The organism is Pseudomonas sihuiensis (assembly GCF_900106015.1).
Classification (GTDB): Bacteria; Pseudomonadota; Gammaproteobacteria; order Pseudomonadales; family Pseudomonadaceae; genus Aquipseudomonas; species Aquipseudomonas sihuiensis.
This window is the reverse complement of sequence record NZ_LT629797.1, coordinates 1-111,909: the sequence shown is the minus strand read 5'-3', so window position 1 is coordinate 111,909 and position 111,909 is coordinate 1. Positions and strand designations below refer to the sequence as shown.

Sequence of the window (111,909 nt, the reverse complement as noted above, 5' to 3'; positions counted from 1 at the left end):
TTGTCCGAGAGCAACTCGGCCAGCGCCGCTGCCTTCTGATCCTCGGCTGCCTTGCGTCGGGCCTCTTCAGCCTTGCGCTTGGCATCCTCGGCGGCCTTCTTCTTCGCTGCCTCGGCAGCTGCCGCCTTCTTCTTCGCCTCTTCTGCAGCGGCCTTTTTCTTCGCCTCTTCAGCGGCTTTCTTCTTCGCCTCTTCCTCGGCGCGCTTCTTGGCGATATCGGCCTGGCGCTTCTGCTCGGCAGCCTTTTCGGCTTCGGCCTTCTTCGCAGCTTCGGCTTTGGCCTGCTCGGCCTTTCGAGCCTCTTCAGCCTTCTTTTGTTCCTCGGCTTTCTTGGCCGCGGCTACCTTCTGCGCTTCAGCCTGGGCCTGCTTCTGCTCCTCGGCCTTCTTCTGCTCGAGCCTTTCGGTCTCGAACTGCGGCGCCGAGGTCTTCTGCGCCTCACCTGCCACCTTCTGCGTGGTCTGGGTGGTGGCCTGGCTCTGCGACTGCAACTGGTACAGCGTAGCCTGAACCACCGGACGCGCCGGTGGCAGCTCCGGCGTGAAGGCGAAGCTGACGAACAACATGGCGAACATCAGGACATGCAGACCCACGGCCCAGACCACGGGCCAGAAGTAGCTTTCCGACTGCGAACGCTCGGTCTGCTGCATCAGGGCGCCTCGGTAATCAATCCGACGTTGCCCACGTCGGCCTGCTGCAAGCCGCCCATGGCCGCCATCACGGTGCCGTAGTCGACTGTGCGATCACCGCGCACGAACACCTGCACCTGCTTACCCTGGCGGCGGTTCTCGGCAATGATCGCCGAAACGGCCTGAGTCATCTGCTCGAGGGTGGAGGCTCGCTCCTGCTCGGTGTCGACGTCGACCTCGCTGCCCATGTTCCAGTAGTAGGTCTTGTCGGCCTTGATGGAAATGGTCAGCACCTGGGCGTCGTTGTCCTGCGGCAGCGCTTCGCTGCTGACCTTGGGCAGATCGACCTTGACGCCCTGGTTGAGCATGGGCGCGGTGACCATGAAGATGACCAGCAGCACCAGCATCACGTCGATGTAGGGCACCACGTTCATCTCGGCGACCGGTTTGCGTCTGTTGCGAATTCTCGCCATGGCTAGAACCTATCCTGTGCGCGCGTCTTAGTCTTCCGAGGTATGCACCTTGCGGTGCAGGATGGCCTGGAACTCGTCGGCGAAGGTGTAGTAGCGGCCGATCAGCATTTCGCCGCGGGCAGAGAAGCGGTTGTAGGCGATGACCGCCGGAATCGCCGCGAACAGACCGATGGCGGTAGCGATCAGCGCTTCGGCGATACCCGGGGCGACGGTGGCCAGGGTGGCCTGCTGCACCTGAGCCAGACCGCGGAAGGAGTTCATGATGCCCCATACGGTACCGAACAGGCCGATGTACGGGCTGGTGGAACCTACAGTAGCGAGGAACGGCAGCGCGGTTTCCAGCTTCTCTTCCTCGCGGGAGATGGCCACACGCATGGCGCGCGCCACACCGTCCATCACCGCGTCAGGGTCGACGCCCTGCTGCTGACGCAGGCGGGAAAATTCCTTGAAGCCGGCGCGGAAGATCTGCTCCAGACCGGAATCCGGATCGGGGTTGCTGCCGGCCTGGCGATACAGCTTGGACAGATCGATCCCGGACCAGAAACGATCCTCGAAGTTGTCCAGAGCACGCTTGGCGGCGCGGATGGCATTACTACGCTGGAAGATCATCACCCAGGAAATGACCGAGGCGGCCACCAGGGTCAGCATCACCAGCTGAACCAACAGACTGGCGTTACTGATCAGACTCCACATCGACATATGGTCAACGGCGTTAGCTTCCACGCTTACTCTCCTGCTGCAATTGGACCCGGCGCCTGCGTCCCGGCGAACGCGTGTCGCAGGGATTCGGGGATAGCCCGGGGTTTCAAGTTGTCGGCGCGCACACAGGCCACCAGAAACTGCCCTTCGCAGAGCAGCGCATCATCCGCAGCCCGCCTGACCTGTTGACGAAAGCGCAGGCTGGCACGGTTCAATTCGATCACATCGGCGCTGATCACCAGCTCGTCATCCAGGCGTGCCGGCGCGTGATAACGCGCTTCGGCCGAATGCACAACGAACAACAGGCCCTCACCGGCAAGCGTCGACTGGGCATAACCCAGCTCACGCAGGCGCTCGGTACGAGCCCGCTCCATGAATTTGAGGTAGTTGACGTAGTAGACGATGCCGCCCGCGTCGGTGTCTTCGTAATAGACCCGGCAATGGTGGCTGAACGGCTGGACTCCGTTTTGCGCGCGCATACTCTAGTCCCCGGCCTGCTGCTTGCCAATCCGGCCTGGTAACAATTTTTTCGTCATTCGTCACCCGCACTGAAAAGATCGCCACTGGGCGCATCGCCCGAGCGCTTGGGGATGTTCAGGCCGAAATGCAAATAGGCATGCCGGGTGACCACACGCCCACGTGGAGTGCGCATCATGTAGCCTTGCTGAATCAGGTAAGGCTCGAGCACGTCCTCGATGGTATGGCGCTCCTCGCCGATGGCTGCAGCCAGGCTGTCCAGCCCTACCGGGCCGCCGTCGAACTTCTCGATCATGGCCAGCAGTAGACGTCGGTCGGAATGATCGAAGCCACGCTCGTCGACATCCAGCAGGTTCAACGCCTGATCGGCGATGGACTGGGAGATATGGCCCGTGCCGCGCACCTCGGCGAAATCACGCACGCGGCGCAGCAGGCGGTTGGCGATACGCGGCGTACCGCGCGCGCGACGAGCGATTTCATAAGCACCCTTGGCCTCGATGGGCAAACCGAGAATCCCGGCCGAACGCGAGACGATGGTGGCGAGATCCTCGATACCGTAGAACTCGAGGCGCTGGACGATACCGAAACGGTCACGCAGCGGGTTGGTCAGCATGCCGGCACGGGTAGTGGCGCCGACCAGAGTGAAGGGCGGCAGATCCAGCTTGATCGAGCGCGCTGCTGGCCCCTCGCCGATCATGATGTCGAGCTGAAAATCCTCCATGGCCGGGTACAGCACTTCCTCGACCACCGGAGAAAGACGATGAATTTCGTCGATGAACAGCAAATCGCCACTTTCCAGGTTGGTCAGCAGCGCCGCCAGATCCCCCGGACGCTCGAGGACCGGGCCGGACGTGCTCTTGATCGAGCTGCCCATTTCCTCGGCGATGATATTGGCCAGGGTGGTCTTGCCCAGACCCGGTGGGCCGAAGATCAGCGTGTGGTCGAGCGCTTCGGCCCTGCCCCGCGCAGCCTGGATGAACAGCGCCATCTGCTCACGCACCACGGGCTGACCGATATAGTCGGCCAGGCGCAACGGGCGAATGGCACGATCCTGCTGCTCTTCGCGCTCACGTGGGCTGGCGGTAATCAGGCGATCGGCTTCGATCATCAATAAGGTTCCACTAAACCATGCCGCGCAGTGCGCGTCGGATCAAATCTTCACTGCTCATACCGTCCTCCTTGACGGCAGCAACGGCTCGGCTGGCCTCCTGCGGCTTGTACCCGAGGGATATCAGCGCACTGACGGCGTCGTTCTCCGCGCTTGAGACTGCCTGCGCCAGTTGAGGTTCAACCACCAGGGGCGCGATGGACGGTATCGACTCCCAGGCCTTGAAGCGGTCCTTGAGTTCGACCAGCAGACGCTCGGCGGTTTTCTTGCCGACACCCGGCACCTTGACCAGGGCGGCCGTGTCCTGCGCCTGCACGCAACGCACCAGTTCGTCGACTTCGAGCCCGGACATCAGGGCCAGCGCCAGCTTGGGGCCGACGCCATTGAGGCGAATCAGCTCGCGAAACAGCTCACGCTCGCGCTTCTCGAAAAAGCCGTAGAGCAGATGCGCATCCTCACGCACCACCAGATGAGTGTGCAGGGTTACCGGCTCACCCACCGCAGGCAGACGATATAGGGTCGTCATCGGCACTTCCAGCTCATAACCAACGCCATTCACATCCAGAAGCAAATGCGGCGGCTGCTTCTCCGCCAGGGTGCCGCGCAAACGTCCGATCACCGCTGTTTTCCTTTGATCCGATTACAAACGAAGACGGCCGCCGCGGCGCTTGGCGCCGGCCAGCCCATGGGGAATGAGACTCTGCCGATGATGGGCATGACACAGGGCGATGCCCAGAGCATCGGAGGCGTCGATCTGCGGCTTCTGCACCAGCTTGAGCAGGTGCATGACCATCATCTGCACCTGCTGCTTGTCCGCCGCACCGGTGCCGACCACGGCCTGCTTGACCTGGGTCGCGGTGTATTCGCTCACCTCCAGCCCCGCCTCCACCGCGGCGACGATGGCTGCGCCACGCGCCTGCCCCAGCTTGAGCGCCGAATCGGCATTGCGCGCCATGAACACCTGCTCGATGCCCATGGTCACCGGGCCATGGGTACGAATCACCTCGCTGACGCCGCGAAAGACGATCTGTAGACGCTCGGCCAAGGGACCGTTGCCGGTACGAATGCAGCCCGAGGCGACGTACTCGCAGCCACGCCCGGTATCGCGTACCACGCCATAGCCGGTAATGCGCGAACCGGGATCGATTCCTAGGATGAGGGTCATGTCGGCAACTGTCTATTTATCCAGTTGGCGAGTATACGGTGGTCCTCATGCGCCGTCACTCGTGACGCGCCTGAGGAACCAGAGAAAACCGTAGAAGGGGCGCCGGGTGAGCGTAGGGTGGGCTTCAGCCCACCAGGGTTGTTGCCCATGGCGGGCTAAGGCGGATCGCCGCCCGGCCCACCCTACACATCCAGGCTACAACCTCAGCCGAGCTGTTCCATGATCTCGTCGGCGACTTCGGCGTTGTGATAGACGTTCTGCACGTCATCCAGATCTTCGAGCATGTCGATCAGCTTGAAGACCTTCTGCGCGGTTTCCAGATCAGCAATCGGCGCGCTGATCGAGGGGATCATGGCGATTTCCGCCTCCTCGGCCTTGAACCCGGCAGCGCCCAGCGCCTCGTTGACGGCGTGGAACTCGGTGAAGCTGGTCGATACCAGGGCCGAGCCGTCCTCGCCCATCTCCACGTCATCGGCGCCAGCCTCCAGCGCGGCTTCCATGAGGGAATCCTCATCGACACCCGGCGCGAAGCTGATCTGCCCCTTGCGGTCGAACATGTAGGCAACCGAACCATCGGTGCCGAGATTGCCGCCGCACTTGGTAAAGGCATGACGCACTTCTGCGGCGGTGCGGTTGCGGTTGTCGGTCATCACCTCGACGATGATGGCCACACCGCTCGGTGCATAGCCTTCGTAGCTGAACTCGACGACGTTGTCGGCTTCGTTATTGCCGGCGCCGCGGGCGATGGCGCGATCGATGACTTCACGCGACATGTTGTTGGTCAGCGCCTTGTCCACGGCCAGACGCAGACGCGGGTTGTCCGCCGGAACCGGGCCGCCGTGCTTGGCCGCGACCGTCAGTTCACGAATCAGCTTGGTGAAGATCTTGCCCCGCTTGGCGTCCTGACGCCCCTTGCGGTGCTTGATATTGGCCCATTTGGAATGACCAGCCATAACTCACTCCATCTATAAGGTTTCACAATTGCCGGGGCGTGAGAGTTCGAGTCTCTCCACCCATAACGAAGAAGCCTGGAAATCCAGGCTTCTTGTGCAGGCTTACTCGGCCTTGGCTTGCTCGCGCAGGCGGATGTGTAGCTCGCGCAGCGACTTGTTGTCGACGATGCCCGGCGCCTGAGTCATGACGCAGGCCGCGCTCTGGGTTTTCGGGAAGGCGATCACTTCGCGGATCGACTGCGCGCCAGTCATCAGCATCACCAGGCGATCCAGGCCGAAGGCCAGGCCGCCATGGGGTGGCGCACCATACTTGAGCGCATCCAGCAGGAAGCCGAACTTCTCCTGCTGCTCCTCTTCACTGATGCCAAGCACTCGGAACACGGTCTGCTGCATGGCCTTGTCGTGGATACGGATCGAACCGCCACCCAGCTCGGTGCCGTTGAGTACCATGTCGTAGGCACGCGACAGTGCAGCCGCCGGGTTGGCCTCCAGCTCCTCGGGGGTGCACTTGGGCGAGGTGAAGGGGTGGTGCATGGCGGTCAGGCTGCCGTCGTCGTTCTCTTCGAACATCGGGAAGTCGACGACCCACAGCGGCGCCCACTCGCAGGTGAACAGGTTCAGGTCATGACCCAGCTTGATACGCAGCGCGCCCAGGGCTTCGCTGACGATCTTGGCCTTGTCGGCACCAAAGAACACGATATCGCCATCGACCGCACCAACGCGGTCGAGGATGACGTTGATGTTGTCCAGCGGGATGTTCTTGACGATCGGCGACTGCAGACCTTCGACACCAGCCGCACGTTCGTTGACCTTGATATAGGCCAGGCCCTTGGCGCCGTAGATGCCGACGAACTTGGTGTAATCGTCGATCTGCTTGCGCGGCATGCTCGCCCCGCCCGGGACACGCAGCGCAGTGACGCGGCATTTCGGGTCGTTGGCCGGGCCGGCGAAGACCTTGAATTCAACGTCCTTGAGCTGATCCTCGACGTCCACCAGCTCCAGCGGAATGCGCAGATCCGGCTTGTCCGAACCAAAGCGGCGCATGGCTTCGGCCAGGGTCATGTGCGGCAATTCGCCGAACTCGACGCCCAGCACTTCCTTGAACAGGTTGCGCACCATGGTCTCGGTGATGTCCATGATGTCCTTTTCATCGAGGAAGCTGGTCTCGATGTCGATCTGGGTGAACTCCGGCTGACGGTCGGCACGCAGGTCCTCGTCGCGGAAACACTTGGCGATCTGGTAGTAGCGGTCGAAGCCGGCGACCATCAGCAGTTGCTTGAACAGCTGCGGCGACTGCGGCAGGGCGAAGAAGCTGCCGGCGTGGGTGCGGCTCGGCACCAGGTAATCGCGCGCGCCTTCCGGGGTGGCGCGGGTCAGGATCGGCGTCTCGACGTCGAGGAAGCCATTGTCGTCCAGGTAGCGACGGATGCTCGAAGTGATGCGCGAGCGCAGCTTGAGCTTCTCGGCCATTTCCGGGCGACGCAGGTCGATGAAGCGATAACGCAGGCGGGTTTCCTCGCCGACGTCGGTGTATTCGTTGAGCGGGAACGGCGGGGTCTCGGCCTCGTTGAGCACGTCCAGCTCGTAGCCCAGCACTTCGATGGCGCCGGAAGCCATGTTCGGGTTGACCGCACCGGCAGGGCGCAGGCGCACCTTGCCGGTGATCTTCACCACATACTCGCTGCGCACGCGGTCAGCCTTGGCGAAGGTTTCGGCGCGATCCGGGTCGAACACCACCTGAGCCAGACCTTCACGATCACGAATATCGAGGAAGATCACCCCGCCATGGTCACGGCGACGGTGTACCCAGCCGCAAAGGGTGATTTCCTGGCCATCCAGGCTCTCGTTCAACTGGCCGCAATAGTGGCTGCGCATCATGATCGTGTTTCGCTTCTCTAAGGTCTTGGATAGGTCAGGCAGCCCCCAACGCCCTGGGCAGGAGCCACACCACAGCGAACGTCCAACCGTACGCCGCGCTTCGATAAAGAGCGGGATTATATAGCGTAAATCGTCATGACGCAGCCGCTCGGCAGATGCCTTCTATAATGAGGAGCGCCTCCTGCCTGGAGAACGACCATGGACCAAGCCCATCGCAGCGACCTGTCCAGCGATCTGCTGGAAGACTTCCGCCTCGACGCCGCCGAGCAGTTTCCCCGCTGCGAGCAACTGCTGATCGAACTGGAACAAGCGCCAAAGAGCTCGGAACGGCTGCGCGAGCTGTTTCGCCTGATCCATACGCTCAAGGGCAATCTGGGTTACGTCGAGCTCAACGAGCTGATGCCGCTGCCACAAGCCATGGAGGACGTACTCGATGCCCTACGCTCGGGGCACCTGACCTTCGACAGCCTGCTCGGAGACATACTACTGCTCAGCCTCGACCATCTGCGCGCCCAGGTCGCCCAGGCGCTGGACGGCGCCGAACCAGCCCCCGACAGCACACAGGTCAGCCAGCTGTGCAGCGCGCTGCAGGCGCTGGCCATGACGCCGAAAGAGCAACAGACCAAGGTACGACTCGAGCTGCTGCAGCAGATGGACCCCAGCACTCGCCTGCCACTCAACGAAGAAGCGCAACCAAGCCGCACCGAAGCGCTGCTGACACGCCACGCGATCATGGTCCAACCCGACCTGCAGTTCTTCTGCGCGCTGACCGAGGCCGCCGAACAGCGCTCCCCCTACTGGCGAGGCCGCAACCTGCGCCTGCTGGAACTGGCACTGAGCATCAATGCAGCGGGCGGCTACGCGGAACAGCCAGAGCAACTGGCGGCCGCAGTCTGCCTGCATGACCTCGGCATGGCCTTCCTGCCGCTGGAGCTTCTGCACAAGCAAAGCCATTTCAGCCGCGAAGAACGCCGCATGATGCAAGGCCACCCGCGCCTGGCCAGCGATCTGCTCAAACGCATGCCTGACTGGTCGGCGGCGATGGAGATCATCATGCAGCACCAGGAACATGCCGATGGTTCTGGCTACCCCAAAGGCCTGCGAGAAAGGGAGATAGCCCCTGGCGCACTGATCCTGCATATCGTCGACACCTTTGACGCAAGAACCCATGAACGCGCGTACCAGACATTGAGCAAACGCCCATTGCTACGCGCCATCCTTGAAATCAACAACCTTGCCGGGCAGCAATTCAGCGCCCATTGGGTGGAGGTATTCAATCGCACCCTGCAGCAGAAGCCGGGACTGGCGCACGGCTGAGCGGGCATCGCACCACGCATAGGACTGACGTCGCGCCAGGGCCGGGATTTATTGGCCGCAAATGAACCGTCCGCTATCAATAGCCTCTAAACATCGCTTTCATTGATATAAGCCAAGATCATCCCGACGCCCTGCGTGTTAGGCTCTCACCAACACTGCGGGATAGACACCCTGGGCTCACCTGAAAGGAGAAAAACCATGGAAATCAATATCGGAATCGCCGAACAGGATCGCGCCGCCATCGCCGAAGGCCTCTCGCGCCTTCTGGCCGACACCTACACCCTGTACCTGAAGACCCATAACTTCCACTGGAATGTCACCGGTCCGATGTTCAACACCCTGCACCTGATGTTCGAAGGCCAGTACACCGAGCTGGCGCTGGCGGTTGATGCAATCGCCGAACGAATCCGTGCACTGGGCTTCCCGGCGCCAGGCACCTACGCCGCCTACGCCCGCCTGTCCTCGATCAAGGAAGAGGAAGGCGTACCCAGCGCCGACGAAATGATCAAGCTACTGGTGCAAGGCCAAGAGGCCGTCGTACGCACTGCGCGCGGCATTTTCCCACTGCTGGACAAGGTCAGCGACGAGCCGACTGCCGATCTGCTGACCCAACGCATGCAGGTGCACGAGAAAACCGCCTGGATGCTGCGTAGCCTGCTCGCTGTTTGAGATGCTCAGAGGCCCGGTGATCCGGGCCTTTTCATTAGGCATGCAGCCTTGCCCTGATCTATGCTCTGGCCATTCGCCATTGAGTTTCCGACACCCATGAGTCAGCCAGCCAAACCGCCCAGCATCATCGACCTATATCCGGAAGAAACCCGCGAGGCGGCCGAGCTCCTGAAGCAAGCCGTGCCACTGATGATGCGTCACGATATCCCGCCAAACCCGGTGCACTATGCACTGTGGTACACCTACAGCAGAGGCAGCGAACCAGAGCTCAACCGCCGCCTGGACAAGGTGGTCGAGGACTTCGACGCGTTCCCGCTGGAAACCGCCAGCCGGCTGTTTCGCGATTACATCATCCGCGGCGAGCTGGAAGAAGCTCGCGCCGGCCAGCAGCAGGTAATCGAGCTGGTCGATGATATCGAAGGCGACGTCTCACGCAGCGTGATTGGCGGCCAGTACTACCAGCAGAGCCTGAGCCAGGGTCTCAGCGCACTGCAGGAACCCATCGTCGACGATCTACCCAGCGTGCTCAGCGATCTGCAGGAAAGCACCCAGCTGATGCAGGATCAGCAGGAAAAATTCCTTTACCGCCTACGCGCCGCGCAGCAAGAGATCACGCACCTGCGCAGCCAGCTGGAGCGCGCACATCTGGCAGCAACGCTCGACAGCCTGACCCGCGTATTCAACCGCCATGCCTTTACCCGTTTGCTGGAGCGCGCCCTGAACGAGTCACAACAGGGCCTGGCGCTGGTGATTCTGGATATCGACTACTTCAAGCAGTTCAACGACCAATACGGCCATCCACTGGGTGACCGCGTACTGCAACACGTCGGGCAACTATTGCGTGACCTGCTGCCACCGGAGGCCTTTGCTGCGCGCTACGGCGGCGAAGAGTTCTGTGTGGTACTGCGTAACTGCGCCAACCTCAACGGAGTCCTCGATTTCGCCGAACAACTGCGCCACAAGATCCAGTCACTGAGGGTCAAGGTAAGGCGCACGGACCAGATTCTGGACAGCATTACCGCGTCCTTCGGCTGCGCCATGGCCGAAGAAGGCGACACATTCGAATCGCTGCTCACGCGGGCCGATGACGCGCTTTATCAAGCCAAACGCGCCGGACGCAATCAGGTCCATCCGATTACCAGCGAAACGATGCTAAGCGCTTGATTTGAGAAGCCCCCGCCTTTGCTGTTAAATAGTCTCGCACGCCGCATTACCATTCTGCGGTGTCGCCAACCTTGTATACCGGCGCGCGTCGTTGCCGTTCGACTGGCAACCCTTGAAGCGCGCTCTCTCCGCAACACCTTGAGTCATCATTCAATCAGTGAGTTCATCGAAGATGTTGAAGATTGCCCATCTCGTGACAGGGTTTGCCGCCCTGCTGCTGTCTGCCGTACCCGGTTTTTCCACTTCGTTCCTGACCACCCCGGATGCCATTTATCTGGCCCTGATCGGCCTGTTCAACCTGCTTGCCGCAGCGCAACAACAGAACGTTCACGCCGCGCGCCAACAACTGCAGGGGCTGTCATCGGCTCTATTGATACTGGCTGCCGTGGTACAGAGCTTGATCCTGCTTGCCCCGCTGCCCAGCATCGGTAGCCAACCCGCCATCTGGTTACCACTTCTGGCCTTGGTCGTTGCCGTGGCGCTGAGCCTTGCAGCACAGCTGGGCACGCAGCCGCGCAGCGCAGACCGACGCCCACCCGTGCAACAAGCCAGTGCCAGCACCAGCGTGGCTCCAGATGATCGCGAGACTGGTACGGTCAAGTGGTTCAATACGTCCAAGGGGTTCGGCTTCATTTCCCGCGACTCGGGTGACGATATCTTCGTGCACTTTCGCGCCATTCGCGGCGAAGGCCACCGCGTACTGATCGAAGGCCAACGCGTGGAGTTCTCGGTCATGCAGCGTGACAAAGGCCTGCAGGCGGAAGACGTGATCGCAGCAGCCCCTTCACGTCGCTGAGCAGCACGTAAAGAAAAGCCCGGGAAACCGGGCTTTTTCATATCAGTAATGAGGTGGCGGCGCTTCGTCTTCGGCAATACCCGCCTGACCGCTCAACTCCTCCTGGCGCCGCGCCAGAACCGTCAATTGCAACTGCATCCGCTCGATGCGCCTGTTCTGCTCGACCAGCTCATCGCTGAGCGCCTGAATGGTGTCATCCTGAAAAGCCAGGCGGCTTTCCAGCTCCATGATCCGCGACTCGAGGCTCATGCTGGCTCTCCGGCAAACTGAAAATTCTCGGTCAGCACCAGGCGCAGCTTGTCGATGACCTGTCCCACCTGCTGCCGTGCGTAAGGCTGCGCCGGATGCCGCCCCCAGACCGGTGCGGGCCAGGCGACATCGTCACGTCGGCGCACGATCACATGCATATGCAGCTGACTGACGACATTGCCGAGCGTGGCCACGTTCATCTTGTCGGCGGCAAAAGTGTCCTTGAGGATCTCGGCCAGCAGCGTGGTCTCCTGCCACAGTTGACGCTGATCGTCAGCGTCGAGCTGGAACAACTCGCTGACCTCCTCACGCCGAGGCACGAGGATGAACCAGGGGTAATTGGAGTCATTCATCAGCAGCAAACGACACAGGGGAAAATCCCCGACCAGCAGGCAGTCCTGCTGCAGACGCGAATCCAGAGCGAACATGACGGCTCTCCTCCTTATAAAGGGATCAATCAAGCGTAGCCCCCAGCAAGGGCCAAACGATGGCGCGCAGCATACGCTGGCTCAGTCGAGACTTCATCCGGCGGCTACGCACCAACGCAAGGCAGCCAGGACGCACACGCACCGCAGACGTGCACCATTTTGTTTCTTCCCGTAATAGACAGTGCCAAGCGTTACCGGAGCAGCGATATGAACGCAGGCGATATCGCCTGCCGCTGGCCAGACACGAAGAACTTACCTCGCTCAGGCAAACCCGCGCCGCACGCGGCATCAGCGTCGCTACTCGACGCACCGCATGCCAGAAAATCAAGGTTTTAGCGGTGCATCCAGGTTTTGAGCACGACTTTTGCTATCTGTGAAAGCAATGCTCGGCGAGCCGTGCAGTCGATCAATAACAGTGGCCCCAGGCACCTCAGAGCCGCGAAAGCGTTGGCATAACGAAACGCAAGGACAGAGCTACAGATTTGCGACATTCCTCCTAATGCGATGCGACACCAGCATGAACGAGGTCGTAATGAATAGACTGCAACTATCGCCAATATTGGCTGCGTGCTATAAGTTACCGCCGACACAAAAAGAAAGAGCCGCCCATATAACAAAACAGTGGGCAGCGCAACTCTTCTAAACCAAAGGAGCAATCACGATGCAAGTGATGAAGTGGAGCGTAATCGCCCTGGCAGTAGCCGCGGGCACCAGCCAAATGGCAGTGGCTTCCAGCCAGTCCGAGTCCAACGGCTTTATCGAAGACAGCAGTTTCAATATCTTCAATCGCGTTCTGTACATGAACCGCGATTTCAAGAATGGTGCCTCGAACGGCGCAAGCACCTCCGCCAACCCGGCTGGCTACCGTGAAGAAACTGGCCTGGGTATCCGCCTGCTGTACGAATCCGGCTTCACCCAAGGTACCGTTGGTGTCGGCTTTGACGCGCACTCCCTGAGCAGCATCAAGCTCGACAGCGGTCGTGGCCGCTACGGCACAGGTCAGTTCGCACAGACCGATGACGGTCGTGGCGACGACACTCAGACCGAAGTTGGTGGCGCTGTCAAGCTCCGTATTTCCGACACTGTTCTGAAGTATGGCAGTCAGTTCACCGCCAGCCCGGTGTTCTCCACCGACGATAGCCGCATCCTGCCAGAGGTCACCACCGGTACTTACTTGGTAAGTAACGAAATCGAAGGTCTGGAACTGAGCGCCGGTCGCTTCACCGCCATGAGCAGCCAAACTGGCACCAGCCGTGATGACATCAACGGCAAAGGTGAAGCTGGCCTGAAGTACGCCAATATCGTGGGTGCTTCCTACTCGTTCACCGATGACCTGAGTGCAGCATTCCACGCCTCCGATGTAGAAGACTACTGGAAGAAGTACTACGGCAACGTCAACTACAACCTGTCGCTGGCCGAAGAGCAGGCTCTGAACTTCGATTTCAACGTCTACAAGACCGACTACGACAAGACCTACACCAATACTGTTAGTGACGAAGACAACACCATCTGGAGTCTTGCAGTTGCCTACTCGCTGGGCGCTCACACTTTCACCCTGGCCCACCAACGCTCGAGCGGTGATCGTGGCTATGAATACGGTGTAGACGGCGGCGGTACCGTCTGGCTGGCCAACTCCGTGCAATACTCCGACTTCAATGGCAAGGACGAACGCTCCTGGCAGGCTCGCTACGACCTGAACATGGCCGAGTATGGCGTACCGGGTCTGAGCTTCATGACTCGCTACATCTATGGCGACAATATCGACGTTGCAGGTTTCGCTGAGGAAGGTAAAGAACACGAGTTCAACTTCGAAACCAAATACGTCGTTCAGGATGGTGCCGCCAAAGACCTGTCGTTCCGCCTTCGTAGCGCCATCTGGCGTGCCAACAGTGCGTACAACTCGGTAAACGGTTCAGACAACAACGACCTGCGCCTGATCGTCGAATACCCGCTGAGCGTTCTGTAACTTCAGCGCTACTCGATAGCGGTATAAAAGAAACCCGGCCTTGGCCGGGTTTCTCTATTTCTGGCTCAGTGCTCTAAAGGGGCAAAGCATAAGTCCCCGTCACATGCGCCACCAATTCATTCTCATTCCCAGCCGAATATAACGAAACCTCACAAACTGCCTGACGCCGACTCAAGCGTAATATGTGCGCCTCGGCCAACAAGTCCACCGGCTTGGGTTTGACCAGAAAGTTGATATTGAGATTGGACGTCACTGCCATTTCCACCCGGCCGAGACGCCCCAACACCACGGCATACATCGCCGCATCCCCCAGCGCCATGATGGTCGGGCCAGAGAGGGTGCCGCCCGGACGCACCAATTTGGCGTGAAAAGGCACACGCGCCAACACACCTTCTTCATCGAGGCGGTCGATCCGCAGATCGATATCCTCGGCCATCGGTAGCCCAGCTCGAATCAGGCTCTGAACCTCAAGCGCAGTCAATCCCACTCTTTAATCCTCCCGGCACGTGCAGTAGCACTTTTGCGCCTGCACCCGTCCTGTACGCCACTGTATAGGCACCGTACAATGCCGGCCTATTCCAAGCCCTAGCAACCGACAGAACGGCCAAACATGCGTACCAGTCAGTTCCTGCTCTCGACCCTGAAAGAAACCCCTTCCGATGCCGTGGTGATCAGCCACCAGCTGATGCTGCGTGCCGGCATGATCCGCAAGCTGGCCTCCGGCCTGTACACCTGGCTGCCGATGGGCCTGCGCGTGCTGCGCAAGGTCGAGACCGTGGTGCGCGAAGAAATGAATGCCGCAGGAGCACTGGAAGTGCTGATGCCAGCCATTCAGCCGGCCGAGCTGTGGCAGGAGTCCGGTCGCTGGGTGCAATACGGCCCCGAGCTGCTGCGGGTCAAGGACCGTCATGATCGCGAATTCTGCGTCGGCCCGACTCATGAAGAAGTGATCACCGATCTGGCCCGCAACGAGCTGAACAGCTACAAGCAGCTACCGATCAACATGTATCAGATCCAGACCAAGTTCCGTGACGAGATCCGTCCGCGCTTCGGTTTGATGCGTGGCCGCGAGTTCATCATGAAGGACGCCTATTCCTTCCATGCCGACCAGGCGTCCCTGCAGGAAACCTATGACCGCATGCACCAGGCCTACTGCAACGTGTTCAGTCGCCTGGGCCTGAACTTCCGCCCGGTGCAGGCCGATACCGGCTCCATCGGCGGCACCGGCTCGCACGAATTCCACGTGCTGGCCGATTCCGGTGAAGACGATATCGCCTTCAGCAATGTCTCCGACTACGCCGCCAATATCGAGAAGGCCGAAGCCATTCCTCGCGAGAAAGAGCGCCTTGCAGCGACCGAAGCGATGCGCCTGGTCGATACGCCCGACACCAAGACCATCGACGCACTGGTGCAGGGTTTCGGCCTGGCCATCGAGAAGACCATCAAGACCCTGGTGGTGCACGCTGCCGAGGAAGGCAAGCTGATCGCCCTGATCGTCCGTGGCGACCACGAGCTGAACGAGATCAAGGCTGCTAACCTGGAGCTGGTTGCCAGCCCGCTGCAGATGGCCAATGAAGCCGAGATTCGCGCTGCCATCGGCGCAGGCCCCGGCTCACTGGGCCCGGTCAACCTGCCGATCCCCTGCATCATCGACCGCAGCGTGGCGCTGATGAGCGATTTCGCTGCCGGTGCCAACATCGAGGACAAACACTATTTCGGCGTCAACTGGGAGCGCGACCTGCCGCTGCCAGAGGTTGCCGACCTGCGCAATGTCGTCGCCGGCGACCCCAGTCCGGATGGCCAGGGCACCCTGGAAATCAAACGCGGCATCGAAGTCGGCCACATCTTCCAGCTCGGCACCAAGTACAGCGAGGCGATGAACTGCCAGGTGCTCGGTGAGAACGGCAAGCCGGTCACCCTGACCATGGGCTGCTACGGCATCGGCGTATCGCGCGTGGTGGCTGCGGCCATCGAGCAGAACTTCGACGAGCGCGGCATCCGCTGGAACGACGCCCTGGCACCGTTCCAGATCGCCCTGGTACCGCTACGCTACGAAACCGAGCAGGTGCGCGAGGCCACCGACAAGCTGTATGCCGAGCTGACCGCCGCTGGTTACGAAGTACTGCTGGATGACCGTGACAAGAAAACCAGTCCCGGCATCAAGTTCGCCGACATGGAGCTGATAGGCATTCCGCATCGCGTGGTCGTCAGCGACCGTGGCCTGGCCGAGGGTAACCTCGAGTACAAGAGCCGTGCCGAAACCGATGCGCAAGCCGTGCCGCTGGCCGATATCCTGTCCTTCCTGCAAGCCCGTATCAGCCGCTGATCGCGCCCTACCGAGACATCATGCACACGAGCAACAACCTTCGCCTGACCGGCGCCGCCTTGTGCGGCGCCCTCTTGATCAGCGGCTGCGCCAATCAGCTGCCGCAACGCAGCGAGCATGAGGAGCGCATCGAACGCAAACTGCTGGATCACCAGCTGCAGATCGATGCTGGCGAACCCAAGGTGCTGGAGCTACCGCAACGCCGCGTGCGCGTGCATGACCAGAAAAGCTACGAGGTCACCGCTTTCGAGGTGACTCGTCGCTACGACCGCTACACCCCCTACCAGCCCTGGCGCGAGATCTATGAAGTACCGATGGGCGCGGTCGCGGTGGTAGCCGGCGTGGGCGCCAACGTACTCAACGTCGTACTGCTCGGCAGCCTGCCGGAAACCGCTACCCGTGGCTGGATCAGTTACGGCATGGCCGGCCTGAACCCCTTCATGAACGTCGAGTCGAACGGCCGCGCCGAGCAGAACCTGGCCAGTATCGAGGAACTGCAGCGCGACCGTCGCATGGAGTACACCAATCTGCCCTGGTCCGAGCGCCCGGTACAGGTCAAGGCTGGCGACCAGCAATTCGAACTGCTCACCGACAGCAGCGGTGTGCTGCGCCTCAACCTGCTCGACAGCCCGTTCAGCGAACAGGACATCGCGCGCCTGAACATGCTGCAACTGAGCGTCGAAGATCGCCTGGGCGACGATGTCGCGCGTGCGGAAACGACCCTCATGGTCAGCCATACCCTACGCGGCAAGCTGCGTGAAGCGCATGACCTGATCTTCGACGACCTCGAAGGTGGCGATGTTGACCAGTGGGTACACCGGGTCAAACGCCTTTCCGATCTAGGTCTGGAAGAAGAGGCAAGCGAGCTGGAGCAGAGCCTGATCGAGCTGACCCGCAACGATCCCGAACTGCAGGATGCCTTCCTCAAGGCACTGCTCAAGGATGCCGGACGCCTGGCTGCCGATCCGGCCAACTGACCTTATTTGCCGTTTTCTCGCGGTACCGATATGGCGCGGTATCGGAGGTCCGGCGCAGCCGGTTGCACGTGTCGCACCCACCCTAAGCCGGGCAATGCAGGCTAAACCATCTCCAGCGGCCGCTTGTTCTGCGGCGGAGCAAAGGCCGTGTCCAGCAAAGCCAGATCATCCGCACTCAAGGCAATGGAAGTTGCCGCAGCGTTATCGCGCAGATGCGCGCTGCTCACGGCCTTGGGGATGGCAATCACACCCTCCTGCCTGAGCACCCAAGCAAGTGCGACCTGAGCCGGCTTGACCCCATGACGTTGGGCCACCTCGAGCAATGCCGGCTCGTGCAGCAGCGCACCAGCCTGGCTAAGTGGACAGTAGGCCATCAGCGGCATACCGGCGCGCTGATGCCAGGGCAGCAGGTCATACTCGATGCCTCGTGCCTGCAGGTTGTACAACACCTGATTGGTCCGGCAAGCCGGCTGATCCAGTTCGAGTAGATCGCCCAGATCGAAGTTGGAGACGCCCCAGGCGCCAATCTTGCCCTGCTCGCGCAGCCGCTCGAAGCCTTCGACGGTCTCCTCCAGCGGATAGCGCCCGCGCCAATGCAGCAAGTAGAGATCGATACGCTCGCAACCCAGTCTCTTCAGACTGCGCTCACAGGCCGCCTGAACGCCATCCCGACTGGCGTTGTGCGGATACACCTTGCTGACCAGAAACACCTCGTCGCGGCGCCCGGCGATGGCCTCGCCCACCACCAGTTCTGCACCACCCTCGCCGTACATCTCGGCGGTATCGATCAGACTCAGGCCCAGATCCAGCCCCTCACGCAGCGCCGCAACCTCACGCGAGCGTTGGCGATCATCTTCCCCCATGCGCCAGGTTCCCTGGCCTATCACCGGTACCTGCACGCCGGCCAATTCAATTCTGCGCATCGATTTCTCCCGTGTGGGTGGTGACCAGGTCGTACCCCTCTCCGAGCCACTGCACGAAGCACAGCCCGTGGCCAAAGGGATCGCTCAGCGTTACCAGGCGTCCCCAGTCATATTCGTGGATGTCACCTTCCTGCCGAGCGCCGGCAGCGACTGCCCGCTCCAATGCAGCATCCAAATCATCGACGACCATATCCAGATGCAGCGGCATCCAGTGGCGGCGGTAATCACGTTGCACGCCCGCCTCGGGGCAGGGTCGAGTGGCCGCAGCCTTGTGCAGCAGATAGAGCGGTATAGCCGCGCCGAGCATCTCGACAACCGTACCGTCGAACAGCACACGCCCGACACTGAACCCGAGCGCTTGCTGGTAGAACTCAACCGCCGCCGCCAGATCGGGAACGTCGAGATTGAGCAGCAGTTGCATGATCAGAGCGGCTTGAGCAACAGCAGCAGGGACACCGGCTGAACACTCTCGGGATGCAGCGGCTCCTGCAGCCACTCCAGGCGCCAGCCGGTTTCACCGATGAGCGTCAGCCAGGATTGCAGGGTGCGGAAGAACCAGGGCATCGGTGCCTGGAAACCCTCGCCGAAACCGACGAAATCCTCGACCCGCCAACCGTCCTGATAAGGCTCGCCATGACTGGCCCGCCAGGGATGCAGGGTCTGGATCAGCAGACTGCCCCCAGGTGCCAGCAAGCCGTGTAGGCTGCGCAGAATCGGCTGCAAAGGTTCTTCAAGCAGGGCGAAGTTGCAGACCAGCACCTCGAAACGCCCGAGTTGCTCGGCATGCTCCTCTAGCTCGGCATAGCCACAGACCCGATACTGACTGCGCCCGTCGCACGCGGCGCGAGCCGCCTCGATCAGCGGCGCGGAGGCATCCACCCCGACCGGTTCGATACCGTGCTCGGCCAGGCCCCGACACAGCCAGCCCTCGCCGCAGCCGATGTCCAGGACCCGCTTGGGTTGCAGCGCCAAGACGGCCTGGATGATCGCGGCATCGGTGACCAGGCGCCGACTTTCGATGCGCTGCTCACGCACCGCAGCAGCCCAGGCGTCGGCATTGGCCTGCCAGCTTTGCTGAAGCTGTTCTCGGTGGTCGCGCTGCATGCTGATTCCCTGCATTTGTGCGTTGCAGCGAGTCTAGCGCCAATGAGCCAGCCCGACACGCTTTGCGTCAAAAGCGCCAGCCAGCCCCGTTCACAGCAGCTAAGCTGATAATAAGCAGACGAGGCGCCAGCGGCCGTCTCGTGTTTTCCGTGGAGCAGATAGGCCAAGCCGGTGGACTATGGGCGCGTTATGGCAATCGGATCCTCAGCACCGCGAACTTGCGTCGAACGTCTTGCCGGCGGTCGACGACAAGCCAGCCCCGCGGCCACGCCGCTGGCGCCTGGTGCTTTACCTGCTACTGGCATCAGCGGTGGCAACTGCAACCGCGCTGCTGTTTTTCGAACTGCGCAGCGCGCACTTCCAGGCCCGCGAATTGAGCCGCTATGCCGCTACCCTCACTTACCGCGTCGAGCCTGGGCCCAGCCCGGATATTCTCTACCCGGCTGACGGCCCCTTCGACAAACGTCAGGGTTACGCCTACCTGCCACTGATGCTGGAGCGCCTGCAGCAACGCGACTTCCTGATCAGCGAGCAGGCCCGCTTCTCTCCGGCACTGATGGCCTACAGCCGTCGCGGCCTGTTCCCGCCCTTCATCGAGAAAAGCCAAACCGGCCTCAGCATCAGCGATTGCCGTGGCACGCCCTTCTATGAGTTCCGCTATCCACAACAGGGTTATGCCGATTTCGCCAGCATTCCGCCGCTGGTAGTCAGCAGCCTGCTGTTCATCGAGAACCGTCACCTGCTGGATAGCGATCAGCCACTGGCCAACCCCGCGGTAGACTGGCCACGATTCACCATGGCCGCGCTGTCGCAGATCGGCAAGCTGCTCGATGTGCAAGATCAGTCCGCCGGTGGCAGCACCCTGGCGACCCAGCTGGAGAAATACCGGCACTCTCCCGATGGCCTGACGCTGTCGGCGAAAGAAAAGCTGCGGCAGATGATCTCCGCCAGCGTGCGTGCCTACCAGCAGGGACCGCAGACCCTGGAAGCACGCCAGACCATCGTGCGCGACTACCTCAACAGCGTACCGCTGTCAGCCGCCCCGGGACATGGCGAGGTCCATGGCCTGGCTGACGGCCTGCGCATCTGGTACGGCGCGGATTTCGAGCGCAGCAATGCGCTGCTCGACCCAACCCGCACGCCCGACGCCAGCATGGCTGAGCGTGGCCTGGCTCTGCGCCAGATGCTGTCACTGATGATCGCCCAACGCCGTCCCTCCTACTATCTGGCACAAGGGCGCAAGGAGATGGAAGCACTGACGGAGAGTCATATCCGCCTGCTGGCGGCAGGAGGGTTGATCGACGCAGAGCTGCGTGACGCGGCGCTGACGCAGAAGCTGCAATACCGCGACTGGCAACAGGAGCCCAATCTACGGCCGGTGGAAAACGACAAGGGCATCAGCGTCGCCCGTTCACGCCTGTCCAACCTGCTGGGCATGCCCCTGTATGATCTGGACCGCCTCGATCTGGCCGCACGCAGCACCCTGCAACGCGATCTGCAGCAGGAGACCAGCCTCTACCTGCAACGCCTGGCCGACCCGGAATTCGCCGGCAAGATCGGCCTGTTCGGCGAGCGCCTGCTGTCCCCGGAAAAGACCGCCGAGGTGCGCTACAGCTTCACCCTGTTCGAGCGCACGGCCACCGGTAGTCGGGTACGCGTGCAGACCGACAGCACCGACCAGCCTTTCGACATCAACGAAGGCAGCAAGCTGGAACTGGGCTCCACCGCCAAGCTACGGGTGCTGGCGACTTATCTGGAGATCATCGCCGAGCTGCATCAGCGCCACGCCAACAAGAACGCGGCCGAGCTGCGTAACGTCGATATCGCCGAGCAGGACTACCTCAGCCGCTGGGCAGTCGCCTATCTGCTGGCCAACCCCGGCGCCGATCTGGCCAGCATGCTGGAAGCTGCGCTGGAACGACGCTATTCGGCCAGCCCGCACGAACGCTTCTTTACCGGCGGCGGCCTGCATACCTTCGGTAACTTCCGCCGCGAGGACAACGGCCGCAACCCGACCCTGCGTGAATCCCTGCGCGAGTCGATCAACCTGCCCTTCGTCCGCCTGATGCGCGACTTGGTGCGCTACAGCACCTATCAGAACAGCGCCGAACTGCTCAAGGACGACAAGGACCCACGCCGCCAGGAATATCTGCAACGCTTCGCTGACCAGGAGGGGCGCACCTTCCTGCTGCGCTTCTGGCGCAAGTACCAGGGCCAGCCGCAGCAGCAGCGCCTGGAGACCTTCATCAGCGGCTTGCGCCAGACCTCTGTGCGCCTGGGCGCCGTGCACCGCTACCTGCTGCCGCAGGCCGATGAAGAAACCTTCGCCGCTTTTCTGCGGACGCAACTGCCACAGGAAAAACTCACCGATCAACGCATCGCGCGTCTGTACAAGGACTACGGCCCTGGCGCCTACAGCCTGCCGGATCAGGGCTATATCGCTCGCGTGCATCCGCTGGAACTGTGGTTGCTGGGCTATCTGATCGACAACCCGCAGGCCACCTTCAGCGACGCCGTGGCAGCCAGCGTCGACGAGCGCCAGGAAGTCTATGGCTGGCTGCTGCGCACCCGGCACAAGAGTGCCCGCGACAGCCGCATCCGCATCATGCTGGAGGTGGAGGCCTTCTCCGACATTCACCGACGCTGGAAGAACCTCGGCTATCCCTTCCAGCACCTGGTGCCCTCCCTGGCCACTGCCCTGGGCAGTTCCGGTGACCGGCCGGCAGCGCTGGCCGAGCTGATGGGCATCATCCAGAACGACGGCATTCGCCAGCCGGTACTGCGCATCGACGAACTGCACTTCGCCGCCGATACGCCCTACGAGACACGGGTCGAGCGCAATACCCGCGGCGCCAAGCGGGTAATGCCCTCGGAAGTTGCGGCCGCACTGCGCAATGCACTTTCCCAAGTGGTCGAAGGCGGTACCGCAAGGCGCTTGCAGGGCACCTTCCAGCTGCAGGACGGGCGTGATCTGACCCTGGGCGGCAAGACCGGTACCGGCGACAACCGCATGGAAAGCGTCGGTGCAGGCGGACGGGTGATCAGTTCACGGGCGATGAACCGCACGGCCACCTTCGTGTTCTTCCTCGGCCCGCGTCACTACGGCACACTGACCGCATTCGTACCAGGACGCGAGGCAGAACGCTTCACCTTCACCTCGGCCCTGCCGGTACAGGTGCTCAAGGGCATGGCGCCGATACTTACGCCCTACCTGGAACCCGGTAGCGTCACCCTTTGCCAAGCGCCTCAGAGCGCGCCGCAGATCAGTTGGCGGTAACACGCGGTAACCACGGCGACCAGTGACTGGCGAAACCCGGCACCGGATATGCAGTCCATGGCAGCATCATCCGTTGCCGTTCATGAGTATCGCCAATGCCCTCATCCTGGTTTGCCCTGCTCCGCCGCCGTCGCCTGAGCCTGATTGTGATGGCCTGCCTGCTGGTGCTGCTACCGATTGGCTGCGCCAAACTGGAGCAGACCGAGCGCGAGCTGGTGTTTCGCATCGAACCCGGCACTGCCCGCTGGTTCAGCGGCCTGCCCGCAGGCATCGAGGACGTGCAACTGCAGTCACCGGACCTGACGGCCGATGAAAGCCTGCATGCCTGGTGGTGGCCAGCCGCGCGCAAGGATGCCCCGGCACTGCTCTACCTGCACGGCTCACGCTGGAACCTGACAGGCCAGCTGTTTCGCATCGAACAACTGCATGCCATGGGCTTCTCGGTACTGGCGGTGGACTACCGCGGCTTTGGCGAAAGCCGTGGCGCTCTGCCCTCCGAGCGCAGCGTCTATCAGGACGCCCTGATCGCCTGGCAGCATCTGGTGCGCCTGCAGCCAGAGGCGGACAAGCGCTTCATCTACGGTCATTCCCTGGGCGGCGCCGTGGCGGTCAACCTGGCGCACGAGCTGGCGGGCGAAGATGAAGCAGCGCAGGCCGCCGGTCTGATCGTCGAGTCCAGCTTCACCAACCTGGGTGATGTGGCGGCCGCGGTGACCAATACCTCGTTACCGGTGCGCTGGCTGCTGTCGCAGGAGTTCGATTCGCTGGGCAAGATCGGTGAGGTGGGTATCCCTGTATTGATCGCCCACGGGCGCGACGACCGCTACGTGCCGTCACGCTTCAGCGAGGCGCTGTTCGCCGCCGCCAACGAACCCAAGCAATTGCTGCTGATCGACGGAGCTAACCACAACAACGGCCTGCGCATGGCGGGCAACAGCTATCGGCAGGCGTTGCAGGCGCTGGGGCTCGAACTCAACTGATGGGGGTGAACGACCTCAGGACTTGAACTGCTGCAGATAGAGTTCCTCGACCTTGGCCCGCGCCCAGGGCGTCTTGCGCAGAAAGGTCAGGCTCGATTTGATGCTCGGCTCGTGCTTGAAACAGCGAACATCGACCTGACGGGCCAACCCCTCCCAGCCGATGCGCTCCACCAGAGCGGTGAGAATCGCCTGCAGGGTCAGGCCGTGGAGCGGGTCGTTGCTGGTCATGGAAGCATCCGTCGAAAAAGGGTGGGCATATCTTAGGGCTCCAACAACGAAAAAGGCGATGACTGCCAAGCAGTCATCGCCTTTGGGTCAGGCAGGCACGGTTATGCCGACTTGTATTCGCTCTCGGCCTTGTCGAAGCGGCTCAGCATCGACTGGCTCGGAGCCTGACCGATACGGCTGAAGATGACGATGGCCAGGGTAGCGAGGATGAAGCCCGGAATGATCTCGTACAGACCCAGACCAATCCAGTTTTTCCACACGATCACGGTGGCGGCACCAACCAGCATGCCAGCCAGGGCGCCATTGCGGGTCATGCCCTTCCACAGCAGAGACAGAATGACCACCGGACCGAACGCAGCGCCGAAGCCGGCCCAGGCATAGGACACCAGACCCAGTACGCGGTTTTCCGGGTTGGCCGCCAGGGCGATGGCGATGAACGCGACCAGCAGCACCATGGCGCGACCGACCCAGACCAGCTCGGTCTGCGAGGCGTCCTTACGCAGGAAAGCCTTGTAGAAGTCTTCGGTCAGCGCACTAGAGCACACCAGCAGCTGGCAGCTCAGGGTGCTCATCACCGCAGCCAGGATGGCGGACAGCAGGATACCGGCGATCCAGGGGTTGAACAGCAGCTTGGCCAGCTCGATGAACACGCGCTCCGGGTTCTCGGCGACCGGGCCCGCCACTTCTGGGTGTGCCGCGAAGTAGGCGATACCGAAGAAACCTACGGCAACGGCACCCGCCAGGGTCAGGATCATCCAGGTCATGGAGATACGGCGGGCAGCCGGGATCGACTTGACCGAATCGGCGGCCATGAAGCGCGCCAGAATGTGCGGCTGGCCGAAGTAGCCCAGCCCCCAGGCCATCAGCGAGATCACACCAACGAAGGTAACGCCCTTGAGCATATCGAAGTTGGTGGCGTCGACCGCCTCGATGGCGACCATGGCCGGGTCGAAGCCACCGGTGGCGATCATCACCACGATCGGGGTCAGGATCAGCGCGAAGATCATCAGCGTGGCCTGCACGGTGTCGGTCCAGCTCACTGCCAGGAAGCCACCGATGAAGGTGTAGGCGATGGTCGCCGCGGCGCCGGCCCACAGCGCGGTCTCGTAGGACATGCCGAAGGTGCTTTCGAACAGGCGAGCACCGGCCACCACGCCAGAAGCGCAGTAGATGGTGAAGAACACCAGGATCACCAGTGCCGAGAAGATGCGCAGGATGCGGCTGTTGTCTTCGAAGCGATTGGTGAAGTAGTCAGGCAGGGTCAGGGCGTTGCCGTTGTGCTCGGTCTGCACGCGCAGACGGCCGGCGACGAACAACCAGTTGAGGTAGGCGCCGATCACCAGACCGATGGCGATCCAGCTTTCCGAGATGCCGGCGACGAAGATCGCGCCCGGCAAGCCCATGAGCAGCCAGCCACTCATGTCGGAGGCGCCGGCGGACAATGCGGTAACGAAGCTACCGAGGCTACGGCCACCGAGGATGTAGTCGGAAAGGTTCTTGGTACGAAGATAGGCGATCAGGCCGATCAGCACCATGGCTGCGATGTACACCACGAAGGTGACGAGCATTGGAGTATTAGCTGTCATTTTGGGGGGCTCCCCTCTCGTTTGTTGTTCTCGGGCACCGTGCCCTGATTGGCAAAGTGCACCCGCTTTTGCGGATGCGGGGCTCCGGTCTCTTCCTCGTCACACCGATATCGAGTGGGCACGATCAAGGCAGATACCGGTGCAGTGAAACCTCCACCACCTCGTCACTGCATCGGCAAGTGCCTGGGCACTTTCCCTGACCTCCCTGGCTTGCGCCTGCGGCCACCGAATCGCGTTACCATCACAGTTCGACTGCATGAACCTCTCTTATCGGTCTAGCCCAGCAATGCTGGTCTGACCAATAGACGCAGACAAAAACGGTCGTAACGAAAGTGAAGGGCGGAATTTAGTGGCAGAAGCGAGCGGGCTTCTTGCTGAAAGCTCTGGAGTTTTTACAGAAATCTCCGACTTGGGGAACTTCCGGCAAACAGCTGTTTCGGCCCTTCGCCGATAACCTGATCGCTCGATCAGCCGTTGTCAGGCTGGCGAAAAGGCAGATAGCTCCGCGCCTCTTGCGCGTAAACCCGCACGCCAGAGCGCTCCTGCTCGAGAAAGTCGGCAACGGCAGCATGCAGTCCCGGGTGACGGAGATAGTGCCAAGAGCGGGTGAGAACCGGCTCGAAGCCTCGGATCAGTTTGTGCTCGCCCTGCGCCCCGGCATCGAAGCGCTGCAGACCTTCGGAGATGGCCAGCTCCATGCCCTGATAGAAGCAGGTTTCGAAATGCAGCCGATCGAATTCGGCCAGACAACCCCAGTAGCGGCCATAGAAGGTATCGCCATCGACCAGGCTGAAGGCCATGGCCAGCGCGCGGCCATGCTGCGTCGCGAACACCACCCGAATCATCTCGGGCATACGCTCAGCCAGCAGGCTGAAAAAGTCCCGCGTCAGATAGGGCGCCTGGCCACGCACGTGGTAGGTGTTGGCGTAGCAGTGATAGACGAAATCCCAGTCCGCCTCGCTCAATTCGCGGCCCAGACGCCTGTCGAACTCGATGCCCTGCCCCGCCACCTGTTCACGTTCCTTGCGCATCTGCTTACGTTTGCGCGAGCTGAGCGCATCGAGAAAGTCCTGGAAATCCCGGTAACCCCGATTGTGCCAATGGAACTGGCAACCCAAGCGCTCCAGCCACCCCGGTCGTCGCATCATGACGGCATCACAGGCCGGACTGGTGAAGTTGATATGCAGGCTCGACAACTCTTCCTCGCTCAAACCGGCCGTCAGCGCGTCGAGCAACTGCCCGGCCGCATGGGCATCCCCCAGCAAGCGCGCCCCGCTCACCGGCGAGAACGGCACGGCGCCCAACAGCTTGGGGTAGTAACCGATTCCGGCACGGCGACAGGCGTCAGCCCAGCCGTGATCGAACACGTATTCGCCGTAGGAGTGCTGCTTCAGATAAGCCGGTAGCGCCGCCTGCACGTTGTCGTGCTCATCGCACCAAAGCCGGTGTGAGGGCTGCCAACCACTGCGGCCGCCAACGCTGCCGCTGTCCTCCAGCGCACTGAGAAAGGCATGACGCAGAAAGGGTTGTGGCTGCGCCAGCAGTCCGTCCCATACGTCCGCGGATACAGCATGAAGCGAGTCGATGATGGTGAGGGGCATGACCTGAGTCCCAGAAGCCAGACTGCAATATATCTCTAACAATGCACCCGCAATATGAGGAGGCCAACCCTTATAACCTTGAGCTCTGTATAGGAGTTATCCATGCAAAAGTCCCTTCTCGCCCTCGGAGTCGCGTTGTTGCTCGGCAGTGGCACTGCCCTCGCCCAGAAGTCGATCACTCATCCCTTTCACGCGAGTCAGGCAGAAGACGCACCGAACAACGTTCACATGGCGGTGGAAATCCCGGCAGGCAGCTTCATCAAATATGAAATCAACGAAGAAGGTCTGGTCTTCGTCGATCGCTTCCAGTCCATGCCTGTTGTCTACCCTGCCAACTACGGCTCGCTGTCTCGCACACTAGGCGGCGACAACGACCCATTGGACGGTCTGGTGCTAACTCGCGAGCCTCTTCATCCAGGCGTCCTCATCAAGTTCCGTCCGATCGGCTATCTGAAGATGATCGACGGCGGTGAAGCGGACGAGAAAATCATTGGCGTGCCCAGCAGTGATATCGATCCGACTTACGACAACATCAAGGATATTGATGACCTGCCCTTGATCGAGCGCCAGCGCATCGAGGCTTTCTTCCGCGTTTACAAGCAACTGCCAGAAGGCCGCAAGAAAGTCGAACTCAATGGCTATGGCAACGCCGCCGAAGCCCGCCAGATGATCCAGAAGGCGCTGGACAACTACAAGAACAACTGAGTAACCGCTAAAAAAGGCCCGGCCAAGTGCTGGGCCTTTTCAATTACAGCCTTCAACTTTCCCCGGCTAGAGCCTTCTTGTAGCTGGTGGCATAGTTCAGCTTGCGACCGGCTACTTTGTTCAGCTCCTTGCGATCCATCGACGAATAACCACCCAGTTCACGGGCCTTGAATCCACTGTTGCCGACTTCGTCTTCCGGCGCGAGCGCCACCATCTTCTTCGCAGCAATTTCGACCGCATCGCGGTAATCGCCACGGTCACTTAGGTCATATGTATCCAGCGACATCACCGAACGCAGCCAGTTGCCCCAATAGAACTCCAGAAACTCAGGGGCCACTTCGCCAGAACGCGGCTTGTCGTAACCCACCTCGCGAGTGAAGTACACCAGCGCTCGATAGGGGTCGTTGGCCAGATGCTGCAAACCGAGCTGGCTCGGTATCTGTTGAGGATCAATGGCCTGGCCGTTGCCGTCCTTGAGCCAGACCTTGCGCGCCTGCGCCATGCGTTGCCAGAAGCTGGCCATGTCAGCGCTGTCACTGAAGTTGTCAGTCACCCGCACCCACATGTTCAGATTTTCACCGCCCTTGGGATGCTCCATAAGCACGGTGAAAGTGTGATGACCATCGGTAAGGAACAACTTGCCTTCGGGGCCGATGACCACGGTTTTCATCTCGCTGCTACGAGCACCGACCTTATCCTGGCAGGTGAAACTTTCCGGTTTCCGCAGGTCGGCGTCACCCGGCACATTGGCACTCTCGCCCTGCCCGTTGGCCTCGCAATATTCGTCGAACAGTTTATTGCGCTCTTGCGCGAAGCGGCCGAGCTTGTAGTAGATCTGGTCATACCCAACCGCAGCCTGGGTCGGGTGCAACGCTTGCAGCGGCACCTGAAGCAACTCACCGGGCTTGGCTGCACTGTAATCCTGGGCCAGGACGGTCGAACTCAGGCCGAGCGCAACCAGTATCAAAGTGATTTGACGCATCGAAACATCTCCAAAGGACTTGGCGATAAAAAAGCCCCGCCATTGGCGGGGCTCAATCAGGAGCAACGGATGAAGGTATTGCTTAGAACACGTACTGCAGGCGACCTACGATTGCCTTGCCGTCATCCTGCACGCTCTTGCCACCGACCTGGTTGGAGGTGTTGATGTTGTCCACCTGGTAATCGACGTAGTTCAGGCTGGTACGGACGGACGGGGTAACGAAGTAGTTCACACCCACCACCATGGCCTTGGTCTCGAACTCATCGTTCACGTCGTCAGCCACGATACCGGCCAGACCCAGGTTGCCCGGAATGGCGCCCGCATCGGAATCGATTGTGGTGCTTTCGTAACGGGCGAAGACTTCCCAGGAACCTTTCATGTTGTCCGGCTTGTCCCACTTACCGTCAGCAGCCTTGTACTGGCGCACGCCGTTGAACATGTAGGAAACCTGAGCGTAGTAACCGCTGAGGTCGACGTCGGATTTCGCACCGGCCAGAGTTTCACCACTGATCTGACGCTGGAAGTACTCAGCCTGCGCACGGAAAGAGCCGAACTGAGCACCGGACTCCAGCACCCATTCAACGTCCTTGTCAGCCACGCGCACGTCGCCAAAGGTCAGGCGGAAGTCGTTGTCGCTACGGATACCCATGCGGGTGCGAGCGCGAGCACGGTTATCGTCGGACTCGCTGTTGTGGTAGTTGGCAGCGAGGTGAATGACGTCAGTGCCATTGAGGTACGGAGCCCAGTGAGCGCGAAGGGTATAGCCGTACAGCTCGTCGTTGTCCTCGCTCTTGTAGTTGTTGTCACCTTCGTAGGTGGCAACCTGAGCCATCAGGCCGTAGTTGTCACCGGAGTGTTTGAAGTTGACGCCGAACTGAGTGTCCTCATCACCATTGAGGAAGTCGTACATGAACGGACGTTCGATGGCGGTGATCCAGGAAGAGCTGGTGGTGTTTTCCAGGCCGTAGTCAACGCCGAAACGGCCGACGGTGAAGGTACCGATGTCCAGGCCGGTGTAGGCGATGAAAGCGCGGTCGACACTGGTGTCATCGGCTTCGTCGTAGCTCAGGCGAAGACCCCAGTCCCAATCGCTGTAGGCGGTGCCTTCGAGGCCGAACTCACCGCGACGGATGAAGGTGTTGAAGGTATCGTCGAACGGCTTGTTCTGATCGGCAGCCATCAGACCATCGAATTGAGTAGCGTCCCACTGCAGCTTGCCGCTCAGCTTGAAGCTGAACGCCTTGTCGGTGGTAGCGACTTCCAGGCCGCCTTTGGTCTTGATCACGAGATCGGCGCCGTCAGTGGTGACGGTACCGGCGAAAGCCTGGGCGGAGACGGCCAGAGCCAGGGCGCTGGCTGCGAAACCGGCGAAGTGCTTACGGATCATCGAGGATTCCCCTGTTGGACTTTAAGTGTTGAAAACACCCGAGCAATGGGCTCGTTCGTGTTGGGGGGAATCTTGGCGAGGGGTTATTTCAGCTCAGTTGCCGATATATAAAGATTTGATGACAGCGGAACTTTTTACTTCCTATGCTTATAAGCAGATCAGGAGGAATGTAGCCGCGGTCCCAGCAGGATGATCAAAGCCCCCGCCAGACACAGCGCAGCACCCAACCAGTCGCTGAGCATTGGCCGGGTCTTTTCAATCAAGGCCAGCCACACCAGCGAAGCGACGATATAGACACCGCCATAGGCGGCATACGCGCGACCAGCGAAGGAGGCTTCGACGCGGGTCAGAATCAGTGCGAACAGCGCCAGGCTGAGCAGCCCGGGCGCGATCCACCAGGCGCTGCGATCAAGCCGCAGCCACATCCAGAAGGCATAACAGCCGGCGATCTCGAACAGGGCCGCCAACAGAAACCATAGATAGTTGATCATCCTCGCCTCCTAACCGCGCAAAGCGCCTTCGCGCTCCCAGGCGCAACGCACGCGTAGCCCACCTTCCTGCGGACTATGAAAGCCGCTATCGGACTCCCAGCGAAAGGTATGCATGCCGTTGAGTTCGGTTTCCAGATGCACCACCGCGCAGGCCCAGTACAGACGCTTGAGCAGCGCCTCGAAGGCTTCGATCCACAGGTTCCATTCGTACTCGATCGCGCCATAGCTGGCGCCGAAGTGGATCACCTGGGTCTGGTACAAGCCGGCACCGGGTAGATCGCAGAAGGAGAACATTTCACGACCAAGAAACGGCCAGAGCTCACCGGCCGGCAATTCGGCCAGCACGCCATGATTGGTTTCACGGCGCAGGCGACGTTGCTCGGGGTCATCCGAGGGCCAGTCGCGGATGCAGCCATAGACGATGGATTCGGACTCCACACCGGCACTCCTGAAAAAGCAGAACGCCTTCTAACACAGCACGCCTGGGCAAGAAAGGAACTGCTGCCAATTCTTCAGCGAGGCTGACGTCTGCTACACCCCAGCAACCACGCCACCAGCGTCATCACCAGCGCCAACGCAGTGAGCACTGCAAACGGCAGACGGTAGCTGCCGGACAGGTCGCGCGCCAAGCCGGTGAGAATGGGCGTCAGGCAACCCAGGCTGTAACCGGTGAACAGCATCATCGCCGTCCAGCGGCTGACAGCCATCGGCGAGCCGGCTTCGTAGAGCGGTAGCACCAGCGACAGGGCGAAGGAGCCGCCCAGCGAAAAACCCAGGATCACCGCCCACAGTTCCGGAACGAAACGCGGCATAAAGGTGACCATCGCCAGGCAACCGCAGGTGACCGCACCGCAAGCCAACAGTAGCGGATAACGCGCGTTGTAGCGCTGCGCCAGCCAGGGCAGCAGGAACGAGCTGGGCAGCCCCATGAGCATGGCCAGACTAAGCAGCGAGTTGCTGCGCAGCATGCTCAGCCCCGCTTCGTGATAACGCGCCACGGCCCAGGTCGCGATGGCATAGAACAAGCCCGCTTGAATGGCGAAGAAGCAACTGATCAGCCACGCGCGCGGCTGCCGCCAGGGCAGGCCACCGCTTTCCTGCTCATTGGCAGCACCCGCCTGGTTGGGCAGCCACAGCCAGAGCATGACCCCGAACAGCGCAGGTGCCGCCCATACCGCCAGGCCCAGGTGCCAGGCGTCACCGAACAACGCGGTGGCCGGCGCGGTGAGCACTGCGCCACCAGCCCCACCAATGGCCATACCCAGTGAATACCAGCCCACCACGCGCCCCATCTGGCTGGCGAAGTGACGCCTGATGAATCCCGACAACAACGGCCCGGCGACCGCGATGCCAGCGCCCAGGGCAATGGCGCTGCCGATCAACACCGCACTCTGGTGCGCGGCCAGACGTGCCAGCAGCGCCAGGCCGATCAGCCCAAGGCAGAGCACGATGGTGCGTTCGAGCCCCCAGCGCATGGCCAGGCGCGGCGCCAGCGGTGCGAGCAGGCCCATGCACAACACCGGCAAGGCCGTGGTCAGGCTGATGAAGCTGCGACTCAGCGACAGCTCTGCAGCGATGCGTTCGATCAGCGGTGCAAGGGAGGTGATGCCGGGGCGCAAATTGATCGCCGCCAGCACCAGGGCCACTAGCAGTAGGGCCCGAGGGACTGGTTTCACGAGGTATCCGAAGTCATTACGGCAGGCAGGCCGGGGCGGCCACCCTACCCCCGGAGGTCACACCAGGCAAGCCTGCCGGCGAAAATAGCTGACTCCATGGTCAGCTGATCGATTTGACCTTGCCGCGCATTTTTTCGGCCATGCTGGCCATCTCGTCGTACAGCGCCTGCGGATTCTTCTGCTTCAGTGCCCAGGCCATACGGCCCATCTCATGCGGCAGAATCAGGAAGCTGCCCTTGGCCACTTCGTCATGAATGTAAGTAGCGATATCTGCTGCGCTGATCGGCGAGCTTTCCAGCAGCTTGCCGACCTGGGCCTTCATCGCCGGAGTAGGGCCACGGAAGGAGTCCAGCAGGTTGGTCTGGAAGAAGGATGGGCAGACCACGTGCACGCCGATCTCCAGTTGACGCAGCTCTACCAGCAGACTTTCCGACAGCGCCACCACACCGGCCTTGGCGACGTTGTAGTTGCTCATGCCCGGCCCCTGCATCAGGGCCGCCATCGAGGCGATGTTGACGATCTTGCCCTTACTCTTTTCCAGCAGCGGCAGGAATGCCTTGCAACCCTTGACCACGCCCATCAGATTGATCGAGATCTGCCAGTCCCAGTCCTCCAGCGACAGCTCGCTGAAAAAGCCGCCAGAGGCGACACCGGCGTTGTTGACGATGATGTCGATACCACCGAACTGCTCCTCGCAGGCCTGCGCCAGAGCGGTCAGCTGGCTGTAGTCACGCACGTCGCAGCGTCGGGTGAAGCCATCACCGCCAGCCTCACGGACCAGTTTCAATGTTTCCGCCAGGCCGGCCTCGTTGACGTCGGCCAGCGCCAGTCGCCAGCCCTCGCGTGCCCAACGCAGGGCAATTTCGCGTCCCAGGCCGGAGCCCGCGCCAGTGATCATCATGCGGTTTTGCATAGCAGCCCTGCCTTCAATGTTTGGTTGCAATGATTGGCAGTGTAGCGAAGGCAATAAAGCACCCGCGCCTTCATCAGACTTATGAATAGGCAGGGCAAATCGCGATCAAGCCTTGTTGCGCCAGCGCCAGATCAGCCAGCCGTATACGCTCAGGTTGACCAACACCACGATCGCGCCCAGATAGAGCTGGATCTTTGGCGTGAGCCCGGCCGGATAGATCAGCGGTATCAGGTAATGCTCGATAAAGCCGCCGTCATAGCCAGCCTGCCCGGCCGCGCGGCGTAACTGGTTTTCCCAGGGCGTCAGCGGACAACCCAGATGCAAACACTCCACCACGATGCCCCAGACCACTGCAGGTATATGCAGCCAGATCAGACGCGGCCAGCGCAGCAGCAACAAGCCACCCAGTAGCACGAACAGGATGAAACCCAGGTGCACCAGCACCAGGGCATCGGCAGCCATGCGCCAAAGCATTGCGGCTCAGTCCACCACGAACAGGCGTGCGCCAGACATCGTCGATGAACGATGAGCCTCGGCCCCATCCGCCACCTGATAACTCATACCAGGCTTGAGCACGAATACCCGGCCATCCTCAAGCTCGGTGGTCAGCTCTCCCTCCAGACACAACAGCACATGCCCTTTTCGGCACCAGTGGTCGGCCAGGTAGCCCGGCGAATACTCGACCATGCGCACACGCAGCGCACCGAACTGGCAAGTACGCCAACGTGCCACGCCTCGCTCACCCGGATGCTCGGTCGCTGGTATAGCAGCCCAGTCCGTTACGCCGAAGGGAATATCACTAATCTGCATCGCCCAACTCCACCGAAAGAGAGCGCCACCTTAACGCAGACACCCCGAGGCAAAATAAATAGAAAGAGACTCTCTAAGAACAGAAATCAATTGACCAACACTATCGAGACCATGCAAAGGCCACATTTCCCGACACTGACGAACAGGACTAGCCTCTCTTACATGACGAAATGATTCTCAACGAGGTGCATCATGCTCAAGACCCTGACCTTCACCATCATGCACTTCTGCATCGCCTTCGGCGTCACCTACGCCCTGACTGGCAGTGTCGCAGCCAGCGGCATGGTGGCGGCCATCGAGCCCCTGTGCAACTCGGTGGGCTTCTACTTTCACGAGAAGGTCTGGCAGCGTTTCGAACGCCGTCGTCAGCCTGCGGCAGAGCGCCCAAAGCATGCCTGGCTGCACCACCACGCCTGATTGAAAAAGCCTGGAGTCAGTCGGCGCGCCTCTTGTTGCGGCTACGCATGTTTCCTTGAGATAAGGCAGGATAGTCTGGCACTTTGCCCCGCTTGCTGCTGTCATAAGCCAGCTGCTCAACCCAGACGTTCTCTTATTCAAAGGGACTTAATACATGCCCAGCCTTGCCCGACTCGCCGCCTTGCTCGGCGGCCTGGTCTTCTGTGCCTCCGCGATGGCCGCCGACGTGGATGCCGAAAGCTACGGCTACCCACTGGCCAACCCTTTCGAGGCGACCATCGCCACCACGCCGCCGGAGCTGCGCCCGACGCTGCCGGCCGATGGCGACATCCGGCAACGCGACTACTCGGTACGCCTGCGCCCGGATCGTGAGTTTGAATTGCTGGACAACTTCTGGCCGGTGACCAAGCTGCGTTACCGCCTGGCCCAGCAGAACGGTCGTGCGCCGCTGATTTTCATCATCTCCGGCACCGGCGCGCACTATGCCAGCGGCACCACCGAATACCTGAAGAAGCTGTTCTACGGCGCTGGCTTCCATGTCGTACAGCTGTCGTCACCGACCAGCTACGACTTCATGGCCGCTGCCTCGCGCTCGGCCACGCCAGGCTACAGCCCGGATGATGCCGACGATCTGTACCGCGCCATGCAGGCCGTGCGTGCCCAGCATCCAAAGCTGGAGGTCAGCGAGTTCCTGCTGACCGGCTACAGCCTGGGGGCGCTGCATGCCGCCTTCGTCAGCCAGTTGGACGAAACCCGGCGTGCCTTCGATTTCAAACGCGTGCTGCTGCTCAACCCGCCGGTCAACCTCTACACCTCTGTCAGCAACCTGGACAAGCTGGTGCAGACCAAGGTGCAAGGCATCGACAACAGCACCAATTTCTATGATTTGGTGCTGGGCAAGCTGACTCGCTACTTCAACGACAAGGGCTACCTCGATATCAACGAGGCCATGCTCTACGACTTCCAGCAATCCAAGGAAAAACTCTCCGACGAGCAGATGGCAATGCTGATCGGCACCTCGTTCCGCTTCTCGTCTGCCGATATCGTCTTCACTTCGGACCTGCTCAACCGCCGCGGCCTGATCACTCCGCGCGACTACCGCATCACCGAGAGCACCAGCCTCACGCCATTCTTCCAGATGGCCCTGCGCTGCGACTTCGACTGCTACATCGCCGAACAGTTGATGCCCATGTGGCGTGCGCGTTATGACGGCGGCAGCCTCAACCAGTTGATCGACAAGAGCAGCCTCTACGCCCTGGAGGACTACCTCAAAGGCAGCGACAAGGTCTCGGTGATGCACAATGCCGACGACCTGATCCTCGGCCCGGGCGACATCGGCTTCCTGCGCCGCACTTTCGGCGACCGCCTGACCCTTTACCCGCGTGGCGGGCACTGCGGCAACCTCAACTATCGCGTCAACAGTGACGCCATGCTGGAGTTCTTCCGTGGTTAAGCACAGCACTCTCATCTTTGCCCTGCTGCTGGCCAGCGGGCAGACACTGGCCGAAAGCCAGGTCGACGCAGACGGTTTCACCAACCCGCTGCAGAACCTGCAGTTCAACCCAGGACTGGATCAGCAGGAGTTCGAACGCGCCTCCAGTGACGCCCTGCAGGTCTATGACCCGCTGGAGTCGTGGAACCGCCGCGTCTACCACTTCAACTACCGCTTCGATCAATGGGTATTCCTGCCCGTGGTCGACGGCTATCGCTACGTCACACCGAACCTGGTGCAAACCGGCGTGCACAACTTCTTCAACAACCTCGGCGAGATTCCCACGCTGGCCAACAGCGTGCTGCAGCTCAAGGGCAAGCGGGCGATGAACAGCACCGCGCGGTTGCTGTTCAATACCATCCTCGGTGTCGGCGGTATCTGGGACCCGGCGACGAAGATGGGCCTACCCCGATTGAGCGAAGACTTCGGCCAAACCCTGGGCTACTACGGCGTACCCGCAGGGCCTTACCTGATGCTGCCACTGCTCGGACCATCGAACCTGCGCGACACCGGCGGGCTGGTGGCGGACTACAGCCTGGAGAACGCGGTCAATTACCTCGATGTGGCCGACGCCAGTCGCAGCAATCCCGGCATCACCGCACTGCGCATCGTCGACACCCGCGCCAATACCGGCTTCCGCTATGGCCAACTCAACTCGCCGTTCGAGTACGAGAAGATCCGCTACTTCTACAACGAGTCGCGCAAGCTGAAGATTGCCGACTGAGCCCTCGGCCATGCATCGAATTTATCGATGCATGGCCCGCAAATTTTCCACACAAACATCGATTAAATGCGACTAGCATGGCGTCATTCCTACCTTTCAAGGAGCCGCCATGACCTCGCAACGCCGCGTCATCAGCATCCAGCCTGGCCAACCCGCCTCGGACGGCGCCGGTGTGCGCCTCAACCGCGTGATCGGCGGACCGGGCCTGGAACGCTTCGACCCCTTCCTGATGCTCGACGAGTTTTCCACCGACAACCCCGACGACTACATCGCCGGCTTCCCGCCGCACCCGCATCGTGGTTTCGAAACCATCACCTACATGCTCGAAGGGCGCATGCGCCATGAAGACCATCTGGGCAACGTCGGCCTGCTCGGCAGCGGCGGCGTGCAATGGATGACGGCTGCGCGCGGCATCATCCACAGCGAGATGCCCGAGCAGGAGTCCGGCGCCATGCGCGGCTTCCAACTGTGGCTCAACCTGCCAGCCAAGGACAAGTTGGGTGAAGCGGGCTACCGCGATATTCCAGCCACCGACATCCCGCGCATCAACACGGCGTCCGGCGCCGAGGTGGTGGTGATCGCTGGTGAATTCGATGACGGCGAGATCCGCCAGGCCGGCGCCGTGCAGCGGCCACATACCCAGCCTCAGCTGTTCGACCTGAACCTGCCGGCCGGCAGTCAGGTTTCACCGCGCCTGGCCGATGGTCAGCGGGTCATGCTGTACGTTTACCAAGGCCTGCTCGAGCTGCCCGAGGCCAGTACACAACCGGTCAGCGCCGGGCGTCTGGTGCGGCTATCCGACGAGGGTGAGCTGCACCTGGCCAGCACCCATGGTGCGCGGGTATTGCTGATCGCCGGCACACCACTGAACGAACCCATCGTCCAGTACGGACCGTTCGTGATGAACAGCCGCGAGGAAATCGAGCAGGCCATGCGCGATTTTCGTGATGGTGTGCTGGCCTGACGTGCATCAAGCGGAATGGGCGACCTCGGCCAACCCGAGAAAACGGCAGAGGTCGGCCTTGCGCGCCATCGCATCCTGATAACCCAACTCGATCAGTTCACTGCAATAGCCGGGCTCGAACAGCAGGTAGCTGAGCACCCCCGCTCCACCGGCTTTGGTTGCCCCAGGACCACGCAGAAACAGACGCAGCGCCCTGGGCAGCTCGCGCTGATGACGCGCGGCGATCTGATCCAGCGGCTGGCTCGGCGCGATCACCAGCACGTCCACCGGGTTCAAACCCAAGCCACGCGGACGCCGCTCCGGCGGCACCAGTGCGCTCATCTGGTTGAGCCGTTCGAGCTGCTCGATGTCCGTCTCCAGATTGTCGATAAAGGTGCTGTTGAGCATATGCCCGCCGATCTGCGCCAGGCTCGGCGGGCGATTGGCCGGGGTGACCGGCACAGGGGCCGAGGCATTGCTCTGTGCATTGCCACTCACGCCAATCACCAGCACGCGACTGGCCCCCAGGTGCAAGGCCGGGCTGATCGGCGCCGCCTGGCGTACCGCGCCGTCGCCGAAGTATTCGCGGTTGATCTTCACCGGCGGGAATATCAGCGGAATCGACGCACTGGCCAGCAAGTGTTCGAGGCGCAGCCGCGTCGGCACCCCGACACGACGGTGGCGAAACCAGGGGTCGATGGTCGCGCGGCCCTGATAGAAGGTCATCGCCTGACCGCTTTCATAGCCGAAGGCCGTCACCGCCACGGCCCGCAACTGTCGATGACGCACGGCAGCCGCGATACCGGAGAGGTCCAGCTCGCGCTCCAGCAACTCGCGCAATGGCGAACTGTCGAGCAAGGCCACCGGAACATCGCGCCCCAGGCCAAGCAGGCTGTGACCGACGAAACGCGCCGCCTGGCGCAGCACGCCCGGCCAGTCGCTGCGGTACACCATATGGGTGTGAAAGCCCTGCCAGACAGAGGTCAGGCGCCGCACGGCTTCGCCGAACTGCAACGCGCCGCAGGCCAGGCCAACGGCGTTGATCGCCCCGGCCGAAGTGCCGACTATCACCGGAAAGGGATTGTGCGAGGCATCCGGCAGCAGATCGGCAATGGCTGCCAGCACCCCGACCTGATAGGCCGCCCGCGCCCCGCCGCCGGAGAGGATCAGCCCGGTCACGGGCGCATCGGGACTGGCAATCACGGTCATCGGGCGATCCTGTTTTTCGTTGCAGTATAGATGGGCTACGCGCGCTTTCCGTACAGCTTCGGCTCGCCCTCGGGACGCGTCTTGAAGCGACGGTGCGCCCACAGGTACTGCTCCGGGCAGGCGCTCACCACTTGCTCGATCCACTGATTGATGCGCAGGCAATCGGCCTCTTCGCTGTCACCCGGGAAGCCTTCAAGCGGCGGATGGATCACCAGGCGATAACCGCTGCCGTCGGCCAAACGCTGCTGGGTGAACGGCACCACACGCGCCTTGCCCAGGCGAGCGAACTTGGTGGTGGCGGTAACCGTCGCCGCCTGGATACCGAACAACGGCACGAAGATGCTCTGCTTGCGCCCATAGTCCTGATCCGGCGCGTACCAGATGGCGCGACCGGCACGCAGCACCTTGAGCATCGCTCGAATATCCTCACGCTCGATAGCGGTGGCATCGAGGTTGTGGCGTTCGCGGCCACGGCGCTGGATGTAGTCGAACAGCGGGTTGTCGTGCTCGCGGTACATGCCGTCGATGGTGTGCAACTGACCGAGCAGAGCGGCGCCAATCTCCAGGGTGGTGAAATGCACGGCCATGAGGATCACGCCCTGCCCCTCGGCCTGCGCCCGCTGCAGATGCTCGAGGCCCTCGACATGCGCCAGGCGAGCCAGGCGCGCCTTGGGCCACCACCAGCTCATGGCCATTTCGAAGAAGGCAATACCGGTGGAGGCGAAATTCTCCTTGAGCAGGCGCTCGCGCTCGGCAGCGCTCTTGTCGGGGAAGCAAAGCTCCAGATTGCGCGCAGCGATCTGCCGGCGCGAGCTTGCCGTGCGGTACATCAGCCAGCCCAGTGCCCGCCCCAGTTTCAGTTGCAGGCCGTAAGGCAGTTGCACCACCAGCCACAGCAATCCGAAGCCCAGCCACAGTGGCCAGAAGCGCGGATGAAGAAAATAGGCGCGAAAGCGGGGGCGATCCATGAGGCGTTTCCGATCACATACAAAGCCGCGCATTCTAACGCAGTTTTCCCCCTCGCTCGGCGGCTTCGCTGCGAGCCATGCTGGTCACGGCGACCGCCCAGCGGCGGGACAGCTTCGCCTCCGGTCGGACTCGTCTGCTCAGGCGGCTTGCGGCATGCGGGCTATCTCGTTATAAGTCCGGCATCTTTCGACTCGCCAGAAGGCCCATCGCACCACCATGAGCCAAGCCGACCTCCTCGCCCAAGACCCCGTATTCCAGCTCAAGGGCAGCATGCTCGCCATCACCGTGATGGAACTGGCGCACAACGATCTCGAACGCCTCGACGCGCAACTGACGGAAAAAGTCGCCCAGGCCCCGGCCTTCTTCAGCAACACGCCGCTGGTGCTGGCCCTGGACAAACTGCCGGAAGGCGAAGGTGAACTGGACCTGGCCCAACTGATGGCTTTGTGTCGCCGCCATGGCCTGCGCACCCTGGCCATCCGCGCCGTACGCGAAAGTGATGTGGCTGCCGCCGAAGCCATGGATCTGCCCGTGCTGCCGCCGTCCGGCGCGCGCGAGCGGCCTATCGACCCGGCGCCGCCGAAGAAGGTCGAGGTAAAACCCGCCGAGCCCGAGCACAAGCCCGCCCGGGTCGTCACCACACCAGTGCGCGGCGGCCAGCAGATCTATGCCCAGGGTGGCGACCTGATCGTCCTGGCAGCGGTCAGCGCCGGGGCGGAACTTCTCGCCGATGGCAACATCCATGTTTACGCGCCCATGCGTGGCCGCGCCCTGGCGGGCATCAAAGGCAACACCAAGGCACGGATTTTCTGTCAGCAAATGGGCGCCGAAATGCTGTCGATTGCCGGCCATTACAAGGTCGCCGAAGACCTGCGCCGTGACCCGCTGTGGGGCGATGCGGTACATGTCAGCCTGTCGGGTGATGTGTTGAACATCACCCGCCTTTAACGGATACTGCGGCCACTTTTTTACGGACACAAAAAGGCATCTGGAAGCCTCGATTGGCTGACGGATTCCCGCGTTTTATTCATTTTTAGGGTGAATCACCTTGGCCAAGATCCTCGTAGTCACTTCCGGCAAGGGTGGCGTCGGTAAAACCACCACCAGCGCCGCCATCGGTACCGGCCTCGCCCTGCGCGGGCACAAGACTGTCATCGTCGACTTCGACGTCGGCCTGCGTAACCTCGACCTGATCATGGGCTGCGAACGCCGCGTGGTGTACGACTTCGTCAACGTGGTCAACGGCGAAGCCACCCTCACTCAGGCCCTGATCAAGGACAAGCGTCTCGAGAACCTCTACGTGCTGGCCGCCAGCCAGACCCGTGACAAGGACGCACTGACCCTCGAAGGCGTCGAGAAAGTCATCAATGAGCTGTCGCAAAATTTCGAATATGTGGTCTGCGACTCGCCTGCTGGTATCGAGAAGGGTGCACACCTGGCGATGTATTTCGCCGACGAAGCCATCGTCGTGACCAACCCGGAAGTGTCCTCGGTACGTGACTCCGACCGCATGCTCGGCCTACTGGCGAGCAAATCGCGCCGCGCCGAGAAAGGCGAAGACCCGATCAAGGAACACCTGCTGCTGACCCGTTACAACCCCGAGCGCGTCACCAAGGGCGAAATGCTCGGCGTCGAAGACGTCGAGGAAATCCTCGCCATCCGCCTGCTCGGCGTGATCCCCGAATCCCAGGCCGTGCTCAAGGCGTCCAACCAGGGCATCCCGGTCATCCTCGATGACCAAAGCGATGCCGGCCAGGCCTACAGCGACGCTGTTGATCGCCTGCTTGGCAAGGAAGTCGCGCACCGCTTCCTGGATGTGAAGAAGCAGGGCTTCCTGCAGCGCCTGTTTGGAGGTCGAGAATGAATATTTTTGACTTCTTGCGCTCGCGCAAGAAGGAAACCACCGCATCCATCGCCAAGGAGCGCCTGCAGATCATCGTTGCCCACGAACGTGGCCAGCGCAGCCAGCCGGACTACCTGCCGGCCCTGCAGCAGGAACTGGTGGAAGTGATCCGCAAGTACGTCAACATCGACTCTGACCAGGTACAGGTTGCACTGGAAAACCAGGGCAGCTGCTCGATTCTGGAGTTGAACATCACTCTGCCGGATCGTTAATCGAGTCCAGTTGCGCTCACGGCGGCTTCGGCCGCCGTGTTCGTTTGTAGCCATCGATAGCCCGTAGGAGCGAGCTCTGCTCGCGAATATCGGTGACCTGCATTTTTCGCGAGCAGAGCTCGCTCCTACCAGACCGTTGCGAACGCCCCATGCCGCTAAGCCAGATCGAAATTCTCCACCAGGACGCCGCCTTGTTGGTGATCAACAAGCCCACCCTGCTGCTGTCGGTGCCGGGCCGCGCCGATGACAACAAGGATTGCCTGGTCACCCGCCTGCAGGAAAACGGCTACCCCGAGGCGCGCATCGTCCATCGGCTGGACTGGGAAACCTCCGGCATCATCGTCCTGGCCCGCGATGCCGACAGCCACCGCGAGCTGTCGCGCCAGTTCCACGACCGTGAAACCGAGAAGGCCTACACCGCCCTGTGCTGGGGCCAGCCGCAGGCCGACAGCGGCAGCATCGACCTGCCGCTGCGCTACGACCCGCCGACCAAACCACGCCACGTGGTCGATCACGAACTGGGCAAACACGCCCTGACCCACTGGCGCGTCATCGAGCGCTGCGGCGACTGGTGCCGGGTCGAGCTCACGCCCATCACCGGGCGCTCGCACCAGTTGCGCGTGCATATGCTGTCCATCGGCCATCCACTGCTGGGCGACCGCCTCTACGCTCACGAACAGGCCCTGGCCGCCCATGAGCGCCTGTGCCTGCACGCCAGCATGCTCGCCCTCACCCACCCGCAAACCGGTGAGCGCATGCGTTTCGAGTGCCCCGCTCCGTTCTGATCTGTCGCCTGCGCCGAGGGCAGCCCGATGCCTGCCCTCATCCATCTCCCGTTTCGGCACGCTCAGCCACCCGACATGGAAGGTGTGAGCATCGGTAACACTGCCTGCGCGAACCAGAAGAAAGTTGGCTTTACAGACAAGCCAGCGCTGCCAATCCTGCTATCGGGCATGGTCCTGTTGCGACCGCTTTCAGAAAGACGACCGCCCTCTGATTTCCCGGAACAGAGCCCTATGGCGTCGGCTCCGTGAAGTGCCTGACAAGGCGATGCTCAGTGGTTCATCGACATGGACGCAGGCAGTGGCATCGGGATGCTCGAAAACAATAACGAAGAACAGCTCATCCAGTTGCAGCACATTGGCAAGCACTACCGGCTTGCCGACAAAACGCTGCATATCCTCGACGACGTCTGCCTGCGGATCGCCAGCGGGGAGAGCTGCGCCGTCCTCGGCAGCTCCGGTTCGGGCAAGAGCACCCTGCTCAACGTGCTCGGCCTGCTCGACCTGCCCGATACCGGCAACTACCGCCTCAATGGCATCGAGGTCGCCCAGGCCAGCCCGGACCAGTTGGCCGCCCTGCGTAACCAGCTGATCGGTTTCGTCTTCCAGAGCTTCAACCTGCTTCCCCGCCTCAGCGCACTGGACAACGTCGCCTTGCCCCTGACCTATCGCGGCATCGCGCCGCGCCAGGCGCGCGAACAGGCGCACGCCATGCTCGCCAGGGTCGGCCTGGTCGAACGCAGCGAGCATCGCCCCGCCAGCCTGTCCGGTGGGCAGCGCCAACGCGTCGCCATCGCCCGCGCGCTGGTCGGCAAGCCTGCACTGATCCTCGCCGACGAACCGACCGGTAATCTCGATGCCAGCACAGCCCAGGAGATCATGGCGTTGCTGCTCGAGCTCAACCGCGAGCAAGGCGTGACGCTGATCGTGGTCACGCATGACCCGCTGATCGCCAACCGCCTGGCGCGCCAGGTCGAGGTGCACCAGGGACTGCTGCGCGAGGCCGGCGCAGCATGAGCCCGGCCATGCCGTTGAGTACCGGGCCGAGCGCCGCACAGATACTGGTCGAGGCGCTGAACAGCCTGCGCATGCTCGGTCGGCGCTCCTTGCTGGCCCTGCTGGGCATCGTCATGGGCAGTTGCTCGGTGGTGGCCCTGCTCAACATCGGCGGCAATGCCGCCGCGCAATCGATAGCGATCTTCCGCAACCTGGGCAGCGATACCCTGGTGCTGCAGCTGCCACCACAACCCACCGGGCGCGACGGCCTGCCCCTGCGTCTGAGCGTGGAAGCGCTGGGTCGACAAACCCCGGCCGTCGCCAGCCTGTCTCCGGTGATGACCTATGGCGCACCGGCGATCTTCCACGGACGGATCGGCAACGCCAACATCATCGGCGCCGACCCGGCACTGTTCGAGGCCGCGCGTCTGGATATCGCCAGCGGCCGGTCGCTGTCGGGGTTCGACCGCAAGGAAGCCTATGCGGTCATCGGCGCCTCGCTGGCACAGACCCTGAGCCTGCCGGACGATCCGCTGCAACCGGGTGATCAGTTACGCCTGCAGTCCTATCAGTTCAGGGTCGTCGGCATTCTCCAGGAAGGTGCCCCCGGCATGCTCCTGCCGTTCAATGCCAACGAAACGCTGTTCATCCCCATGGAGGGCATGACGCGCATCAACCCCGTGCCACAGATCAGCCACGTTGTGGCCCGCGCCAACAGCGCCGAAGAAGTCATCCAGGCCGGCGAGCAATTGCGCCAGGCTCTCACCCAGCGCATCGCTGGGGATGCTCCGGTTACCCTGATCTTCGCGCAGCAGATCCTCGAGGGCATGCAACAGCAGACCCGAACCTTCACCTACCTGCTGGCAGCGCTCGGCGTCGTCTCGCTGATAGGTGGTGGCGTAGGCGTGATGAACGTGATGCTGATGAACGTCAGCGAACGCCGCCGGGAGATCGGCGTGCGCCTGGCCCTGGGCGCACGGCGCAGAGATATCCGCAACCTGTTCCTGGTCGAGGCCGTGGCCTTGACCAGCGTTGGTGCACTGCTGGGCGCCGTTCTCGGCATGCTGGGAGGCTGGGGCTATGCGCAGCTGTCTGGCTGGGCATTCTTTCTGGCACCCGGCGCGCTGCCCCTGGGCATCGGCAGTACGGTACTGGTCGGCCTGTTCTTCGGTCTGCATCCGGCCATCGCCGCGTCACGCCTGCAACCGGTAGAGGCGCTGCGCGATGAATAGGCGACTGGCGCTCGGCGCGTTCCTCATCGTTACCCTCAGCGCACCAGCACAGGCGTGGCGGGAAGAGCCCTTGCGCCCTTCGGCACCCAGCATGCCCGACCCGGCGCCAGCTGAACTGCTCAGTGAACAGATGGCCGACCTGTCGCTGGTCGACGCGGTGTTTCTCGGGCTGCGCAACAACCGCTCGATCAAGAGCGCCTACCTCTGGCGCATCGCCGACAAGTTCGACCTGCGGGTATCGGAGGACGCGTTCAACCCCAAACTGTATCTCTCCAACAGCTACCGAGCCTCGCGGGGGCATGCCGATAGCCAGCGTGCGGGTCAGTTCGGCGCCACAGCGACCTTGCTGGGAGAATACGGCACCGTGGTCAGCCTCGGCTGGAGCAAGTACCACACGCAAGCCAACCAGGCGGGCTGGCGCCGCAACGACGGCGTCGACTTCAGCATCATCCAGCCGCTACTGCGTGGCGGCGGGCGCGACGTCACCACCGCGCCACTGCAACTCGCGCAACTGACCGAAGAGGCCAACAGGCTCGGCCTCAAGGCCGGTATCTCGCAGACCGTCGCGGCGATCATCTTCGCTTACCGCGAGCTGCTGCGCGCCCAGGAGCAGCTGGACATCGCCAGGGCCGCCCTGCAGCGTTCGCAGGAGCTGTTGAGCGTCAACCAGGCGATGATCGAGGCTGGGCGGATGGCGGAGTTCGAGGTGGTGCAGACCGAAGCCAGCCTGGCCAGCCAGGAGCTGGGCGTCGAGGAAGCGGCCAATCTGGTCGACAGCAGCCGCCTGGAGCTGCTGCGCCTGCTCGCGCTGGATCTCTCTTCGCCAGTGCGGGCAACCGATGCCCTGCACGCTGAAGCGATCGAGATCGACCCCGGCCAGGCCATCAGTCTGGCCGAGCGACAGCAACCCGACTTTCTGCGCCAGTTGATCATGCGCCAGCAAGCGGACATCAACCTGCTGGTCGCCAAGAACCAGAGCCTCTGGGATCTGTCGCTCGAAGTCGGCGCCAATCAGGCCAGAGATCGCTACGGCTCGACCTATGGCAATGGCGCAGATCGCAGCTGGGACAGCTATGCCGGCATACGGCTCGACATCCCCATCGGCGATCTGAGCAGACGCCAGGGGGAAGTACATGCCCGGATCAACGTCGAAGATCAGCAACTGCAGTTGGCCGATGCCCGGCAGGCACTGATCCGCAACGTCAAGGATGTCATACGGGATGTAAGCACCCGCTGGCGCCAGTACGAAATCGCCCAGCGTGGTGTGGAACTGTCCAAGCGCAAGCTGGCGATCGAACGGGACAAGCTGGCCGCTGGGCGCTCCAGCAACTTTCAGGTGCTGAGCTTCGAGAGCGACCTGCAGAACGCCGAGAACGCTCGTCTCAACACCGTGATCGCCTACCTCAACGCGCAGACGCAGCTGGACCTGACCCTGGGCATGACGCTGGAAAGCTGGGACATCATTCTCAATGACCACTAAGCGCAAACACTGGCGCCTACCGCGCCCGATGATCACCGGACTCGCACTGCTGGCGGGCATCGCAGCGCTGTCGTTCCAGATGCAGCCACGCGCCACCGCCGAACCGCCATCCGGGCAGTGGCTGGCCGTGCAGCCGAGCAACCTGGAGCATCGCATCGGCCTGGTCGGCCGCATCGAACCAGCGCGCACCATCAGCATCAGCGCTCCGTTTGGCGGCAACATCGCCAACAACTTCGTCGAACCCGGGCAACGGGTCATCAAGGGCGAGCGTTTGCTCAGCATGGATGCCAGCGAGCTGGAGGTGCAGGTACGTGATGCCCTCTCCACGCTGCTCAAGGCCCGTCGTACGGTGCGCGAACTTCAGGACTGGGAGGCGGGACAGGAGGTAAGCCGGGCACGGCGTGCCCTGCGCAGCGTGCAGATGGGCCTGGACGGCAACGAACAGAAACTCAAGGACACACGCTCCCTGCATGAGCGAGGCATCGTTGCCCGCAACGAACTGGAAGAGCTGGAACGACAGACGCAGCTGCAGCGCCTCGACCTGCAGGCCGCGGAGGCAGAGCTGCAAGCCGTGCTTGAGCGCGGCCGCGGCGAGTACCGGCAGATCGCCGAGATGGAGCTGGCCAATGCCGAGGTCAAGCACTCAGCCCTGAGCCGACAGTTGGCCTCAGGAGATATCCTCGCGCCGTTCTCCGGCATCGTCGTGCAGGCCCCCGGCATAAGCGCCGAAGAGGCAGCCAAGGGCCCGGTGCAGACAGGCAGCCGAGTCAGCCAGGGCCAGCCCCTGTTCGGCCTCGCCAGTATCGAGGGGCTGCGCGTCATTGCCCGAGTCGCCGAACTGGACGTCAACCAGTTGAAAGAAGGCCAGCCGGTCGACGTTACCGGCGACGGTTTCGATGGCCAGCACCTGCAAGGCAAGGTCATGGTGGTGGGCGGCCAGGCCCTCGGCGGTAGCGTGCCCGGCGGCAGCTCTCAGTTCGAAGTCGTGGTGAGCATCCCGGAACTGGATGAAGCGCAGATGCGCCAGGTCAGGCTGGGCATGAGCGCCAAGCTGAGCATCCTCACCTATCACAATCCCGACGCGCTCGTGGTGCCCAGCGCCGCAATGCGTCGAGCCGGAGACAAGTGGCTGCTCGACTACCGCAGCGCCCCCGAGCATCCCGTCAGCGTGGTCGAAGTCGAGGCCGGACGCTCGATGCCTGATGGGCTGGAAGTCTTCGGGCTCGAGCCCGGTTACGTACGAGTCGCAAACTGAGCACACCGCCCCCATCCATTGGTATGGATCGGCGACAGGCGGTGTGTAGCTTCTTCCCGGTTACTCACAGCTGATCGATCGGTCAGCAGTCCTACCCATCCTTGGCTGGGGTTTTCTTTCGCCACGGAAGATTACCTTAGAGGCAGACAACGAGCCCGCCGATTGCACCGCACGGTCTGCATATCGCTCAACTCGAATGGTCCTGCCAACACATAACGGGGAGCTTGAACCAGATGGAACTGCTCGCTAGGCAACTCTTCATCCGCTCCTGCTTTCTGTCTGGGCGCAATCACATCACGCCTCGGCATGTTGTGGCCTCCCACTCTATTTCTTCAGCCATTACACCCGGCAAGAAATAAGGACGTTTCACCGCGATTCGGCGAACTTTTGCTTCGCCTGCAAAACAGTCAACTGCATGCATATGACGACACCTGCATGAAGTTAGCTGTATCCCGAGCGCCTGCCTGAAAAAACACTCGGGACTGTTCGGAAAGTTCGGGCTGGAAGAGATAGGTCTGTGTTTTGTTGTGCATCTCGTAACAGCCATACATACAACAACAATCTGTTAGTGAGGAAACAATGAAAAACAACAAACTGGTTAGTGTCATCGGTGCCCTGGCAATCGGCCTGGGTATTTCCGGTATGGCCTCGGCGGCCACCATCACGGGTAGCTCTCCGTTCACCGCAACTGGCACCATCGGCGTTTCGGGGCCCTCGTCCTTTGGCGCAACGGTGAACTGCAGCGTCGTCTTCAACGGCACCATCAACGCCGGCGGGGCTAGCGCCAACATCAACACCGTGACCGTCAGTGGTAGCGGCCTGTGTGCCCTGCCGACCATCACCGGCCTGCCATGGACACTGACTCCAAGCACCACCACCGACGGTGGCGAAACCTGGCTCGGTACCGTATCCGGCGTCGGCTTCACCATCGCCGGTGCCCCGCCCCTGATCCCGGCCTCCAACTGCGCAGGCCCGACCACCATCAACGTGCAATGGACCAACTCCAATAGCACCCTGCGCGTCACCTCCGCACAGGCACTGGCAGGCAACTGCAACATTCGTTCTCTGAACGTTCAGGCGCCGGCCATTTCGGTCAACTGAATAGTTGCACGTAGTAATAACCCGCGTCCGAATTGAATCGTTCAATAACGACGCGGGTTATTGGAAGTAATGAAGTTCTCAGACAAAAGAGATCAGCCATGCGCAATAAAAATAATATTCTCTCTGCCAAAACACACCGAACTATCTGGATTGCCGCCATGGCAGGTTCCATGTTGGCCGCTTCTCAGGTTCAGGCGGGCGCATTCGGTGTTCCGACCTACGGCACACCAGGCTGGGGCCGTGCATTTGCTGGCGGTTCTATGTGGAAGAACGATCCCAGCGCTGCGTTCAACAACCCTGCCGCCATGGCATTCATCGACCATAACGTCGCTCAGGTGTCCGTGCACCATGCACGGGTCAGCCTGAAGTACAAAGGCAACGTCTACGACCATCAGGGCGACCCGCGCTCGGATCGCGACCTGGAATTTGACCCGGCCGGTAACCCGACCGGCAACATCATCGATAACGGTCCCATCACCAACGATGGCGGTCAGGGTGGTTTCGGCAAGGCACTGCCCACCAGCTTTCTGGTCATGCCGATCAACGACCGATTGAGCTTCGGCCTGAGCCAGGTGGTGCCCATGGGCGCGCAAACCACCTGGGATGGTGACTGGAAAGGTCAGGACTTCGCGGTGGATACCAAGATCGAGACTGTCGGCCTCACCGGCTCCCTGTCCTTCAAGGTCAACGATGCCTTTGCCGTCGGCGGTGGCGTCATCGTCCAGCACACCAAGGGCTTCATCAGCCAGAACCTCGATCTGCTGGCTGCTGCCGGCACGCCATCGTCCCAGCTACCGCTGGGCCTGCCACCAGGTATCAGCGATGCGCTGATCCGGGTGAAGGTGGACAACACCTCCTTCGGCTGGTTTGCCGGTGTCGCATGGAAACCTACCGAGCGCGACACGCTGGGCCTCAACTATCACGCCCGCATTCGCAACAAGCTCGAAGGGGACTACAACATCCATGCGGATCAATATTCCTATGATCTGATGACCAACCCGCTGTTTCCTCCGGTCTTCGGCGATGCGACCGCCATCGAACTGGCCTTCCCCGGCCTGAACCTGAACCCGGACGGCGCCGATGCCAAGTCCCGTCTGGATGTACCTGCCAGCGCCACGCTGGACTGGGTCCATGAGTTCAACGACCGCTTCTCGTTGGGTGCCAGCGTTACTTGGACGCAATGGTCATCGTTCAAGGAACTCAAGCTCGAATCCAACGGCAACACCCTGGTAGTCATTCCCTACGACTACAAGGACACCTGGATGTACTCGATCGGCGGCGATTATCGCGTCACCGAGCAGCTCACCCTGCGTGCCGGCGTGGCCCTGGATCAGACGCCAACCCGCAACTCCACCCGTGACGCGCGGATTCCCGATGGCGATCGCACCTTCGTCTCTTTCGGTGGCAGCTACCGCTTCGCCACCGAGCCGAACCTGAGCATCGACGCGGCCTACTCCCACCAGTTCGTCGACAAGGCGCGGCTGCGCACCGTCAACCAGGATCGCCTGGGCGGCGCCAGCATGGATGGTGAAGTGAAAGCCAAGGGTGACGTGTTCAGCCTATCGGCCACCTACAAATTCTGATTTGCAGCGTACGGATACCGGCAGATCGGGGCTCTGTCGGTATCCGTTTTTTTGTTCCGGGCACTCGTCATCTGATACTGCCGTCCCTCACGCAATATTGCCGTTCTCTATCCGGGCCATGCATGCGCCGCTCTGCCAAGAACAGGCAAAACGGTTACACTGCGCCATCGCTGTCCGGAGTGATACATGCGCGAAGAACTGATTCAAGGCCTGCTCGATTTTCTCAACGCCTCGCCGACCCCTTTCCATGCCACCACCAGCCTGGCCATGCGCCTGGAAGCCGCCGGTTATCGTCACCTGGACGAGCGCGCGACCTGGCACACCGAAGCTGGCGGCCGCTATTACGTGACCCGCAACGACTCCTCGATCATCGCCTTCAAGCTGGGTAAGCGTCCGGCCGTAGATGGCGGCATTCGCCTGGTGGGCGCGCATACCGACAGCCCATGCCTGCGCGTCAAGCCAAACCCGGAGCTGCAGCGCCAGGGCTTCTTCCAGCTCGGCGTGGAAGTCTACGGCGGCGCCCTGCTCGCCCCCTGGTTCGACCGCGACCTGTCGCTGGCCGGCCGCGTGACCTACCGCCGCGACGGCAAGGTCGAGAGCCAGTTGATCGATTTCTACCAGCCCATCGCCGTGATCCCAAGCCTGGCCATTCACCTCAATCGTGAGGCCAACCAGGGCTGGGCGATCAACCCGCAGAACGAGCTGCCGCCGATCCTGGCCCAGCTCGCCAGCAGCGAAACCGCCGATTTCCGCGCCCTGCTCGCCGAGCAACTGGCCATGGAGCACGACTTCAACCCGGACGCGGTGCTGGATTACGAGCTGAGCTTCTATGATACCCAGAGCGCTGCCATCGTCGGCCTCAACCAGGACTTCATCGCCAGCGCCCGCCTGGACAATCTGCTGTCCTGCTACGCCGGCCTGCAGGCGCTGATCGACGCGGACGACGAGGAAACCTGTGTGCTGGTCTGCACCGACCATGAAGAAGTCGGCTCCTGCTCGGCCTGCGGCGCCGACGGTCCCTTCCTCGAGCAGGTGCTGCGCCGCGTGCTGCCAGACGGCGACGCCTTCGTCCGCACCATCCAGCGCTCGCTGCTGGTGTCGGCCGACAATGCCCACGGCGTACACCCGAACTATGCCGACAAGCACGATGGCAACCACGGCCCCAAGCTCAACGCCGGCCCGGTGATCAAGATCAACAGCAACCAGCGCTACGCCACCAACAGCGAGACCGCCGGTTTCTTCCGCCACCTGTGCCTGGAAAACGAAGTACCGGTGCAAAGCTTCGTGGTGCGCAGCGACATGGCCTGCGGCTCCACCATCGGCCCGATCACCGCCAGCCAGCTGGGCGTGCGCACGGTCGACATCGGCCTGCCCACCTTCGCCATGCACTCGATTCGCGAACTGGCCGGCAGCCACGACCTGGAGCACCTGGTGAAAGTGCTGACCGCCTTCTATTCCAGCCCTGAACTCCCTTGAGGTTCTGAGACGCGATGATCGAACATATCCGCAACAGCCTGCAGGAAGCCCAGCGCGCGCTGGAGGCCTTCCTCGCCAACGAACAGACCCTGCGCAATATCCAGAAGGCCGCCGAGTTGCTGGTCGAGAGCTTCGAGCACAAGGGCAAGGCCTTTTCCTGCGGCAATGGCGGCTCGATGTGCGACGCCATGCACTTTGCCGAGGAGCTGACCGGGCGCTACCGCAAGAGCCGTCCCGGCATCGCCGCCGTGTCGATCAGCGACCCAAGCCACATCAGCTGTGTGGCCAACGACTTCGGCTACGACTTCATCTTCTCGCGTTACATCGAGTCGCATGGTCGCGAAGGTGACGTGCTGATCGCCATCAGCACCAGCGGCAAGAGCCCCAACGTGGTCAAGGCCGCCGAAGCCGCCAAGACGCTGGGTGTGAAGGTGATCGCCCTGACCGGCAAACCCGGCTCGCTGCTGGAAAGCCTGGCCGACGTGTGCATCTGCGCCCCGGGCGGCGACTTCGCAGACCGCGTGCAGGAACTGCACATCAAGACCCTGCACATCCTCATCGAGCTGATCGAGCGCAAGCTGAGCCCGCAGAATTACACCTGAGCCCAGGCACTAGCGGTCGATCACCTGCCCGCGCATCGGCGCCAGGCGCGCCAGCAGGCGGTTCTGCGCCGGCGTCGGCACGCCCTCGGCCTCCATCGCGTCCTGCAGGTGCTCGACCAGGGCGTTGAAGTCGCTGGGTGTCAGGCGCAGGCCCTTGTGACTCTCCTCCATGCTGTCGCCGGTGTAGACGCAGGGGCCGCCGCTCTCGAAGCACAGCTGTTCGATCAGCTTCTCACGTAGACGCTCGATATCGATGTCGAGAAAGTGCCGGGCGATGCGCGGATCGCGCGCGCTGCCCAGCAGCATGCCTTCGACGATCCGCACGATACCGGGCTCCTCGCCCAGGGCGCGGTACAGGCCGTCGTCGCGCGGCGCCTGCTGGGCGCAGGCTGCCAGCAGCAGCGGCAGGCAGAGCATGGCCAGGCGCACGTTCAGAAACTCCCCTGCACGGACAGGTAGACACCGTCCTGGTTGTCCAGCGTGGCGATCTCGCCGAGTCGCGCGTAGGCCAGCACCAGGGCCAGGTTCTTGTTCGGGAAGTAGCCGACGAACAGATCGGCCCAGTCGCTCTCGCCGGCAAAGCTCAGGTTGTCGGGTTTTTCCCGGTACTCGATGCCCACCGCCCAGTGCCGATCCAGCAATACCGCAACCGAGCCTTCCTTGAGCCAGGAATGGCGGTCGCGCCGGTCGCCGCCGAAGCCCAGCAGGCCCAGTTCGTTGGCCCGGCTGTAGCGCAGGTTGGCGTTGAGCAGCAGGTTGTAGCCGAAGGCGCCGCCGAGAATCAGCCGGCTGGCCGCCAGGTAGCCTTCGCTGTCCTCGCGGCGCTGCGCGCCGACCAGGCTGGGCACGAGGAAGTCGCGCTGGCGCTTGTGCTGCAGGCCGAGGGCAATCTGCGGCAGGCGGTCGTAGATCAGATCGCCGGCCAGGCGCAGCTTGAGGCCGAGCACGTCCTGGCTGAGGCTGTTGTCCGGCAGGCGCAGGTCGCGGGCCAGGGTGCCCAGGTCGAAGCGCTGACGTGCATAAGACAGCTCGATGCGGTTGCCGTAGGCCGCCGCCACACCGGCCACGTCGAGGCGGTAGTCGCCGGTCTCGACGCGGGTGGCGAACACGTCTGCGCCCCACTCGCCGCGCTCGCCGTAACCGGCCAGCACCGCCCAGGGCGTGATCCCGCCGCCGGCGGCGCCTTCCAGGCTGGTGGCGCCGCCGGTGGCCAGCAGGCGGCCTTCGCCGGCAGCAGCCAGCTCGGCGCACAGGCACAGGCCCAACAGATAAGCGAGTCGCATGCTTCAGTGCACCTTGGCCAGGGGGGAATGATAGGGTTGCGCCAGCCAGGCCTCGAAGGCCGCGGCGGCCAGCGGCCGGCTGATCAGGTAGCCCTGCGCGGTGTCGCAGTGCCAGCGCTGCAACAGGCTCAGGCTGGGCGCCAGTTCGACGCCCTCGGCCACCACCTTGAGGCCCAGGCTGTGGCTCATTTCGATGGTCGAGCGGACGATCACCGAGTCCTCGCTGTGGTCGTCCAGCTCGCGCACGAAACTCTGGTCGATCTTCAGCTCCTGCACCGGCATGCGCTTGAGCTGCGCCAGCGAGGAGTAGCCGGTGCCGAAATCGTCCACCGACAGGCCGATGCCGCAGCCGCGCAGGCCGTGCAGCACCCGCAGCGCGCGCTCGGGGTCGAGCATCACGCCGCTCTCGGTGATCTCGAAGATCAGTTGCTCCGGCGCCACCCGGTACTGCGCCAGCAGCGCGCCGACCCGTGCCGGCAGACCGACGTCGAGCAGGTCCTCGGTGGATATGTTCAGCGACAGCTGCACCCAGACGCCGCGCCCGTCCCATTCCTGCAGCTGGCGCAGGGCCTCCTCGATGACCCAGGCGGTGAGCAGCTGGATGCTGCCGGTGCGCTCGGCCAGCGGGATGAATTCGCCGGGCGAGACCATGCCCAGCTGCGGGTGCTGCCAGCGCAGCAGGGCCTCGGCCTGGCGCACGCGACCCTCGCGGATGTCCAGCTTGGGCTGGTAGTGCAGCAGCAGTTGGCCCTGCGCGGCGGCGTGGCGCAGGTCGCGGATCAGGCGGATCTGCCGCTGCTGGGCGGCGTCGCGGCCCTGCTGGTAGAGCTGCAGGCGACCAGGTTGCTGGGCAGCGTCCTGCATGGCGATGCGCGCACGGCGCAGCAGGTCGTCCGGCGTGTCGCCGTCGGCCGGGTAGGCGGCGATGCCGATGCGGCAGTCCAGGGCGACGTCCTGCGTGCCGATGCGCAGCGGCTTGAGCAGCAGTTGATGCAGACGGTCGGCGCTGGCCACCGCGCTGTCGCCGTCGCACTGCTCCAGCAGCAGAAGGAACTCGTCGCCCAGCAGGCGCGCCAGGCTGTCGCCGGGGCGCAGGGTCGCTTGCAGGCGCCGAGCCAGCTGCTGCAGGGCCAGGTCGCCGCCGCCCTGGCCGCAGCTCTCGTTGATCGCGGCGAAGTTGCCCACGCCCAGGTACAGCAGCGCGGTGGGCCGCCCGGCGGTGATCGCGCTGCCCAGCCGTTCCAGCGCCAGGGTGCGATTGGGCAGACCGGTCAGCACGTCGTGCAGGGCGTTGTGTGCCAGCTGCCGCTCGCGCTCGGCGATGCCGCGCTGCATGTCGTTGACCGCCAGCGCCAGCAGGCCCAGCTCGTCGCTGCGAGCCAGGGCTACCGGCTGCTGGTAGTCGCCGCGGCCGATGCGCTGGGCGGTAGCGGCCAGTTCGCGCACCGGCCGCGACACGCTGCGTGCCAGCAACAGCGCGCCGACCAGCGAGGCGAGCATGGCCCCCAGGCTGATCAGCAGGATGCGCCGATCCAGCGGTGCGAACGCCGCCTCGGCCTCGCCGAGAGATTTGTGCAGCAGCGCCTCGACCCGGTAACCGGGGCCGCTGGCCAGTTGCAGGTGCTGGCCGAAGTAGTGCTCGACGCCGTCGTCGAGGCGCTGCGGCATCGCGCCGGCCACCTCCATCTGCGCCTCTAGCAGGGCCTGGGCGCTGCCCGGCAAGGTGCTGATCCAGGTCGGCGCCGCGCCGTCGCGACTGGCCACCAGGCTCAGCTCCAGGTGGGTCAGCTCGCGCAGTTGCAGGGCGAATTCGTGGTCCACGGCAAAGCCCATCAGCACCCGGGCGATCGGCAGCGGCGCGCTCACCGTGGCATCCACCAGCAGGTAGATCTGCCTGCCGATGGGCAGCAGGAACAGCCGCGGGCCGTCGCGCCGCGGCAACTGCAGCTGGCCGTCGAGACGGGCCAGCGCCTCGGCATCGATGCCCGGGTCGGTGCTCACCTGCAGGCTGCCGTCCAGCCCCAGCAGGAACACCGCGTCGGCGTTGATGCGCGCGCCCTGGTTGGCCAGTGCCGAGCGGATGGTCGGCGCATCGCCGCTGGCCACCGCGTCCTTGAAGCCGAAATCGGCCGCCAGTACCTGGGCGGCCTGCTGCAACTGGTCACTGCGCAGCGCCAGCAGTTGCTCGAAGACGAGGCTGCCGACGTTCAACTGCTCCTGCGCCTGGGCGCGCACTGCGGCATCGGTGGCGGCCTTCACCGCAACATAGAGAGCGCCGATCACCACCAGCAACAGCAGGATGAGGACGCCGGCGATACGCGCCTGGAAGCTACTGCGCAGCATCTTCGGCGGCTTTCCTGAAGGCCTCGCCGAACGCGCTCGGCGCCGGCGGCGCGGGTGACTCGGCAGGACCGCTGCTGGCCAGGACGAACCGCTGGCGCGGCGCCTGGGCGTCGAACTGCAGCTCGCCGGCGGCCTGCGGCAGCAGCTGCGGGTTGCCCGGGTGCCACAGGGTCACGGCGTAGCGCCCGGCCGGCAACTCGGCGATGGCCGCGCGGCCGTGCTCGTCGCTGACGGCGAACCAGGGGTCGTCGGTGACGTAGATATAGCCGAGCATCCAGTCGTGGATATTGCAGCCGAGCACCACCAGCCCGGGCTTGTCGAACAGCACCGGGTCGCTCGGCGTGCCCTGGTACAGGCGCAGCTCGAAACGCTTGGCCGGCGAGAAGGAATAGACCTGGTGGCGGATGTCGTCGCTGTTGGGGAAGGACACCGAGGTGCCGGTGCGCACCGCCAGCACATGGGGCTGGAATTGCTTGTTGCGCTGATCCATGCGCGCCGGCGGCGATGCCTGTGGCGCGTGCAGCGGGCCGCGCAGGCTGATCACCGCATCGGCCAGCGGCTGGCCGGCGGCATCCACCAGCTCGGCCTGCAGTGCCGCGGCATGCGCCAGGCCGGGCAGGACCAGGGCGGCGAACAGAACGAGGGGGAGCAGGCGGGAATTGCAACCAGTCATGCGCGTACCTTGGCCCGAGCCGAAGGCCGGACGTTCATAGGATTACATGCCGTCCTGGCAACCGAGTTTGGCGTACTGAGGTGATAGCCTAGCTGGCCGGCGGCAAACCGGCCAGCGGCAATTGGCCAGCAGCGGCGCTATTCTCGGCGCAGACGTTTCGGGGTCAGGCCCATATAGCGGCGCATGGCAGTGGTCAGCGCACTCTGGCTGGAGAAACCGCATTCCTCGGCGATACGCACCAGCGGCAGATTGCTCTCGCGCAGCATGCGCGCGGCGCGGTCGAGGCGAGTCTGAAGCAGGTACTGGTGTGGCGTGAGTCCGACGCTGTCCTTGAACTGAGCATGGAAGTGGCTGGGGCTCAGGCACATTTCGTGCGCCAGCTCGGCGACGCTGATACGCCGCGCCAGGTGCTCACCGATGTAATCGTCCAGGCGCTGCAGATCCAGCGCCCCTTGCGGCTGCCGGCGTTGTTCGCCAAACAGGCGCAGATGCAGGGCTCGGAGCAATACGCCGCCAAGAGAGCGTGCCAGAATCGAGTCGCTGCCATAGCGCTCCAGCTCTGCGCCGGCATAGCTCAGCAGGTGCTGGAAATCGACATCGAGGGCGGGATAACGCGGTGTTTCGAACAGACGGTGGAGCAGCTCCAGGTCTTCGCTGGGGGTATCCTGTTCGTCCAGGTCGAGAATCAGCATGCGGTTGTCGCCCATGCCGGCGAACTGGTGGGCGGCATCGCCCGGCACCAGGCAGGCGCGCATACGGCAGACTTCCCCACCGCGGCCGCCGACTTCGAATTCGGCGCGGCCGACCAGGGACATCACCAATTGGTGATGATCATGGGCATGTTCATGGGCCTGTTCATCCAGGCGGATCACACGGGCTTGCAGCATCGCAAAAGACTGGCGGCACGAAACAAGGGTTGCACTTTACTCCTTTCCCAGGGAAAACGCCGCAACCATCCATCAGCGAAATGGTTGCACCTATAGCAACCAGCGCACCAAATCACAGCTCCGGACAGCCTCAGGCCCTATTACCGTGCACCCGATCAATCCCGCTGAACCGCATTACACAGCCTCCGGCAAATGGCAGGAGAGTTGCTTCGCTCCTTTCGACCGTCCCTGACAAGCGAACCCCGATGAGCGATGCCGCCCTCATTTTTCTGACCCTGCTGGTCGTGCTGCTCACACTGAGCTACTGGCTCACCCACCGCGCGGAAAATCGCCAGTTGAAAGCCAGCAAACAGGCGGACACCGAGATCGTGCAGCGCTGCCTCGACCTGCTTCAGGCCCTGCAGAAACATCGTGGACTGGGCGCACAGCAGGATGCCGCGAGCGTCACGCAGCGCAATGCGCAGGCGCAGCAGCTGGATCAGCTCTGGCTGAACTGGCCCGGCGCCAGCATGCAACTACCTCCCCTGCAGCAACACTGGCCGCAGTTGCGCCGCAAACCCGCTGACTTCGATGCCCACTGCCGACTGATCGAAACACTGCTGACGGTGATCGAACAACTCGAAGATCGCCTCTACCGTCAACATCACCCCAGAATTCGCGGGCTCGGCGAGGCCTGCCGCTCGCTCGAAGACCTCGCCAGGCTGCGCGGCCTGGCGGTACGCGCGGCCAATTACGAGCGCTGCCCGCCTGGGCTGCAGATGCAACTGCGCTTTCTCTGCAACCGCATGCTCGATCAGGAACAGGACTCGCATCTGCTCGCGCTGATCGAGCGCCTGCAGAGTGACCTGATCGAGTCGGCACAGATTCGCCTGGCGCCCGGTGAGTGCTTCGCCCTGCTCACCCCACTGATTGAGCAGCGCCTGCAAGGCATTCGCCTGAGCCTCGACTGAAACGTTGAAAAAATCCTGCACTCGCCCCATGTAGCAACCAACGTACACGCAAAGGTGCTCCATGAACGATCAGGACAACACCCCCGAAGCTGTCGAAGTTCACGTCAAGGCCGATAGCACCGGCCTGGTACTGCCCGCACAGCTGTTGCCGGACAAGCTCTACATCATCCCCATCCACAACCGCCCGTTCTTTCCGGCGCAGGTGCTGCCGGTCATGGTCAACCAGCAGCCCTGGGGCCGCACGCTGACGCGCGTCGGCAATACCGAGCATAAATGCCTGGCGGTATTCTTCGTCGACACCCCGCCGGACGAACATGGCGAGTTCGACCTCGATACCCTGCCAGAGCACGGCACACTGGTGCGTGTACATCACGTCAGCGAGGAAGGCGGCAAACTGCAGTTCGTCGCCCAGGGACTGACCCGCGTGCGTATTCGCGGCTGGCTCAGCCGCCGCGGTCCGTACCTGGCCGAAGTGGAATATCCACAGCCACCGAACGATCCGCGTGACGAGGTCAAGGCCTACGGCATGGCGCTTATCAATGCGATCAAGGAGCTGCTGCCGCTCAACCCGCTATACAGCGAGGAGCTGAAGAATTACCTCAATCGCTTCAGCCCCAACGACCCGTCGCCACTCACCGATTTCGCCGCCGCTCTGACCACCGCCTCCGGCCAGGAGCTGCAGGAAGTGCTGGATACCGTGCCCATGCTCAAGCGCATGGAAAAGGTGCTGCCGCTGCTGCGCAAGGAAGTAGAGGTCGGCCGCCTGCAGAAAGAGCTGTCGGCGGAGGTCAACAAGCAGATCGGCGAACGCCAGCGTGAATTCTTCCTCAAGGAGCAGCTCAAGCTGATCCAGCAGGAACTGGGCATCAGCAAGGATGACAAGAGTGCCGACCGTGAGGAATTTCTCGCCCGCCTCGAAGGCAAGACCCTGCCCGCACCGGCGCAGAAGCGCATCGACGAGGAGCTGAACAAGCTGTCGATCCTGGAAACCGGTTCGCCAGAATACGCTGTCACGCGCAACTACCTGGACTGGGCCACCGCCCTGCCCTGGGGCATCCACGGCGAGGACAAGCTCGATCTGGGCCGCGCGCGCAAGGTGCTGGACAAGCACCACGCCGGCATGGACGACATCAAGCAGCGCATCACTGAGTTCCTGGCCGTCGGCGCCTTCAAGGGTGAGATCGCCGGCTCCATCGTGCTGCTGGTCGGCCCGCCCGGCGTGGGCAAGACCAGCATCGGCAAGTCCATCGCCGAATCCCTCGGCCGGCCGTTCTATCGCTTCTCGGTAGGCGGCATGCGTGACGAAGCGGAGATCAAGGGCCATCGCCGCACCTACATCGGCGCCATGCCCGGCAAGCTGGTGCAGGCACTGAAGGAAGCCGAGGTGATGAACCCGGTGATCATGCTCGACGAGATCGACAAGATGGGCACCAGCTACCAGGGCGACCCCGCCTCGGCGCTGCTGGAAACGCTGGACCCGGAGCAGAACGTCGAATTCCTCGACCACTACCTGGACCTGCGCCTGGACCTGTCCAAGGTGCTGTTCGTCTGCACCGCCAATACCCTCGATTCCATCCCCGGGCCGCTGCTCGACCGCATGGAGGTGATCCGCCTGTCCGGCTACATCACCGAGGAAAAACTGGCCATCGCCAAGCGCCACCTGTGGCCCAAGCAGTTGGAGAAAGCTGGCGTGCCGAAAGCGCGCCTGTCCATCAGCGATGCGGCGCTGCGCACGGTGATCGAGGGCTATGCCCGCGAGGCCGGCGTACGCCAGTTGGAGAAACAGCTGGGCAAGCTGGTGCGCAAGTCGGTGGTGAAACTGCTGGACGATCCCGAGGCGAAGATCCGCATCGGCGCCAAGGATCTCGAGGAAGCCCTCGGCATGCCGGTATTCCGCAACGAGCGGGTGCTGGCCGGCACCGGGGTGATCACCGGCCTGGCCTGGACCAGCATGGGCGGCGCTACCCTGCCGATCGAGGCGACGCGCATCCATACGCTCAATCGCGGCTTCAAGCTTACCGGCCAGCTCGGTGACGTCATGAAGGAGTCGGCGGAGATCGCCTACAGCTACGTCAGCTCGCATCTGAAACAGTTCGGTGGTGACCCGACCTTCTTCGACCAGGCCTTCGTCCACCTGCACGTACCGGAAGGCGCCACGCCCAAGGACGGCCCCAGCGCCGGCATCACCATGGCCAGCGCCCTGCTCTCCCTGGCGCGCAACCAGGCGCCGAAGAAGGGCGTGGCCATGACCGGCGAGCTGACCCTGACCGGCCAGGTGCTGCCCATCGGCGGCGTACGCGAGAAGGTGATCGCGGCGCGGCGGCAGAAGATCTTCGAACTGATCCTGCCGGAGGCCAACCGCGGCAGTTACGAGGAGTTGCCGGACTACCTCAAGGAAGGCCTGACCGTGCACTTCGCCAAGCGCTACGGCGATGTGGCGAAAGTGCTGTTCGACTAAAGAGGCGTATGTAGGAGCAAGCTCTGCTGGCGAAGCTTTTCAGGCCCGCCGACATTCGCGAGCAGAGCTCGCTCCTACAGCAAACCGCGCACCTCTACGGTCGCCACCGACAGGTCTATGCCGCTATGCTGGGCCAGGTTTCGTCGACTGGAGTTCGTCATGCATGCCACCTTGCGCCTGCTCACCCTGCCCGCCCTGGCCCTGCTTACGGCCTGCGCCCATCAATCCGGCACGCTGGAATTGAAGAAGGACCGGCAGTGCCCGCTGACGCTGAACAAGGGCCAGCAACTGATTCTCAGCCTGCCCAGCAACCCCACCACCGGCTTTCGCTGGGAAGTCCGTGATGGCGCGGCGAACGTGCTGCAAAGCCTCGGCCCCGAGGTATACAGCAATCCCGAAGACGCCGGACTGGTGGGCGCTGGCGGTATTTCCACCTGGCGCTTCACCGCGCGCGAGCCAGGCGAAGGTCGCCTGCTGCTGACCTACCAGCAACCGTGGGAGCAGAACGTGCCACCGGCAGAAACCTTCGAGTGCGAACTGCGGGTGAAGTGACGAAGGCTGATTCTGTGGGAGGGGCTTTAGCCGCGACGACTCGAAATCAGTCGCCGCTGAAGCGCCTCCCGTAGGGCGGGTGCAACCCGCCACCTATTCATGGCGGGTTGCACCCGCCCTACAGGCTTAGACGAGGAGCGGCTTCAGCCGCGAATGCCAAGCTCAGCTCTTGAGCCGGTAACCGGTCTTGAAGATCCAGCCCACCAGCAGGATGCACAGCGCCAGGAAGCCCAGCACCATGGCCAGGCTGACGCCGACATTGACGTCAGACACGCCGTAGAAGCTCCAGCGGAATGCGCTGATCAGGTACACCACCGGGTTGAACAGGGTCACCGTCTGCCAGGCCGGCGGCAGCATGCTGATGGAGTAGAAGGCGCCGCCGAGGAAGGTCAACGGCGTGACGATCAGCGCCGGGACGATCTGCAGCTTCTCCCAGCCATCGGCCCAGACGCCGATGATGAAGCCGAACAGGCTGAAGGTCAGCGCCGTCAGCACCAGGAACGCCGCCATCCAGATGGGGTGCTGAATCTCGAAATCGACGAACAGCCGCGCCGTGAGCAGGATGATCAGGCCGAGGATCACCGACTTGGTCGCCGCCGCGCCGACATAGCCGATCAGAATCTCCAGATAGGACACCGGCGCCGACAGCAGCTCGTAGATGCTCCCCGAGTACTTGGGCATGTAGATGCCGAACGAGGCGTTGGAAATGCTCTCGGTCAGCAGTGCCAGCATGATCAGACCCGGAATGATGAAGGCACCATAACTGACGCCCTGCACCTGGGTCATGCTCGAACCGATGGCCGAGCCGAACACCACGAAATACAGCGAGGTGCTGATCACCGGCGTGGCGATGCTCTGCAGCAGGGTGCGCCAGGTGCGCGCCAGCTCGAACAGGTAGATGGCCTTGATGGCGTACAGGTTCATGCGCAAATCTCCATTTCAGGGCGCTGAGAGGCGTAGCGAGCGAAGGTCAGGCAAGGCGAAGTCAGGCGAGGCCGCGGAGTGTACGCGTTGTACATGAGCAGGCCGAGCCTGACTTCAACGCAGCCTGGGCGAGCGCAGTAGCGTCTCATCGGCCTGAGACCAGTGACACGAAAATCTCCTCCAGCGAACTCTGGCTCGACTGCAGATCCTTGAAGTCGATGCCATGCTGCGCCAGATCACGCAGCAGTTCGGCGATGCCGGTGTTCTCGTGCTGGGCGTCGAAGGTGAACACCAGGGCATGGCCCTGATCGGCCAGCTCCAGGCCATAGCGCGCCAGCTCGGCCGGCACGCAGGACAGCGGCTGCTGCAGGTGCAGGGTCAGCTGCTTCTTGCCCAGCTTGTGCATCAGTACCTGCTTGTCTTCCACCAGAATGATCCGGCCTTTGCTGATCACCCCGATACGGTCGGCCATCTCCTCGGCCTCCTCGATGTAGTGGGTGGTCAGAATGATGGTCACGCCACGCTCGCGCAGGCGCCTGACCATGTTCCACATGTCGCGGCGCAGTTCCACGTCGACGCCAGCGGTAGGCTCGTCAAGGAAGAGAATCTGCGGCTCGTGGGAGAGCGCCTTGGCGATCATCACCCGGCGCTTCATGCCGCCGGACAGCTCCATGATCTTGGCGTTACGTTTGTCCCACAGCGACAGGTCCTTGAGCAGTTGCTCCAGGTAGGCCGGGTCGGGCTTCTTGCCGAACAGGCCACGACTGAACTTGACCGTCGCCCAGACGGTTTCGAACACATCGCTGACCAGTTCCTGTGGTACCAGGCCGATCTGCGAGCGGGCAGCACGGTAGTCACGGACGATGTCCTTGCCACCGACCAGCACCCTGCCCTCACCCGGATTGACGATGCCGCAGATGATGCTGATCAGGGTGGTCTTGCCGGCGCCGTTGGGGCCGAGCAAAGCGAATATCTCGCCCTGGCGAATGTCCAGGTCGATGCCTTGCAGGGCCGGATGCCCGGACGCATAGATCTTGTTCAGTTGCGAAATGGAGATGACCGACTGCACGGTGAGAGTCCTTGCCTGCGGAAAACATCACAGTTTACAGGGCATGAGGCACCGACATCAGCGCACAGGAGAAAAAACGGCGCACTTGTGGTGCGCCGGGGATGCTGCAGGTGAGGTAAGAAGCGATCACGGCGCTTGTGACGTCGTGACGATAGGCCAGGCTGCAGATGCCGCACGGCGTATTCAGCGGCCTTTCATGAATGCACACGAAGCCGTAGGGCGGGTGAAACCCGCCGCCTTGGTTGGCGGGTTGCACCCGCCCTACAACGGAGTCACTAACCTGCCGGTGGCGATGAAGGCGCGCAGGTTGTCCAGCACCAGATCGGCCATCTGCTGGCGCGTCTCGACACTGGCGCTACCGACGTGCGGCAGCAGCACCACGTTGTCCAGTTCACGCAACGCTGCCGGTACCTGGGGTTCGCGCTCGAAAACATCCAGCCCAGCACCACCGATTACCTTCTGCTGCAGTGCAGCGATCAGCGCCGCTTCATCGACCACCGAACCGCGCGCCACATTGATCAGAAAACCATCCGGACCAAGTGCTTCGAGCACCTCGGCGTTGATCAGATGATGGGTGGCCTTGCCGCCCGGGCAGGTCAGCACCAGGAAATCCGCCCAGCGCGCCAACGCCAGCAGATCCGGCTCGTGCTGGTAAGGACTGCCCTCGACCGCACGGCGATTGTGGTAACGCACCGGCATGGAGAAACCCGAGGCACGCAGTGCCACCGCCTCGCCGATGCGGCCGAGACCGACGATACCCAGGCGCTTGCCGCTGACCCGTCGCGCCAGCGGGAAACCCGTGGTGCTGTTCCAGGCGCCGCTGCGCACGAAGCGATCCGCCTCGGACAGGCGCCGAGCGCTGTCGATCATCAGGCCCATTGCCAGGTCGGCCACGCAGTCGTTGAGCACGTCCGGCGTGGTGCTGAGCACGATGCCGCGATCCCGCAGCAGCTCCAGCGGATAGGGATCGTAGCCGACACCGAAACTGCAGATGGCGCGCAGATTCGGCAGCAGCGCCAACTGCTCAGCCGTGCAGCCGAAGCGTGCCGAGGACACCATGTAGATGAACTGCTCGCCCTGTTCCCGCAGGAACGTCAGCGGCTCGGCCTGTTGCCACAGCGCACTGACCTCGTATTGCTCAGCCAGCTCGCGGTTGAAACGCTCGCTCAGCGGGCCGATCTGCAGCACCTTGGGTTTGCTCATTGTTCCTCCTGTCTCGACTGTACGACTTACCAGGCTGTTGAAAAACTACCTGCGTTGCCATTGCTGCGTTAAATACAGGCTCGTGCGCGAGTCCGATCAAAATGCTCATTTACAGCTCGTAAACTCCGCTTTTTCGCCTGTATTTGCGGGGCCGCCATCGGTATTGCACTGGCTGCCTCGCCTACGTTTATCAACGGCCTGTTACAGCAATTTGCCCGGATTCATCAGCCCGGCCGGATCCAGCACCTGCTTGACGCGGGCCATCAACTCCAGTTCCAACGGCGCCTTGTAGTGCTGCGCGGCCAAACGCTTGGACTGGCCCAGGCCATGTTCGGCGCTGATGCTACCGGCATCTTCCAGGACCTGATCGTAGATCACCCGCATGATCGCCTCAGCCTGCGCCTTGAACGGGCCATCCTCGGCGCCGACTGGCTTGCTGATGTTGTAATGCAGGTTGCCGTCGCCGACGTGCCCGTAGGCCACGATACGGACGCCAGGAAAAGCCAGTTGCAGCGCCTGGTCGGTACGCGCAATGAAGTCGGGAATACAGCTGACCGGCACACTGATGTCGTGCTTGAGGCTCGGCCCCTCGTGGTTCTGCGCCTCCGAGATGCCCTCGCGCAGTGCCCACAAGGCGCGCACCTGGGCGTCGCTGGCGGCGACCACGGCATCCAGCGCCACGCCCTGCTCGAAGGCGGTGCCGAGGCCCTGCTCGAGCATCTCGTTCAACGGCGCATTGGGCTGGGTATCGCTCAGTTCGATCAGTACGTACCAGGGATGCGCTTCGGCGAAGGGATCGCTGACGCCGGTGACATGGCGCAGGACGAACTCGACGCTCTGTCGCGACATCAGCTCGAAGCCGGTCAGGCGGTCGCCGCACAGGCTGCGCATCTGCCCGATCAACTCGACGGCTGCCTGCGGGCTGGGCAGAGCCACCCAGGCGGTGGTCAGGCTGCGCACGGCGGGAAACAACTTGAGCACGGCGGCGGTGATGATGCCCAGCGTACCCTCACTGCCGATGAACAGGTGCTTCAGATCGTAGCCGGTATTGTCCTTGCGCAGCCCGCGCAGGCCATCCCAGATGCGCCCATCGGGCATCACCACTTCCAGGCCCAGGGCCAGGTCGCGCATATTGCCGTAGCGCAGTACCGCGGTGCCGCCGGCATTGGTCGCCAGGTTGCCGCCGACCGTGCAGCTACCCTCGGCGCCCAGCGACAGCGGGAACAGCCTGCCGACCTCGGCGGCGGTCTCCTGCAACTGCTGCAGGATCACCCCCGCTTCGACGGTGATGGTTTCATTGCCCACGTCCACTGCGCGGATACGCTTCATGCGCGTCAGCGACAGCACGATCTGCGCCCCGGAGTCGTCCGGAATAGAGCCACCGCACAGGCCGGTATTGCCACCCTGCGGCACCAGGGCGACGCCGGCCTGCGCGCACAGACGCACCACCGCAGCAACCTCCTCGGTCGAGGCAGGCCGCAGCACTGCAGCCGCCTGGCCGCGATAGGCGCCGCGCCAGTCGCTCAGATAGCTCTGCATGCGCTCGGCGTCAGTGATCAGGCCAGCCTCGCCGACCACCTCGCGCAGCGCCTGGAGCAGATCATCGGACAGGCCACTCATCTCAGGTCACCGGCGCCGGGTTGAACAGCACCAGATCGTTGTGCAGGCGCAGGTGCTCGGCGCAGGTCTGCTTGCGACCGCTGGCCACGTCCAGATAGAGCTGGAAGATATGCCAGCCCATTTCCTCCAGCGTCATGCGCCCGGAGACGATCTGCCCGGCGTCGACGTCGATCAGGTCCGGCCAGCGCTCGGCCAGTTGGGTGCGTGTGGCCACCTTGATCACCGGCACCATGGACAGGCCATAGGGCGTGCCGCGACCGGTGGTGAAGATGTGCAGGTTCATCCCGGCAGCCAGTTGCAGGGTGCCGCAGATGAAGTCGCTGGCCGGGGTGGCGCAGAACCACAGGCCCTTGCCACGAATGCGCTCGCCCGGGGAGGCGACGCCAGCAATCGGGCTGTTGCCGGACTTGGCGATGGAACCCATCGCCTTCTCGACGATGTTGTTCAGCCCGCCCTTCTTGTTGCCCGGCGTGGTGTTGGCGCTACGGTCGGCCATGCCACGCTGCAGGTAGCGGTCGTACCAGTCCATCTCGCGGATCAGCGCATCGGCCACCTCGACGCTGGCGGCGCGCGGCGTGAGCAGATGGATGCCGTCACGCACCTCGGTATTCTCGGAGAACATCACCGTGGCGCCGGCGCGCACCAGCAGGTCGGCGGCCACGCCCAGGGCCGGGTTGGCGGTGATGCCGGAGAAGGCGTCGCTGCCACCGCACTGCATGCCGACCACCAGCTCGGAGGCCGGTACACGCTCACGGCGACGCTGGTCGAGCACCTTCAGGCGATCCTCGATCATGCCCATGATCTGCTCGACCATGCCGGTGAACCCGGTGCCGGAATCCTGCAGGCGGAACAGCCAGTCTTCCTCGTCCATGCCGTTGGTGAGCTGGTCGCCATCCATCAACTGGTTGGCCTGCAGCTTCTCGCAGCCGAGACTGATCACCAGCGCCTGGCCGCCCAGGTTGGGGTTGCGACTGATGTTGTACAGGGTACGGATCGGCACCACCGCGTCCGGCGCGTTGATCGCTACGCCGCAGCCGTAGCTGTGCGACAGCGCCACCACGTCGTCGACATTGGGGTATTTGGGCAGGATTTCCTTGCGCACGCGCTCGACCACATGATCGAGCACGCCGACCACGCACTGCACCGTGGTGGTCACGCCGAGGATGTTACGGGTACCGACGCTGCCGTCCGGGTTGCGGAAGCCTTCGAAGCTATAGCCTTCCAGCGGCTCGCCGGGTGCGGTCTTGATGGTCGCCTTGGGTAGGTTGTCCAGAACCGGCGGCTCAGGCATGCGCAGCACCTGCTCGGTGACCCAGCTGCCGGCGGCGATGGATTTGAGCGCATAGCCGATCACTTCGCCATAACGCACCACCTCGCCGCCCTCGGCGATATCCACCAGCGCCACCTTGTGGCTCTGCGGGATGCCTTCGATAGCCGTCAGGCCATCATCGAACTGGCCGCCAGCGGCGACACCCTGGTCATTGACCACCACGCCGACGTTGTCGGTCGGGTGCAGGCGGATGTAACGAGGCGAATCCTGATGGGGAATCAACTGCATGACACGTGCTCCTGTTGTGCGTTCAGGATGTCGAGCCAGACGTGGCGTCCAGCTCGACCCTGTGAATTTGGCCGACGATCAGGCCGAAGCTGACGACCGCCAGCAGGGCATTGAGGCCGACATAGACCAATGCCCCATCGAAAGAACCGGTATGACTGACCAGGTAGCCAATGACGATTGGCGTGGTGATCGCTGCCAGGTTGCCGAAGGTGTTGAACAGCCCGCCGGACAAGCCAAGGATCTGCCGTGGCGAGGTGTCGGCCACCAGCGTCCAGCCCAGCGAGCCGAGGCCCTTGCCGAAGAAGGCCAGGGCCATCAGCGCCACCACGGCCGTGTCGCTCTCGACATAGATGCACAGCACCACGGCGCTCGACAGCAACAGACCGAGCACCATCGGCAGCTTGCGCGCCAGGGTCAGAGAGTGGCCGCGGCGCACCATGCCGTCGGACAGCAGCCCGCCGAGCACACCACCGACGCAACCGCTGATAGCCGGCAGCGCCGCTGCGAAACCGGCGCCAAGGATGCTCATGCCACGCGCCTGCACCAAGTACACGGGAAACCAGGTGAGAAAGAAGTAGGTAATGGCGTTGTTGCAATACTGGCCAAGGTAGATGCCAATCATCGTGCGCGGGCGCAGCAATAAACCCAGATAGCGCCACTGCGAGCCGCCACTACCGCCACGCTGCCCTTCCAGATCGATCAGCGCCCCGCCTCGCTCCAGGTGTGCCAGCTCGGCTGCTTCGATACGCGGGTGCTGACGCGGGCCGTGCAGCTGTTTGAGCCACACAAACGACAGCGCCAGACCCAGGCAACCAAGCACGACGAACACCGCTTGCCAACCCATCGCCTGCACCACCCAGCCCATCAGCGGAGCGAACAGCGCGGTGGCGGCATACTGCGCCGAACTGGAAATGGCCGTGGCAGTAGCGCGCTCGGCAGTGGGAAACCAGGAAGCGATGATCCGCGCGTTGCCGGGAAAACACGGTGCACTGGCAAAACCCACCAGCAGCCGCAGCAGGAACATCGAGGTCACCGCCCAGGTGGTCGGCAGCCAGCCGACGAAGCCCTGCAGCAGGGTCAGCGCCGACCAGACGAACAGCGCCAGGGTGTACACCGGCTTGGTGCCGAAGCGATCGAACAGCCAGCCACCGGGAATCTGCCCGATCACGTAGGCCCAGCCGAATGCAGAGAAGATGTAGCCGAGCGTCACCGCGTCGATGCCCAGACCGGCCTGCATCGCCGAACCGGCGACGGAGAGGCTGGAGCGATCAGCGAAGGTGATGGTGGTGACCAGAAACAGCATCAGCAGAATGCTGTAGCGCACACGACCCGGTTTGGCATCTGGCATCGGCAAGGCTCGTGAGACAGAAGGAAAGGCTGAGCCCGTAGGCCGCGGCGAACACCCCGTAGGGTGGGCTTCAGCCCACCGGTTGTAGTCAAGGTGGGCTAAAGCCCACCCTACGGGACCGCAAGATCACGGAACGGCGTCAGGCCAGGCTCAACGCACCAGGCAGGGCTTCTTGTTATTGAAGGTCCAGCCCGGAATCAGGTACTGCATGGCCACCGCGTCGTCGCGCGCGCCCAGGCCCTTGGCCTGGTACAGCTCGTGCGCCTTGGCCAGCGCATCCCAATCCAACTCGACGCCGAGGCCCGGCGTTTTCGGCACCTGCACCAGACCACCTTCGATGCGCAACGGGTTACGCGTCAGGTACTGGCCGTCCTGCCAGATCCAGTGGGTATCGATGGCGGTCACGCGCCCCGGTGCCGCCGCGGCGACGTGGGTGAACATGGCCAGGGAGATGTCGAAGTGGTTGTTCGAATGCGAGCCCCAGGTCAGGCCCCAGTCGTTGCACATCTGCGCCACGCGCACGGAACCGGCCATGGTCCAGAAGTGCGGGTCGGCCAGCGGGATATCCACCGATTGCAGGGAAATGGTGTGGCCCATCTGCCGCCAGTCGGTCGCGATCATGTTGGTCGCGGTGGGCAGACCGGTGGCACGGCGGAACTCGGCCATCACTTCACGACCGGAGTAGCCGTTCTCGGCGCCGCAGGGGTCTTCGGCATAGGCCAGCACGCCATGCAGGTCGCGGCACAAGGCGATGGCCTGATCCAGTGACCAGCCGCCATTGGGGTCGAGCGTCACACGCGCGTTCGGGAAGCGCGCGGCCAGGGCACGAATCGCCTCGACTTCGGCCTCGCCATGCAGCACACCGCCCTTGAGCTTGAAGTCATTGAAGCCGTAGCGCGCATGCGCGGCCTCGGCCTGGCGGACGATGGTTTCCGGAGTCAGCGCAGTCTGGTTGCGCACACGCTCCCAGGTGTCATCGGCATCGCGCTCATCGCGGTAGCCGAGATCGGTCTTGTCCTTGTCACCGACGAAGAACAGATAACCGAGCATTTCCACCGCATCGCGCTGCTGGCCTTCGCCAAGCAGTGCAGCCACCGGCACACCGAGGTGCTGGCCGAGCAGGTCGAGCAACGCCGACTCCAACGCGGTGACGGCATGGATGGTGATACGCAGGTCGAAGGTCTGCAGGCCGCGACCGCCGGAATCGCGATCAGCGAAAGCGTGGCGTACCTGATTGAGCAATGCGTTGTAGTTGCCGACCGGCTGGCCGACAAGGATCGAGCGAGCGTCTTCGAGGGTCTTGCGAATGCCCTCGCCGCCGGGGACTTCGCCGACACCGACATGGCCGGCGCTGTCCTTGAGAATGAGGATGTTGCGGGTGAAATACGGGCCGTGGGCTCCGCTCAGGTTGAGCAGCATGCTGTCTTGACCGGCGACCGGTACGACTTGCAGCTCGGTGATCAGCGGAGTGCCGACAGCGGCAGGAATCTGTGAAGTCATGAGCGTTACCCTGTTGTTCTTATGCGGGTTCGACAATGGTTCAACGCGGTCGCGCCCGGCCTGCCGGAGCGCGACTGGGCCGCTCGCCGAAGCGAGCGGCCACCTGCGGTGTTACTGCGCGCCTTGCGCTTCGATCAGCTTGGCCAGGGCTTCGTACTCGTCCGGCAGCAGATCGGTCAGTGGCGCACGTACCGGGCCGGCATCGTAACCAACGATCTTGGCACCGGCCTTGACGATGCTCACGGCATAACCGGCCTTGCGGTTGCGGATGTCCAGGTACGGCAGGAAGAAATCGTCGATCAGTTTGCCAACGGTGGCGTGATCTTCCGCGGCGATGGCGCGGTAAAAGGCCATGGCGGTTTTCGGGATGAAGTTGAACACGGCCGAGGAGTAGACCGGTACACCCAGGGCCTTGTAGGCCGCAGCGTAGACTTCAGCGGTCGGCAAGCCGCCGAGGTAGGTCAGACGCTCGCCCAGGCGGCGACGGATCGACACCATCAGCTCGATGTCGCCCAGGCCGTCCTTGTAGCCGATCAGGTTCGGGCAGCGCTCGGCCAGTTGCTCCAGCAGGGTGGCATTGAGGCGGCAGACGTTGCGGTTGTAGATCACCACGCCGATCTTCACCGACTTGCACACCTGCTCGACATGAGCGGCGACGCCGTCCTGAGAGGCTTCGGTCAGGTAGTGCGGCAGCAGCAGCAGGCCCTTGGCACCCAGGCGCTCGGCTTCCTGCGCCATCTGGATGGCCACGCGGGTCGGGCCGCCGACGCCAGCCAGGATAGGTACGGACTTCTCGCAGGTATCTACGGCAGTCTTGATCACGGCGCTGTATTCGTCCGGCGCCAGGGAGAAGAACTCGCCAGTACCGCCGGCAGCGAACAGAGCGGAAGCACCGTAAGGCGCCAGCCACTCGAGGCGGCGTACGTAGCCAGCCTGGTTGAAATCACCGGCGGCATCGAAGTCGGTCACCGGGAAAGACAGCAGACCAGAGGAGAGGATGGACTTAAGTTCTTGTGGATTCATTATGCGAACACCCTAGTAAAGCGAGTTGTGAGGAATAGCGTCAGCCGCAGCTGTAGAGATACGTTATCGTACAACAACAAAAAAAAACACCAGTTTTTATATCGTCCGTTCGTCGAAGATTTACCCGCCCTCGCCCGCCTCGCCGGAAAACCGCAACACAAGCGCAAAGCTCAGACTAGAGCAGGCTCCATGATCACGCCAGAAGAAATGGCAGCGCAATCATCATTAGCCATGAGCAGCGTTGACAGGTCAGGAACAGGCTGGTACTAATTTCACCAAGTCATACGACAACCTATGACATTCCAATAAAAACAAACGAGGCCAGGTCATGTCACAGACCTTCACTGCCGCTACCTGCTGCCAACGTGCGCATCGCCACATCGCTGTGCGCACTCGCCAGAACAGCACAGCCTGCACTGGCTTCGTTGCCATCTTTGCTCACGCTCTCATCCATTGCAGCGCGGATCGCCTGCTGATCCCGGTGCACGACTGAACCGTACCTTCGCCATTGCGGCCGAGGGCCGCACCAAGTCTGGAGCCCCTGCCAAGATGTACGAAGCCTCCCGCAACAGCACACCTCAGATAGTCGAGATGCAGGTCATCCCGGTAGCCGGCCATGACAGCATGTTGCTCAACCTGTGTGGCGCCCACGCCCCCTACTACACCCGCAATCTGGTGCTGCTCAAGGACAATGCCGGGCGCATCGGCTGTGGCGAGGTTCCCGGTGGCGAAGGCATCCGCCAGGCACTGGAACGCTGCCGCGAGCTGGTGATCGGCCAACCGGTCGGCCGCTACAACCGCGTGCTCAATAGCCTGCGCCAGGCCATCGCCGGGCCGGCCAAAGGGCCTCAGACCACCCAGCATCAGGTCACATCCGAATCCGAAGCACGCGTGCTCAAGCAGCCCCACGAGATCAACCTGCGCCTGGACAACGTGATCACCGCGGTCGAGGCTGCCCTGCTCGATCTGCTCGGCCAGCACCTCGACGTGCCAGTGGCCGAACTGCTCGGTAGCGGCCAGCAACGCGATCATGTGCCGATGCTCGCCTACCTCTTCTATATAGGTGAGCGCCAGCGCACCGACCTGCCTTACCTCGCCGGCAAAGGTTCGGCGGACGACTGGTATCACCTGCGCCATCAGGCCGCGATGACACCGCAGGCCATCGCCCGCCTGGCCGAGGCCGCCCATGCACGCTACGGCTTCAGCGACTTCAAGCTCAAGGGCGGCGTGATGCATGGCGCCGAGGAGATGGACGCGATCCGCGCGATCAAGGCGCGCTTCCCCGATGCACGCGTCACCCTCGACCCCAACGGCGCCTGGTCGCTAGATGAAGCCATCGCCCTGTGCCAGGGCCAGAACCATGTGCTGGCCTACGCCGAAGACCCTTGTGGCCCGGAGAACGGCTATTCCGGCCGCGAGATCATGGCCGAGTTCAAGCGTGCCACCGGCATTCCTACCGCCACCAACATGGTCGCCACCGACTGGCGGCAAATGGGTCACTCGCTGCGCCTCGAGGCGGTGGACATTCCACTGGCCGACCCGCACTTCTGGACCATGCAGGGCGCCGTGCGTCTCGGTCAGGTGTGCGAGGAATTCGGCCTGACCTGGGGCTCGCATTCGAACAACCACTTCGACATTTCCCTGGCCATGTTCACCCATGCCGCCGCGGCCGTACCAGGCCGCGTCACCGCCATCGACACCCACTGGATCTGGCAGGAAGGCGAAGAGCGCCTGACTCGCGAGCCGCTGCAGATCATCGGCGGCCAGGTAGAGGTCCCCAACAAGCCCGGCCTCGGCATCGAGCCGGACATGCAGCGGATCATGGCCGCTCACGAGCTTTACAAGAAGGTGGCCAACGGCGCGCGTGACGACGCCATGGCCATGCAGTACCTGGTTCCGGGTTGGCAGTACGACCCGAAACGTCCCAGCCTCGGCCGCGACTGACTCACGCGGCTTTTATCCAACCCCGGAGTATTCCAATGAAAAAAACATTCCGCGCCTCCCTCCTTTCTGCCCTGGTCGGCATGGGTGCCCTGGCCACTCATTCCGCCACCTTCGCCGATGAGGTCAAATGGCCGACTCGTCCGGTGCAGGTCGTGGTGATCGCCAACCCCGGCGGCGACACCGACTTCAACGCCCGCATGATGGCCAAGTATTTCAACGAGATCACCGGCAAGACCATGGTGGTGACCAACGTCGCTGGCGGTGGTGGCACCCTGGCAGCCGAACAGGTCAAGGGCGCAGCGGCGGATGGCAACACCATCCTCTTCACCCATCCGGGCCAGCTGATCGTCAACGAAGTCGCCGGTCTGACCGAAGACAGCTTCGAGACCTTCGATGTTTCCTGCATCGCTGGCGTCGACAAGAGCACCGTATTCGTTGCCTCCAAACAATCCGGCGTGACCAGCATGCAGGACCTGGTGGACAAATCGAAAGCCAACCCCGGCAGCATCACCTACGGCACCGAGATGGGCAGCTTCTCGCACATCCAGGGCCTGATGCTGGAAAAACTCACCGGCGCCAAACTGAAGATGGTCGACGGTGGCACCGTATCCGACCGCGTGGTCGGCATGCTCGGTGGTCGTCTGGACATGGGCGCCATCACCTATGGCTCCGTACAGGACTACGTGCAGGGCGGGCAGATGGTCGCACTGGGCCAGCCCAACGAGGAACGCAACGCCATGCTCGGCGAGGTTCCGACCCTCAAGGAGCAAGGCCTCGACATCACCATGGACAAGCCCTACGTCGTGGCTTTCCCGAAAGGCACCGACCCGGCGATCGTGAAGAAGATGTCTGACATCATGAAGCAGATCACTGAGAAACCTGCTTACGCCGAAGACCTGAAGAAATTCAAGCAACCGGTCGCGTTCTACGGCACCGAAGAGGCCAAGCAGATTCTGGCCAAGACCCGCGAAGACTTCATGCAGTTCAAGGATGAGCTGCGTAAGGCCAAGTAAGCCATAACGCAGCGCCGGCCCAAGCGATTCGGGCCGGCGCTGCGCCTCAGAACATCGAGGTACACGATGAACACCCTGAACAAGAAAGAACTGATCATCGGCATTGCCATGCTCGGCGCCAGCCTTACCTACCTGGTTCTGGCACAACAGCTACCTGGGCATGACGGTGTCGATGCGGCCACGGTGCCGAAACTGCTGGCCGGATTTCTGTCTCTGCTTGGCCTGATGCAACTGGTCAGCGCCTTTGCCAAACCCAAGGTTGCCGCCGAACCCGCAAGTCCGGTGCCGACAGAAGCTGAAGAGCGACCGGCTGAAGTCATAGAACCCAAGACCGTCCTCAAGACTCTCGGCCTGATCCTCGGCTACATGGCCCTGCTCGGCCCTGTGGGCTTCCCGATCATGACCGTGGTTTACCTCTATCTGCAGTTCCTCGTGCTGACGCCGGTAAACCAGAAAGCCAGACATCTGACCTATCTGCTGATCGCCGTTATCTGCTCTGCGCTCATTTTCCTGCTGTTCCGCGAGGCCTTCGACCTGTTGCTGCCCGCTGGCCTGCTGAACAACTACATCTGAGGATCGACCATGCTCGAATTACTGCAGCAAGGCTTCGGTGCCGTCTTTTCACTGAACATCATGATGCTGATGGCCGTCGGTGTGGCCATGGGCATCGTCTTCGGCGCGGTACCCGGTCTGTCCGCGACCATGGCTGTAGCACTATGCCTGCCGCTGACCTTCACCATGGGCCCGCAGGCAGGGCTGTCGCTGTTGGTCGCACTGTTCATCGGTGCGACCTCGGGCGGGCTGATTTCAGCGATTCTGCTGAAGATTCCAGGAACGCCGTCATCAATCGCCACCGTGTTCGATGGTGGCCCGCTGATGGAACAGGGCCACGGCGTCAAGGCGCTGGGCGTCGGCATCGTGTTTTCCTTTCTGGGCACCATCTTCAGTATCGTCGCGTTGATGTTCATCGCCCCGCAGCTGGCCAAGGTGGCCCTGAGCTTCGGCCCGCATGAATACTTCGCCATCGCGGTGTTCTCCCTGACCCTGATCGCCACCCTGTCGGCCGGTTCCATGGTCAAGGGGCTGTTCGCCGGTGCGCTGGGTATCGCCGTGTCCACTGTCGGTATCGCCCCGGTCGAGGCAGTGCGCCGCTTTACCTTCGGCGTCAGTGAGCTCAACGGCGGTTTCTCGATGCTGGCAGTGATGATCGGCATGTTCGCCGTCGCCGAGATCATCAAACTCGCCGAAACCGGCCGCCATGCCGTGCAGGGCAAGGCCAAGTCGGTGAGCATGAAGAACATCAAGGGCTTCGGCTTCTCGCTCAAGGAGTTCCGCGAGCAACTGCCCAACGCCGGTCGCTCCGGCCTGATCGGCCTGGGCATCGGTATCCTGCCGGGCATCGGCGCCGGTACCTCGAACCTGGTGTCTTACATCATCGCCAAGAAGCGCGCGAAAGACGGGCACACTTACGGCAAGGGCAACATAGGCGGCGTGGTCGCCAGCGAGACGGCCAACAATGCCGGTATCGGCGGCGCCATGATGCCGCTGATGACCCTGGGCATTCCCGGCGACACCGTCACCGCGATCATGCTCGGCGGCTTCCTGATCCACGGCATCCAGCCCGGCCCGCTGCTGTTCATCAGCCAAGGTCCGCTGGTGTACACCATCTTCGCCGCGCTGATCGTCGCCACGGTGATGATGCTGTTCATGGAGTTCTACGGCCTGCGCCTGTTCATCAAGCTGCTCGACGTGCCCAAGCACATCCTGCTGCCGATCATTCTGGTGCTGTGCGTGGTCGGTGCCTTCGGCCTGTCCAGCCGCCTGTTCGACGTCTGGTCGATCCTGCTGTTCGGTCTGCTCGGATACGCCTTCGTCAAGGCCGGCATGCCAGCGGCGCCGTTCATCATCGGCTTCATCCTCGGGCCGATGGCGGAAACCAACCTGCGCCGAGGCCTGATGCTGTCGGACGGCAGCTTCGCCGAGTTCTTCACCAATCCGATTGCCGGTACCTTCCTCGGCTTGGCCCTGGCGTTCGTGCTTTGGCAGGTGTTCAGCGCGCTACGTCCCAAACCCAGCGCGATCAACGAGATCCTGCGTACCTGATACCCAGCAACTTGCCGCCCCCTCTGCTCAGGGGGCGGTTCTTTCCCTGACTCCCACCTCTGTGCCTCTAGCAGGCGGTTGAAAAACTACCTGCGTTGCCATTGCTGCGTTAAAAACAGGCTCGTGCGCGAGTCCGATCAAAATGCTCATTTACAGCTCGTAAAGTCGGTCGCGACCCAGGCCGTTTTTCGCCTGTTTTTGTGGGGCCGCCATCGGTATTGCACTGGCTGCCTCGCCTACGTTTTTCAACGACCTGCTAGCCCTCTACAGCGCCAACTGCAGCGGCTTGAGCACGATAATGGACGCGTTCATTGATCCAGGTCTAATCTAATCAACCACTAGATTGATACCCGGAATGAATCAATGTTCGACCTGGCCCAACTGCGCTGCTTCACCACCCTGGCCGCCGAGCTGAATTTCCGTCGCGCGGCCGAGCGCCTGAACATGACCCAGCCGCCGCTGAGCCGGCAGATACAGTTGCTCGAGCATCAATTGGGCGTGACGCTGTTCACCCGCAGCACCCGCTCAGTTGCCTTGACGGCGGCTGGCCGTGCCTTCTTCGTCGAAGCCCAGGCGCTGCTCGATCAGGCCCACCGCGCCGCGCAAAGCGCCCGACTGGCCGCCATCGGCGAAAGTGGCGCACTCACTATCAGCTTCGTCGCCAGCGCGGTGTATGACGTGCTGCCGCGTGCGATCACCACTGCCAAGCGCGAACGCCCTGGTGTGGATATCGCCTTGCTGGAGATGAGCACCTTCGAACAGGTGCAGGCACTGCGCGCCCGACGTGTGGACCTGGCCATCGTCCGAGCGCCCTTGCAGCAACCTGGGCTGATCAGCGAATGCCTGCTACGCGAACCCTTCGTGCTGGCCGCGCCCGCCGCGCATCCGCTGGCGCAGCACGAAAGGCCGACCCTGGAAATGCTCCATGGTCAGCCTTTCATTCTTTACGCGCATACCGCCTGGCAACCCTTCAATGAGCTACACACCGGCCTGTTTCGCGCCAGCGGCATCCTGTAGCGCCGCGCGAAAAACTGTTGCCGTTTGCGCGATAAATGCAGTGAGCTGACATTTTCACGCACGGCAACGGAATTGCCAAATCACGGCACCGGGTTCGTCCTGCTGAACTGGACTCGGTGCCGCTGCCAACTGTTCAACCCTCCCCGAACCGACCAGACCTCCAGAATGACCTGGCCCACATAGGTGGTGGTCAGCGTAGCGGTCGTGCCACTGATACCGGTCTGGCTTGCCAGCACGCTGCTGTTATCAGCCCTGAGCAACCTGCAGCTGTAAGTGGTACCTGGTTCAGGGCCGATATCGCCCGTCGTGGTGTCGATCAACTGGTCGGCCTGGACGATGCGATCACGGTGCGCCCAGCTGGCAACCACATCACCAACGACCGAAGCCGGATAGCTGGCGCCGCCGATAAGCAGCCGGCCCGGTGGGTACGGCAGCGCCTGACGCCCAACCAGTGACAGGGTGTCGATCGGAGCCAGCTCCGGAGCCAGCATGCCGCTGCTGGTGATCGTGCGCAGCCGCATCTGCACGCTGACACCAGCGGAGTACTCCGTAGGGTCAGCCCCCGCATAGTCATCAAAGAACCACACGCGCGCACCAGCCGTGTGGGCGGCCGGTACCGTGTCCACGCAGCCACGGGCAATGGTCACTACCAACGTGCCGAGGTCGACCGCCACAACCCGAACGATCTCGTCATCGATCAACGCCGCAGTACCCACCTCGACCAGGTCGATGCTTTCGACCGACGTCAGCTGAATGCTGGTCTCGGCACGCCCAATCGCACCCACCAAAAGACCAGACGGGCAGAAGTCACCGCTCTCGGCACTGGCAAAGGCCGCGCTGCCAACCCGCGATTCAATACCGAAGCCCAGCGACAACGGTGTTGGCTTGAGCGCCAGGGCGGCAATGAATGCGCTGGTTTGATCAAAGAGAGCGACGTTGGCGGGGTCGACGGTTTGCACCAGGTCGCGCCAGGTAACCTCTGTCAGTCGCCGGACAGTGGCGGCTGCCGGCGTTGTGTTTGGCGGCACCCAGCCTGGAGGCTGTGGAGGCGTCATGCTGGTGGCCGGCAACCCGAACACGTCTTGCACAGCCGTGACGGTGATCGCCCCGCTGCCGAGGGTGCCATCCTCGAAACGGCCAGCCCTGACCACCATCATCTCGATGCCCCGGCTCAGGCTGCGGATGCGGAATGCACCACCAGGCTTGATATCGCGGCCGCGTCGGTCGAGCTGCACCTTGAAGCGCTTCAGCCCGACCGACCTGGCCCGCAGATCACGAACAGCCACTCGGCCGGCTAGCTCATCAGTGGGAATGCCTGGGTACTCGATGGTGGTCGAGAGGATCTGGCCGGCACCCTGGATCGCGGCGAGATTGCGCTCGCGCTTCTGCCTGTTCGTGTTATCGATCGGGCTGCGCCACTTGATGATGACCTCATTCGCTGCACCTGCCGTCGCGGCGTTGTCATCCTCCATGATCGACAGCAGGCCGCTGTCCTCGTCGAACAACGGGAGCAGCTCAGGATCGTAGTCATCGCGTACCAGGGTCAGCTCAAATAGCCCCGTCCTGCGACTGACAAAGAGATTGCCGCCGATGTGATCGAGCACATGGCTGACAAAGGCCGAGAGGCTATCCTGGCGCACCCAGCGCAGGCAGAGGCCGAAACCCTCAGCGTGCAACGCCGTTGCCGCAGCGCGAAAAGAGGCATCATCGATCCGGCTACGATCCATGCCACCACCCCAGTCGCGGTTCGTCAGGCACTCATAGATGATGTGCGCGGGGTTCATCGCCTTGATCGCACCGCTGGCCATATCGATAACGCAGCGCTCCGGGTACCAGACCGCGCCATCCCAGCCCTTCAATGCGCGCCGCACACGGAACGTCCAGGCCTTCGGGTAGGGGTTCATACTGGTCACCAGGCCGTCATAGAACAACGTGCAAACGCCACGGAAAGCCGGTACCAAACCGCCCAGCATGGCCGCCAAGCGCCCATTGAGCGGCTGATCAGGCGCGCCCATCATCACGTCGAGCGTTCCCTGGATGCCTCCCTCGCCGTTGTCGCCTCCAAACAGCTCCGGGGCGTTGATGTTGATGGTTTGGTTGCTGGTAACGCTGCCAGACCAAGCACGCTTCTCACCGACCTTGATCTCAACCAACTCATCAATCGCCTTGCCGACACCCATGTGGATGCCGAAAAAGTAGCGATAGCCAACCTTGACTGCCTTCTTACTGCCCATCACACACCTCCTGCCGCGCGAACTCGACCAGGTGCATGGCCATGGCATCACCCGTGGCGACCAGCTTGCTGGCCACGATGCCGCCATCGTTCACGATCTGCCCCCAGTCGAGACCATACCGTGCAGCCAATGCGCGGCCCCCCTTGTGGCAGAAGCCCGCCCGACCATTGAATGCCGGCACGCTATGCATGTGCTCCAGGGTCACGAACAGCTCGTCGTCACTGATCATTACTTGCCGCTCTTCGTCTTGATCGGTTGGGTGCGATAGTTGCCGTAGGAGAGCACCATCCAGTCCGGCGTGTAGTTGTCCCCGAAGAACACGCACTGGGGAGTGCCCTCTTCGAACTGCGGGAAGCTGAAGTCCTCGAAGGCCACCGGCTTCGGAGCAACAGACTTGGGGCGATTCTTGTACGAGACGTAGGCACTGATCGCCATGATGGCGATATACGCCCAGGTATACGGATCCATGACTTCCCCCTAGAAAACCGGATTGCCATCGAACGGCGAACGACCTGCAAGATGCGGGACGCCGCCGTGGTTGGGAGCGTTGTCGAACTTGTCGTTGCACATCTGGATGGTTTGATTGCAGCCGGGATAGACGCGGATCGCCTGCCCAGGTTGCAGCCCGGCCGTCCCGCCTAGCAGGGCCAGATTGCTGCCGGTGTGACTCTCAATAGCACGGCGATCGAACTCACCCGAACCAACCGACCACTCGACCCAGCCCGCCGTGAAATAGCCGGCCGGGTAACTTGCGAATGCGCCACTGCTGATTACCAGGCCGTTCTTGCTCTGAATCTCGGTGGTGACGCGGTATAGATCACGATTAACACCGCACGCCACGCTGTAGAGAGCGTGGTGACAGGGTCGCTCCCAGCCTTGCCGCAGGCCTTGCATGGTCATGCGCGCAGAGAGTGGCTGGCAGACCAGTTGTGCCTGGTCACGCTTGGGCCAAGAGACGCTCTGAATACTGCCCACCCAGCTGACGACCTGCTCGTCCTCTCCCGCATGCCTGTCGAATATCGTCAGGGCGATCTCGTTCGACGGCGGTACCCCTCGATAGAGAGTGGCCACGTCGAGGTCGGCCGGCGCGGTGATCTTGAGCAGCTCGACGCTGGCTTCACCTGTCTGGCGAATCCCATCGTCCGAGATACCGCCGCGAAGCGTGCGGAAGATCTGTGTGCCCACGACCTCGTCTCGGTCTCCACTGGTGTAGAGCCAGCGCATGACGCCTCTGCTGAACTGGTACAGCCTTATCGGCGCACCATCAGCCAGTGAGTTCTCGCGGCTGTTAAAACTCATCGTCACGCTCCTCGCGAAACACCGTTGCCCAGCCGGCAACACCCTGGCTATCCGTCATGTGCTCGATCTCCTGGACGTCGCTCTCGAACCGCATCAGGTTCATCCAGCTGATCCGCGCGATATCGTCAGACCGCAGCTCGATACCCAGGGCCGCATCCAGCGCCAGGCGCTCGGTCTGGCCATCCAGCTCGGTGGCGCCGATGATGCGGCGCATCAGCACCGTGCCACTCCACAGCTCGATGCGAATATCGCGTCGGCCTGGCTTGCCGTTGCTGAACCTGGTGTAACCGATGTTCACGATGTCGATGGTGGTGGCCACCGCAGAGGCCGTGGCGACGACGGTGAGGTCATCCATGTGGCTCGGCACCCAAACCACCTTCTGCCTGCCGCACATCCCATAGATGAACGAGCGCACCAGCGCCCGAGCCGCCCGGCCGAGGTCGAGATGGCGTTGGCCGAGTACCTGGAACGCCCGGCGGGCGGTGTCAGTGACCAGTGGCTGAGCGAACCCACTGTCCAGTGTCGAACGCAGGCGCTGGGCAGCATGGGTGAGGTTCTCGGTGTCGTCGGGGCGCCGATCCCAAACCGGCCGGCCTCTATATAAGGAGGCTGGCAACCACTCAGGCCAGTCACAGGCCTCGACAACAAGGAAGCGCACCTCGGCCTCGATCAGCCGGTCGGTCAGCTTGTTTAGCGATGGCTCCTCGAGCAGCTGAGCCGAGCGAGCGGGATACAGGCGCGAGCCGGCCGGCCAGGCCAGCTGGGTGTTACGTTTTAGCTGCAGGCCTTCGGGGAGTACTTCGAGGATCTCGACCGTCTCGCTGGTGAAAGCATCCTCGCCACGCAGCATCGCCAGGCCACCGGCGCGGAAGTCGAGCCATTGGGTGCTGCAGGGGATGAAGTCGACGTCGGCGGCAATGCCGGCATTGAGCAGCTGGATATCAGGCCAGATCGGTATCGACCAGATGCGATCGCTCCACCCGAACAACGCGAGGTCGAGCAACTGGCGCTCACGACCCTCGGCGTACATTGCGCCATTGAACTCACGCCGCGGCGAGCCGCGCAGCTTGCGGCGCTGGCTGACCCCGGACTCGCTCTGCAGGATGTCGGTGGCGGCCGTGAGCCTCTCGCGGATGCTGTCGCCCCAGTCCGGCACGAAGGTCCAGGCGATGATGCGGTTGGCGGTGACGCGTAGGCCTGCCTCACGGCCGTTGTCGAACTCCCAGGTAACGACGGTATCAAGCACCGGCTGGCCATCCGGGGTGACGGTGAGCTGCCAGGTCAGTTCCTTCAGCGCTGGGAACAGCAGCGGCGGGTCGGGCTGGCCGCTGACGAGCACGCCTTCGTCCGTGCCGCCGATATCGACCAGGGTGCGAGGCTCCAGGAAGGCATTCCACAGAAAAACGTCCTGAGTCTGCGCCGATACAACGTTGCCAAGGTCGAGCTGTTTCGGGCTGATGTGGATGCGGTGATACCAGTCGTCAACATGGGCATGTAAGCGTTTGACCGACAACGCACGGCCGTTCACCTCCACTGGCCAATGAGGTGTAATTGTTGCCTCACCAACACGCTGCGTATCGCTGACATAAGGCGACGGATCAAACTGATTGACCCAGGCGAACGTCCAATGATCTTGAGTCAGATTCGGGTTTTCGATGCCGCCTAGAGTCGGGAGCACTGCTTGTCCGTTGAGAACGGCCACAATTAAGGCCCCTCGTAGCGGATAGCCCAGCCAAATGTCCCGGTATGATCAATGTTATTCCCGCCATTACGGGCCGACGTGTCCTTCCTATACCACGGGAATACCTTCCAGCGGTCTGGCCCGATCGAGACAACCTCTCCAGGAACATAGTTGTCTATGCGTGTGTAGCGTGCGTGTTCAAGCTCGGAGGTCAGACTTAACTTACTGGACGGCCTGACCTTCCAAGATCGCAGAGGCAGCAGCACAGCCTCACTATTCCACCGACTAGGCAGAACACTAATCAGGGGCGCTAATGGTCCAGGACCCACATAGGAAGCACCGAGTGTCTGGCTCAACGCCCAGCCTTGGCCATCTAAGTCCGAATGAACGAACGAATTGCGGTTAGATAGCCCGTTATTCTGCGTGTACCAAAACAGGGCGCCAGTTGTATGGCTTGCACCGTTGTTGGACGACTCCGGATCAATACGTATTCCCCCATCGGCGGCCAGTGAGCCTATAGATGCGCCAAGCCACATTCCTGATCCAGGCAACCCTTGTATCGTGGAATTACCAAATGCACACCACTGATAGAAGTCGATGCTGTACCTACAGACCAGATAGACCTCGCTTTCAAAAGCGAAGACTTCGTATGTCAATGGAAACACGATAGGAACGCTACCTATCTGCCCAAGCCGTACAACATTTGGTGCATCCCCACTCGCAGCAGAGGTACGCCCCAGCAACGACAAATAACCAGATACCACCTGCAAACGCAGGAACATTGCCCCCTTGCTGAGCACCTCAGTCACTTCATTCCATGCCCAGCCCTCAGCCACACAGGCGTCAACCAAGGCACTCCGGACCGCCGCCATGTCATTTGCCGAACCGGTGTAGTAGGCCATCAGACGTCCAACCTCATTGCGTAATAGTCTGTGAAACCGTTCCGACCAGCGTCCTGGATTACGACATAGTCGATAGCATCAACGGTAAGAGTGTTCTCCACAGCATTGTCGAAGCCAGAGATATAGAAGACCCCGTCCAACGAGCCCCACAGATTGGAGCTGTTGTCATGCAGCTCGACTGGCAACAGGTGGTAATAACCGCCGGTATCACGGAGTTGGGTCACGCCAGCGATGTCATCATTGCCCCAGGGATAGCAGTAGGCGTTGAGCCAGTTGTCATTGCTGCGCAGCCCCAGACGCGCTGAGTTGCCCTTGTAGCCGATGCCGTGGTTCGCCGAGGTGTCACTGAAACGCAGTGTCGCGGCACCGTTGAGCATGCCGCTGCAGACGACCGGGTACGGGTACTGGCTCGGCCGACCATAAGGCAGGCACTTGCCGACATAGCAGCTCTCGTACACAGGAGTGCCGACCTTCATCGCCAGCGCGATGCGCTGCGGGTTGAGGGTCAGCCAGTAATCGATACGGTTGTTGTGTGCCGGCACGCCACTCAGACGTGCTCCTGGTTGCGTGTCGAAGGTGTTGCCGGCGACGTATCCGGTGAACACCCCAGCCAGCAGGTTGTAGTAGTCGGCTGACGCGTCCTGGTAGGTGCGGAAGCCGACGAAGATCTCCTCCTCGCCGGTGTAGCCCACACCCTTCAGGATCAATTCACGGTTGGCCGGGGCGGTGTCATAGCGCAGCACGATCCAGCCGTTCGCCGAGGCGAAGTCGCGGATGGTCTCCAGCATCTTGTAGTGGGCGAGCACACCGCCCGAGTTGTCGACGAAGCCGATTTGATGGGGCATCAGTTGTTCAGTCCTAGTATTTGGCGGAACTTGCCGGGCTCACGGGAGATGGCAACGGCGATCGCTTCGTTGCCGACCGGGCCGGACATCACGTCGCCGATCCGCTGCGGATCGTCGATCAGATAGAAGTTCTGGCTGTTCTTGAGCGTGGTACCCGACTCCTTTGCCGGCTCAGCCAGGCGGGTGTTTGCCAGCCCAGGCGACGGCAAGGCCGGTGCCGGCACGCCGGCTAGGCCGCCAGTCGAGTGGCGCACGCGGTAGTCATTCACAGCAGCCATACCGCGGGCGTTGAAGTCGTGCAGGAAGGCGAGCGCTCCGGGCTGCTGCACGACGGCGGCACGGGTGACGAACTCGTAGTTGGAGAGCCAGGCTGGAATGCTGTCGCTGGTGGTGGTACCAGGGCCGGTGATATGGCCACCAGTCGACGCTGCCACAGCAGCGACAGAGGCGACTCCTGAAATCGCATCGCTGGTCGAGCTTGCCGCTGATGCACCAATGATCGCCTGCGCCATCGCTGCGGCTGCCGTTGTGCCCGCAGTTGTGATTGCGCCTGCCATAGCAGTTGCCGCTGTCGTGCCACCAGCCGTGATCCCTGTACCCATTGCCGTGGCGCCGGCGGTCGATGCCGTGGTGATGGCCGTTGCCGTTGCCGTAGCAGCGGCCGTCTCAGGCGCTGCATCAGCACCACTGCCGAACATGCCCATCACACTGTTGGTCAGCCCTTCAGCCAGGTTCTTGGCGGCCATCTGCGCCAGGGCATCGGCCACGCTCTGGCCGAGGGCGGTGACGGCCTCGCGCAGGTTCATGGTGCCAGTTGCCAGGCCAGAAAGCGCCGAGGTCAAGCCGCCCTCGATGCCGGTGCGCAGGGTCTCCTGCAGGAGCGTGGTGGTGGCACGCAGGCGGTTGGCCTGGGCGTCCAGGTTGTCCAGCGCCTGCTGCGCGGATGCGCCGATCGCACCGGGCATCTGCGCCATCTCAGCCAGCAGCGGGCGGATCTCCTGCAGCTGGGCATGGGTCTGGCGGTGGATCTCCAGGATGCGCTCGCGGGCGCCGACTTCGCTCAGCAGCCCGGCCTGCTGCTCGGCCTGTACCGATTGTTCCTGGCGGGTCTGCTCGGCCAGCACTTGGTCGAACCGGCGCTGGATCTCGTTGAAGCGGATCTGCGCCTGCTCGACGTTCACCAGGCTGTTGATGATGTTCAGGCCGGCGGTGTCACCGTTGGCCTGCAGGCGCTGCATCAGCTCGCCATAACGCTGCTCGATCTCGATAGTCAGCGCCTCGGCGTCGCGGCCCTCGGCGCGCAGCAGCTGGGCGCGCAGGCCGGCGATCTGGCGGGCGTCAGCATCGAGCTGCTGCTTGCGCTCCTCGGCAGCGATCAACGCCTGGGCGGCAATGGCTCGATCGCGCAGCGCGCCGGTCAGGCCCTTCTCGGCCAGCTCGTAGGCGCGCACCTGGTCGGCGCTCAATCCGAGCAATGATGCACTGCGCTCCAGGCCGCGCACGTACTGTTCCTGCTGGCGGGTCTGCTGAGCGCTGGCCTGGGCGGCGGCCTTGCTCGCTTCGCCACTGGCGCGCTTGGCATCGATCTCCTGGGCGTGGCGCAGCAGGGCCTGTTGCTGGGCGGCGTCCAGTTCGCCCAACTCGCCGCGCTCGATGGCGTAGCGCACGCGGGCAGCTTCACTGGTAACGCCAAACAGCTCGGACTGTTTTTGCAGGTTGGTAAGGAGTTTGTCGTATTCCTTGTTCGCCGCCTTGACCTCTTCGGTCTCAGTGGTAACCGGGATCTCTACTGTCGGCTTGGCTGGCGCGTTGCGCAGCACGTCCCCGATGCGCTTGATCTCAGCGCGGATCTCGTCGTCGCTGACAAAGCTCACCAGGCCGTCATCGCCGAAGAAGCGCAGGCGTTCACCTAGGTTGAACAGGCTGTCATCAGCGAGCAGGCCGCGCAGGTCGTCGAGACGTTGCTGCAGACCTTCCACGTTCGAGTCAGCGACGTCGACGCCGAGGCGGCCAAGGAAGGCAAGGAAGTTTCCACCCTCGGCTGCCGCAGCCGCCAGGGAACCAGTCAAGCGCACCAAGCTACTGACAAGCGAATCGACACCCTGCGCGGTAGCCGGGTCGCTCAGCACCTGGGTGAGCTTCTCTATCTCGCCAGCTGACTCCTTGAGCCCGCCCTTGGCCTCCAGCAAGTCGCCAAACGCGTTCTTCAGCGCCTGGATACTGCCACCCAGGGTTTCGCGAGCCGCGCGGGCGCTGCCGCCCATCTGCGTTTCCAGCTCGGCCAGAATCATTTTCTGCGCATCGACAATGCGGCCGGACTCGACCAGGGTCTTGATCTGCTCTTTCTGCTGCTCGGTGAACTGCACGCCAACGCGCGACAGTGCGGCCACACCCTGGATCGGGTCGTTGAGTGCCTTGCCCAGCTGGATGGCCGAGGACTTGAGGTCTTGACCCATGGCGGTGCTCATGTCGAGCACCGTCTCGAGGGCGCGGGGGAAAACCTCGCGGCCGATCTTGGTAAAGGTCAGCAGCAGTGACTGCGCCGGAATCACCGCCTCATCGCCGTAGGTGGTCACCTGCTGCATGGCGCTGGCCATTTCCAGCAGCTCGTCGCGGTTCAAACCAGCAGCACCAGCAGTCGAGCGCAGGCGTTGTTCCAACTGGGCAGTCACGCGCTCCTGCTCGATGGTGGCGCTGATAACCGCTTTGTACACGGCACCACCGGCAAACGCAGCGATCACGCTGCCGATGGTCTTGCCCAGCTTCTCCATGTCGCGGCCGGTGGACTCGGCCTGGCGGCCGTTGGCCTCGACGGCACCCTCCAACTGCTTCAGCTCACCGATTGCATTCTGCAGATCGGCGCGAATGCGCATTGCCAGTTCGAGGTTCTTGCCTGCCAGAGCCATGGGTGCGGTCACATAGAGGGAATGTGCCGCCATGCTCGCGCGCGCGAGGTTGGATGTAATTTTGACGAGGCAAAAACAAACCGCCCGAAGGCGGTTCTAGTTGCGCTGCAGCAGTTTGAAGTGTTCTTCGGCGGCCTTGGCGCTTGCGCCTGCCATGTTCATATCAATGAAGTTCTGGGCCCGCTCCAGGTTGCGGCGGCGGGTTTGGGCGTTGTAGTGCAGCAGGATCTGGCGTTGCGTCATACGGCCGATGCGCTCGGCATCGCCATAGCCGGCCGAGATCAGGACGGCGTAGACGTCGCTCCAGCGCGGCGCATGGCCCGCAGCCGTTCGCTGAGCAGCTGGCCCGCTGCACTGCGCACGAAAAAAGGGCCGATTACCCCCCACCACACCAGCATCAGGTTGTGGCCGTGCTCATGGCCGAGACCGGCTACCCATTCAACGGGCTGATCGCAGGCGGCGGCCATCAGCTGCGGCAGCGCGTCGGCATCTTGCACCAGCAGATCCAGGACCTGCTCCAGGTCGGGCAACTCGCCCTCGGCCAGCACCGGCTTCAGGTTCTCGATCAGCGGCGCATACAGCGGCCGCAGCTTGAGCCCCTCGACGAAGCCATACTCGCGCACCACCAACTGGCGACCGGCGATGGTGACCTCGCGCTCCGGGTGGAGCACCTCCAGGTCATCGGCGCCAGGGGCGGCGACTGGCGCCGCCTCCTTTACCTTGCGCGCCATGCTTACTGATCCTGCCATTGCACGTTGCCGAAGCCGTGCATGTTGCTGCCGTTGGCGTTGGCCGGGTCATACAGCACGCTGCCGGTCATGCTCAGCTGCCCGTACTCGTCGTGGATCAGGCCGAGGTCGCCGACCGGGTCGAAGCTGACGCGGTACAGGTCGAGCAGCACCGGGCGGTTGTTCTCGGTATTGATGCCGTCCAGATACAGCCAACGCTCTGGCGGCGTCTCGGCGAAGATCGACAGCGACTGCGCAGCGGCGTAGCTGTAGGCGGCACTGAACGGAGGGGTAACCCCGGTAAGCGAGCCCAGGCGGATCAAGCCAGCATTGGGCGACTCGACGGTGTGCGGCACCGGTGCCGGGGTGCCGGCGCTGTCGGTGATCACCACACTGCTGACGAAGCCCTTGTCCAGGCGCACCAGGTCGCCAGCGACAATACCGGTGGGCAGAACCTCACCCGTGGCCGAACCGGCGGTGACCGGCACCGACTTGCCGTGCAGGCCCAGGATCAGGTTCTCCAGAATCCATTCATCCAGCGACAGGGTGATGTTTGCCGTCTTGCCACGGCGCAGGCGGCCATACGGTAGACGATTGCCACTGAAAGACTCGGTCTTGTTGGTGGTCTCAGTCTGGAACTGCACCGAACAGGCCGGCGCGTTGCCCACCCAGATGGATTTCACCAACTTGCCCTGCGCCGAGCGCGTGCCGAGATAGATCTTGCCCTGGAAGGAAAAGAGATCAGACATGGGTTACTCCTTGGCCTGCGGCTGCTCAGCGCCGGCAATGACCTGGTTGGCGATCAGCCAATCCCGCTCCGCGGCATTGACGCGAATCTTGTCGCCCTTCTTGAACGGCTCACCCTTGTGGGTGTGCGGCTTATCCAGGGTGACTTCGACGAGGGCCGGCCCGGCGGCCGGGGCGTTGCTGTTGCTCTTGCTCATGGGGTTACGCCTATGAAGTGTTGGGTCTGGTAAACATCCGTCCACAGCAGCGTGCTGGCGTCGTAGTCCAGCACGTCGCCCTGGAGGAACTGAAACGGCCGCCCGCCGATAATGTCCGGCGTCCAGCCCATCAGCGCGGCGCGCACCTTGCCGAGCAGCGGCGTAAGCTCCTCCACCGTCTCAGCACCTCGGGTGTCGCGGTAGTTGCTCACGGCCAACACCACGCCGACCGTGGCCATAGCACGCTGCCGGCCGGCCTTGGGCGCCTCGCCGTCGCCACGCTCGCGCACCAGCAACGCAAAGGCACAAGGGGTGCGGAAGTCGCGCAGGCTGGTCACCGCGCCGTACTCGGCCACGCCCTCGACGCTCTGCAGCTCGGGCACCTCGGCGCGCAGACGGTCGATGACCAGGTTGATGTCGAAAGGGGCGCTCATCAGAAGCTCCGCCGGTTTTTGCGATCGAAGACACTTGGCGCTGAATCGAAGCGCACATCGATGGTGCTCGGGTTGTTCTGGATGGGGTCCAACGCGCCCAGGCTGAACTTGCCCTGGGCGATCAGCTCCAGGAACTTCAACGCATCGCGATAGGCCCGCACGATGGGGTCGTTATCCTCACGGCCTTGGCGATCCTTGTGCAGCAGATAGCGGGCGATATCGCGCACCCAGCCTGTCACCAGCTCAGGTACCGGGCTCAGCGGCAGGCCATAGCCGCGCCGCGCAAGGTAGCCATCCACCAGACCCTCGGCCTGGCGCACAGCGTCTTCGATTCGTTGCAGGGCATCATCCGCCGAGGCCACCTGCGGTGCCGTCCAGCTGCTGCGATCGGCGCCGCGCAGGGTGGCCTCCATCAACTCGGCAGGCACAATCGCCAGGTGTGCTGCGGTGGCCACCTGGGCCAGTTCGCGAGCACCGGGGCGTTCTGCCAGTTGATCGGCGGTGATGTACTGCATGGGTTACTCCACGCGCTCGCCGACACGGCCGGAGAAGATGCCGCGCTCAACCTTGAGGTTGGGCTCGTTCTCCAGCTGCTCGATCTGCTCGGCCGTCAGCGCGCTCAGGGCGATGCCGAAGCCTTCACGGGTGAAGCGAAAGCCACAGCGGCGGAAGCCCTGCTCGGGAATCGCCACCACCCACAGCCCCTCGATATCGCCGTCGTCGTCCAGGCCATCAACAGCATCAGTGGCACTGCCACCTGCAGGCGCTGCCTTATCTGCGCTCTTGGTGGGCGCCTTTGCAGGCGCCTTGGCGGTCGATTTATTAGCCATGCATCACCCCATCAGGCCAGCCACGGGGTGACGAGCACGTCGACCACGTCGCGGTTGATGTTGGTGGCGCCGGCCGCGTTGCGCTCGGCCTTGACCACTTCCAGGGCGGTAGCACGCATGCTTGGCGGCACTACCAGCAGCTTCGGACGGATACCCAGCGGACGCGCGTTGTCGCCCTTGAGTTCCTGCATGGCGGCATAGGCCGCGTTGAAGCTGTCGGCATCCAACGCTTCCTTGGAGGCGTAGGCCAGCTGCCACAGGCCATAACCAACGTTCAGGCGTGCATCCACGCCCCATACGAACTCCTTGCGGTCGAACACGTTGGAGTCGGTCTCGCCGGTCTTGGAAACGAACTGATAGTTCTTGCGCTTCTGCAGAATGATGGGCCGCATCATGCGAGTGACGTCCAGCAAGAACCACGCCGTACCGCTACCACCCTGGAAGTTGCTCACCGACGTTTCCTGGCCATTGGCGCCGATCACCGGGTGGTCGGTATCGAAGAAGGACTGGCCGTCGTAGCACTTGCCGGTGAAACCGTTTTTCAGATGGGCATAAACCAGCTCGGCCGGGTGCTCCTTGGCGTCCTGGCCCAGTTGCGCCATCAGGGTGTTGTAGGTGCCGTACTGATCGTCCTCGATCGCCTCGCGGGGCACGCCCACGGTGTTCTCGAACGTCTTGTTCTTGATGCTGTAGTCATGCAGCGCCAGGTTCTGGATCACGCGGTCGCCCAGCCACTCACGGAAACGGGTGGTAGCGCCCAGCCAGCCGTAGGTTTCGATGGCGGTGCCGGACTGCACTTCCATCACGATCTGGTCATAGTCGATCACTGCGCCCTGAAATGCGCCCTGGAACGACGCCATATAGCCGGTATGCAGGATGGAGAGGTTTTGCTTGTTGATGATCATCTGAGTCTTGCTCCTTAGATCTCGACCCAGACGCCACCGGCATCCACATCGAGAATAGTGCCGGCGACAGAGCGGGTGTCAGTGGCGGAAGTCTTGGCGACGGTCTGGTCGTCGACGATGAAGCACTCGCTGCCGATATCGGCGCGGGTGATCTCGTCGGTCGAGGCGCTGTTGGCGAACTGGAACACGCCACGGCGGATATGGATGCGCAACGCACCGGCAGCACCATCGCGGTTGTCCACATGTTCCTGAGCCACACCGCGCACCTTCAAGGTCGCGGAGAGACTGCCTGGCACGGCATTACCGGCAGCATTCAGGCAAACCAGGGAGCCGGCAAAGATGCGAGTGCTGGCAGCCACCGGGTCGTTGAACTGCACGCCATCACGGCGCAGGGTGTTGCGGTCTTTGGTCAGCGGCATGGCTTATTGCTCCTCGGCCTTGGCGGCCTTGAACTGTTCAGGGGTCAGGCCCATGGCCGAGCAAACAGCCAGCTCATCCTGGGTCAGGCCAGTCTTCTCGTCCGCCACCGGCGGTTTGCCTCCGGTCTGGCTACCGGTGATGGCCGCGATGGGCTGCGCCTTGTCCAGGTAGGCAGTCAGCGCTGCGCGGTTGCTCTTGCCGAGGTCGCGCGCCCAATCCTCCATGGTCTTGTGCAGGCGACCGTCTTCCAGGGCGGCGGTGATCTGGCTGTCGAGATCCTTCTCGTCGCGTTCGCCCAGGCGGGCGGTCAGGGCGGCCATCTCGGCCTTGAGGCCTTCGACAACCGACAGCGGCACGAACTGCGCCGGGTCGACGCTGGTGGCGGCCTTGGCCTTGAGGCCGGTGCAGGCTGCCAGGACGGCCTTGCCATCAGAGGCTTCGCCTTCACCCAGCAGCTTGCGCAGGTCGTTGTTGAATGCAGTGAGCGCGGCGATGGCCTGCTCTTCGGTGGTTTTATCGGCCTGCAGGCCGAGCGCGGCACAGACCGCCAGCAGCAGTGGGTTCACGGGGTTTTCCTCTGGGGAGTCATCGAAACAGCCGAACGACGCGGCGGCGCGCAGGCTGAGTTCCTGCATGCCGTCGATTGCCGGGGCATTGGTGAGCGCGCCCATCTGCACGTCCAGGACGTCGCCGGTGGTCGGGTGGTAAAGGAACACGGGGGAGAAATACTGGTACTCGCCCTCGGCGATGTACTGCGCGGCGCGGGCGGTCAGTTGCACCTGGGCGAACAGGCCTTGGCCTTCACGCCACTCCAGGGCCTGGTACCAACCTGCAGCAGGTGCGGGCTGGCCGTTCTCTTCCTTGAGCAGGGTCTGGTGCTCGTAGTCGACTACGCGCTTGTTCTTGCGAGCGTGGAAGCGCTCGATGACCTTGGTGGCCACCGCCTGGTTGATGTGCCAGGACGGCACCTTGATCTCGCGGCCATCAGCCGGCAGGAAGTGACCAGCCGGGGTCACCTGAACCCAGATGGTGTTGTCGGCAGCCGGCGCCCCCAGTACGAAACTGCAGGCGGCGAGTGCAACGGCGAGAGGGAGGCGTTTTGTCTTCATGCCGGCAGCTTGGCGCGGCAGGCCGGGCAAGTAATTTTGACGGGGCAAAAATCTCGCTGGCTGGCGAGGGCATTACGGCAGGAAATAAAGCCCGGCGCGAGGCCGGGCTAGGGAGGGTCAGCGCGTGCGCAGGGCGTGGTCGGCTGGGTAGTCGAGCAGGGCCAGGGTGTTGTGCAGCGCCTGGTCGGCCAGCTCCTGCACCTTGTAGGCCTGCTGCTCCAGGTCGCCGGCCAGCACGTCCACCAGTTGGCACAGGTCGCTGCGCGACACATGGTCGAGCATGGCCGGGGTTTCGTCACCTTCGGCATCCACCGGCAGTGGCACGGCCAGCAGTTGTTTCAGCGCGCTCAGGGCGCCCATGCGTTCGGCCAGGCGCCGCGCGGCAAAGGCGTTGATGGCGGCCACCTGGTCGGGGCGCAGTTCGTGCAGGCTCATTGCTCACCATCCTTGCCGCCCAGCGGCAGCAAGGCCACGGCGGCAGCCTGTTGCAGGTGCCGGCCAATGCGGTCGAGCTGGTCGGCCAGCGGCTGGTTGTGCGCCGAGTTGCAGAAGCGCTGGGCCAACCGCTGTTGCTGCTCGATCAGCCGCGCCTGCTCGTTCTCCAGGTGCTTAACCGCCACAGCGGCGAGCAGCTCGGGGCTGCACTGCGGCTCGCCAGCAGCCGGGCTGAACTGGTACTTGGCATGCAGCAGCAGGTTGATGGCGGCGGCGGATAGGCCCACCTCATCGGCAATGGCGCGCTGCCGCCAGCCGGCGACGAACAGCTCCAGCACCTGGCGTTCCATGGCACGGGTGATCAGCACCCGACCGGACGGGCCACGGGCCGGTGCGGCGGGTTCCGGACGGCAGGCCAGCACCTGCTTGGCCCACACGCGGAACTCCTTGGCGCGGGTGGTATTGGCGAAGAAGCCAAGGAGGATGCAGCCGCTGGAAGAGAAAATGCGTGATTCCTGCCGGCCACTAGGTGTCGCCAAAACGGCGACACCTGTGTCTTGCTCGGTGAACTCGTCGCTATGAGCGTTATAGAGCTTGTTTACGCCCTTACGAGCGTTGTCTGGCGCGTAGCCAAGGGCCAGGCCGATCTGCTCGGCAGTGAGCCAGCGCTGGCCGTTACGGTCGATAACATCGAGGCGGGTATCGCGGAAGGTGAGCGCGGTCATGATGACCTCCGTTTGGTTTAAGTGTCTTGCCTGACGGATTAGTAGCCCATCAGGTGGTCGGGATTCAACTAGGGTCCAAACGGGAACCCTGGCGCTTCTTCCCCCGAAGGGTCTTGTATCCGCGCTCTCATCCCGACCGTAAAAATGCAAACGCCAGCCCGAGGGCTGGCGGCAGGCTGCGAGGTCAGCGCAGTGACTGCCGTTTGGTTTAAGTACTTTTACCCTAGCCCAGCGTTACCACCTTGGCAACAGTTTTACCATTTTTCGGCATTTTCCCGGTTTTCCCAGGCTTTGGCCCAAAACTCACTCCAGGCCAGATGCGGAGCCGTGTTTATAAACGCCCAAACAGCCCCGGAAACGGTACGAGGCAGCCCGACGCGTACAACGGCAGCCCCCTGGGGGGCTTAAAACGCTTCTACGGGCCTTTGCGGCGGTTTGCGGTTTTCAGCCCTGCAAACGGGCCTGCAGGTGGTCGCGGGCGATGGCGATGATCTCAGCCGCGTCATCGTCGGAGATACCGAGGAACGGCCGCGCCGCAATGTCGCCCCAGGGGATGGGCGCGCCGCGGCGGGTTTTACCGAAGGCGCCCTTGAGCGCGCCGAACTGATGCACCGCGCCGTACACCCGGTCGGTACCCACCAGCAGCGTGGCGCCCTCCACCTGCGGGAAGATCTGCCGCACCAGGTCGCCGCGGCGCTGCAGGATCTTGCCGGGGTTGGGCGATTTGGTGGCGAGGTAGCGCGGGCTGAGCGACTTCCAGGTCTGGCCATCCGGCCCACGCTGCGCGCTGAAACGGTCGCGGGTGCTGTTGACCAGCGCCTCGCCGATATCCAGCAGCATCGGCCTTGGGTCGGCCAGCTCGGCCAGGGCGCCGCGTACCGCTGTCAGCACGGCGGCGTTGTCGAACTCCAGCTCTACCCGTGCGCCGCTCATAGCTCGCCTTCCAGCAGCACCAGCTGCCCGACCTGCAGGCGCCGACGCACCGCAGCGATGTCCAGGGCCTGTTGCACGCTGTTTGCCGCAGCATCGCCGCCCACCAGGTAGCGCACACTCACGGCCAGCTCGTCGCCGTATACGTACACCAGGCTATTGCTGCCGGCATCGAGCAGCACCGCACGCGGCCGGGCGAGCGCCGTGGGCAGGCTGCCGACGCGTTCAGCGTTGGCGGCACGCGCATCACGTGCCTTGCCGGCCAGCATGCGCAGCATAGCCACGTCGCTGATGCCGATTACCGCCGTCAGCGGCGTTACCCCGGCGCCGGCCAGGCCGGTGACCAGGTTCGGGCTGATGCTGCCCACCAGCATGCTGCGGCCGCGATCCACGCCGTCCATCACCACATCATCCAGCAGGCGGCGCCAGTCGTTGTCGATTGCCCGGCTCACCGCACCGTGCTCCAGCAGCTGCTGCGCCATGCTCGCGGCCGGCGCTGCCGGCAGGCGTTCGGTCTTGCTCATGCTGAGTTGCACCTGGCGCTCCAGGGCGCTGCGACCTGGTGCATAGCCCCAGCCGGGGTCGATACCTTCGGGCACCTCAACGATCTCGCCCTTGTACTCGATGCGCCGCGTCTGGCTGGCCGGCGCCTTGTCCGGGCCATCCTTGCCCAGGCGCTTGAGGTCGCGCTCGTTCAGCGCCCGCACCCGGCATTGGCAGCCCCAGCCGTTGGGCGGGTAATGGGTTTGCCACCAGGGGTCATCGGCCGGGATCACCAGGCCGTGCCAGGCCTCATGCTCGGGGCGTGGGGTGATCACCGCATCGCTGTGCTCGTACATCCAGTAGGGCCGCGTGGCCTTCACGTCCTGCAGCTGCTGGTAGCGGCCGGCGGCGTAGCTGGTGCGCAGGTTGGTTTCGTAGATCACCCGCGATCGCCATGCGCGGCCGCCATCGGGCTGCCAGCCGTAGTTATCGAGCACCGCGAAAAAGTCCTCGCGGAAGGCCTCCAGGGTGTCGCCGTTGTCCAGCGCGCTCTGCAGCACCTGCTGAATGTCCGCGACCATGTCAGCGCGGTGAGCCCCGGCCACCACGAAGGCGTGGTCATGCGCGGCGCCGCGCACGGCGAAGTAATCCACGCTCGGCAGCTTGCGGCGCAGGAACTCGTTCTGCTCACGAAACGGCAGGCTGCCGTAGCTGGCGGGCTGGGCCATCAGCGCACCTCGTCCTCGATGTCGTTACGCCCGGCCAGGTCGGCGGCGGCCAGTGCCTCGGCCATCACCTCGGCGTACTGGTCCAGGCTCAATTGCGGCGCCAGCTCCAGCAGCCCGGCCTGGATGGCCTGCAGCGAGCCAGCCTCGGCCACCAGCGCCTGCAGCTGCTCGGCCCACTCGGCCACGGCAGGCTGCAGATCCTTCTGCAGGCGCGGCGCCATTGCTTCGGCGGGGTCGTTGGGGGCTGCTCGGCGCTGCTGGGCAGTGGCAGCTGCGCGGTGCGGTGGCGGCTCATCAGCTGGTGGCGTGACTGGCTCGGCCTGCAGCTGGAGCACGTCCTCGCCCTCGGCCGGCTCGGGGATGGCCACCTTCTCCTGGGCCCACTGGCGGGGAATCCTGAAGCCGAGTTTCACCAGGCCAGGCAACGCATCAGCGTAGACCTTCAGATCCTCCGGCTGCTGGGTCGGGAACACCAGGCGCGGGCAGCGCTTCCAGCTGTCAGCCAGGCCATTGAGCACGGCGATCGGGTACACCAGGTCACGGCTGATCGTAGCGGCCAACTGCTTGGCGTCGGAGTCGCGCAGGTCGAGGCGCACCTCGTTGTGCACGTTGCCCAGGGCGTTGGTGTTGGTGCCATCGCCGGTACCGCTGGTGAGCGTGCCGCCCAGGATGGCCTTGCTCTGGGTGCGTTCGCACCAGTCGATCATCAGCTTGAACGCAGCCGGGTCACCTTCGGCGGCGTTGAGGAAGTCCATCTCCATGCCGATCGGAATGATGCCAGCGGCGCTGTGGCCGAGCTGGGCCAGGGCACGCAGCAGGGTCAGTTTCTCCTTCTCGGTGGCGCCGCCTGGGTACTTGCCCACGCGCATCGGGATGCCGTAGATCTCCAGGAACTCGGCCAGGTCACCCACGCTGTAGTTCTTGAACAGGTACGGCCACACCAGCACGCGGAACAGTGCGCTGCGCTCCAGGTAGCCGCTCTTGGACTTATGCACGTGGGTGATCCAGCCGAATGGCTGCAGGGGCTCACCGCCCATCGAGCCGCGTAGGCGGATCTCCTGGCGACGCTCGCCGCGGGTGAGCTGGAACCAGGTCTGCGGCCGGTGATCGATTGCACGCGGCAGCCAGTCGCCATCGACCCGGTGCCAGCCGTCGAACTCCAGACAGGCAAAGCCTTTGCCAATGGCGTCGGTCACGTCGAACAGCATCGCCTCGAAGTCATCCAGCCCGGCCAGCATCGACTGGAGTGCGGTGGCGGCTTCTTTCTCCTTGGCGGTGGGGTTGTCTGGCGGCACGATCTGCCAGTCCAGCTGGGCCACGGCGCGGCGGCGTTTGTCCATTTCCGCGAAGACGTGGCCATCCTTCTCCTCGATGTCTTCGAACAGTTCGTACTGAGCAATCACGTCGCCCTGTTCGGCCTGGTCGAGGATGCCTGCCAACCGGCTCGGCGTTAGGCCGCGCGAGGGGTGGTTGCCCACTTCGTGGTGCAGGCTGGTGATGTGGGCGGTCTGCGGCTCGCGGATCTCGGCCAGGCGGATCGGCTGGCCGTCTGGGCCCAGGATGCGGGATGTGGTCACCATGCTGAAGGTTCCGGGAGAGTGAGGTCGGAGTCGTTGTCGTCGACGTTGTCGAAGCCACGACTGTGGCGTGGCAGTGCGGTGAACTCGATGGCACCGCCTTCCATGAAGCTGGCACGCACCGCCATGGCCAGCGATACGGCGCTGTCGCCGTGGCGCTTGGCCTTGCTGTCCTGTGCCTGCAGATCTTTGGTGCGGCCCTTGTCGATCACGGGCACGCCCTTGTCCACCTTGATCGAAAGCAGGTCGTCGAGGCGGGTCTGGTGGCGGGCGATCTGCAGGTTGAAGGCCTCCAGCTCGCCCTTCAGCTTGGGCATCCACAGCGCATACCAGGCCAGGCTGAGCTGCACCTGGTCGACAATGCCGGCGCCATAGCGCAGCGCGGCCTGTTCAGCCAGGTAGCCACCGTTGCCGGTGGCATCGAACGCCAGGCCAGAAAGACGCGGCAGGCGATCGCAGATGAAGAACATCACCTGGCGCTGCGCCTCGTACGTGAGGTTGCGCAGTTCGACTTCGAATGGCACGCGCTTGCGCAGCAGCGGATCGATCTGCAGTGGCGTGAACACCGTGAGGTCGCCACGCCGCGCAAAGTCTTCACCGAAGGTGTGACGGTTGCGCGGGTTTAGGCGCGCCAGCTCGGGCGCCAGGTTCTCCTCGCACCATGCGCGGATCTCAGCCTCGCGCATCTCAGGCGTCCACTGCTCGAAGCCCTCGGGCGCCTCGTAGCGGTAGATGCGAATGGAGTGGTCATCGACCATCGCCTGCTCGATGAGCACTCGGCTGAGATAGGTGCCGCCCGATTTCTTCGGTACGCAGCCGTACTCCTCGTCGGCCGACTCGATGTTGGGGGCGTTCTTGTACAGCTTGTCGCGCCACTGCTTCTCGGCTTCCGGCGACCATTCCTGGTTGGTGACGTAGCAGATGCGCTTGTACAGCCCCTGGGCCAGGGCATCGTCCAGGGTGATGCGGTGGATGCTGTAATCCTTGCGGCCTTCGCGGGCGTCCTGGATGTAGCTGTTGAAGGCGTTGTCCACACCGTTGTGGGTGCTGATCAGCCGGACCTTGTTGCCCCACATGGTCAGCGCCAGGGCGGCCTTGAGCAGCTCCTCAAGGGATTCATGGAACGCCGCCTCGTCGATCACCACATCGCCCTGCAGGCCGCGCAGGTTGCTCGGGCGCGAGCTGAGCGCCTGGATTTTGAAGCCGCTCTTCGGGAAGCGGATCATGTACGCCAGGATCTCCTCGCGGCGCCCATCATCCCAGAAGGTCTGCTCGTAGACGTCGGCCTGGGCCATCTCGTTAAAGGCACGGGCGAACAGCGCGCAGGCGGCGATGTACTCCAGCGCCATCTCCTGCTTGCTGCCCACGTAGAAGGTATTGCAGCCGCCACGGCGGCGGGGCTTGGCGGCGTTGATCACGTTACGCCCGGCCTCGGCCCAGGTCAGACCGGTACGGCGCGACTTCTCGGCGATCATGATCTGGCTGGTGTCGTCGAACCAGCGCTGCTGGTAAGGCAGGAACACGCCCTCGGCCTCCGGTACTGCATCGGCCATGTCCTGGGGCACGACAACGCCATGCAGCTCCAGCTCGGCGGCGAGATCGATCTTGCGGGGCTTGGTCAGGGCCTTGAGTGCTTTGCCTTCTTGCTCGCTCATCAGGCTTTACCCATCAGGACGCGGCGGATGCGGTCTTCGAACTCTTCGCTCATGCCGTCGCTGCCGCGCATCTCTTCCAGACGCTGCTCCTGCTCGGCCAGCAGTGCTTCGCGGGCTTCACGCTCGATCGCCTTGCGCTCCTCGCGGCTGGCCTTGCTGGCCTGCAGCACGTCCTTGGCGGCACGGGCCAGCTTGCGCACGTCGTCGATGGTGGTCTCGTCATCGACCTGAGCGCCCAGGGCGGCGTGCGTGGTCAGTGTCTGGATCGACTGCACCATCAGTGCGCCGGCCTTGTCGTTGGGGTTCTCGCCCAGCTCCTCGACCAGCAGGCTGGCCATGGCCTGCTGCTCGCGCAGCCGCTTGGCCATCTCGTCGAAGCTGACCTTGTAGCGGCCAATCGCCGAACGGCTGGGCTTGTCCGCGCTGGGGAAGTGCTCGTGCAGATCCTCGATCAGCTCGTCCAGGGTCAGGCGCCGCTCGCGCAGGCGCTTCTCGATGTGCGTGCGGACTGCCGGCTCCAGCCGGTCGATGCTCGACTTGCGGCCCATGGTTAGGCTCCCGGCCGCTTCACGCCGTCCACTCGGGCCCGGCCGGCGGCGACGTCGGCACCACGCTCGGTCAGCTTGGCCAGGAGTACCGCGCCGTCGCCAACGTCATCCAGCGCCACCAGCTGCTGCTCTTCCAGCCAGCGCAGCTCGGTTTTCACCTGGTCGCGGCTGGGCTCGTGCCCCCACTCCTGGAGCACGGTATGCAGCACCGAACTGTTGGCACGGTAGGTGGGCATCTCCGCCAGGATGTGCAGGATCACCAGGCGGCGGTCTTCGCTCAGGTAGTTGGCGTATTTGCTCATTGCGGCCTCGCGTTCAACAGGTAGTCATTGATTCGGTCGACCGATCTGGCCAAAGGGGCCAGTTCTCGGGCCACCCCCGCAAGCTCGGCTTTGATCGCCTTCATATCGCCGGCCAGGTCGCCCAACTGCTTGCCATCCGGTAGATGATCCATGCGCTGCTCCAGCACCAGGATGCGGTTGCCGTGGTCGCGCAGGCGCCCGGCCAACTCTTCGGCCTCGGCCCGAGAACTGGCGCGGCGCGCTGCGGTAATCGAGAACACCCCGACAATCAGGGTGAAAAGGAACTGGCCAAGCCGCAGGGCGAAGTCCATATCCATCTAGCGTTTCTCCTGCAGGTAATTCACCAGGTCCACCAGCCGGCCAGCGCACTCGCCGTACTGGTCATAAAGCTCCTTGAGCGCCACCACGGCGGCATCGGCGCTGTTATCGTGCGGTTCAACGGGCGGCGGGCATTGACGTGCGTACTCCGCCGGCAGCGGCCTCGGCGGCTCGACGACGCGCGTCGTCGAGCTGCTGCATGACGCCAGCATCGAACACACAGCCAGCACGCTGAGTCGCAGTAGTAGCGAGCGCATGGCGGATCTCCTTGGTGGTCTGTGCGTCCGCCTGGCGGCGTGCGCTGATGGTCTTGCCCAGCTCCTGGCTGGCTGCGTTGGCGTCGGCGATCAGCCCCTTGGTGCTGTCGATCACGCCCTCCAGGGCGTCGAGCTGGGCCTGCTGGCACGCCTCGGCTGCAGCTGCCTTGCCCTCGGCGTAGCCCAGGTCATAGGCAGTGCTTGCAGCCAGCAACCAGGTCACGGCTAGGGCGATCCCCAGCCCGACCAGGGCGCTGAGTGCAATCACGATTCGGTTGATCATCTCCGCCCCTTACGCCTGAACTTGCGCGGTAGTCGCGGTGCGTGGCGCTCGCGGGGCGGCGGCGATGCGAACAGCTCGGCGGCAGCCAGCCAGTTCCGGGAGCAGGCGGCAGGCGAACTGCTGGTCAACGTGGCGAGCAGAAACAGCGTCGGGATCTTCATGGCGGCTATACCTGTCGGCGCACACGCCAGGCCCCCAGCCGGCAGCCGCATACATCGGCTCCCAGCGCAGCAGGATGGCGCGCGGGTAATGGCGGTTCTCGCGGAAGTTGGCGGCCGAGCGGCCAGCGTTGTGCCGCTCGACGGAATCGAACCAGGCCAGCGGATCGGCGCCCTGTGCCGATGCCAGCCTGCGGTCACGATTCACCCAGCCATTGCCGCCGTTGTAGCCGGCCATCACAAAGGCCCAGCGGTCACACTCGCTAGCGGCCTGGTTTCGTTCGTAGAGCCAGCGGTCGAACGCCACCATCGCCCGCAGTGCCCAGCCTGGGTTGTACGGCTGCGCCGGGCCCAGGCTGCGCGGGTAGATCTCGGCCATCCAGTCCGCCGTAGCCGGCATGAACTGCGCCAGGCCCTCGGCGCCCACAGGCGACCGGGCATTCACGCGCCAGGCGCTCTCCTGGTGAACCTGGGCGGCAAAGGTCGCCACAGGCGCACCCAGGCCCCATTCGGCATGCGCAGCGCGCACCAGGGTGCGGCGGTGCTGCTCGGCAGCGGTCGGGATGCTCGCAGCGTCGGCGCTGGGCACGATGAACAGGCCCACTGCGAACATCAGCAGGATCAGCGGCCACAGGAACAGGCGCGGCTCGATCATCCAGATAATGGCGAGATCGTTGCCGGCCTCGGCCAGCCAACGCTTGAGGCGGTTCACGACTACAGCCCCAGCGTCATGCCGAGCACACACGCAAGCACGATCAGTGCACGGCGCAGCCAGGCCCCAACGATATGGATGCCACCGATGCACTGATGCGGGCGTGCTTCATCCAGGAACACCGCTCGGTCGATGTAGTAACCCAGCACGGCGCCGATGGTGATCAGGCTGGCCTTGTACAGCACCACCTGCAGCTGCTCGGGCCGCACGTACCAGATGGCCAGCAGCAGCAGGATGGAGATAACAGCGAATACGGTCATGCGCGGCAGGAAGCGGCGCTTGGGCTTGTTCTGGCAGGTGGCCATGGGTTGCGCTCCGAGGTTGGCCAATCCCTGGCCGTTGCTGTGCTAATAAGTGCCGGTCTTAAACGGCAGAGATCACAGCTTCGCCTCGCGCGCGCGCGGAGTAATTTGGACGCGGCAAAAATACATTGCCCAGGCAAGGGCGCAGGATCGGCAGCCGAAACCAGCAGAGGGCAACCGATATGCAGACGACCGACGCCGACCGCCTGGCGATACTTCGCCAGATCATCGACTACAGCATTGAGAACGGTGAAAGCCTGGCCGACTTCAAGGCCCGCGCAGAAGCAGTACTGCGCGAGCCGGGACAGGCTGCTAAGCGTGATCTGGACATAGAGCAACTGCTCGCATCAATCGAAGCGAACCCAGGTGCCTTTCGCCAAGCCCTGAGTATTCATTCGCCCGCGCAAAATGAGCAGCGCATGATTGAGTACTTCGAGCGCGCCAACCGTGAAGCGCCCGCGCGACGGGCCGAAGTCGAGCGCGCAGCCCAGCAGCGGCTCAGTCAGGCTTCTTTCCAGGAATCAGCCGAGGCGTCCAGCGGGGCGGCGGGGTCGGCTGCTGCCCCTTCACAACCTCGAGCATCCGCGAAAGGGGGATTTGCGTGCCAACCCGCAAATCGTCCCTGGCTAGCGCGGCTTCAAGCCTGGCTTGCAGGCCTGCGCGATCAAGCGCGCCGGTATGTAAAAGGCTCATAGTCAGGTACTCCTGGGCCTGCATCACCCCTTCGAACATGGTGAACAGCAGGTCCAGGTCACCTTCGCCGTAGTCGCTCATGTGCCCTCATGGCTCTCGGTGGTATTTGGCTTTGTACTTGTCACGCAGCATGGTGCAGGTCCCGGCGACAATTGGGTTGCCTGGAAACTTCTTCATATCCTGCAGACATAGCTCATAGGCCATTTGATCCTGGCGCTGCTCCTTGGTGGTAACCGTGCTGTACCAAACAAACCCAGCCAACAGAATCAGGATCGTCCAGAGCCACGCGTAGCTCTTTGGCTCACCCCGCACCTTGGCACCGCAACCAGGGCAAACCTTGGCCTGGTCAGAGATTTCCCGCTTGCACTCATGGCATTCGATCAGCGCCATTGGTAACCCTCCTTGATGGCCATGCAGGCCTAGTCATCATTCGACGCCTTGGCGTCCCTTCTTCTTCGCACTGTCCCTGTGCGCCAGAGCACTCGCTGTGCTCTCCATGGCTCGTCGTCCTTCTTCGTCCGAGCCTCGGTAGTTTTCCAGTAGCGCCTTCTCGCGCCGGTTCAACCGGTATTCACCCAGCGGCTCAGCCGCCACGGAATGCGTGACTGGATTTGTGTTTTCGGTCATATCGGTCGCCGTCGACCGATATGACTGATCAGTCATTTTTTGATCACCATGCCCGGTAAGTAAAAAGAGAACGTCACCACCAAGCGCAGTAAATGCAGCCAGATAGGCGGCATCAGGCTGCCGCTCACCTTTCTCATAGTTCCGCTGCGAACGCATGGTCACACCGCATTTCTCGGCCATCTCTTGCTGGCCAAGCCCTAGGCGTTCCCTTTCTGCGCGCAAGCGCTCTCCAAAAAGAGGCACGAATATTCCTCTTTGCGCATTGACAGGGGAACATTCGTTCCCCATTATTAACCACACACCACAGCGCAACACCTCGCTTAGCCACGAAGGAAGCCGCCATGAACCCCAAGCCGAACACCTACAACCTACATATCGAATTCTCCAGCGATCTGCCCTTGACCTTTGTCGTTGGTGCGTTCAAGGCCGTGCTCGATGCCATGCGCCTGCTGTTCCCAACTACCCGCGTCACCGTTGACCCAGCCGGTGTTGGCCAGGCTTTTGCCGAGCAGCTCGACGCATACGTAGCCGAGCGCACCGCGTGCCATATCCCGCAGGGCTTTGCAGCGCAACTTGCCGCACGGGACGCGCAAATCCTGCAAGCCTTCAATGGCACCAACCAGGCCGAACTGGCCGAGCGCTTCGGCACTACTCCAAACGCCATCTACCAACTCATTCGTCGTGCTGAATATCAGCACCTGCGAGCCGCAACCCAGGCGGTGCTGAGTCAAGCCTGGGGAAGCCCCGTTGAAGCGCTTTGGGCAGGTCGCTTGGCCACACTGGGCGGCCAGCTAGGCAACTCAACTGCATCGCTAGCTGTTCGAACGGCCATAGCTGCGGGGCTTCCGGATCACGCTCCAGCTGTGCTCGTTGTTCTGCCTCCAGGGCATCCAGCAAGCGTTCTGCCGACCAACCCGGGCTCGCCTTCAACTGCGCCAGCAGAAACCCCACCAGGCACTCAAGGCCATGCAGGTGAGCCGCCTGCTCCTGATGCCGCTCCCTGATCGCGCCCAGCAATGGTTCCAACTGATCCATCAGCGCCGCTCCTTGCTCGAAAACCGCAATTTACCACACGAGGCCAAGCATGAAAGGCAACCCAACCACCACCAGCGCGGCCCCGCTGCCGTACCCACAAACGCCGGAAAGCGCCAACGCCTGGTTCGTGACGCACGGCATCAACAAATCCGCCTGGGCGCGTGAGCTGGGTATCGACCGCATGACCATGGTCGACCTGCTGCGCGGCCGGCTCAAAGGCCTGCGCGGCGACGCTCACCACGCCGCCGTGGCCCTGGGCCTGAAAGCCAACCCAACCCAAACCCACCAAGCCGCTTGAGGGTTACCGCCATGCACGTAGAACACATCGACCTGATCCCCCACCCGATGGACGCCTGGCGCGCCGCGCTGAACGCCCTGATCGCCTGTGCACCTGGCGACGGCCCAGCCATTGCCGCGCACCTGGCAGAAGCCCAAGAGCAGGCTTTGGTCATCGTTGATCGCACCCTGGCCACGCCCGGTACCGCCAAGCTGGTTGACCGCCTGATGCTGATCGGCGCAGGGCGGCTGGTGGGGGATCGCCTCACCAGCCGAGATGTACGCCCCCTCAGTATCGTCGAGGCTGCCGTCAGGCTTCGTCAGCTGAAGGGTCTGGATGCCGCTCTAGACCCGTTTATTGGTGTTGATTACTCCCGTGCTGGGCGCTGCGCTCGTCTGGCGCATGCCATGGGGCTTTCCGTGCAATCGGTTTACCAGCGTTTGCAGGATGAAGCCGAGGCCAAAAACCTTGACGAAGCCGAGGCACTCAATCGCCTTGAGGCCCTGCATCTGCCAGGTGCTGATCAGTGATCAGTGTCGCCCAGGCCTCCAGCTCTATGAGCAGCAACCGGCCTGCGCCGGGCTCTGCCGCAATGGACGTAGGGCTGTCTCTGCGGGTTCGGCACTCCTCGGCCAGTACATGCGAATCGATTATCCCGTGCCGCATGCAAGCCACCAGCAAGTGTTGGATCACACAGCTCTGTGCCTCTACCTGGGCGCGTAACTGCTTGATGTCGTCAGCCATGGCCACTGTTCTCCCGTGTTGGTGAATGCCACCAACAGACTGGCCCTTGGGTAACGACATTGCCAAGGGCGAAACAGAGTTTTTGATTGGAAGCCGCCGCAAGCGGCCCCAAGGAGCCCCATCCAATGACCCGCCGCAATTGGAAACACTGGGTACCGCGCTCGCCCGCCGAGGCTATGAGCGGCTGCGCCGAGCATGCATTGCAGCGCCATAACCGCGGGATCGAGCGGCTGGCCACAGACCATCTGTGCCAGAACAACGCCAGCTCGCTCTACAAGTGGATGGGCAATGGCCGCCTGCCGCTGACCATGGTGCTGCCACTGGAGAAAGCCTGCGGCCTGCCGCTGATCACCCGTTACCTGGCCGCCGCCCACGGCAAGCTCCTGGTCGACATCCCGGTCGGCAAGGCCTGCAACGCCAGCGACCTGCAGCAGCTGCAGGGCGTGCTGCACAACACCACCGGCGCGTTGATGGCCTTCTACGACGGCAAGCAAACCGCCGAGCAAACGCTGGACGCCATCCGCGCCGGCCTCGAATCCCTCGCCTGGCACCACGGCAACGTCGCCCAGGCGCAAACCCCTCAACTCGACTTTGGAGTGGCTGACGATGAATAAGGCCATCGATATCCGCGCGCTGCTGCGTCGCCTGGACGAACAAGCCCTGGAGCAGCTTTGCCAGGAGGTTACACGCCTGGACGAAGAGAACGCCCGCCTGCGTGCCGAGCTGGCCCGCATGGAGGAGTGCGCCGAAGGCTGGCGTGACGAGGCCATGAGCCTGCACGAGCAATTGGCGACCGCCGTAGGTGGCCAACCCGGCATCAACCAATCCGGCGCCCTGGTCGTCGTCCCGATGGAGCGCTGCGCATGAGCACCAAACGCACCAGCGACAGCGCCCTGCGCGTGCTGCGCGTACTCAACGCGCTGCGTGGCCACACCCTCACCGGCCTGAGCAACACCGAGCTGGCCAAGGGCTTGGGCGAGAGCCCGGCCAACATCACCCGCTACATGGACACCCTGATCGAGGCCGGCTTCGCCACGCGGCTCGACACCGGCCGCTTCGCACCGAGCATCGCGTTTCTGAAGTACGCCATGGCCACCGCTGAAGAGCTGCAGCGCGGCCAAGCACGTATCACCGAGATCCAGGCGCGCATCAGCGCCCATTAACCAAGGAGCACGCTATGAACTACCTGAAACTGGCCCAGCACCTGCTACGCGGCGGCGACCGCCACAGCAGCATCTATATCGAGGGCCTCTGTGCGGCACTCAAGCTGCGCATCGAGGGCGAACCCACCACCGTCAACTACCCGCAGGGGAGCCTTGAGTTCGACGCCTACTACTACGGCTGCCGCCGTGGCGCCGACGAGTTCCGCAATGCCCTGGTCGAGGCCAACGGCAACCGCACCGAGGCTATCGCGCGTCTGCAGCAACTGGCTGGTGATGAGCGGAGGGCTGCCTGATGCCACGCAAACCCAACACCACCATCGAGCTGGCCGAAGACGACCTGCAGCAAGGCCAGGCCTTGCTGACACAGCAGCACCAGGTGGCCACGCTCAGCGCCGAACATGAAGCCAAGGTGCGCGCCGTGGCGGCGCAAATTGGCTACCAACTGCCCGCCGACTGCACCGACCCGGACCTGATCCAGCGCGACATCGCCGCCAATATGCGCCGCAGCGTCGAGGCCTGCCTCGAAGTCGGGCGTGGCATACGAGTGCTCAGAGAGGCATGTGGCCATGGCGAATTCATTGAGCGTCTAGATGCCTTGGGCATTGACGATGGCGTGGCGCGCAAGTTCATGCGCTCGGTTACCCGCTTCGCCAGCCTCGGCAGCGACTCCGCCCTGACCAGGGCCCTGGGCAACCAGTCCAAGCTCTTCGAAATGCTCGTCCTGGACGACGAAGAGATCCAGGAGCTGGAACTCACTGGCCAGACCGGCGAGCTGAGCCTCGACGACGTCGCCACCATGTCCGTCAAGGAACTGCGCAAAGCCCTGCGTGAAACCCGCGAGGACAAGAAGGCCCTGGCCCAGGTCAACGCCGACAAGAACGCCAAGATCGACGAGCTGTCCGCCGCCCTGGCCAAGAAGCCCAAGGTCATCGTGGTGCAGCCCGTCGAGGAGGCCAAGCAGCTGCGCCAGGAGGTGGTGGCCACCGCCTACGAGGTGGAGAGCACCCTGCAGGGCACCCTGCGCAAGGCCTTCTCCGACCTGGAGCAACTGGCCCAGCAGACCGGCGAGGATCACCGCAGCTTTACCGCCGCCCTGGTGCGCAACCTGGAGGTGACGCTGATGGCCATTCGCAGCGAGTTCCACCTGCCCGAGCTGCACCCGGATCAACTGCCCGGCTGGCAGACCCTGCTCGGCCTCGATGACCTGCCCGAGGCCTGACCATGAACCCCATCCATGCCCAGGAGATTCTGGCGGCCTACGGCCAGGCCCAGCAGGCCGGCGCCAACCGCACCGCGCTGTATGCGGAAACGGCGGCACGGCTGGGCATGTCACTGGCCACGCTGTACCGCAAACTGGAGGTACTGACCGTGAAGGACAAACCCCGCAAGCAGCGCAAGGATGCTGGCAACACCAGCATTCCGCTGCGCGAGCTGCAGCTCATCTCGGCGCTGTGGATCGAAAGCATCCGCAAGAACGACAAACAGCTCTCATCCATCAAGCTGGTGGTGGCGCGCCTGCGCGCCAATGGCAAGATTCGCGCCGAGGTGCTGGACAAGAAAACCGGTGAACTCAAGCCCATGAGCGAGAGCGCCATCAGCCGTGCGTTGTACCAGCACGGCCAGCACCCCAAGCAGTTGCTGGCCCCAGCACCGGCCATCTCGCTGTCGAGCAAGCACCCGAACCACGTCTGGCAAATCGACGCCTCGCTATCGACACAGTTCTACCTGGACGACGACGGTGCCCGCACCATCAACCCCGCCGAGTACTACGACGGCAAGCCGGCCAACCTCAAGAAGATCGAGCGCAAGCGCCTATGGCGCTACGTGATCACCGACCATACCAGCGGCACCATCTATGTTCAGTACGTGCTGGGCGCCGAGAGCGCGGAGAACATCTGCCATGTGCTGATCAGCGCCATGGTCAAGCGCGGCGAGCATGACCCGTTCCACGGCGTGCCCTTCATGATCATGACCGACCCCGGTGCGGCCATGACCTCTGCGATGTTCCGCAACCTGTGCCAGGCCTTGGGCATTGAGCTGATCATCAACGAAGTCGGCAACGCCCGCGCCAAAGGCCAGGTGGAGCAGGCTCACAACATCGTCGAGTGCGAGTTCGAGAGCGGCCTGAAGCTGGAGAAAGCCGAATCCCTGGAACACATCAATGCCCGTGCTGGCGAGTGGATGCGCGCCTTCAATGCCACGGCCATTCATACCCGCACACGCCGTACCCGCTATGGCGTGTGGATGCAGATCAAGCCCGAGCAGCTGCGCATCGCGCCGCCGGCGGAGGTGTGCAGGGAAATGGCCATCAGCGCGCCAGAGCTGCGCAAGGTCAACACCTTGCTGCAGGTGTCCTACCGTGGCGCCCTGTACGACGTGCGCAGCGTGCCGGACGTGATGGTCAACGAGAAACTGCTGATCACCCGCAACCCATGGCGTGATGGGGAAAGTGCCCAGGCCGTGCTGCGCGACGAAAACGGCCACCAGACTCTGTACGTGATAGAGCGCCTGGATCGGGACGAATACGGCTTCGTGGAAGGCGCAGCTGTACTGGGCGAAGAGCACAAACGCCATGCGGAAACGCCTGCCCAGGTGACGCGCAAGTTGCTGGAACAACTGGCCACCGGTACCGACAGCGAAGAGGCAGCCGCCAAGGCACGCAAGGCCAAGGTAACGCCGTTCGGCAACACCATCGACCCGCACAAGCACCTGACCGACACCAGCCTGCCGACCTACCTGCCCAAGCGCGGCACCGAGCTGGAAACCCGCGTCACCGTGGCCACGGTCGAGATCAAGCCGCTCACCGTTATCGAAGCCGCCAAGGCGCTGCGCGCCCGCATGGGCAGCGCCTGGAACGCCGAGCACCTGGCCACTCTCAAGGCCGACTACCCCAACGGCGTACCCGAAGCCGAGCTGGACGCCATCCACACGCGCCTGACCGCGCCCGCACGCCCAGGCCTGCGCCTTGTTGGGGGTGAGTGATGCTGCGCCTGAAAAAAGTACTCGCCGATATCGGCAAGGGCCAGGCCGACCTGGCCAGGGCAGTGAAGCTGAGCCCGGCTGCCATCGCGCAGCTGATCAACCACGGTCAGTGGCCCAAAAGCATCGAGCAGGACTCGCTGCAGTGGCAGATCACGGACTACCTGATGAACAACGGTGCGCTTTTCTGCCAGGCGCGCACCGCATTCGAAGAGATGGAGCCTGCGCGCGCCAACGCGCAGGCCCCTGCAACCCCGGAAAACAATCACGAAACCCAGGAGTGCCCCGACATGCTAATGGCTAAACAAGTGCTGCGACCAGACACCAAGCGGGCGTTCAACCTGCACCACGATCCATTCGGTGAGCTGAAAGCCGCCGAAGAGATGTATCTCAGCCCCGATATCCGCTACATCCGCGAGAGCATGTACCAGACCGCCCGGCATGACGGCTTCCTCGCCGTGGTGGGCGAATCCGGCGCCGGCAAGAGCACCCTGCGCCGCGACCTGGCGCACCGCCTGCGCAATGAACCGGTGATCGTTATCGAACCCTACGTGCTGGGCATGGAGGACAACGACACCAAGGGCAAATCCCTGAAGGCCACCCACATTGCCGAGTCTGTGATGGCCGCTGTGGCACCGCTGGAGAAAGCCAAATCCAGCCCCGAGGCCCGCTTCGCGCAGATGCATGCCACCCTCAAGGCCAGCCACGGCGCCGGCTTCCGCCATGTGCTGATCATCGAAGAGGCGCACTCGCTGCCCATCCCCACGCTCAAGCACCTCAAGCGCATGCGTGACCAGCTCGAACACGGCTTCGACAAGTTGCTGTCGATCATCCTCATCGGCCAGCCCGAGCTGCTGATCAAGCTCAGCCCACGCAACGGCGACGTGCGCGAGGTGGCCCAGCGCATCGAGATCGCGCAACTGCAGCCCATCACCGTCGGTGACCTGGACGCGCACCTGGCATTCCGCTGCAAGCACGCTGGCAAGCAGCTCGACGAGCTGATCGACGCCAGCGGCGTGCAGGCCATCATCGAGCGCCTGGGCAGCTCGGGCAAAGACGGCGCCAGCCAGCTCTACCCGCTGGCCATCGGCAACCTGTTCAACGCCGCCCTCAACCTCGCCGCCGAGATCGGCGAAAGCCGTATCACGGCTGATGTTGTGAAGGGGGTGTGAGCCATGGCCATCACCATCGAACAAGTCATGGAACAGGCCCAGGTGTACGCCTCGGCCTGGAGCATGGTCGGCGGGCCGTTCGACCAGGGCAATCAGTTGGAGCAGGCCGAGCTGGAGAAGCTGGTGCTGCTGGAGATGGTCACTGCCTTCGAGGACGAAGCCCATACCGCAGGGGCCCAGGAAGCGCAGCTCGACCTGGCTAAGCCGCTGATCGAGTGGCACCAGCACCGCATTGGCAACCTCGGCAAGTTGCAGCAGGCGGTAGAGGGCACTGAGATCCGCCTCGGCGAGGCTGATGCCAATCCCATCGTCCTGCAGGGCGCGATGCTAAAAGGCTGGCGCTTCGCCTTGGCGATTGCCGAGCAGCAGTTCGAGAAGTTTCCGCTGTCCATCGAGCGCAAAGCTCCCACCAGCGACGAGGAGGAGTGACCATGCGCGCTCCCAACGTCATCCCGCTCAGCGCCAAGATCGCCGCCGAGATCTCGATCCAGCACGCGCTACCGATGTGCACCGTGCTGACCCCTGACCTGGCCGACAAGCTCCGCGCCCTCAACGACATGACCCGCCGCCTGCGTGCGGTGGGCGTGCGCATCGAGGCCGCATCGCCGCTCGACGGCAAGATCTCATCAACGCCGAGGACTCCGACCAGCTCGCCGCATCGTTCCGCAGCGAATGGCGCAGCCCGAGCTGGAGCACCAAAGGCGTCCACACCATCAACAGCGTCCGCCTCGGCGGCTGCTACGTCTGCTGGCTGACGCCGGCAAAGGGCTGCGTCATGAGCCAGGCCG

General features: G+C 63.1%; 120 protein-coding genes and 3 pseudogenes (1 of these 123 only partly in view). 49 read left to right on the top strand and 74 right to left on the bottom strand.

All coding sequences use genetic code 11. The features are described from left to right. The 9 genes from tolA to aspS all read right to left on the bottom strand — a co-directional run. On the bottom strand, positions 1–653 hold the 5' portion of the coding sequence (tolA, locus tag BLT86_RS00590) for a cell envelope integrity protein TolA (protein WP_092374166.1). 331 nt of this gene lie to the left of the window's left edge; only the first 653 of its 984 coding nucleotides appear in the window; the start codon lies at positions 651–653; its stop codon lies beyond the left edge, outside the window. Next, complete coding sequence (gene tolR / locus BLT86_RS00585; protein ID WP_003241681.1) at positions 650–1,102, bottom strand: protein TolR; 453 nt, start codon at positions 1,100–1,102, stop codon at positions 650–652. Before tolR ends, tolA begins: the two co-directional genes overlap by 4 nt. 27 nt (positions 1,103–1,129) lie before the next feature. Continuing rightward, positions 1,130–1,825 carry a protein TolQ gene (tolQ, locus tag BLT86_RS00580; RefSeq protein ID WP_012017899.1) on the bottom strand — a complete coding sequence of 232 codons (696 nt, stop codon included), beginning with the start codon at positions 1,823–1,825 and terminating at the stop codon, positions 1,130–1,132. Positions 1,826–1,827: 2 nt separating this feature from the next. Beyond that, the gene (gene ybgC / locus BLT86_RS00575) at positions 1,828–2,280 is read right to left on the bottom strand and encodes a tol-pal system-associated acyl-CoA thioesterase (protein ID WP_090433825.1); all 453 of its coding nucleotides are present in this window, start codon (positions 2,278–2,280) and stop codon (positions 1,828–1,830) included. A gap of 53 nt (positions 2,281–2,333) precedes the next feature. Further along, positions 2,334–3,386, bottom strand: a complete 1,053-nt coding sequence (gene ruvB / locus BLT86_RS00570) for a Holliday junction branch migration DNA helicase RuvB (protein WP_092374163.1) — start codon at positions 3,384–3,386, stop codon at positions 2,334–2,336. A 13-nt stretch (positions 3,387–3,399) separates the two neighbouring features. Next, a complete protein-coding gene (ruvA, locus tag BLT86_RS00565; protein ID WP_041977478.1) occupies positions 3,400–4,005 on the bottom strand; it encodes a Holliday junction branch migration protein RuvA in 606 nt (201 codons plus the stop codon). Positions 4,006–4,026: 21 nt separating this feature from the next. Beyond that, entirely contained in the window at positions 4,027–4,551 is a 525-nt protein-coding gene (gene ruvC, locus BLT86_RS00560; RefSeq protein WP_017361755.1) for a crossover junction endodeoxyribonuclease RuvC, read from the bottom strand. A gap of 203 nt (positions 4,552–4,754) precedes the next feature. Next, on the bottom strand, positions 4,755–5,504 hold the full coding sequence (locus tag BLT86_RS00555; RefSeq protein WP_092374160.1) for a YebC/PmpR family DNA-binding transcriptional regulator: 750 nt from the start codon (positions 5,502–5,504) through the stop codon (positions 4,755–4,757). 102 nt (positions 5,505–5,606) lie between these two features. After that, positions 5,607–7,382 (bottom strand): aspartate--tRNA ligase, encoded by a 1,776-nt coding sequence (gene aspS, locus BLT86_RS00550; RefSeq protein WP_092374156.1) that lies wholly within the window; start codon positions 7,380–7,382, stop codon positions 5,607–5,609. A gap of 198 nt (positions 7,383–7,580) precedes the next feature. On the opposite strand from aspS, the gene BLT86_RS00545 reads away from it, so the two are divergent. The 5 genes and pseudogenes from BLT86_RS00545 to BLT86_RS25885 all read left to right on the top strand — a co-directional run bounded on the left by BLT86_RS00545 (position 7,581) and on the right by BLT86_RS25885 (position 11,328). Next, entirely contained in the window at positions 7,581–8,699 is a 1,119-nt protein-coding gene (locus BLT86_RS00545; protein WP_055983701.1) for an HD domain-containing phosphohydrolase, read from the top strand. A gap of 198 nt (positions 8,700–8,897) precedes the next feature. After that, positions 8,898–9,368, top strand: coding sequence for a Dps family protein (locus BLT86_RS00540; RefSeq protein ID WP_021488339.1), 471 nt, complete (start codon positions 8,898–8,900; stop codon positions 9,366–9,368). Positions 9,369–9,464: 96 nt separating this feature from the next. Continuing rightward, the gene (locus BLT86_RS00535) at positions 9,465–10,532 is read left to right on the top strand and encodes a GGDEF domain-containing protein (protein WP_197676090.1); all 1,068 of its coding nucleotides are present in this window, start codon (positions 9,465–9,467) and stop codon (positions 10,530–10,532) included. A gap of 172 nt (positions 10,533–10,704) precedes the next feature. Continuing rightward, positions 10,705–11,013, top strand: a pseudogene (locus tag BLT86_RS26275) (cold shock domain-containing protein membrane protein); the annotation flags it as partial. An 84-nt stretch (positions 11,014–11,097) separates the two neighbouring features. Beyond that, complete coding sequence (locus tag BLT86_RS25885) at positions 11,098–11,328, top strand: cold shock domain-containing protein (protein ID WP_167377340.1); 231 nt, start codon at positions 11,098–11,100, stop codon at positions 11,326–11,328. A 42-nt stretch (positions 11,329–11,370) separates the two neighbouring features. On the opposite strand, the gene BLT86_RS00525 is transcribed toward BLT86_RS25885, so the two are convergent. Both BLT86_RS00525 and BLT86_RS00520 read right to left on the bottom strand, forming a co-directional pair. Continuing rightward, positions 11,371–11,577, bottom strand: a complete 207-nt coding sequence (locus BLT86_RS00525; RefSeq protein ID WP_004423461.1) for a SlyX family protein — start codon at positions 11,575–11,577, stop codon at positions 11,371–11,373. After that, entirely contained in the window at positions 11,574–12,005 is a 432-nt protein-coding gene (locus BLT86_RS00520; RefSeq protein ID WP_092374150.1) for an HIT family protein, read from the bottom strand. The genes BLT86_RS00525 and BLT86_RS00520 overlap by 4 nt, the downstream gene beginning before the upstream one ends. Positions 12,006–12,666: 661 nt before the next feature. Here BLT86_RS00520 and BLT86_RS00515 point away from each other — a divergent pair. Then, positions 12,667–13,971 (top strand): OprD family porin, encoded by a 1,305-nt coding sequence (locus BLT86_RS00515; protein WP_092374147.1) that lies wholly within the window; start codon positions 12,667–12,669, stop codon positions 13,969–13,971. A gap of 73 nt (positions 13,972–14,044) precedes the next feature. Here the strand turns inward: BLT86_RS00515 and BLT86_RS00510 are convergent, their stop codons facing one another. Further along, positions 14,045–14,452 carry a PaaI family thioesterase gene (locus BLT86_RS00510; protein ID WP_017677968.1) on the bottom strand — a complete coding sequence of 136 codons (408 nt, stop codon included), beginning with the start codon at positions 14,450–14,452 and terminating at the stop codon, positions 14,045–14,047. A 129-nt stretch (positions 14,453–14,581) separates the two neighbouring features. Between BLT86_RS00510 and BLT86_RS00505 the strand changes: the two genes are divergently transcribed. Beyond that, positions 14,582–16,297 carry a proline--tRNA ligase gene (locus tag BLT86_RS00505; protein ID WP_017677969.1) on the top strand — a complete coding sequence of 572 codons (1,716 nt, stop codon included), beginning with the start codon at positions 14,582–14,584 and terminating at the stop codon, positions 16,295–16,297. 20 nt (positions 16,298–16,317) lie between these two features. Next, positions 16,318–17,274, top strand: coding sequence for a hypothetical protein (locus BLT86_RS00500; protein ID WP_017677970.1), 957 nt, complete (start codon positions 16,318–16,320; stop codon positions 17,272–17,274). Between the two features lie 101 nt (positions 17,275–17,375). On the opposite strand, the gene BLT86_RS00495 is transcribed toward BLT86_RS00500, so the two are convergent. From BLT86_RS00495 to BLT86_RS00485, 3 genes are read right to left on the bottom strand one after another with little or no spacing between them, the layout of a single operon-like run. Next, positions 17,376–18,197 carry an aldo/keto reductase gene (locus tag BLT86_RS00495; RefSeq protein ID WP_017677971.1) on the bottom strand — a complete coding sequence of 274 codons (822 nt, stop codon included), beginning with the start codon at positions 18,195–18,197 and terminating at the stop codon, positions 17,376–17,378. Beyond that, positions 18,184–18,618, bottom strand: a complete 435-nt coding sequence (locus BLT86_RS00490) for a VOC family protein (protein ID WP_017677972.1) — start codon at positions 18,616–18,618, stop codon at positions 18,184–18,186. The genes BLT86_RS00495 and BLT86_RS00490 overlap by 14 nt, the downstream gene beginning before the upstream one ends. Before the next feature lie 2 nt (positions 18,619–18,620). After that, on the bottom strand, positions 18,621–19,301 hold the full coding sequence (locus BLT86_RS00485; protein ID WP_004423451.1) for a class I SAM-dependent methyltransferase: 681 nt from the start codon (positions 19,299–19,301) through the stop codon (positions 18,621–18,623). A gap of 178 nt (positions 19,302–19,479) precedes the next feature. Here BLT86_RS00485 and BLT86_RS00480 point away from each other — a divergent pair, with 178 nt between their 5' ends. Next, positions 19,480–22,578: a transglycosylase domain-containing protein gene (locus BLT86_RS00480; protein WP_017677973.1), complete on the top strand. Its 3,099-nt coding sequence runs from the start codon at positions 19,480–19,482 to the stop codon at positions 22,576–22,578. A gap of 95 nt (positions 22,579–22,673) precedes the next feature. Then, positions 22,674–23,558 (top strand): alpha/beta hydrolase, encoded by an 885-nt coding sequence (locus tag BLT86_RS00475; protein ID WP_017677974.1) that lies wholly within the window; start codon positions 22,674–22,676, stop codon positions 23,556–23,558. 15 nt (positions 23,559–23,573) lie between these two features. Here the strand turns inward: BLT86_RS00475 and BLT86_RS00470 are convergent, their stop codons facing one another. From BLT86_RS00470 to BLT86_RS00460, 3 genes are all read right to left on the bottom strand, one after another. Further along, positions 23,574–23,786 (bottom strand): VF530 family protein, encoded by a 213-nt coding sequence (locus tag BLT86_RS00470; protein ID WP_017677975.1) that lies wholly within the window; start codon positions 23,784–23,786, stop codon positions 23,574–23,576. Between the two features lie 101 nt (positions 23,787–23,887). Beyond that, positions 23,888–25,372 (bottom strand): sodium/proline symporter PutP, encoded by a 1,485-nt coding sequence (putP, locus tag BLT86_RS00465; RefSeq protein ID WP_026088669.1) that lies wholly within the window; start codon positions 25,370–25,372, stop codon positions 23,888–23,890. Positions 25,373–25,839: 467 nt separating this feature from the next. After that, complete coding sequence (locus BLT86_RS00460) at positions 25,840–26,973, bottom strand: GNAT family N-acetyltransferase (RefSeq protein WP_017677977.1); 1,134 nt, start codon at positions 26,971–26,973, stop codon at positions 25,840–25,842. 102 nt (positions 26,974–27,075) lie between these two features. Here BLT86_RS00460 and BLT86_RS00455 point away from each other — a divergent pair, with 102 nt between their 5' ends. After that, positions 27,076–27,678, top strand: coding sequence for an inorganic diphosphatase (locus tag BLT86_RS00455; protein ID WP_017677978.1), 603 nt, complete (start codon positions 27,076–27,078; stop codon positions 27,676–27,678). Between the two features lie 52 nt (positions 27,679–27,730). Here the strand turns inward: BLT86_RS00455 and BLT86_RS00450 are convergent, their stop codons facing one another. The 8 genes from BLT86_RS00450 to BLT86_RS00415 all read right to left on the bottom strand — a co-directional run bounded on the left by BLT86_RS00450 (position 27,731) and on the right by BLT86_RS00415 (position 33,937). Beyond that, positions 27,731–28,660, bottom strand: a complete 930-nt coding sequence (locus BLT86_RS00450; protein ID WP_017677979.1) for a ParB/Srx family N-terminal domain-containing protein — start codon at positions 28,658–28,660, stop codon at positions 27,731–27,733. Positions 28,661–28,742: 82 nt separating this feature from the next. Beyond that, complete coding sequence (locus tag BLT86_RS00445) at positions 28,743–30,047, bottom strand: OprO/OprP family phosphate-selective porin (protein ID WP_017677980.1); 1,305 nt, start codon at positions 30,045–30,047, stop codon at positions 28,743–28,745. Between the two features lie 158 nt (positions 30,048–30,205). Continuing rightward, positions 30,206–30,538, bottom strand: a complete 333-nt coding sequence (locus BLT86_RS00440) for a YnfA family protein (RefSeq protein ID WP_017677981.1) — start codon at positions 30,536–30,538, stop codon at positions 30,206–30,208. Positions 30,539–30,547: 9 nt separating this feature from the next. Next, entirely contained in the window at positions 30,548–30,976 is a 429-nt protein-coding gene (locus BLT86_RS00435) for a hypothetical protein (protein ID WP_092374144.1), read from the bottom strand. 74 nt (positions 30,977–31,050) lie between these two features. Further along, positions 31,051–32,214: an MFS transporter gene (locus tag BLT86_RS00430; protein ID WP_026088670.1), complete on the bottom strand. Its 1,164-nt coding sequence runs from the start codon at positions 32,212–32,214 to the stop codon at positions 31,051–31,053. 100 nt (positions 32,215–32,314) lie between these two features. Then, positions 32,315–33,127 (bottom strand): SDR family oxidoreductase, encoded by an 813-nt coding sequence (locus tag BLT86_RS00425; RefSeq protein ID WP_017677984.1) that lies wholly within the window; start codon positions 33,125–33,127, stop codon positions 32,315–32,317. Positions 33,128–33,232: 105 nt separating this feature from the next. Continuing rightward, positions 33,233–33,601, bottom strand: a complete 369-nt coding sequence (locus BLT86_RS00420; protein WP_017677985.1) for a DUF2784 domain-containing protein — start codon at positions 33,599–33,601, stop codon at positions 33,233–33,235. A 6-nt stretch (positions 33,602–33,607) separates the two neighbouring features. Further along, entirely contained in the window at positions 33,608–33,937 is a 330-nt protein-coding gene (locus BLT86_RS00415; RefSeq protein WP_017677986.1) for a DHCW motif cupin fold protein, read from the bottom strand. Positions 33,938–34,129: 192 nt separating this feature from the next. Here BLT86_RS00415 and BLT86_RS00410 point away from each other — a divergent pair, with 192 nt between their 5' ends. The 4 genes from BLT86_RS00410 (at position 34,130) to BLT86_RS00395 (ending at position 37,534) form a co-directional block, all read left to right on the top strand. Then, positions 34,130–34,354 (top strand): DUF2061 domain-containing protein, encoded by a 225-nt coding sequence (locus BLT86_RS00410; protein ID WP_017677987.1) that lies wholly within the window; start codon positions 34,130–34,132, stop codon positions 34,352–34,354. 154 nt (positions 34,355–34,508) lie between these two features. Then, positions 34,509–35,807 carry an alpha/beta fold hydrolase family protein gene (locus BLT86_RS00405; RefSeq protein WP_017677988.1) on the top strand — a complete coding sequence of 433 codons (1,299 nt, stop codon included), beginning with the start codon at positions 34,509–34,511 and terminating at the stop codon, positions 35,805–35,807. 13 nt (positions 35,808–35,820) lie between these two features. Beyond that, positions 35,821–36,570 (top strand): MlaA family lipoprotein, encoded by a 750-nt coding sequence (locus BLT86_RS00400; RefSeq protein ID WP_231976629.1) that lies wholly within the window; start codon positions 35,821–35,823, stop codon positions 36,568–36,570. Positions 36,571–36,679: 109 nt separating this feature from the next. Further along, positions 36,680–37,534, top strand: a complete 855-nt coding sequence (locus BLT86_RS00395; RefSeq protein WP_017677990.1) for a pirin family protein — start codon at positions 36,680–36,682, stop codon at positions 37,532–37,534. Between the two features lie 6 nt (positions 37,535–37,540). Here BLT86_RS00395 and BLT86_RS00390 read toward each other — a convergent pair whose 3' ends face one another. Together BLT86_RS00390 and BLT86_RS00385 are read right to left on the bottom strand one after the other, a co-directional pair. Beyond that, the gene (locus BLT86_RS00390) at positions 37,541–38,722 is read right to left on the bottom strand and encodes a patatin-like phospholipase family protein (protein WP_092374141.1); all 1,182 of its coding nucleotides are present in this window, start codon (positions 38,720–38,722) and stop codon (positions 37,541–37,543) included. A gap of 35 nt (positions 38,723–38,757) precedes the next feature. Beyond that, positions 38,758–39,690, bottom strand: a complete 933-nt coding sequence (locus tag BLT86_RS00385) for a lipid A biosynthesis lauroyl acyltransferase (RefSeq protein ID WP_092374138.1) — start codon at positions 39,688–39,690, stop codon at positions 38,758–38,760. A gap of 217 nt (positions 39,691–39,907) precedes the next feature. Here BLT86_RS00385 and minC point away from each other — a divergent pair, with 217 nt between their 5' ends. The 12 genes from minC (at position 39,908) to lpcA (ending at position 52,313) form a co-directional block, all read left to right on the top strand. Then, positions 39,908–40,639 carry a septum site-determining protein MinC gene (gene minC / locus BLT86_RS00380; protein ID WP_092374135.1) on the top strand — a complete coding sequence of 244 codons (732 nt, stop codon included), beginning with the start codon at positions 39,908–39,910 and terminating at the stop codon, positions 40,637–40,639. A 100-nt stretch (positions 40,640–40,739) separates the two neighbouring features. Next, entirely contained in the window at positions 40,740–41,555 is an 816-nt protein-coding gene (gene minD, locus BLT86_RS00375; RefSeq protein ID WP_084341516.1) for a septum site-determining protein MinD, read from the top strand. After that, a complete protein-coding gene (minE, locus tag BLT86_RS00370) occupies positions 41,552–41,806 on the top strand; it encodes a cell division topological specificity factor MinE (RefSeq protein WP_069517044.1) in 255 nt (84 codons plus the stop codon). Before minD ends, minE begins: the two co-directional genes overlap by 4 nt. Positions 41,807–41,955: 149 nt before the next feature. Beyond that, positions 41,956–42,591: an RluA family pseudouridine synthase gene (locus BLT86_RS00365; RefSeq protein WP_017677995.1), complete on the top strand. Its 636-nt coding sequence runs from the start codon at positions 41,956–41,958 to the stop codon at positions 42,589–42,591. A 309-nt stretch (positions 42,592–42,900) separates the two neighbouring features. After that, on the top strand, positions 42,901–43,605 hold the full coding sequence (locus BLT86_RS00360; RefSeq protein ID WP_031306440.1) for an ABC transporter ATP-binding protein: 705 nt from the start codon (positions 42,901–42,903) through the stop codon (positions 43,603–43,605). Between the two features lie 8 nt (positions 43,606–43,613). After that, entirely contained in the window at positions 43,614–44,816 is a 1,203-nt protein-coding gene (locus BLT86_RS00355) for an ABC transporter permease (protein ID WP_021488301.1), read from the top strand. After that, positions 44,809–46,296 (top strand): TolC family protein, encoded by a 1,488-nt coding sequence (locus BLT86_RS00350; protein WP_231976571.1) that lies wholly within the window; start codon positions 44,809–44,811, stop codon positions 46,294–46,296. Before BLT86_RS00355 ends, BLT86_RS00350 begins: the two co-directional genes overlap by 8 nt. Next, positions 46,286–47,551 (top strand): efflux RND transporter periplasmic adaptor subunit, encoded by a 1,266-nt coding sequence (locus tag BLT86_RS00345; protein ID WP_092374129.1) that lies wholly within the window; start codon positions 46,286–46,288, stop codon positions 47,549–47,551. Before BLT86_RS00350 ends, BLT86_RS00345 begins: the two co-directional genes overlap by 11 nt. A gap of 579 nt (positions 47,552–48,130) precedes the next feature. Then, the gene (gene praB, locus BLT86_RS00340; RefSeq protein WP_021488298.1) at positions 48,131–48,652 is read left to right on the top strand and encodes an alkane oxidation protein activator PraB; all 522 of its coding nucleotides are present in this window, start codon (positions 48,131–48,133) and stop codon (positions 48,650–48,652) included. Positions 48,653–48,810: 158 nt separating this feature from the next. After that, on the top strand, positions 48,811–50,235 hold the full coding sequence (locus BLT86_RS00335) for an outer membrane protein transport protein (RefSeq protein ID WP_092374126.1): 1,425 nt from the start codon (positions 48,811–48,813) through the stop codon (positions 50,233–50,235). A 186-nt stretch (positions 50,236–50,421) separates the two neighbouring features. Beyond that, a complete protein-coding gene (locus BLT86_RS00330) occupies positions 50,422–51,711 on the top strand; it encodes a M18 family aminopeptidase (RefSeq protein WP_017678002.1) in 1,290 nt (429 codons plus the stop codon). 14 nt (positions 51,712–51,725) lie between these two features. Further along, positions 51,726–52,313: a D-sedoheptulose 7-phosphate isomerase gene (lpcA, locus tag BLT86_RS00325; protein ID WP_092374123.1), complete on the top strand. Its 588-nt coding sequence runs from the start codon at positions 51,726–51,728 to the stop codon at positions 52,311–52,313. A 9-nt stretch (positions 52,314–52,322) separates the two neighbouring features. Here the strand turns inward: lpcA and BLT86_RS00320 are convergent, their stop codons facing one another. The 5 genes from BLT86_RS00320 to BLT86_RS00300 form a co-directional block, all read right to left on the bottom strand. Next, positions 52,323–52,730: a group I truncated hemoglobin gene (locus tag BLT86_RS00320; RefSeq protein WP_186351437.1), complete on the bottom strand. Its 408-nt coding sequence runs from the start codon at positions 52,728–52,730 to the stop codon at positions 52,323–52,325. 14 nt (positions 52,731–52,744) lie between these two features. Further along, positions 52,745–53,596, bottom strand: coding sequence for a DUF3034 family protein (locus tag BLT86_RS00315; protein ID WP_017678005.1), 852 nt, complete (start codon positions 53,594–53,596; stop codon positions 52,745–52,747). Positions 53,597–53,599: 3 nt separating this feature from the next. Further along, positions 53,600–55,939, bottom strand: coding sequence for a putative bifunctional diguanylate cyclase/phosphodiesterase (locus BLT86_RS00310; protein WP_075745947.1), 2,340 nt, complete (start codon positions 55,937–55,939; stop codon positions 53,600–53,602). After that, the gene (locus BLT86_RS00305) at positions 55,926–56,612 is read right to left on the bottom strand and encodes a methylamine utilization protein (RefSeq protein WP_092374120.1); all 687 of its coding nucleotides are present in this window, start codon (positions 56,610–56,612) and stop codon (positions 55,926–55,928) included. Before BLT86_RS00305 ends, BLT86_RS00310 begins: the two co-directional genes overlap by 14 nt. Before the next feature lie 137 nt (positions 56,613–56,749). After that, positions 56,750–57,499 carry a helix-turn-helix domain-containing protein gene (locus tag BLT86_RS00300; protein ID WP_017678008.1) on the bottom strand — a complete coding sequence of 250 codons (750 nt, stop codon included), beginning with the start codon at positions 57,497–57,499 and terminating at the stop codon, positions 56,750–56,752. Between the two features lie 245 nt (positions 57,500–57,744). On the opposite strand from BLT86_RS00300, the gene BLT86_RS00295 reads away from it, so the two are divergent. The 3 genes from BLT86_RS00295 to BLT86_RS00285 all read left to right on the top strand — a co-directional run bounded on the left by BLT86_RS00295 (position 57,745) and on the right by BLT86_RS00285 (position 61,459). Then, positions 57,745–58,449 carry a hypothetical protein gene (locus BLT86_RS00295; protein ID WP_064494210.1) on the top strand — a complete coding sequence of 235 codons (705 nt, stop codon included), beginning with the start codon at positions 57,745–57,747 and terminating at the stop codon, positions 58,447–58,449. Positions 58,450–58,510: 61 nt separating this feature from the next. Then, the gene (gene lon, locus BLT86_RS00290; RefSeq protein WP_092374117.1) at positions 58,511–60,907 is read left to right on the top strand and encodes an endopeptidase La; all 2,397 of its coding nucleotides are present in this window, start codon (positions 58,511–58,513) and stop codon (positions 60,905–60,907) included. Between the two features lie 159 nt (positions 60,908–61,066). Beyond that, positions 61,067–61,459, top strand: coding sequence for a protease inhibitor I42 family protein (locus tag BLT86_RS00285; protein ID WP_017678011.1), 393 nt, complete (start codon positions 61,067–61,069; stop codon positions 61,457–61,459). A 162-nt stretch (positions 61,460–61,621) separates the two neighbouring features. Here BLT86_RS00285 and BLT86_RS00280 read toward each other — a convergent pair whose 3' ends face one another. From BLT86_RS00280 to kdgD, 8 genes are all read right to left on the bottom strand, one after another. Further along, positions 61,622–62,383, bottom strand: a complete 762-nt coding sequence (locus tag BLT86_RS00280; RefSeq protein ID WP_017678012.1) for an ABC transporter permease — start codon at positions 62,381–62,383, stop codon at positions 61,622–61,624. 145 nt (positions 62,384–62,528) lie between these two features. Beyond that, complete coding sequence (locus tag BLT86_RS00275; RefSeq protein ID WP_017678013.1) at positions 62,529–63,452, bottom strand: ABC transporter ATP-binding protein; 924 nt, start codon at positions 63,450–63,452, stop codon at positions 62,529–62,531. 261 nt (positions 63,453–63,713) lie between these two features. Continuing rightward, positions 63,714–64,655, bottom strand: coding sequence for a 2-hydroxyacid dehydrogenase (locus tag BLT86_RS00270; protein WP_017678014.1), 942 nt, complete (start codon positions 64,653–64,655; stop codon positions 63,714–63,716). Between the two features lie 201 nt (positions 64,656–64,856). Continuing rightward, complete coding sequence (locus BLT86_RS00265) at positions 64,857–66,275, bottom strand: FAD-binding oxidoreductase (RefSeq protein ID WP_092374114.1); 1,419 nt, start codon at positions 66,273–66,275, stop codon at positions 64,857–64,859. Position 66,276: 1 nt separating this feature from the next. After that, positions 66,277–67,833 (bottom strand): galactarate dehydratase, encoded by a 1,557-nt coding sequence (gene garD, locus BLT86_RS00260; protein ID WP_092374111.1) that lies wholly within the window; start codon positions 67,831–67,833, stop codon positions 66,277–66,279. A gap of 22 nt (positions 67,834–67,855) precedes the next feature. Beyond that, on the bottom strand, positions 67,856–69,181 hold the full coding sequence (locus tag BLT86_RS00255) for an MFS transporter (protein WP_092374108.1): 1,326 nt from the start codon (positions 69,179–69,181) through the stop codon (positions 67,856–67,858). Between the two features lie 150 nt (positions 69,182–69,331). Continuing rightward, entirely contained in the window at positions 69,332–70,681 is a 1,350-nt protein-coding gene (gene gudD / locus BLT86_RS00250) for a glucarate dehydratase (protein WP_092374105.1), read from the bottom strand. Positions 70,682–70,792: 111 nt separating this feature from the next. Continuing rightward, positions 70,793–71,704 (bottom strand): 5-dehydro-4-deoxyglucarate dehydratase, encoded by a 912-nt coding sequence (kdgD, locus tag BLT86_RS00245; protein ID WP_045734322.1) that lies wholly within the window; start codon positions 71,702–71,704, stop codon positions 70,793–70,795. Between the two features lie 328 nt (positions 71,705–72,032). Between kdgD and BLT86_RS25880 the strand changes: the two genes are divergently transcribed. The 6 genes and pseudogenes from BLT86_RS25880 to BLT86_RS00220 all read left to right on the top strand — a co-directional run. Further along, the gene (locus tag BLT86_RS25880; protein ID WP_167377310.1) at positions 72,033–72,197 is read left to right on the top strand and encodes a hypothetical protein; all 165 of its coding nucleotides are present in this window, start codon (positions 72,033–72,035) and stop codon (positions 72,195–72,197) included. Between the two features lie 56 nt (positions 72,198–72,253). Continuing rightward, positions 72,254–73,648 carry an enolase C-terminal domain-like protein gene (locus BLT86_RS00240; protein WP_092374102.1) on the top strand — a complete coding sequence of 465 codons (1,395 nt, stop codon included), beginning with the start codon at positions 72,254–72,256 and terminating at the stop codon, positions 73,646–73,648. A gap of 35 nt (positions 73,649–73,683) precedes the next feature. After that, on the top strand, positions 73,684–74,661 hold the full coding sequence (locus BLT86_RS00235) for a tripartite tricarboxylate transporter substrate binding protein (protein WP_092374099.1): 978 nt from the start codon (positions 73,684–73,686) through the stop codon (positions 74,659–74,661). Positions 74,662–74,727: 66 nt separating this feature from the next. After that, positions 74,728–75,234, top strand: coding sequence for a tripartite tricarboxylate transporter TctB family protein (locus BLT86_RS00230; RefSeq protein ID WP_021488283.1), 507 nt, complete (start codon positions 74,728–74,730; stop codon positions 75,232–75,234). Between the two features lie 9 nt (positions 75,235–75,243). Further along, entirely contained in the window at positions 75,244–76,764 is a 1,521-nt protein-coding gene (locus tag BLT86_RS00225; RefSeq protein WP_017678024.1) for a tripartite tricarboxylate transporter permease, read from the top strand. Positions 76,765–77,127: 363 nt separating this feature from the next. Continuing rightward, a pseudogene (locus tag BLT86_RS00220) lies at positions 77,128–77,775 on the top strand (LysR family transcriptional regulator); the annotation flags it as partial. Positions 77,776–77,861: 86 nt separating this feature from the next. Here BLT86_RS00220 and BLT86_RS00215 read toward each other — a convergent pair. The 31 genes and pseudogenes from BLT86_RS00215 to BLT86_RS00080 all read right to left on the bottom strand — a co-directional run bounded on the left by BLT86_RS00215 (position 77,862) and on the right by BLT86_RS00080 (position 102,434). Then, the gene (locus BLT86_RS00215; RefSeq protein WP_092374097.1) at positions 77,862–80,015 is read right to left on the bottom strand and encodes a phage tail protein; all 2,154 of its coding nucleotides are present in this window, start codon (positions 80,013–80,015) and stop codon (positions 77,862–77,864) included. Further along, a complete protein-coding gene (locus BLT86_RS00210) occupies positions 80,005–80,244 on the bottom strand; it encodes a hypothetical protein (protein WP_231976570.1) in 240 nt (79 codons plus the stop codon). The genes BLT86_RS00215 and BLT86_RS00210 overlap by 11 nt, the downstream gene beginning before the upstream one ends. After that, complete coding sequence (locus tag BLT86_RS00205) at positions 80,244–80,483, bottom strand: hypothetical protein (protein WP_092374094.1); 240 nt, start codon at positions 80,481–80,483, stop codon at positions 80,244–80,246. The genes BLT86_RS00210 and BLT86_RS00205 overlap by 1 nt, the downstream gene beginning before the upstream one ends. 9 nt (positions 80,484–80,492) lie before the next feature. After that, positions 80,493–81,314: a phage BR0599 family protein gene (locus BLT86_RS00200; protein ID WP_092374092.1), complete on the bottom strand. Its 822-nt coding sequence runs from the start codon at positions 81,312–81,314 to the stop codon at positions 80,493–80,495. Continuing rightward, positions 81,304–82,992 carry a hypothetical protein gene (locus BLT86_RS00195; protein WP_231976569.1) on the bottom strand — a complete coding sequence of 563 codons (1,689 nt, stop codon included), beginning with the start codon at positions 82,990–82,992 and terminating at the stop codon, positions 81,304–81,306. The genes BLT86_RS00200 and BLT86_RS00195 overlap by 11 nt, the downstream gene beginning before the upstream one ends. A 26-nt stretch (positions 82,993–83,018) precedes the next feature. Further along, positions 83,019–83,897, bottom strand: a complete 879-nt coding sequence (locus tag BLT86_RS25615; RefSeq protein ID WP_157719646.1) for a hypothetical protein — start codon at positions 83,895–83,897, stop codon at positions 83,019–83,021. Continuing rightward, entirely contained in the window at positions 83,897–84,742 is an 846-nt protein-coding gene (locus tag BLT86_RS00190) for a hypothetical protein (RefSeq protein ID WP_092374086.1), read from the bottom strand. The genes BLT86_RS25615 and BLT86_RS00190 overlap by 1 nt, the downstream gene beginning before the upstream one ends. Then, a complete protein-coding gene (locus BLT86_RS00185) occupies positions 84,742–87,681 on the bottom strand; it encodes a phage tail length tape measure family protein (RefSeq protein ID WP_092374083.1) in 2,940 nt (979 codons plus the stop codon). Before BLT86_RS00185 ends, BLT86_RS00190 begins: the two co-directional genes overlap by 1 nt. A 63-nt stretch (positions 87,682–87,744) precedes the next feature. Then, positions 87,745–87,891 (bottom strand): hypothetical protein, encoded by a 147-nt coding sequence (locus tag BLT86_RS25875; RefSeq protein ID WP_167377309.1) that lies wholly within the window; start codon positions 87,889–87,891, stop codon positions 87,745–87,747. 38 nt (positions 87,892–87,929) lie between these two features. Then, complete coding sequence (locus tag BLT86_RS00180; protein ID WP_092374080.1) at positions 87,930–88,379, bottom strand: DUF6631 family protein; 450 nt, start codon at positions 88,377–88,379, stop codon at positions 87,930–87,932. A gap of 2 nt (positions 88,380–88,381) precedes the next feature. After that, positions 88,382–89,125 (bottom strand): phage tail tube protein, encoded by a 744-nt coding sequence (locus BLT86_RS00175; RefSeq protein WP_092374077.1) that lies wholly within the window; start codon positions 89,123–89,125, stop codon positions 88,382–88,384. A gap of 3 nt (positions 89,126–89,128) precedes the next feature. Then, positions 89,129–89,320 (bottom strand): DUF7210 family protein, encoded by a 192-nt coding sequence (locus BLT86_RS00170; RefSeq protein WP_092374074.1) that lies wholly within the window; start codon positions 89,318–89,320, stop codon positions 89,129–89,131. Then, positions 89,317–89,754, bottom strand: a complete 438-nt coding sequence (locus BLT86_RS00165) for a phage tail terminator protein (RefSeq protein ID WP_092374071.1) — start codon at positions 89,752–89,754, stop codon at positions 89,317–89,319. The genes BLT86_RS00170 and BLT86_RS00165 overlap by 4 nt, the downstream gene beginning before the upstream one ends. Then, positions 89,754–90,269, bottom strand: a complete 516-nt coding sequence (locus BLT86_RS00160; RefSeq protein WP_092374068.1) for a gp436 family protein — start codon at positions 90,267–90,269, stop codon at positions 89,754–89,756. Before BLT86_RS00160 ends, BLT86_RS00165 begins: the two co-directional genes overlap by 1 nt. A gap of 3 nt (positions 90,270–90,272) precedes the next feature. Beyond that, positions 90,273–90,584, bottom strand: a complete 312-nt coding sequence (locus tag BLT86_RS00155) for an HI1506-related protein (protein WP_167377308.1) — start codon at positions 90,582–90,584, stop codon at positions 90,273–90,275. 11 nt (positions 90,585–90,595) lie between these two features. Continuing rightward, entirely contained in the window at positions 90,596–91,489 is an 894-nt protein-coding gene (locus BLT86_RS00150; RefSeq protein ID WP_092374065.1) for a Mu-like prophage major head subunit gpT family protein, read from the bottom strand. 14 nt (positions 91,490–91,503) lie between these two features. Next, positions 91,504–91,908, bottom strand: a complete 405-nt coding sequence (locus tag BLT86_RS00145; RefSeq protein ID WP_092374062.1) for a hypothetical protein — start codon at positions 91,906–91,908, stop codon at positions 91,504–91,506. A gap of 3 nt (positions 91,909–91,911) precedes the next feature. Continuing rightward, positions 91,912–93,018 (bottom strand): phage protease, encoded by a 1,107-nt coding sequence (locus tag BLT86_RS00140; RefSeq protein ID WP_092374059.1) that lies wholly within the window; start codon positions 93,016–93,018, stop codon positions 91,912–91,914. 117 nt (positions 93,019–93,135) lie between these two features. Continuing rightward, complete coding sequence (locus BLT86_RS00135) at positions 93,136–93,453, bottom strand: hypothetical protein (protein WP_092374056.1); 318 nt, start codon at positions 93,451–93,453, stop codon at positions 93,136–93,138. Next, a complete protein-coding gene (locus BLT86_RS00130) occupies positions 93,450–94,178 on the bottom strand; it encodes a BRO-N domain-containing protein (protein ID WP_092374053.1) in 729 nt (242 codons plus the stop codon). The genes BLT86_RS00135 and BLT86_RS00130 overlap by 4 nt, the downstream gene beginning before the upstream one ends. 444 nt (positions 94,179–94,622) lie before the next feature. Beyond that, positions 94,623–95,111 (bottom strand): phage virion morphogenesis protein, encoded by a 489-nt coding sequence (locus BLT86_RS00125; protein WP_092374050.1) that lies wholly within the window; start codon positions 95,109–95,111, stop codon positions 94,623–94,625. Then, positions 95,108–96,319 (bottom strand): phage head morphogenesis protein, encoded by a 1,212-nt coding sequence (locus BLT86_RS00120; RefSeq protein ID WP_092374047.1) that lies wholly within the window; start codon positions 96,317–96,319, stop codon positions 95,108–95,110. Before BLT86_RS00120 ends, BLT86_RS00125 begins: the two co-directional genes overlap by 4 nt. Next, positions 96,319–97,899 (bottom strand): DUF935 domain-containing protein, encoded by a 1,581-nt coding sequence (locus BLT86_RS00115; RefSeq protein WP_092374044.1) that lies wholly within the window; start codon positions 97,897–97,899, stop codon positions 96,319–96,321. The genes BLT86_RS00120 and BLT86_RS00115 overlap by 1 nt, the downstream gene beginning before the upstream one ends. Then, a complete protein-coding gene (locus BLT86_RS00110) occupies positions 97,893–99,551 on the bottom strand; it encodes a hypothetical protein (RefSeq protein WP_092374041.1) in 1,659 nt (552 codons plus the stop codon). Before BLT86_RS00110 ends, BLT86_RS00115 begins: the two co-directional genes overlap by 7 nt. Next, complete coding sequence (locus tag BLT86_RS00105) at positions 99,551–100,099, bottom strand: phage protein Gp27 family protein (RefSeq protein WP_092374038.1); 549 nt, start codon at positions 100,097–100,099, stop codon at positions 99,551–99,553. Before BLT86_RS00105 ends, BLT86_RS00110 begins: the two co-directional genes overlap by 1 nt. A 2-nt stretch (positions 100,100–100,101) precedes the next feature. Beyond that, on the bottom strand, positions 100,102–100,401 hold the full coding sequence (locus BLT86_RS00100; RefSeq protein WP_092374036.1) for a VpaChn25_0724 family phage protein: 300 nt from the start codon (positions 100,399–100,401) through the stop codon (positions 100,102–100,104). Beyond that, positions 100,398–100,718 carry a DUF2730 family protein gene (locus BLT86_RS00095; protein WP_092374033.1) on the bottom strand — a complete coding sequence of 107 codons (321 nt, stop codon included), beginning with the start codon at positions 100,716–100,718 and terminating at the stop codon, positions 100,398–100,400. The genes BLT86_RS00100 and BLT86_RS00095 overlap by 4 nt, the downstream gene beginning before the upstream one ends. Then, positions 100,719–100,931 (bottom strand): Rz1-like lysis system protein LysC, encoded by a 213-nt coding sequence (lysC, locus tag BLT86_RS26540; protein WP_424960552.1) that lies wholly within the window; start codon positions 100,929–100,931, stop codon positions 100,719–100,721. Further along, positions 100,837–101,259 carry a hypothetical protein gene (locus tag BLT86_RS00090; RefSeq protein ID WP_092374030.1) on the bottom strand — a complete coding sequence of 141 codons (423 nt, stop codon included), beginning with the start codon at positions 101,257–101,259 and terminating at the stop codon, positions 100,837–100,839. The genes lysC and BLT86_RS00090 overlap by 95 nt, the downstream gene beginning before the upstream one ends. A gap of 168 nt (positions 101,260–101,427) precedes the next feature. Continuing rightward, a pseudogene (locus BLT86_RS00085) lies at positions 101,428–102,030 on the bottom strand (transglycosylase SLT domain-containing protein); the annotation flags it as partial. A 101-nt stretch (positions 102,031–102,131) separates the two neighbouring features. After that, positions 102,132–102,434, bottom strand: coding sequence for a putative holin (locus BLT86_RS00080; protein WP_231976567.1), 303 nt, complete (start codon positions 102,432–102,434; stop codon positions 102,132–102,134). A 179-nt stretch (positions 102,435–102,613) separates the two neighbouring features. Between BLT86_RS00080 and BLT86_RS25610 the strand changes: the two genes are divergently transcribed. Next, entirely contained in the window at positions 102,614–103,126 is a 513-nt protein-coding gene (locus BLT86_RS25610) for a hypothetical protein (RefSeq protein ID WP_157719645.1), read from the top strand. Between the two features lie 85 nt (positions 103,127–103,211). Here BLT86_RS25610 and BLT86_RS00070 read toward each other — a convergent pair whose 3' ends face one another. Further along, on the bottom strand, positions 103,212–103,514 hold the full coding sequence (locus BLT86_RS00070; protein ID WP_092374024.1) for a zinc ribbon domain-containing protein: 303 nt from the start codon (positions 103,512–103,514) through the stop codon (positions 103,212–103,214). A gap of 36 nt (positions 103,515–103,550) precedes the next feature. Further along, positions 103,551–103,994 (bottom strand): helix-turn-helix domain-containing protein, encoded by a 444-nt coding sequence (locus BLT86_RS00065; RefSeq protein WP_231976566.1) that lies wholly within the window; start codon positions 103,992–103,994, stop codon positions 103,551–103,553. Positions 103,995–104,092: 98 nt separating this feature from the next. Here BLT86_RS00065 and BLT86_RS00060 point away from each other — a divergent pair, with 98 nt between their 5' ends. From BLT86_RS00060 to BLT86_RS00005, 12 genes are all read left to right on the top strand, one after another. Next, positions 104,093–104,755 carry a Mor transcription activator family protein gene (locus BLT86_RS00060; protein WP_092374018.1) on the top strand — a complete coding sequence of 221 codons (663 nt, stop codon included), beginning with the start codon at positions 104,093–104,095 and terminating at the stop codon, positions 104,753–104,755. Positions 104,756–104,835: 80 nt separating this feature from the next. Beyond that, positions 104,836–105,084: a helix-turn-helix domain-containing protein gene (locus tag BLT86_RS00055; protein WP_078458513.1), complete on the top strand. Its 249-nt coding sequence runs from the start codon at positions 104,836–104,838 to the stop codon at positions 105,082–105,084. 11 nt (positions 105,085–105,095) lie between these two features. Next, complete coding sequence (locus tag BLT86_RS00050) at positions 105,096–105,593, top strand: hypothetical protein (protein ID WP_092374016.1); 498 nt, start codon at positions 105,096–105,098, stop codon at positions 105,591–105,593. A 339-nt stretch (positions 105,594–105,932) separates the two neighbouring features. Continuing rightward, a complete protein-coding gene (locus BLT86_RS00045; protein ID WP_078458511.1) occupies positions 105,933–106,421 on the top strand; it encodes a hypothetical protein in 489 nt (162 codons plus the stop codon). Further along, the gene (locus BLT86_RS00040; RefSeq protein ID WP_092374013.1) at positions 106,414–106,674 is read left to right on the top strand and encodes a hypothetical protein; all 261 of its coding nucleotides are present in this window, start codon (positions 106,414–106,416) and stop codon (positions 106,672–106,674) included. Before BLT86_RS00045 ends, BLT86_RS00040 begins: the two co-directional genes overlap by 8 nt. Beyond that, positions 106,671–106,970, top strand: coding sequence for a helix-turn-helix domain-containing protein (locus BLT86_RS00035; protein WP_020306249.1), 300 nt, complete (start codon positions 106,671–106,673; stop codon positions 106,968–106,970). Before BLT86_RS00040 ends, BLT86_RS00035 begins: the two co-directional genes overlap by 4 nt. 14 nt (positions 106,971–106,984) lie before the next feature. Next, positions 106,985–107,263 (top strand): hypothetical protein, encoded by a 279-nt coding sequence (locus BLT86_RS00030; protein ID WP_092374010.1) that lies wholly within the window; start codon positions 106,985–106,987, stop codon positions 107,261–107,263. After that, positions 107,263–108,189 carry a hypothetical protein gene (locus BLT86_RS00025; protein WP_092374007.1) on the top strand — a complete coding sequence of 309 codons (927 nt, stop codon included), beginning with the start codon at positions 107,263–107,265 and terminating at the stop codon, positions 108,187–108,189. The genes BLT86_RS00030 and BLT86_RS00025 overlap by 1 nt, the downstream gene beginning before the upstream one ends. A 2-nt stretch (positions 108,190–108,191) precedes the next feature. Then, positions 108,192–109,952, top strand: coding sequence for an integrase catalytic domain-containing protein (locus BLT86_RS00020; protein WP_092374004.1), 1,761 nt, complete (start codon positions 108,192–108,194; stop codon positions 109,950–109,952). Further along, the gene (locus BLT86_RS00015; protein ID WP_092374001.1) at positions 109,952–111,121 is read left to right on the top strand and encodes an ExeA family protein; all 1,170 of its coding nucleotides are present in this window, start codon (positions 109,952–109,954) and stop codon (positions 111,119–111,121) included. Before BLT86_RS00020 ends, BLT86_RS00015 begins: the two co-directional genes overlap by 1 nt. Before the next feature lie 3 nt (positions 111,122–111,124). After that, positions 111,125–111,550: a hypothetical protein gene (locus BLT86_RS00010; protein WP_092373998.1), complete on the top strand. Its 426-nt coding sequence runs from the start codon at positions 111,125–111,127 to the stop codon at positions 111,548–111,550. A 2-nt stretch (positions 111,551–111,552) separates the two neighbouring features. Further along, positions 111,553–111,876 (top strand): PIN domain-containing protein, encoded by a 324-nt coding sequence (locus BLT86_RS00005; RefSeq protein ID WP_092373995.1) that lies wholly within the window; start codon positions 111,553–111,555, stop codon positions 111,874–111,876. Positions 111,877–111,909 lie beyond the last annotated feature (33 nt).

Coding starts and splice junctions, on each gene's coding strand:
- tolR (WP_003241681.1), bottom strand. CDS start 1,102: ATGGCGAGAATTCGCAACAGACGCAAACCGGTCGCCGAGATGAACGTG.
- ybgC (WP_090433825.1), bottom strand. CDS start 2,280: ATGCGCGCGCAAAACGGAGTCCAGCCGTTCAGCCACCATTGCCGGGTC.
- ruvB (WP_092374163.1), bottom strand. CDS start 3,386: ATGATCGAAGCCGATCGCCTGATTACCGCCAGCCCACGTGAGCGCGAA.
- ruvC (WP_017361755.1), bottom strand. CDS start 4,551: ATGACCCTCATCCTAGGAATCGATCCCGGTTCGCGCATTACCGGCTAT.
- BLT86_RS00555 (WP_092374160.1), bottom strand. CDS start 5,504: ATGGCTGGTCATTCCAAATGGGCCAATATCAAGCACCGCAAGGGGCGT.
- aspS (WP_092374156.1), bottom strand. CDS start 7,382: ATGATGCGCAGCCACTATTGCGGCCAGTTGAACGAGAGCCTGGATGGC.
- BLT86_RS00545 (WP_055983701.1), top strand. CDS start 7,581: ATGGACCAAGCCCATCGCAGCGACCTGTCCAGCGATCTGCTGGAAGAC.
- BLT86_RS00540 (WP_021488339.1), top strand. CDS start 8,898: ATGGAAATCAATATCGGAATCGCCGAACAGGATCGCGCCGCCATCGCC.
- BLT86_RS00535 (WP_197676090.1), top strand. CDS start 9,465: ATGAGTCAGCCAGCCAAACCGCCCAGCATCATCGACCTATATCCGGAA.
- BLT86_RS00525 (WP_004423461.1), bottom strand. CDS start 11,577: ATGAGCCTCGAGTCGCGGATCATGGAGCTGGAAAGCCGCCTGGCTTTT.
- BLT86_RS00520 (WP_092374150.1), bottom strand. CDS start 12,005: ATGTTCGCTCTGGATTCGCGTCTGCAGCAGGACTGCCTGCTGGTCGGG.
- BLT86_RS00515 (WP_092374147.1), top strand. CDS start 12,667: ATGCAAGTGATGAAGTGGAGCGTAATCGCCCTGGCAGTAGCCGCGGGC.
- BLT86_RS00505 (WP_017677969.1), top strand. CDS start 14,582: ATGCGTACCAGTCAGTTCCTGCTCTCGACCCTGAAAGAAACCCCTTCC.
- BLT86_RS00500 (WP_017677970.1), top strand. CDS start 16,318: ATGCACACGAGCAACAACCTTCGCCTGACCGGCGCCGCCTTGTGCGGC.
- BLT86_RS00495 (WP_017677971.1), bottom strand. CDS start 18,197: ATGCGCAGAATTGAATTGGCCGGCGTGCAGGTACCGGTGATAGGCCAG.
- BLT86_RS00490 (WP_017677972.1), bottom strand. CDS start 18,618: ATGCAACTGCTGCTCAATCTCGACGTTCCCGATCTGGCGGCGGCGGTT.
- BLT86_RS00485 (WP_004423451.1), bottom strand. CDS start 19,301: ATGCAGCGCGACCACCGAGAACAGCTTCAGCAAAGCTGGCAGGCCAAT.
- BLT86_RS00480 (WP_017677973.1), top strand. CDS start 19,480: ATGGGCGCGTTATGGCAATCGGATCCTCAGCACCGCGAACTTGCGTCG.
- BLT86_RS00475 (WP_017677974.1), top strand. CDS start 22,674: ATGCCCTCATCCTGGTTTGCCCTGCTCCGCCGCCGTCGCCTGAGCCTG.
- BLT86_RS00470 (WP_017677975.1), bottom strand. CDS start 23,786: ATGACCAGCAACGACCCGCTCCACGGCCTGACCCTGCAGGCGATTCTC.
- putP (WP_026088669.1), bottom strand. CDS start 25,372: ATGACAGCTAATACTCCAATGCTCGTCACCTTCGTGGTGTACATCGCA.
- BLT86_RS00460 (WP_017677977.1), bottom strand. CDS start 26,973: ATGCCCCTCACCATCATCGACTCGCTTCATGCTGTATCCGCGGACGTA.
- BLT86_RS00455 (WP_017677978.1), top strand. CDS start 27,076: ATGCAAAAGTCCCTTCTCGCCCTCGGAGTCGCGTTGTTGCTCGGCAGT.
- BLT86_RS00450 (WP_017677979.1), bottom strand. CDS start 28,660: ATGCGTCAAATCACTTTGATACTGGTTGCGCTCGGCCTGAGTTCGACC.
- BLT86_RS00445 (WP_017677980.1), bottom strand. CDS start 30,047: ATGATCCGTAAGCACTTCGCCGGTTTCGCAGCCAGCGCCCTGGCTCTG.
- BLT86_RS00440 (WP_017677981.1), bottom strand. CDS start 30,538: ATGATCAACTATCTATGGTTTCTGTTGGCGGCCCTGTTCGAGATCGCC.
- BLT86_RS00425 (WP_017677984.1), bottom strand. CDS start 33,127: ATGCAAAACCGCATGATGATCACTGGCGCGGGCTCCGGCCTGGGACGC.
- BLT86_RS00420 (WP_017677985.1), bottom strand. CDS start 33,601: ATGCTTTGGCGCATGGCTGCCGATGCCCTGGTGCTGGTGCACCTGGGT.
- BLT86_RS00415 (WP_017677986.1), bottom strand. CDS start 33,937: ATGCAGATTAGTGATATTCCCTTCGGCGTAACGGACTGGGCTGCTATA.
- BLT86_RS00410 (WP_017677987.1), top strand. CDS start 34,130: ATGCTCAAGACCCTGACCTTCACCATCATGCACTTCTGCATCGCCTTC.
- BLT86_RS00405 (WP_017677988.1), top strand. CDS start 34,509: ATGCCCAGCCTTGCCCGACTCGCCGCCTTGCTCGGCGGCCTGGTCTTC.
- BLT86_RS00395 (WP_017677990.1), top strand. CDS start 36,680: ATGACCTCGCAACGCCGCGTCATCAGCATCCAGCCTGGCCAACCCGCC.
- BLT86_RS00390 (WP_092374141.1), bottom strand. CDS start 38,722: ATGACCGTGATTGCCAGTCCCGATGCGCCCGTGACCGGGCTGATCCTC.
- BLT86_RS00385 (WP_092374138.1), bottom strand. CDS start 39,690: ATGGATCGCCCCCGCTTTCGCGCCTATTTTCTTCATCCGCGCTTCTGG.
- minC (WP_092374135.1), top strand. CDS start 39,908: ATGAGCCAAGCCGACCTCCTCGCCCAAGACCCCGTATTCCAGCTCAAG.
- minE (WP_069517044.1), top strand. CDS start 41,552: ATGAATATTTTTGACTTCTTGCGCTCGCGCAAGAAGGAAACCACCGCA.
- BLT86_RS00365 (WP_017677995.1), top strand. CDS start 41,956: ATGCCGCTAAGCCAGATCGAAATTCTCCACCAGGACGCCGCCTTGTTG.
- BLT86_RS00360 (WP_031306440.1), top strand. CDS start 42,901: ATGCTCGAAAACAATAACGAAGAACAGCTCATCCAGTTGCAGCACATT.
- BLT86_RS00355 (WP_021488301.1), top strand. CDS start 43,614: ATGCCGTTGAGTACCGGGCCGAGCGCCGCACAGATACTGGTCGAGGCG.
- BLT86_RS00350 (WP_231976571.1), top strand. CDS start 44,809: ATGAATAGGCGACTGGCGCTCGGCGCGTTCCTCATCGTTACCCTCAGC.
- BLT86_RS00345 (WP_092374129.1), top strand. CDS start 46,286: ATGACCACTAAGCGCAAACACTGGCGCCTACCGCGCCCGATGATCACC.
- praB (WP_021488298.1), top strand. CDS start 48,131: ATGAAAAACAACAAACTGGTTAGTGTCATCGGTGCCCTGGCAATCGGC.
- BLT86_RS00335 (WP_092374126.1), top strand. CDS start 48,811: ATGGCAGGTTCCATGTTGGCCGCTTCTCAGGTTCAGGCGGGCGCATTC.
- BLT86_RS00330 (WP_017678002.1), top strand. CDS start 50,422: ATGCGCGAAGAACTGATTCAAGGCCTGCTCGATTTTCTCAACGCCTCG.
- lpcA (WP_092374123.1), top strand. CDS start 51,726: ATGATCGAACATATCCGCAACAGCCTGCAGGAAGCCCAGCGCGCGCTG.
- BLT86_RS00320 (WP_186351437.1), bottom strand. CDS start 52,730: ATGCTCTGCCTGCCGCTGCTGCTGGCAGCCTGCGCCCAGCAGGCGCCG.
- BLT86_RS00315 (WP_017678005.1), bottom strand. CDS start 53,596: ATGCGACTCGCTTATCTGTTGGGCCTGTGCCTGTGCGCCGAGCTGGCT.
- BLT86_RS00310 (WP_075745947.1), bottom strand. CDS start 55,939: ATGCTGCGCAGTAGCTTCCAGGCGCGTATCGCCGGCGTCCTCATCCTG.
- BLT86_RS00305 (WP_092374120.1), bottom strand. CDS start 56,612: ATGACTGGTTGCAATTCCCGCCTGCTCCCCCTCGTTCTGTTCGCCGCC.
- BLT86_RS00300 (WP_017678008.1), bottom strand. CDS start 57,499: ATGCTGCAAGCCCGTGTGATCCGCCTGGATGAACAGGCCCATGAACAT.
- BLT86_RS00295 (WP_064494210.1), top strand. CDS start 57,745: ATGAGCGATGCCGCCCTCATTTTTCTGACCCTGCTGGTCGTGCTGCTC.
- lon (WP_092374117.1), top strand. CDS start 58,511: ATGAACGATCAGGACAACACCCCCGAAGCTGTCGAAGTTCACGTCAAG.
- BLT86_RS00285 (WP_017678011.1), top strand. CDS start 61,067: ATGCATGCCACCTTGCGCCTGCTCACCCTGCCCGCCCTGGCCCTGCTT.
- BLT86_RS00280 (WP_017678012.1), bottom strand. CDS start 62,383: ATGAACCTGTACGCCATCAAGGCCATCTACCTGTTCGAGCTGGCGCGC.
- BLT86_RS00270 (WP_017678014.1), bottom strand. CDS start 64,655: ATGAGCAAACCCAAGGTGCTGCAGATCGGCCCGCTGAGCGAGCGTTTC.
- BLT86_RS00265 (WP_092374114.1), bottom strand. CDS start 66,275: ATGAGTGGCCTGTCCGATGATCTGCTCCAGGCGCTGCGCGAGGTGGTC.
- garD (WP_092374111.1), bottom strand. CDS start 67,833: ATGCAGTTGATTCCCCATCAGGATTCGCCTCGTTACATCCGCCTGCAC.
- BLT86_RS00255 (WP_092374108.1), bottom strand. CDS start 69,181: ATGCCAGATGCCAAACCGGGTCGTGTGCGCTACAGCATTCTGCTGATG.
- gudD (WP_092374105.1), bottom strand. CDS start 70,681: ATGACTTCACAGATTCCTGCCGCTGTCGGCACTCCGCTGATCACCGAG.
- kdgD (WP_045734322.1), bottom strand. CDS start 71,704: ATGAATCCACAAGAACTTAAGTCCATCCTCTCCTCTGGTCTGCTGTCT.
- BLT86_RS25880 (WP_167377310.1), top strand. CDS start 72,033: ATGTCACAGACCTTCACTGCCGCTACCTGCTGCCAACGTGCGCATCGC.
- BLT86_RS00240 (WP_092374102.1), top strand. CDS start 72,254: ATGTACGAAGCCTCCCGCAACAGCACACCTCAGATAGTCGAGATGCAG.
- BLT86_RS00235 (WP_092374099.1), top strand. CDS start 73,684: ATGAAAAAAACATTCCGCGCCTCCCTCCTTTCTGCCCTGGTCGGCATG.
- BLT86_RS00230 (WP_021488283.1), top strand. CDS start 74,728: ATGAACACCCTGAACAAGAAAGAACTGATCATCGGCATTGCCATGCTC.
- BLT86_RS00225 (WP_017678024.1), top strand. CDS start 75,244: ATGCTCGAATTACTGCAGCAAGGCTTCGGTGCCGTCTTTTCACTGAAC.
- BLT86_RS00215 (WP_092374097.1), bottom strand. CDS start 80,015: ATGGGCAGTAAGAAGGCAGTCAAGGTTGGCTATCGCTACTTTTTCGGC.
- BLT86_RS00210 (WP_231976570.1), bottom strand. CDS start 80,244: ATGATCAGTGACGACGAGCTGTTCGTGACCCTGGAGCACATGCATAGC.
- BLT86_RS00205 (WP_092374094.1), bottom strand. CDS start 80,483: ATGGATCCGTATACCTGGGCGTATATCGCCATCATGGCGATCAGTGCC.
- BLT86_RS00200 (WP_092374092.1), bottom strand. CDS start 81,314: ATGAGTTTTAACAGCCGCGAGAACTCACTGGCTGATGGTGCGCCGATA.
- BLT86_RS25615 (WP_157719646.1), bottom strand. CDS start 83,897: ATGGCCTACTACACCGGTTCGGCAAATGACATGGCGGCGGTCCGGAGT.
- BLT86_RS00190 (WP_092374086.1), bottom strand. CDS start 84,742: ATGCCCCATCAAATCGGCTTCGTCGACAACTCGGGCGGTGTGCTCGCC.
- BLT86_RS00185 (WP_092374083.1), bottom strand. CDS start 87,681: ATGGCGGCACATTCCCTCTATGTGACCGCACCCATGGCTCTGGCAGGC.
- BLT86_RS25875 (WP_167377309.1), bottom strand. CDS start 87,891: ATGACGCAACGCCAGATCCTGCTGCACTACAACGCCCAAACCCGCCGC.
- BLT86_RS00180 (WP_092374080.1), bottom strand. CDS start 88,379: ATGGCGCGCAAGGTAAAGGAGGCGGCGCCAGTCGCCGCCCCTGGCGCC.
- BLT86_RS00175 (WP_092374077.1), bottom strand. CDS start 89,125: ATGTCTGATCTCTTTTCCTTCCAGGGCAAGATCTATCTCGGCACGCGC.
- BLT86_RS00170 (WP_092374074.1), bottom strand. CDS start 89,320: ATGAGCAAGAGCAACAGCAACGCCCCGGCCGCCGGGCCGGCCCTCGTC.
- BLT86_RS00165 (WP_092374071.1), bottom strand. CDS start 89,754: ATGAGCGCCCCTTTCGACATCAACCTGGTCATCGACCGTCTGCGCGCC.
- BLT86_RS00160 (WP_092374068.1), bottom strand. CDS start 90,269: ATGCAGTACATCACCGCCGATCAACTGGCAGAACGCCCCGGTGCTCGC.
- BLT86_RS00155 (WP_167377308.1), bottom strand. CDS start 90,584: ATGGCTAATAAATCGACCGCCAAGGCGCCTGCAAAGGCGCCCACCAAG.
- BLT86_RS00150 (WP_092374065.1), bottom strand. CDS start 91,489: ATGATCATCAACAAGCAAAACCTCTCCATCCTGCATACCGGCTATATG.
- BLT86_RS00145 (WP_092374062.1), bottom strand. CDS start 91,908: ATGCCGCTGACCAAAGACCGCAACACCCTGCGCCGTGATGGCGTGCAG.
- BLT86_RS00140 (WP_092374059.1), bottom strand. CDS start 93,018: ATGAAGACAAAACGCCTCCCTCTCGCCGTTGCACTCGCCGCCTGCAGT.
- BLT86_RS00135 (WP_092374056.1), bottom strand. CDS start 93,453: ATGAGCCTGCACGAACTGCGCCCCGACCAGGTGGCCGCCATCAACGCC.
- BLT86_RS00130 (WP_092374053.1), bottom strand. CDS start 94,178: ATGACCGCGCTCACCTTCCGCGATACCCGCCTCGATGTTATCGACCGT.
- BLT86_RS00125 (WP_092374050.1), bottom strand. CDS start 95,111: ATGAGCGGCGCACGGGTAGAGCTGGAGTTCGACAACGCCGCCGTGCTG.
- BLT86_RS00120 (WP_092374047.1), bottom strand. CDS start 96,319: ATGGCCCAGCCCGCCAGCTACGGCAGCCTGCCGTTTCGTGAGCAGAAC.
- BLT86_RS00115 (WP_092374044.1), bottom strand. CDS start 97,899: ATGGTGACCACATCCCGCATCCTGGGCCCAGACGGCCAGCCGATCCGC.
- BLT86_RS00110 (WP_092374041.1), bottom strand. CDS start 99,551: ATGAGCGAGCAAGAAGGCAAAGCACTCAAGGCCCTGACCAAGCCCCGC.
- BLT86_RS00105 (WP_092374038.1), bottom strand. CDS start 100,099: ATGGGCCGCAAGTCGAGCATCGACCGGCTGGAGCCGGCAGTCCGCACG.
- BLT86_RS00100 (WP_092374036.1), bottom strand. CDS start 100,401: ATGAGCAAATACGCCAACTACCTGAGCGAAGACCGCCGCCTGGTGATC.
- BLT86_RS00095 (WP_092374033.1), bottom strand. CDS start 100,718: ATGGATATGGACTTCGCCCTGCGGCTTGGCCAGTTCCTTTTCACCCTG.
- lysC (WP_424960552.1), bottom strand. CDS start 100,931: ATGCTGGCGTCATGCAGCAGCTCGACGACGCGCGTCGTCGAGCCGCCG.
- BLT86_RS00090 (WP_092374030.1), bottom strand. CDS start 101,259: ATGATCAACCGAATCGTGATTGCACTCAGCGCCCTGGTCGGGCTGGGG.
- BLT86_RS00080 (WP_231976567.1), bottom strand. CDS start 102,434: ATGGCCACCTGCCAGAACAAGCCCAAGCGCCGCTTCCTGCCGCGCATG.
- BLT86_RS25610 (WP_157719645.1), top strand. CDS start 102,614: ATGCAGACGACCGACGCCGACCGCCTGGCGATACTTCGCCAGATCATC.
- BLT86_RS00070 (WP_092374024.1), bottom strand. CDS start 103,514: ATGGCGCTGATCGAATGCCATGAGTGCAAGCGGGAAATCTCTGACCAG.
- BLT86_RS00060 (WP_092374018.1), top strand. CDS start 104,093: ATGAACCCCAAGCCGAACACCTACAACCTACATATCGAATTCTCCAGC.
- BLT86_RS00055 (WP_078458513.1), top strand. CDS start 104,836: ATGAAAGGCAACCCAACCACCACCAGCGCGGCCCCGCTGCCGTACCCA.
- BLT86_RS00050 (WP_092374016.1), top strand. CDS start 105,096: ATGCACGTAGAACACATCGACCTGATCCCCCACCCGATGGACGCCTGG.
- BLT86_RS00045 (WP_078458511.1), top strand. CDS start 105,933: ATGACCCGCCGCAATTGGAAACACTGGGTACCGCGCTCGCCCGCCGAG.
- BLT86_RS00040 (WP_092374013.1), top strand. CDS start 106,414: ATGAATAAGGCCATCGATATCCGCGCGCTGCTGCGTCGCCTGGACGAA.
- BLT86_RS00035 (WP_020306249.1), top strand. CDS start 106,671: ATGAGCACCAAACGCACCAGCGACAGCGCCCTGCGCGTGCTGCGCGTA.
- BLT86_RS00030 (WP_092374010.1), top strand. CDS start 106,985: ATGAACTACCTGAAACTGGCCCAGCACCTGCTACGCGGCGGCGACCGC.
- BLT86_RS00025 (WP_092374007.1), top strand. CDS start 107,263: ATGCCACGCAAACCCAACACCACCATCGAGCTGGCCGAAGACGACCTG.
- BLT86_RS00020 (WP_092374004.1), top strand. CDS start 108,192: ATGAACCCCATCCATGCCCAGGAGATTCTGGCGGCCTACGGCCAGGCC.
- BLT86_RS00015 (WP_092374001.1), top strand. CDS start 109,952: ATGCTGCGCCTGAAAAAAGTACTCGCCGATATCGGCAAGGGCCAGGCC.
- BLT86_RS00010 (WP_092373998.1), top strand. CDS start 111,125: ATGGCCATCACCATCGAACAAGTCATGGAACAGGCCCAGGTGTACGCC.
- BLT86_RS00005 (WP_092373995.1), top strand. CDS start 111,553: ATGCGCGCTCCCAACGTCATCCCGCTCAGCGCCAAGATCGCCGCCGAG.